We start from the raw sequence: 112,763 nt of genomic DNA, 5'->3' as shown, positions 1-112,763 counted from the left end.
AGGGAAGCGCATGACATGATCGTCGGGAAGCGTCTTGTCATGGCTCTCATCATGCTTGGCGCCGTCCCGCTTGCATCCGGTGCCGATTCCCCAGCGGCGCCGGATGCCATCGCCACGCGGGTTCAGGAACTGCTGCACCAGCGCTATGCGGCCCGTGACAGATTGGCGGTGATCGATCGTGTCTTCGATATCGAAAAGCGCATCGGCGCTTATCGCGCCGCGCGCACGAAAACCTCGCTTATCTACCGCCTCAATGTTGATCTGTGTGTGGCGACTAAGGACAACCGCATTCGCGTGCAAGCGCTATCCGAGACCGCGATGGCTGGTGCGAAGCGATACGATCTTGGCTCGGGCCTCGCCTTAAGCATGCCTGCTGGCAAACTCTTGCACGAAGGCGTCAGTCGTGACTGATGGCCGGCACGTACTTCCGGCATACGGAAAAGCGACGCCTCGCATGCATAGTAAAAGGCAGGTAGGATTTCTTGCCGGCTACCTCACGCCGAAGGGGAAGGCTCATGTCGAATACCGCTTCCGAACGGTTTTCTCCCCTTGCCCTGGCTCGGGTCGTGGGCATCGTTTCCCTGATCGGGATCGTGACCGGTGCCTTCGATATCGGCTACGTTCGCAGCGCGTTGATCGTGCCGGGGGATGCTGCGGCGACGGTTCATAACATCACTGCGCACGAGACCCTGTTCCGTCTGGGCTTCACGGCGCACATTATCCTGTTGTTGTGCAACGTACCCGATGAAGTCATCAGCTTCATCCTTTTCAGACGAGTGAATGTTGTCGTCGCCGCTATTGCGATGGGCTGTGGGCTGATCGGGACGGCCATCGAAGGCCTCGACATGCTCAATGCCTACGTGCCGCTGCAACTCATGGCCGAGAGTAGCGCGATGGGCGCATTCACGCCGCTACAGCTGCAGGCTTTGTCCTATCTTTCGGTGCAGTTGCAGGACACAGGGTTGCTTGTTTCGTTCGTGTTTTACGGCGTGGACGAGATCTTGGCGGGCTATCTGATTTTTCGCTCCGGCTTCTTGCCGAGGATCATTGGTGTTCTGCTCAGCCTTTCCGGGCTTTGCTACTTTGCAGACGGATTGATCAGCTTCATCTCGCCTTCGTTGCAGGCCCGGCTGTTGCCTTACCTGCTCTATCCCTGCCTGCCAGGAGAAGGTTCGCTGGCGCTGTGGCTCACCATCGTCGGGTTGAATGTCGCAAAGTGGCGAGCATGGGCCACCGGCCCGCGGGCTGCGCAGTGGCTTCCATGACGTAGTCCACTGCTCCGTTACGCGGGAGTTCTCACGCCTGCCACTCAAGGCGTAATGTAAGCAGGCCAACAGGGGGCTGCTATGGAACGACAGGCAAGGGCGGAGCCGGTAGAGGGTAATGGTAAGTCGGGTGATGGTGCGGCGTGGCTGACCATGGCCGATGGGCAGCGTTTGTTTTTGCGTGATTGGCCGAATCGTTCGGCGCACGACGCCGTGCTGATCGTGCACGGCCTGGGCGAGCACAGCGGGCGCTACGAAGCGCTGGCTAAATGGTTTTTGACGCATGGCTACGCCGTGCGCAGTTACGATCAGCGCGGCCACGGTCATACGCCGGGCCAGCGTGCAGGGTTGCGGCATGGCGATGATCTGTTGAAAGACCTTGCCGTGGTCTACGCGCATTACGCCGCCGAGTTCGGCAAGCGGCCGTTGTTGCTCGGTCACAGCATGGGTGGCGCGGTCGTACTGCGCGCCGTACTCGATGGGCGCGTGGAACCGCCGGGTCTAGTGCTTTCATCGCCAGCTTTGCGTACGTTCGAAGCACCGTGGCTGCGTCGTCTGGCTGCTGTGCTTGCGCGGGTGCTGCCGAATCTGCCGTTGCGCAGCGGATTGCCGCTGGACGGTTTGTCGCACGATGCGAAAGTGCTCGAGGTTTACCGCAACGATCCCTTATGCACTCGCTGGGTCACGCCGCGGCTGGCGGATTTCATTTTTCGCGCCGGCGCGTCGTGCATTACCGAAGCGTGGCGCTTGCGCGTGCCCACTATGCTGCTGGCAGCCGGTAGCGATCGTCTGGTGGATCCGTCCGGCAGCCGCGATTTTGCGAGCGGTGCGTGGGCGACGAAGCAGCTTACCAGTCGGTTCTTCGACACACTGTTTCACGAGCTTTTCAATGAAACCGAAACGGGGCGTCATCAGGTGTTGACGCAGCTGGCTGAGTGGTTGCGACGTACGCCATTGTGACTAACCGGCAAGAAGCTTGCGGTAAACCACAAAGCCCGACTTTTGCGCCACCTTGTCGTAGAGCTGCATGGCCGTCGCATTCGTCTCGTGGGTCTGCCAATACACGCGCTGGCAACCGGCCTGCGCAGCCGCATGGTAGGTCGCCTCGATCAATGCGCGTCCCACGCCCATGCCTCGGGCGGCCTGATCGGTGAAAAGGTCCTGCAGATAGCAGCTTGGCTCGAGCTGGATGGTGCTGCGATGGAACAGGTAATGCGCCAGGCCAAGCAGCTTGCCGTCGCTTTCCGCAACCAGGGCATGCACGGGTTCGTAGGCATCGAAGAAACGCCGCCATGTCGTTTGCGTGATCTCGGCAGGCAACGCGGTCGGCCCTGTTCGCCCATAAAAGGTGTTGTAGCCATCCCACAACGGCAGCCAACCGGCAAAGTCCGTCTGCTTTATGGGTCTGATAGCGAATGGCTTGCTCATGCGAAATGCCTTGGCGTGTTGATGGAGGGGACGCTTGCGTGCATGCTTGCGAAGCTAAGAGAGAACGTCGACGCCTGATGGACAGCCCTTTGCAAACCCTGCTCGACGATCTGCTACAGGATCGATCGTTGCGCGATCCGGATCAACTGCGCCGCCGCATCGACGCCCTGGAACAACTCGAAAGCTGGCTCTTCAATCGCGGTGACACGTTGACGCCTTCGCTTCGGGAGCGTGGCGAAGCGCTGACCGCCGAGCTGGAAGCCATCAACGATCGGCTCTATCAAACCATTCGCGATGCCATCCGGCATGGAAACGGCGCCGACATCTTGCGGACGTGGGCGGCATCACCGCATAGCGTTGCCGACCAGGAAAGCTACGGCCCGCTCGATACGCTGATCGCCGGTGTGCTGGATTTCAAGGAACCGGGTGACGTGCCCGAACCGGGCGCGGACATGGTGTTCTATCAGCCGACACCGGCTCGCGATATTTTCGACTTCATCGAGCGTGCTTCGATAACGTCGCGGGATGTCATGATGGACCTGGGCGCCGGACTCGGTCACGTTACCTTGCTGACTGCCATCTGCACCGGCGCACGCTGTATCGGTATCGAGCTGCAGCCCGCTTATGTTGCGAGCGCCCGCCAATGCGCTGGCGAGCTGCAGATACGCCATGCGCAATTCATTGAGCAGGACGTGCGACAGGCGGACTTGTCGGAAGGCACGGTGTTCTATCTGTATACGCCCTTCACCGGCGGGATTCTGCGCGAGGTGCTGGACGTGCTGAAGCGCGAATCAAAAGACCGTGCCATTCGTGTTTGCACTTTGGGCCCATGCACGGCGATCGTTGCAAACGAGCCCTGGCTGAAAGCGGATGGTGCTTGCGACGCGCGGCGGACGACCTTGTTTCGAAGTCTTTGAAGATTCGCTTGCAGCGCGCAGATGCTGCAAGCATGGTTTTGCATTCAGTAAAAAACCGCGGCGTCCGCAACGCCGCGGCATTCACACAGCATCGGTGACGAGACCTTTCCCTTACAGACGTGGTCCCCTGCGTATACCGCCAAAGATCAGCGACAGCACGAACAGAACGATGAATACTATGAACAGTATCTTGGCAATACTCGCTGCACCTGCGGCGATGCCACCGAAACCGAACACGGCGGCGATGATGGCGATGATGAAAAATACGGCGGCCCAGTAAAGCATGGCAATCTCCGTGCAGTTCGATGAACGGCCGGGCGCAGTATGCGTTCGGCGTTATCGATTCGACCAATGCCGCCGTGAACAGCGCGTACGCGGTGCGTACTTTGGAGGCTGTGCAATTCAGCCAAGTGAAGGTGCCGCGTAGGATGTGTGGGTTACGCGTGCACGGTGCGCAGTTTGCGTGTGAGCAGGCATTCCTTCACATGGAAGGGTTGCGCGGTTAGTCCTTCGGCAAATCGCCGATCATGCGCAGTGCAAGTCCGTCGTAGTTGTAGTCGAAGTGATGATCGCCCGGCATCACGTTGACCTTCACCCACTTGGGGAAATGCGGATCGTTGCACACGGTGTCGTCGCTGTCGTCGTGGCCGTAGTAACAGACGACGAGTGGCTTGCCTTGCAATGCCTCGATCGGCGGCAGGGCGGGGTAATGCGGCACCGGGTTGAACCACTGTTTGAGTTTCTGGAGGTGCGTCTTCAACCAGTTCTCGCGCACCATGATGTAGTCTTCCATTTCGATCTCGAAGCTCACATCGGTGCTCGGCGAGAGCAGCACCATCTGCGTGATGCGCGCGCGATTCTCGGGGCTGAGCTTGTTCACGATGGTAGGCAGCACGTCCGCGCCGAACGAGAAGCCGATCAACCACACCTTCTGTTTGTGCCACTGCGTGGTGTACTTGGTGAGCAGCGCGTCCAGGTCGCGCGCCGATTCCTCCGGCGTGCGCAGGCGCCAGTAGTAGTCCAGGCAGCTGATGCCCAGCACGGGCACGCCATGCGCCTGCAGTCGCGCACCGAGCTGCTTGTCCAGATCGCGCCAGCCGCCGTCGCCGGAATAGAACACCGCCAGCACGTCGTCGTGTCCGGCCGGCGCCGGCGCGGTAGGCATCAGCTGGACAGCAGCGTGTTCCAGGCTGGGATGGGGAAACGGTTTGAAGATGATCAGAGCGGCAATGACGGCCAGCACGACGATCACTGCAGCAAGACGGAATTTCATCGACGCACGACTCCGCTAAGACCGCCCGAAATCAGGCTGGCGACATTGGTAAGCACCACCGGCAACGCAATGCCGCCCGGGGCTGCCAGATACCGCGGCTCCCATTCCGGGTCGAACTTGTCTTTGTAGCGATGCAGGCCCTGGAAATTATAGAAGCGCTCGCCACGACCGAAAATGAGCGCGCCGAAACGGTTCCACAGCGGCGCCTGACGGCGGCTCTGCAGGCCCGACAGGGGCGCCATGCCGAGATTGAACCAACGATAGCCCTGCGCCTTGGACCACTGCATCAGTTCCACGAACAGGTAGTCCATCAGCCCCGACGGCGCATCGGGCAGATAGCGCATCAGGTCCACTGAGGCTTCTTCCATGCTGTCGGTGAGGAGCAGGTTGGCGAACGCCACCGGCTTGTCGTTCTGCCACACGAGTGCCATCGGCGTGCGCGCGAGATAACCCTCGTCGAAGGCGCCGAGCGAGAAGCCTTTCTCGCGCACGCGCTTTTCGCGCAGCCATGCGTCGGAGATCGGTTTCAACTGCGGCAGCAGCGCGGGCACCTGCTCGGTCGGAACGATTTCCAGGCGCAGGCCTTCGCGCACCAGCTTGTTTACCGTGTTGCGCAACACCTTTTTCGATTTGCCGTCGAGGTTGAACTGCTCCAGCCGTACGCGCGCTTCCTCGCCGAGCTTGAGCAAGCTCATACCCACTTCAAGATACATGTCGAGATCGGCCGGATTCACCTGATAGAACACCGGCCAGCCGCCGCCGCGTTCGCAGCGTTCGCGGAAGGTCCACACCAATTCCTGCCGTGCAAGATCATCGCGGCCGACCGGGTCGCCCATCGCCACCCAGCTACGCCCTTCGATGCCGTACATGATGAAGGCCTTGCTTTCCGGATCGAACAGCAGGCTCTTGTCGCCCATCAGCGCCAGATGCGCCTGCGCGGAATGGAACTGCTTGATCAAGGGCAGGGCACGCGCGAGTTCCGTTTCGTCGGGCAAGGTGGGACGTTGACGGGCCGAGCGGATCAGCGTGGTAAGCGCGAACAGAAACGCCACGCCCGTCGCACCGACCAGGGCACGCAACGCGCGCGGTGCATTGCCGTGGTAGAAGCTGAATTGCCACCACAGGTCGTTGCGGTATTCCACGTGCTGATAGCTGAAAAGCACCAGCCAAACCGTGCAGCCCAGTACCGTGGCGCACGCCAGCAGCCAGCCGAACGAGAAGGTGATGTCGAACAGCGACGCGCGGCGATAGAACAGACGATGCGCCGGCGCCAGCGCCACGGCCAGCAGGATCAGCAAGCCCGCTTCTTCGTAATCGATGCCCTTGAGCAACGAAGCCACCGCGCCGGCGAGCAGCAGCACCAGCGTCAACCAATACGCCGCATCGAGACGGCGCTGCAGGCCGCGCGCGAGAATCAGCAGCGACATGCCGATCACGCTGTTGAGGAAATGCGAGATTTCCATCACCGGCAGCGGCAGCAGGTCGCTCAGCAACTCCAGGCGTCCCGGCAGCACGGCGGTGGCGCCGGAAAACAGCAGCACCGCGCCGGATACCAGCGTGAGGCCGGCGAAGAACGGCGGCAGAATGCCATTGAACCACGGCGAAAGCAGCGTCGCCTGACGCAGCCCGCGCGCTTCGCGAATCACCACGGCAACGGTGGCCGCGCACAGCGGCAGCAGGTAATACACGCCGCGATACGCGGCGAGCGCGCCAAGGATCGGTGCGGACAACGCCTGATTGCCAGTGGCGCCGAAGCCCGCCAGCATCACCGCTTCGAATACACCCAGGCCACCCGGTACGTGGCTGATCAGGCCGGCGATCTGCGCCAGCGCGAAGATCGCCAGGAACGAACCGAAGTGCAGCCCCAGCGAATCCGGCATCAGCGCGTACAGCACCGCGCCCGCCAGTCCCCAATCCAACGCACCGACGAACACCTGACGCAGTCCTACCGAAAGCGGCGGCAAGCGAACTTCCCAGCGCCACAGCTTGAACGGGCGTCGAATTAACGCACCGCCGACCAGCCACAGCAGCGGAATCAGGCAAAGCACTACGCCGAGCAGCACGCGCATGTGCGAAAGCGGCAAACCCAGCGGAATCGGCACCAGCAGCAGCGTCACGCCGGTGATGGTGAACAGGCCCAGCCAGAAGCTGAGCGTGCAATACAGCACCACCTTGGCCACATCGAGGGTCGACAGGCCGGCCTGGATATAGAAGCGATAGCGGATGGAACCGGACACCAGCATCGCCATGCCCAGCGTGTTGCTGAAGGCGTAGCTGATGAAAGAAATCAACGCCACGCGCGACTTCGGCAGCTTGCGTCCGATCGCGCTCAACGCGAACAAGTCGTACAGCGGCATCACCGCGTAGCCAAGCGCGGTGAGCACGATCGCTTGGCCGATGCGCCCACGCCGCAGGCGATGCATGTATTCGCCGACCTGGTGATAGCTCACCTCGCCGGCCAGCCGATACAGCGCCCACAGCGCCAGGCACAGCATCAGCACCGACAATGCCGGACCGCCGAACCGACGCAGCCAGACCGGACCCGTCCGACTCAGGGCGTCTTCTTGGCTAAGGACTTCGGCCCCGCCTTGTTGCTCCACGCTACCAATGCCTCACTACATTCCCCCAACCTGCGATGGTGCCATATCAGGCATGACAGGCAACGATTTGCAGCGCCTTGCCATCGCACAGACATGTTCCAAAACAAAGGGCGCTCCAGGCGGAGCGCCCTTTATTCACTACTTCGGTGAGGCTTAGCTCTTCTTGACTTCGAAGTTCTTGCTGGCGACCTGCTTGCCGTCCAGCGAGATGTCCACCTTGTACTTGCCTTCCGGCCACTGGTTCGGGTTCTGCACACGGAAGGTGGTGGTGGCCGGGCCATCGGCGATGATCGACTGGCTGGTGCTGGTCACTACCTGGCCATTGCCTTCCAGATAGCTCCACTTGGCGTTGATCGTGGCGCCCGGCGTGCTACCAGTGGTGTCCACGCTTACGTAGATGGTCTTCTGGCTCGGCGAGAAGGTGGTCACTTCCTTCTTAACCTTGTGATCGTTGGAGACCACATCACCTAGCGTGATGGTGCTTACCTGGAGGCTTTCGGCGGCAGCCGGCGCGGCGGGAGCCGCAGCTGCGGTGCTGGCCGGAGCCGGGGCGGGAGCCGTGCTCGCATGCGCCGGCACGGCGGCAGTGGCGCTCGGCGCCGGCTGGGCGGTGCTGGCCGGAGCCGGTGCGGTGCTGGAGGCAGCCGGCTGGTTGGCAGGCTGCTGCTCGTTCTTGCCGCAGGCGCTGAGCGCCAGCAGGCCAGCAAACGTCACGCTGTAAAGGGCGGCGGAACGTGCGGAAAGTTTCATGGGCGGAATTCCGAAAATGATTGGAAACGTTACCGGGAGACCGGCGTATCGGGGCAACTGTTAAGGCTAGCGCCCGCGATCTGAAGTGCTGATGACCGGGGCCGCAGAGTGTAACCGCTGGTGATATTTATTGACGTGCCCCGCGAACATTGTCCGGCAGGGCCTTGTCAGTGCTGCGGAAAGGGTTGATGTCCAGTCCGCCGCGGCGCGTATAGCGAGCGTACACACTCAGCTGCTGCGGCGCGCAGCGCTTCATCACGTCAATGAAGATGCGCTCCACACATTGTTCATGGAATTCGTTATGGGTGCGGAACGACACCAGGTAACGCAACAGCCCCTCGCGATCGATCGGCGCACCGCGATAGGCGATCTGCACGCTGCCCCAGTCGGGCTGGCCGGTCACCGGGCAGTTGGAGCGCAGCAGGTCCGAGACCAGGGTTTCCGCGATGGCCGCGGCTTGCGTGTCGGCCTTCAGATACTCGGCCTTGGGTGGCCCGTAGTGATCGATCGCCACCGGCAAGCCGTCGATCGATTCACCGGTCAGATCGGCAAAAACGTGCTCCGCGGCGCGTGGCGTGCGGATCGTCACTGTTACCACCGCGCCAGCGGCGCGCGTAAGGTCTTGCTGCAGTAGTGCGCGCAATGCCGCCACGTTGGCTAGCGGTTCCTGCGCGAAACCGTTGAGGTACAGCTTGAAGGACTTGGATTCGACGATGTTCGGCGAATGCGCCGGCACGTGGAATTCCGCCACGCCCACCATCGGCTTGCCGTGCATGTCCAGCCATGACAGCTCATAGGCGTTCCAGATATCCACGCCCTGAAACGGCAGCGGTTCGCTTACGCCGATTTCGTCGCGCTTGCTTTGGCGGGGAATCGGGAACAGCAGGGAAGGGTCGTAGCGGTCGGCGTAGACGGTGTGCTTGCCGAGCGGGGAGTGTTCGGGGGTGGTCATACGCGCATTGTAATGCGCGGAGCGGTAGTCCCCTCTCCCCGAAGGGGAGAGGGAGTCAAGTCATCAATCTCCGCAAAGCGCGATGGCCTCCACCTCCAGCCATGCCGCCGGATGAAACAACTTGGCCACCTGCACCGCCGAACTCGCGCAAGCGTGTTCGGCGGTGATGTATTGATCGCGCACCCGGCGATAGGCCGCCAAGTCGCGGGTGATATCCACAAAGAATGCGGTGACCTTCACGAGCCGGTCAAACCCGCTGCCGCCCGCTTCGAGTGCCGCGCCGAGGTTCTCGAACACCTGCTCGGCCTGGGCCGGGAAATCGCCCACGCCCACGATCTCGCCGGTCGGCCCCAGCGGCACCTGTCCGGAGACGAACAGCAGGTTGCCGACGCGGGTGGCCGCGTAGATGCCGGCAATGGCAAAGACGGTTTCTGGCTGAATGCGTTGGATCGTATCCATGGCGGCTCACCGACCAATGTATGTCATGCCCGTCGGCGCATATCGCGCGCCGGCGACGGCTTCTGGCGGGAAAATGCGGTCGATTGAGTCGAGTTCTTCCCGGCTCAGCCGCACATCGAGCGCGCCGATGTTTTCATCCAGGCGCGAACGGCGGCGGGTGCCTGGAATGGGCACGATGTCCTGTCCTTGTGCTAGCACCCAGGCCAGCGCGAGCTGAGCCGGCGTGCAGCCTTTCTCCGCGGCCAGCGTTTCCACCTGCTTCACCAGTTGCAGGTTGCGCGCGAAATTCTCGCCCTGGAATCGCGGATTGCTACGGCGGAAATCGTCCTCGTCGAAATCCTCCGGTTTGGTGATCGCGCCGGTGAGAAAACCACGCCCCAGCGGCGAATAGGCCACCAGCGTAATGCCCAGCTTGCGGCACATCGCCAATGCGCCGTTCTCTTCCGGATCGCGCGTCCACAAAGATAGTTCGCTCTGCAGCGCGCTGATCGTGTGCACCTTGCTGGCGCGCTCGATCGTCTGCGCGGACGCTTCCGACAAACCGAGGTAGCGCACCTTGCCTGCGGCCACCAGCTCCGCCATCGCGCCCACGGTTTCCTCGATCGGCACGTTCGGATCCACGCGGTGCTGGTAATACAGATCGATGTGATCCACACCTAATCGCTTCAGGCTGCTGTCGCAGCTGGCACGTACGTATTCCGGACGGCCGTTGACGCCGCGCTTGGTGGGATCGGACAGATCGCGCACGATGCCGAACTTGGTGGCCAGGAAAACCTGCTCGCGGCGGCCCTTGATCGCTTTGCCGACCAGTTCTTCGTTGGTATGCGGGCCGTATACGTCGGCGGTATCCAGCAGGGTTGCGCCGTGATCGAGCGCGTGGTGAATGGTGGCGATGGATTCGGCGTCGTCGCGTGCGCCGTAGAACTCGCTCATGCCCATGCAGCCGAGGCCGATGGCGGAAACCTGGGGACCGTTCTTGCCGAGTGTGCGTGTCTGCATGATGTCGCCTCGTGATGGGTTGGGGGAAGGCAGCGATGCATCTTCGGTCGATGCGGCTTGGCGATAAATGCTCAATAATGGGCTTCACCATTTCATGGAGATCAACAATCCATGGACCGCCTCGATGCGATGCGCCTGTTCGCGCGGATCGTGGAGCTTGGTAGCTTCACAGCGGCAGCGGACGATCTGAATTTGCCGCGCGCCACGGTCACCCACACCATCAAACGCCTGGAAGCGCGGCTCGGCGCGCAGCTGTTGCAGCGAACCACGCGCCGTGTGCGTGCCACTCGCGAAGGTGAAGCGTATTACAGCCACTGCGTGCGCCTGTTGGCAGACCTGGATGCAGTGGAAGCGGATTTCCGCCAGGAAGCGGTACAGCCGCGCGGGCGATTGCGTGTGGATCTACCGACGCCAATGGCGCGGCTATGGCTGATCCCCACGCTACCCGCCTTCTTTGCACGCTACCCGCTGCTCGAACTGGACATAGGCACCGGCGACCACTTCGTCGATCTGGTGCGTGAAGGCGTGGACTGCGTGTTGCGGGTGGGCACTTTGCCCGATTCCGGCCTGGTCGGACGGCGTGTCGGCACGCTGGATCAGGTCACTATGGCCAGTGCTGCCTATGTGCGCCAGCATGGCGTGCCGCGTGTATTGGCGGATTTGCAGAACGGCCATTACGCGGTGAACTGGGCTTCGCCGACCACCCATCGCGTCGAACCGCTGGAATTCATGCAAGGTCGCAAGCGGCGCGAAGTGATGCTGCCGGGACGCGTCACGGTGAGTGGCGTCGATGCCTATCGCGCCTGCTGCGAAGCAGGTTTGGGCATTGCGCAGTTTCCACGCTACCGCGTGGCCGACGCATTCGCGAACGGCCAGCTGAAAGAGATTTTGCCGTCGATGCCACCACCGTCGTTGCCGTTGACGGTGCTGTATCCGCCGCACCGGCAGATGCCGGCGCGCCTGCGGGTGTTCGTGGATTGGCTGGTGGAAGTGATGCCGAAGCAGCTTTAGTCGTTTTGCTCCCTCTCCCCAACCTACGCGTCCTTTGCGGAATTACCCTCTCGGCAATCCGCGCGTTGGCGAATGCGTTCCCACCGTCTCGCGCGTGACCGGCGCCCCAGCCGCCGCCAATACTTCACGCTGTTGCATTATGGGTATGCGCAGCATGCTGTCTTCCAGGCGCGCTAATTTTTGGAAGGCGGGCAACGCCTGTACCCGCTGAATCAGCGCTGCCGTACGCGGCCAGCGCTCGGCATCCACGGCGTAACGCACGAACGACGCGGTGCGGAAATAACAGGCGATGGTGATGTCCGCGATGGACACCGAGCCGAAGATGAAACCTTCCGTCGGCAGTTGTGTCTCTAGGTAGTTCAGCGCGCGTGGAAGCTCCACCTCGCGTGCGTGTTGCACGATGGCTTCGTCGGTGGACTCGGCGAACACATGGCGTCGAACCGCCAGCTGATAGAACAATCGCCAGATCAGCACATCCGCGAGATACGTGTCGGCATATTCCTCGAGCCATCGCGCTTTGGCGCGCTGAGCGATATCAACTGGATAAAGCGATGGCTCGGGATGTTTGTCTTCCAGGTACTGGCAGATGACCGAGGAGTCGTTGAGCACCAGTTCGCCATCGATCAACACCGGCACGCGCCGCAAGGGGCTGAGACGGCTGAAATCGTCGTTGCCGATAAAGGGCGTGATCGGGTCGATCTCGTAATCGAGCCCTTTCAGGTCAAGACAAACCAGCACCTTGCGTACGTAAGGGGAAATGTAGCTGCCGATAACCGTCAGGGGATGCGACATGATGTTGCTCCGGATCAGGCGCTAGTTAAGGGCGGTACCGTGGTGGGCTTGCCGTGGGAGTCGAGCGCGATCATCACGAACCGACCGGTGGTGCAGACGCGGCGATCGCCGGTCAACGGGTCTTCCGCAGTCATTTCCACTTCCACCTTCATGGAGCTGCGTCCCACGCTCACCAGGCGTGCCACCAATTCCACCAGTTGGCCTTCGCGCACCGGCACACGGAAGTTCACCTCCTCCGAGCGCGCCGTCACCACGATGCGCCGTGCATGGCGCGAGGCCACGATGAAGGCGGCCTTATCCATCCAGGCCAGCGCCTGGCCACCGAACAGCGTGCCTAAGTGATTGGTGTGGTCGGGGAAAACCATTTCCAGCAGGCGGGCTTCGGGCAGCGCGGAGTCCATGGGGGCATCACGTGGGGAGGGGAGTGCACACAATAAGGCGCCACGCGGGATATGGACAGGCTTGCAAGGACCTTTGGCAGGGGTGGCCTGAAGTCCAGACCATTACGATCAAGGGTCGTGACAAGATTGGAGGCGGCCGCGCCGCGGCCAGTTGTTTTTCAATGGGAGCAAACATGCGTTCGATAATCGGCACGTCGCGTCTGTACGGCGCATTGATGTGTGGAGGGCTGACCCTGGCTTCGGTCTCGGGCGGCGCAATGGCCGCGGGCCGTACGCTGACCGCGCAAGATTATGCGCAGGCCGAGCGCTACATGCCGTACAACACGATGCCGCTGGCTGACCATATTGTGCGTACTGTGCATTGGCTGGACGGCACGCACTTCTGGTACGTCGATCACGACGCCAGCGGTGATCACTATCTGCGCATGGATGCTACGAACGGCAAGGCCACGCCGCTGCTCGACCAGGCGAAGCTCGCCGCAGCGCTGGTCAAAGCCGGCAAGAAGGACATCAAGGCCGACAAGCTCGGTATCGCCGCTTACCGTGTCGCCGACGATGGGCGCGATGAGATCGAAATCGGCGGCACGCATTACCTGTGCAATCTGAAAGCCGCCGGCGAATGCGTGGACAAGAGCACCCTGGTGAAGGCCGGCAAGGAACCCGGCGTGCTGTCGCCCGACCGCAAGCAGGAAGCCTTCATCCGCAACTGGAATCTGTGGGTGCGCGACGTCGCCACCGGCAAGGAAACCCAGCTCACCACCGACGGCATCGAGAACTTCGGCTACGCCACCGACAACGCCGGCTGGCAGCACACCGATAGAGCGATCCTCGAATGGTCGCCCGACTCCAAGCAGATCGCCACGTTCCAGCAGGATCAGCGTAAGACTGGCGATATGTACCTGGTCACCACCAAACTGGGTCATCCGGAACTGCAATCCTGGAAATACCCGCTGGCAGGCGACGAGCACGTCACCATGATCGAGCGTGTGATCATCGATGTGCCCACGCACACGGTGGTGCGCCTGAAGATGCCGCAGGATCAACATCGTTCCACCCTGTGCGACGACGTGAGCTGCGGCAGAAATGGCGGCTGGGATGACGTGAAATGGGCTGCGGACGGCAAGAGCGTCGCGTTCGTTTCCACTTCGCGCGATCACAAGCATGAAACCTTTCGCATCGCTGATGCGAAAACCGGCGAAGTGCGCACCGTCTTCCATGAAGATGTCCCCACGTACTACGAAAGCGGCAACGGCGAAGTGAACTGGCGCTACCTGCCCGAGGCGAACGAAGCGATCTGGTTCAGTGAGCGCAACGACTGGGGCAACCTCTACCTTTACGATCTTGCCAACGGCCAGCTCAAGCACGCGATCACCACCGGGCAGGGCAACGTCACCGAAGTGCTGCGCGTGGATGCCAAGACTCGCACCGTGTGGTTCCGCGGTGTGGGACGCACGTCGGGCGTCAATCCGTACTACCAGCAGTTCTGGAAGGTGAGCTTGGATGGCGGCCAGCCGGTGCTGCTCACGCCGGAGCCTTCCGATCACACCATCACGCTGTCCGACGACGGCAAGTACTTCGTCGACAGCTATTCAACGATCGCGAATCCGCCGGTGACCGTGCTGCGCGATGCGAATGACGGCCATGTCATCAACACAGTCGCCAAGGCCGACATCACGCGTCTGCTGGCCACGGGCTGGCAGCCGCCGGAACAGATCGTGGTGAAGGCGCGCGACGGCAAGACTGATCTGTATGGCCTGATGTTCAAGCCCACGCATTTCGATCCGACGAAGAAGTATCCGGTGGTCGACTACATCTATCCCGGTCCGCAGACAGGTTCGGTGGATGGCTTCGATTTCTCGCCGTCGTATCGCGACAACCAGCCGCTGGCGGAACTGGGTTTTGTCGTGGTGGCCATCAACGGCATGGGTACGCCGTGGCGTTCCAAGGCATTCCACGATGCGTGGTTCGCCAGCATGGGCGACAACACGTTGCCGGATCAGGTCACGGCCATCAAGCAGCTCGGCCAGCGCTATCCATGGATCGATCTGGATCGCGTCGGTATGTGGGGCCATTCCGGCGGCGGCAATGCCACCGCGGATGCGATGTTCAGCTATCCGGATTTCTTCAAGGTGGGCTGGGCCGAAAGCGGCAACCACGACAATCGCGAATACGAAGACGATTGGGCGGAGAAGTGGCAAGGCCTGGTGGCGACCAATAAGGATGGCAGCAGCAACTACGACAATCAGGCCAATCAGCTCATCGCCAAGAAACTCAAGGGCAAGCTGATGCTGGTGCACGGCTCGATCGACGACAACGTGCCGCCGTACAGCACCCTGCTGGTGGTCGATGCGCTGATCAAGGCGAACAAGGATTTCGACATGCTGTTCCTGCCCAACCAGCATCACGGCTACGGATCCGATACGCCATACATCACGCGCCGCCGCTGGGATTACTTTGTGCAATACCTCGCCGGCGATACGCCGCCGAAGGAATATGCGCTGAAGCCTTGGCCGTGGAAGTGATGTGATGGTGGCGAGCAGCAGCAAAGCGTTGTGCTTGGTGCTGCTGCTCGCAAGCATGGCGTCTGCGTTTGCTGCGGACGCGCCATCGATCACTACGTCGTTTACCGCATTCTGGTCCGCTGCCGAACGGCAGCCCTTCCTGCAGCAGGAGGCGGCCTGGAATCGCGATATCGAAGCGCCGCGTCGTGACATCTACGACGCGGTGGTATGGGAAAAGCAGCACGATCAGTACTGGCAGGCGCGTCGGCAGATATGGTTGCGGGGGCGTTTTGCGCGCTATCCCGAGTTGGCGGCGGGTATTCCCGCAGAAGTACGTGCGTTGCAGGATGCCATCGCGAAGCAATCGGCGCGCTTCAAGACGTTGTTTCCTGATGCCGATCCGCATCCTCCTGTAACGATCCTGCTTGCGCCGAACTTCGACGCCAAAAGCGGTGTGCTCCGCAATGGCAAGCCGGTACTGGCGTTCGCGGCGGATTCCTTGCTGTTGGAGCACGCTCAGCTTGACATTGTGGTGCCGCATGAACTCTTTCATCTTTATCATGCGCAGCATGCACGCATCCGCAACGATGGCGTGATGTCTGATGCCGAGCTGACGCTTCCGTTGTTCGAGGAAGGTCTGGCGACCTATGTGAGCGGGGAACTAGCCCCAGGGCATACGGATAGCGAACTGTTGCTGCAGGACGATCTGGGCAACCTTCCATCGGAGAAATTGCCGGTTATCGCGGGCCGCTTTCTTGGCGATGCACGGGCCAAGGCGATCGACGTGCAGCATCCGGAAGTTTTCGCGCGCTGGTTCCATGCAGCCGCCAGGCCGTATCAACCGGACCTCCCCAATCGCACCGGCTACTGGCTGGGTTTGCAATTGATACGTTATCTGCGACGCAGCCATTCGTTGGCGGAGATAACGGCATGGTCGCCGGCTGAAGCGCAAGCGCATACGCTCGAAGCATTGCGACAGGTGGCCAGCAAGTCGGAATGAGCCTTGCGCGAGGAGTTTAAATAACCGTCGTAAGACGTAGCTCTCTCTTCTCTGAGGTTCTGATCAGCGTCGAATGTCAGTTGCACCTTGCCGTCACCCCGACGAGGACCGGGATGACGAGCAAAGAGCATTGCAAGCCGAGACGCGACGCTAATCGGGTACTGAGACAATCAGGAGTCATGCTTCTGTGCGACTGATGGAGCATCAGCGGTTTACCGGCTTCGCCAAGCCTTGCGCCACTGCCTCGTCCAGCAATTTGTTTAAGCGCTGATTGGCTTCCTGCGCGGCGGCCCCTTGCTGTTGCGACGAACCTGCGTTGCGCGTGGACAATTCAGCCTGCCGCTTGGCCAATGCTTCGCTTGCCTGTTGCAGTGTTTTTTGTTCGCGCCGCAGCTCGGCCTGCGCGACGTCGAAGCCGGCAGCCTGGCCTTTCAGCACCTCCTCCTGAGTGAAATTTTCCTGCGAGCGCGTGCTCTGCAATGCTGCGCGTTGCGATTCGATGCTTGCGCGCTGGCTTGCCAATTCCCCCTCACGAGCGGCCAGCACCCCTTGCCGTTCGGCGAGGGTGCTTTGTTGGGCCGCCAACTCACTCGCAGTAACGGCCAGGTCACTTTGTGCGCGAGCAATGTCATTGATGGGCGCGTAGGCGTCCCTGGCGCGGCGGATCAGTTCGGCATCGCGGCTGACATAGATTTGACTTCCGCGACGAAACCGAAGCATCGGCTCACCCGACTTGCGCATGCGCTGCACATCGGCGAGATCACGGTCGCTGCCGTCGAACAGCACGACATCACCGTCGTACAGCAATACGCTGCGTGCTGCGCTGGAATGCGTATTGATATCCATATAGCGCGCGGCAAAGCCCAGATTGTGTTCAGCCAGTGGTGCGGGAGGGGCGGGAGGTGCTGGCGTCGGCGGAGTGGCCGGAACAGGCGGAACAGCCGGCCTAGCGGGTGTCGCAGGTGCTGGCGGCGCCGGTGGTGGTGCGGGCAACGCGGGAGGTGCGGGCGGAATCGCATCATCGCTGGTGGCAGCCGTGGCCGATTGCTGAGGTGCGCTACTCGCTGTAACACGATAAGGAAGAATGCCGACCAACGCGATGGCTATGACGAGCACCCAGCCGCGCATACGCGGCGTCGTGTCGTTAACGCTTTGCTGCAACATGATCAATCGCCTCTTCAGATGCAGGAACGTGGAGGAAGCGCCGGCGAGACTGGAGTGCATCGGATCGACCACCCCTAGGCGAACCAGCAGATGTCCGTAGTGCTGCGGCGCTGCACCGTGCTGCTGCAATACCTGTGCATCGCACGCGGCTTCGCGGTAGATCGCGTATTCGCGCACCGCCCAGCCCACCAGCGGATGGAAAAAGAACAGGCGTTGCGCGATCGCTGGAATCCAGCCCAGCCACAGATCGCCGCGGCGGATGTGCGCAAGCTCGTGTGCGATCGCCATCGACAGCTCTTCCGACGACAGGGTCTGTTCGGCTGGTAGTAGCACGACTGGTCGCAACAGCCCGGTCACCTGGGGTGAAACGATGGCGTCGGAGATGCGTAACGCGGGAGAACGGCGCATGCCCAGTGCGCGTGCCTGCTCAACACATAGCCGTTGCAACGCGGTGCTTGTAGCCGGTCGCGCCTCGCGTAGCAGTGCCCGGCTTTGCACCCAGTGGCGCAACGCGAACACGACGTGCAGCAGTACGATCGAAAGCCATAGCAGCAGCACTGCTTCAGACCATGACCAAGTCGGCTCCGCTGCTTGTGATGCAAGAGCGGTCGTGTGTTCCACCGGAATGATGTTGGCGCCGCCGTCGATATGCATGACGACATCGTGTGCAGGCAGGGCAGGCGCGGGCGTCGCGGGTTTCAGCCAACGCAACTGCACCGGCGAACTTACCGTCATGCCAAGCACCAACTGTGCGGCAACCAGCCACCACATCATGCAGCGAACGGCCGGCGAAAGCCGTGGCATGTAGCGCATGATCAGCCACAGCGCTGCGATCAGCAGGGTGGCCTGCGCGGCGGTCCATGCAAGACGCGGCAGCAACGTATCGGCAAGTGCGCTCAAGGTATCCATCTCAGGACTCCTTCCGCCGGGACTGCAGTTTGGTCACCAGTGCTTCCAGTTCGGCCAGTTCGTTGTCACTGACATCCGCCTTCTGCGACATCCACGCCACGAACGGCGAAAGCGAGCCCGACAGCGTCTTCTCGACGAACTGGCCTACGGCGTTGCTCATCACCTCACTGGTGCCGGTCGCCGTGCTGTAGCGATAGACGCCGTCGACGTGGCGGCGTTTCAGGTAGGACTTGGCGCGCAGCCGCTCCATCATCGTCAGCACTGTGGAGCGCGCCAGGCCGCGCGCTTCGCCGAAATCGGCGGCGACTTCGCCCACCGTGGCGTTCTCGTGTTCGGCCAGGTAGTGCAGGAGCGCCAACTCCTGATCCCCGATGGATGGCTTAGGCATGGCATTCGCTCGTGACTACAGATGTAGGCAAGCTACGCCTGACTACATCTGTAGTCAATAGGCCAATACCCTAAGGAATCGTGAATTGCCTGCGGCTACCAGGACGACCGGCACTCTTGAGGTCATACATCCCGCGCATACTTCCTCCCTTGCCGGCATCGTGCCGTCATAAAGCTAATCGGTGACTCCATGACTCCCCAGGAACAAACCCTCCTCGACGATTTCCTCCAGCGCCTGGCTGCCGTAAGCGGCATAGCCAAGGACGCGCAAGCCGATGCGCTGATCCACCAGCGCCTGGCTGGCCAGCCCGATGCCGTCTACCTGCTGGTGCAGCGCTGCTTGCTGCAGCAGCACGCGCTTGACGCAGCAAAGGCGCAGATCGCGCAGTTGCAGGCGCAGCAGGGCGGCAGCAGCTTCCTCGGCGGCCAACAGCAGCCCGCATGGGGCGCAAACCCGCCGCCGATTCCGCCCCAACAGCAGGCGGCACCGGCGCAGGCGCCGACCTGGCGCGATCGCCTGTTCGGCAGCAGCGCACCTGCGGCACCGCAGAGCGGCGGTTCGAGCTTCTTAGCTAGTGCCGCCACCACCGCGGCCGGCGTCGCCGGTGGCATGTTTCTGTTTGACGGCATCGAAAGCCTGCTCGGCGGCCATCACGGTGGCGGTTTCTTGGGAGGTTTCGGTGGTGGACAGCCGGAAGTCATCGAGAACGTCACCGAGAACAACTTCTTCGACAACAACAATCTGCCGAACGGCGGCGGGCAGGATTTCACCGCCGACAACTCCGACAACTTCGACGACGCCAATTTCGACAGCAGCAGTTTCGACGACGACAACAGCTGGACGTGATCGCCCCTTAGGCCCTCTCTCTCCGGAGAGAGGGTTAGGGATGAGGGACAATCTTGCGCAGGTTCGGCGTGCATCCGCACGCTGACATCTGCGGGAACCTATGCATGCAAGTGAGAAGCGCCGTAGTTACTGAAGCGGATGCGCTAGCGCAGCTATGGTTCGATGGTTGGCAGGATGCGCACGCTGCCATCTTGCCGGCGACTTTGAGACGACTGCGCACGCTGGAAAATTTCAAGGAGCGCCTGCTGCGCGGGCTCGCCGAAATGCACGTGGTCGGGCCGGTCGGCACGCCACTCGGCTTCTGCATGCTGAAAGAAGACGAGGTACATCAATTGTTCGTGTCAGCGCAGGCGCGAGGAACCGGCGTGGCCACCGCATTGATGTCCGATGCCGAAGCACGTTTGGCTGAAAAAGGCGTGGAAACCGCGTGGCTGTCGTGCGCCATTGGCAATGACCGCGCCGCGCGTTTCTATAAAAAGAGCGGATGGCACAACACCGGCGAATATCTCACGCAGGTGGAAACCACTACAGGGCCGTTCAATCTAGAATTGTGGCGCTTCGAAAAGCGGCTGGCGACTGCAGCGAGATAAGCGCAGCAGCATTTCACTAATGCAGTAGTGACTTTTCGGAGATCGAAAAACGTTATCTGCGAGCCACGCTACGCGTTCAGCTGCTTGCTGAAAAAGAGCCGGCTGGTGCCGGGTGGGTTACTGGGGATCTCGCCGAGCTCGCGCCAGCCTTTCTTCTTGTAGAATCCCGGCGCCTGAAAGGTGTTGGTATACAGCACGCCGTGATGGCAACCGCGGCGTACCGCTTCCTGCTCGGCCATGAGCAGCAGCTTGCTGCCCAGGCCCGAGCCGCGCAGGGAGTCGGGCAAGAAAAGCATCTCGACGAACAATACGCCGCGCGAAGTGCGGCCGGTGAGGCCGCCCAGCACTTTGCCGGTTGCGGGATCCTTTACCAGCAACGCGAGTGCGCGTTGATCGTCGATGCCGGTCGCATCCAGATTGAATTGGCTGAGATGCTCACGGACTGCCGCCACATCGGCGGCATCCGGTGTATCGGTGAGAATGACTTGCTCAGTGTTCATGGCGGCAGAATATGTCAGAACGCCATGTCGAACGCGACTTCGCCTTCCACACCCACCTGGTAGGCCGACACGCGCCGCTCGAAGAAGTTGGTGACTTCCTGCACGTCCTGCAGGTCCATGAAGTCGAACGGATTCTTCGCGCCGTATTTCTTCGGCAGATCGAGCTGCACCAAGCGCTGGTCCGCGCAGTACTCCAGATACTGACGCATGTCCTTCACCGACAGGCCGGCCACGCCACCGGAGAGCACATCTTCGGCGAACTGTGTTTCGCAGGCGATGGCTTCTTCCAACATCGCTTCCACCTGCGCGCGCATGTTCTCGTCGAACAGATCCGGCTCCTGCGCACGCACGGTGCGCACCACGTCGAACGCGAAGGCCATGTGGCCCGATTCATCGCGGAACACCCAGTTGGTGCCTGAAGCCAAACCATGCAGCAGGCCGCGCGAGCGCAGGAAGTACACGTAGGCGAACGCGGCGAAGAAGAACAAGCCCTCGATGCACGCCGCGAAGCAGATCAGGTTGAGTAAAAATTGCCGGCGCTGTTCGCGCGTTTCCAGCCGCTGCAAATTCTGGACGGATTCGATCCACTTGAAGCAGAACGCGCCCTTCTGCTTGATCGAAGGAATGCTCTCGATCGCGGCGAATGCCTTGTTGCGCTCGTTGGGATCAGGAATGTAGGTATCCAGCAGCGTCAGATAGAACTGCACGTGCAGCGCTTCCTCGTACAACTGGCGCGACAGGTACATCCGCGCTTCCGGCGCATTGATGTGCTGGTACAGGTTCAGCACCAGATTGTTAGCCACGATGGTGTCGCCGGTGGCGAAGAAGGCGACCAGGCGATGAATCAGGTGGCGATCCGCATCCGTCATCTTCGATTTGAGGTCGGTGACGTCAAGCGAGAAATCCACTTCCTCGACCGTCCAGGTGTTCTTGATCGCGTTGCGGTACATCTCGTAGAACTCGGGGTAACGCATCGGGCGCAGGGTGAGTTCGAAACCTGGGTCGAGGATGTGTTGGGGCTTGGAGGTATTTGACATGCGTTCCTCGAATCAAAGTGTGTAGGAAGTCGCTGGGTCCCGGCGTTCGCCGGGACGACGAGTACAAGGGGAATCGAGTGATCCCCTTCGTATGTCGATTGGACGAAGATGGATTGGCGTTTTCGGCACAACTGGCCTCATGCAATTACGACAACCTTCCGTATACATGCTTACCAACAAGCGGAACGGCGTTTTGTATGTTGGCGTAACGTCCGATCTGGTTCAGCGGATTTGGCAGCATCGTTCCGGATTTGTTTCCAGTTTCACCAGGCATCACGGTGCGTATAACCTCGTCTGGTATGAACGACACGAGACGCTGGAGTCAGCGATAAGACGAGAAAAGTTGCTGAAGAAATGGCATCGCAGGTGGAAGCTGGCGCTCATCGAGAATACCAATCCATACTGGAACGATCTCTATTCAACCTTGCTTTAAACCCGTCACCCCGGCGAAAGCCGGGGCCCAGTGTCTTTCCGCCATATCCCAAAGTCGCTGGACCCGGGCTTTCGCCGGGGCGACGAGTCTGAGGTTATTGGCAGGCCTCGCAGTACTCCGGATTTTCCAGTGAGCAGAACACCGCAGCCGTCGCCGCTTCCTGAGCGTCTGGCGCTGGGGCCGCGACGGATGCCGCCGCCACCGTGGTCTTTGCAATCTTCGTCGCCGGCCTCGACCGCAAGTAATACGTGGTCTTCACTCCCGCCTTCCACGCGTACATGTACATGGAGCTCAGCTGACCGATGTTCGGGTTTTCCATGAACAGGTTCAGCGACTGGCTCTGATCGATATAGGCACCGCGCGCGGAGGCCAGGTCGATCAGCGCTTTCTGCGGCAGTTCCCACACGGTGCGATAGATCTGGCGCAGGCGTTCCGGGATGGCGCCGATACCCTGGATCGAACCTTCCGCCAGCTTAATGGCATCGCGGATTTCCAACGTCCATAGACCCAGCGCCTTCAGCTCGTCCACCAGGTAACGGTTCACCACCAGGAAATCGCCGGACAGCGTTTCGCGCTTGAACAGGTTGCTGACCTGCGGCTCGATGCACTCATAGCAACCGGCGATGGACGCGATGGTGGCGGTAGGTGCAATGGCGATCAGCAGCGAGTTGCGCAGGCCCTTGGCCTTGATCGATTCGCGCAGCGCATCCCAGCGCGCGACATCGTGCGGTTTCGCATTCGACCAATAGTCGAACTGCAATTCGCCGTTGGCTGCACGGCTTTCCTCAAAACCGGGATGTGCGCCGTGCTGCTCGGCCAGCGCATTCGATTGCGACAGCGCGTTGAAATAAATCTCCTCGGCGATGCGCGTGGAAAGCTCCAGCGCTTCGGCCGAATCGAACGGCAGGCGCAGCTTGAAGAGCACATCTTGCAAGCCCATCACACCCAGGCCCACCGGTCGCCATTTGCGATTGGCAGTGGCGGCGGTATCGATCGGGTAGAAGTTGAGATCGATCACGCGATCGAGCTGGCGCACTGCGGTGCGCACCGTGGCGGCGAGCTTGGTGAAATCGAATGCGCCATCCACCACGTGGCGGGCGAGGTTGACCGAACCCAGATTGCACACCGCCGTTTCGCCGGCGTTGGTGACTTCCAGGATCTCCGTACACAGGTTCGAAAGATGGATGACGTTTTCGGGTTTGGCCGTCTGATTGCTGGTGGCGTTGCTGCGGTCTTTGAAGGTGATCCAGCCGTTGCCGGTTTGCGCCAGCGTGCGCAGCATGCGTGCGTACAGCTCGCGCGCCTTCACCGTCTTTACGGCAAGGCCATCGGCTTCGGCCTGATGATAGGCGCGCTCGAAAGCTTCACCCCAGGTATCGACGAAGTGCGGGACGATCTTGGGATCGAACAGCGACCAATTGCCGTCGTGCTCCACGCGCCGCATGAATTCGTCGGGAACCCAGTTGGCCAGGTTGAGGTTGTGCGTGCGGCGCGCTTCGTCGCCGGTGTTGTCGCGCAGTTCGAGAAATTCCTCGATGTCCGCGTGCCACGGCTCCAGGTACACGCAGGCCGCGCCCTTGCGCTTGCCGCCCTGATTGACCGCGGCGACCGAGGCATCCAGCGTCTTCAGCCACGGCACCAGGCCGTTGGAATGGCCGTTGGTGCCCTTGATCAGCGAGCCGCGCGAACGCACACGCGAATAGGCCAGGCCGATGCCGCCGGCAAACTTGCTGAGCTTGGCTACGTCACCGTATTTCTCGTAGATCGATTCCAGCGAATCCAGCGGCGAATCCAGCAGGAAGCAGGAGCTCAGCTGCTCATGCGCGGTGCCGGCGTTGAACAGCGTGGGCGAGCTGGCGATGTATTCCAGTGAGGAAAGCAGGCGATACAGCTCCAGCGTTTCGCCGATCTCGTTGCCGCCCAGCGCGCAGGCGATGCGCATGAAGAAATACTGCGGCGTCTCGATCACTTTGCGCAGCTGCGGATGGCGCAGCAGGTAGCGGTCGTACACCGTGCGCAGGCCGAAGTATTCGAAGCGGCGCGTGGCGAGCGGATCGATCGCATCGTTGAGTTTGCGCGCATTTGCGGCCACGAAATCGCGCAGGCGCGCGTTGGCGATGCCCAGCTCCGCGCCACGCGCGATGGATTGCGAGAAACTCTGGATTTCCTGCCCGCTCACTTCCTTGTCGATGAAGGCGCCGAGCAGGCGCGCGGCTAGCTGGCCGTATTCGGGCTCTTCCGCGGTCAGTGCGGCGGCGGTGCGGATGGAGAGCTGGTCCAGCTCTTGCGTGGTGGCGCCGTCATACAAGCCGCCGATGGTCTTCAGCGCCACGCGCAGCGGATCGACGCTGTGCAGGCCTTCGGCGCTGCGCGTCACGGCGCGGACGATCTTGCTGACGTCGACCACCTCCTGGCGACCATTGCGCTTGGTGACGCGCATCTGGCCGGGGTTGTGCGGAGGGGTCAGGGTGAAAGGTGCTTCGGCGGTAGCGGACATTGTGACAGTGGTGGCAATGGCCGACGTGGCAGCGTCGGCGGAAAAGACGGCGGTATCCGCGCGGTCGGCTGTGCGCTCGCGCGATTCGGTATCGATAGGCTGCATGTCGGACGCTCCGGGCTGCGGAATCGGTCCGGTCCGGAAAATTCCGGTTTGAGCGGACAGACTCCTTTGGACTCAACCGCCTGCTCCCGCGCGCAGGGCTGAAATGGCGGCTTGCCGTGGTCGTTCGCGCGATACGTGTGACTTCCACGTCGTGCGTACGCCCCTCCCGCGGAGGCCGTCACCGGCGGCATGACGCTCCGGTCATGCCGTGTCGGCAGGTCTTCGGACTTGCGGATGTGCACCTTGCGATGCGCCTACTCGCCCCGCTTCCCGGCTCGAAGGCCAGTGCGTACTCGGGCTTTCGTCTCCACTTACCGCTGCGGGGCAGTTCCGGATTTCCACCGGATTCCCTTGCCGCCCCCGACATGATCAGGGGTGGCGACCGACGGAGCACAACATATCGGGGTTACCTGGCCCGGTCAACCCAAGAATTTGTGGATAAGCCGGTGGATAAGCGGTGTTAACCCAAGCGGGACGCGGGCTTGCGGAAGATGCGATTTTTTCTAGCGAACGATGGCTACGATGATCCCCACCCACATCAGCACCAGGCCCACCGCAAAACTGCGGCGCGCCGGCGCGATGCGTTCGATGGCACCCTCCGGTACGGGCGTGGTGGCGATCCAGATCGTCGCCCCCAGCGCCATGAAGCTGAGAAAAGCCAGGCACACCACCACGATGTCGCGCGTGTTCCAGGGCGTGGGTTCGTGCACACCCCAGTAACCAAGGAAAGCCATCCCCATCGCCGACATCGTGGCGGAGGCGGAACAGAGCCCAACGACCGAACCGGTGGGTGCGCGCATGCAGCCGACTCCATGTGAGTGACGGGCGGATCGTAGCGCAAGGTGTGAGGCAAGCTTGTCGGAGTAAGCGAGCGCCAAACCTCGCCCTACTCAACCTCTATTCCTATTCCTGGACTTTCAAAACCAACATTGATCTTGCGCCTATGTCCGCTTTCGCAACCCAGAGCAGACATTACGATAGGGGCTGGGCGATTCGCAGGGGGAGCAATGACAGGGACGGATCTCGGCAGTCGAATCCTTAAGGTCAACCACGCTGGCGAGTTTGGTGCCATATCCATCTATACGGGCCAGATCATGATAGCCAGGCTCTTCGCGAGAGATTTGGTTCCAGAGCTTGCCGAATTTCGCGCGCATGAACGAGGTCATAGGGAAATCTTCGGTAATGAGCTGAAACGTAGAGGGCGGCGCCGGTGCAGGAGCTATTGGTTGTGCGGCATTGGTGGTTTGTCGCTCGGCATCTTGACTGGCTTGTTGGGGCGCTCAGCTATTTCAGCGACTACGGTGGCAGTCGAGAGCGTGGTGCTCCGGCACCTAGAGAGACAGCTGGTTGACCTCCGTGACATAGATGGGGCTGCCGTCTTCGCGATCTCAGCCATCGTCACGGAGGAGCGAATGCACCATGATCAGGCGGCTTCACACGTTCTCGAAAATAGCCTTTGGTATCGAATTCTGAAACCTGTGGTCTCTGCGGCAACCGAATCGGTAATCTGGTTGGGGATGAGATTCTGACCGATACGAAGCATCCGCTTTCGACTGGAATGGATGAAGGCTATTGCCGGCGCAACGTCCGGCTGTGCAGATCGCGAAACGCGATCAGGGGTGTCATCCATCCGCGCCACGAACGATAGTTGCAAGTCCGGTGCGGGTGCTCCTAGGGCGATACCCGAATTCGAGCGCGCTTACATGCTCACATCGATTTCAATCGGATAATCGACGGCATCGGACAGTTTTGGCGGCGCGGGAAATGTCCACGCTGAGAACTGGCCATCGAGGCACTTTGCGACCGGCGTCGGCGCACGCACGTCCACGTGCAGGGGATGTCCATCGGGCGAAATATCCGCAACCAGCGTGAAGGGTGATTTGTCCGCGGGCGCGTTGCTCGCCAGGCAAGCTTTCAATGCGTCGGTCATCGGATTGCCGGTCTTGGCCCAGAATTGTTTCTGGTAGGCCGGGCCGGTGGGGCCGGCTTCGACCATCTTGGCGCGCTGTACGCGTGCGGTGAATGCATCTGCCGAAGTGGTGGGCTGCGCGCCGGCGAGCAATGCAAGTGCGATGAAGGTCAGCATGGCGCGATTCCATGGCAGGGCGGAAAGCCGCAACGTACCAGTTCAGGCCCTGCGAGGTGAAGCATCCGTCTTGCCGCAATGACTGTTCGTGCGAAATGCGGTGCTTTACTCCGGCCGATGCTCCAGCGCCAGATACTCCTGGCTCTGCATCTCGATCAACCGCGACTCGGTACGACCAAACTCCGCACGCAAGCGCTCACCGTCATACAGTTCGGTGATCGGCGCGGCCGCGGAAAGAATCAGCTTCACGTGGCGATCGTAGAACTCGTCGACCAGTTGCACGAAGCGCTTGGCCGGGTCCTCGCTGTAGATGCTGAACTGCGGCACGTTGGAAAGGATGATCGCCGGCGCGCTCTTGGCCAACTCGATGTAATCGGCGACCGCGCGCGGCCCGTCGCACAGCGCGGCGAAGTCGAACCACAGGATATTGCCAGCACGCCTGCGCACCGGAATCGGTCGATCGTTGATGACGATCTCGCCACCTTCGATGATCTCGCTCTGCGCCTGGCTGGCGAAGATGCGCTGCAATTCGCGTTCGGCCTCGGCGCCGGGTGGTGTGTGGTAAACCGGTGCATGGGTGAGCGCGCGCAGGCGCCAGTCGTGGGCTGAGATCATCTCCACCACATGACATTGCTGCTTAATCGAGGCGATAGCAGGCAAGAAGCGTGCGCGCTGCAAGCCATCTTTGTAGAGGTTGTCGGGCGCGGTGTTCGACGTGGTGACCAGCGTGACACCGCGCGCGAATAAGGCTTCCAGCAGATTGGCCAGGATCATCGCATCGCCGATGTCATTGACCAGGAATTCGTCCAGGCACAGCACGCGGCAACGCGCGGCGATGCCCGCGGCCACTTCGACCAGCGGGTCCTGTCGTTCGCCCAGCTCGCGCAGGTTTTCGTGCACCTCGCCCATGAAGCGATGGAAGTGACGTCGCAGCGCCACACCGTGCGGCAGGCTGGAGGCAAACAGATCCATCAGGAAGGTCTTGCCACGCCCGACGCTGCCCCACAGGTACAGCCCTGGCACGGCCTGGCGCTCTTCGCCGCCGAGCAGGGATTTCAGGCGGTCGAACAGGCCGTTGCCGTTTTCGCGCGCAGCACATAATGCCGCCTGCATGCGGTCGAATTCCGGCAGCACGGTAAGTTGCGCGGGATCGGAACTCCAGCGGTGTGCGGCGACGCCTTCCTGGTAACGGGCGCTGGGGGATAGTTCGGTCATGGAGAAGCAATCTTGCGTGAATGTTGATCTGTAACGCCGCTGCCGTCATTTCTCGCGGGAATGACGACCATATGGGCAAGCGAAGCGTTTAGTGCGATTGGGCTGGCGCATTAATCACGCACAGGCGGCGGATAATCCTGCATCCAGTGTTTCACCGCACCGCGCAGATCCATCAGCCGACGATGAAAGAAATGACCGGTCTCGGGCATGCGGACCAGTTCCGGCGGCTCTTCGAGGCTGTCGATCCAGTCGAACACCGCTTGCGGTTCCACGATCTCGTCTTCTTCGCCCATCACCACCAGCCATGGGCAGGTGGGTAGTGCGAGTGCTTCGTGCGACCAGCGACCTACCGGCGGCGCGATGCTGATCAGCGCATCGGCTTTCAACTTCACAGCGTTACGCAGTGTTACGTAGCTGCCGAAGGAAAAGCCGGCGAGCCACAGTACGTCATTTGGGCGTACGCTGCGCACCCACGCCACCGCGGCGGCGAGATCGTCACTCTCGCCCCGACCGTTGTCGTATTCGCCGGCCGAATCACCAGCGCTGCGGAAGTTGAAGCGCAGCGTGTCCATGCCGCCCTCACGCAGACTGCGCTCCAGCATGGTCACCACTTTGTTGCGCATGGTGCCGCCATCCTTGGAGTTGGGATGGCAGATCACCACCACGCCGCGGCGTGCGCCTGGGCGCTCAGCCACGTCGCTGATGGCCTCGAGTGGGCCGACGGGACCTGGCAGGGTGAATTCGGTGAGTGCGTCCGGGAAAGTGGACGGAGCGGGGGAGGGGGCAGCGGGAGTCATGGCGTAATGATAGCTGCCTGGCGTTGGCGGACGTTTGCCGTTGTCTCACCGTCATCCTGGCCAAAAAAACAAAACGCCGCCCGAAGGCGGCGTTGCATGCAGCGCGAGAGCGAAAATTATTTCGCCTGATCCACGATCCACGTCACCGCGGCTTTCACCTGCGCATCGTTCAGCGAGGGATTGCCGCCCTTCGCCGGCATGAAGTTGCCGTCCGGCCCCTTATAGCCGTCGGTGGCGTGCTTGATTAGCGTATCCAGGCCCTCGGCGATGCGCGGTCCCCACATCGTCTTGTTGCCCAACACGGGTGCGCCCGCCACGCCGGCCGTGTGGCAGCTGTGGCAGAGATTGTCGTAGATCGTCTTGCCGTCGGTGGTGCCACCGTAGGCGACTTGCGCGGCGGCGGCCTTGGCGGCGGCTTCCTGCGCGGCCAGCATGGCAGCGCGGCCGGTATTGCCGGCGTAGACCGCGCCGTTGGGGGCGAGGCTGGCCGAAAGCTGTTGCGCAGCGTTCGGGTCGGTTTCCTTCGGTTCGTGCTCGTAGATCGTCCAAGCGGTGAAGATCAGGACCAGGGTCAATACGCCAAGGCCGGCGATAAGCAACGAAAACTGATGCAGGAAACTCTGGTCGGATTTGCTCATGGAACCGCTCACGCAAGTACTCCAGTCATCATGTGATTAATCTGGAAAGCCGCCACGTTCCCGTGACGTACCTTGGCGCCCCTGGCGACCATGCCGCGGCCGATCGGAACGATCCGCTCGTCACAGGCAACAAGCCCCGGAGTATAGATGAAGCCTGCAAAAAGTTGAGATGCCGCCCCATCGGATTGTCAGCGACATGCCGCGGCGATTTGTCCTTGGTCTTTAGTAAAGTAGGCCAGTTCTCAATCTGCAGGCGTACGGTCATGGCCGACTGTTACGCTCTAAGCTTTCGGATTCAGCTCGTCGGACCGTGCCATCGGTCATTAGGCACCCGTGTCAACTGGCATTGTCCAAGATCGTTCAGCAACCCCTATGCTTATTCGCAAGAGTTAGGGCAAGAGTGCGTTGTTTGCGCTGGTGGAGTCGGGTGGTTCCGCCGTTCATTCCAGGAGTTTCACATGTCGCGTTTTTGGAAGATCGCGTTGATCGTGATCGCAGTAGTTGTGGTGGGCGGGGTCGCCTTCCGCTTGCTGCATAAACCAGGAGAGGCGCCGGGGGCCGGCAATCGCCACGCACGGCAGGGCCAGAACGGGGCTTCCCCCGGCGCGCCCGGTGCCGATGGCCAGGACAAGGACAATGCGCCGGTGCCGGTCACCGTGGAACTCACCGCCAAGCAGAATGTGCCGGTGTATCTCACGGCGCTGGGTACGGTGACAGCGCTCAATAACGTCACGGTCAATCCGCAGGTGGGGGGGCAGCTGTGGACCCTCAACTTCAAGGAAGGTCAGGCGGTGAAGAAGGGTGATGTCATTGCCCAGATCGATCCGCGCACCTATCAGGCCGCCTACGATCAGGCCGTAGCCAAGCAGAAGCAGGACGAAGCCTCGCTGGCCACTGCCATCAGCACGCTGGACCGCAACCAGAAGCTGGTTGCCAATGGCTACGTGGCCGCGCTGAACATCGATACCTATCGCAACAACGTCAACCAGCTCAAGGCCACCGTGGTGGCGGACGAAGCCAGCGCGCGCTCGTCCAAGGTGCAGCTGGATTTCACCAAGATCATCTCGCCGATCGACGGCGTGGCCGGCATCCGCCAGGTCGATCCGGGTAACGTGGTGACCACCACCACGGCGATCGTCACGCTCACGCAGATCCAGCCGATCTATGTGATCTTCAACCTGCCCGAGCAGAATCTCGAAGCCGTGCGCGATTCGTTCCAGGACGGCGCGGACAAGCTGGAAGTGATCGCGCTGGATCGCTCCGATGCCCATCCGCTGGATACCACCGGCGGGCTGCAGGTGGTGGATAACCAGATCGACACCGCCACCGGCACCTTCAAGCTGCGCGCGATCTTCGCCAATCCCAAGAGCGCACTGTGGCCGGGTCAGTTCGTGAACGTGCGGCTGCGCGTGCGCACGGTGTCCGGCGGCCTGGTGATTCCGGCGCAGGCGGTGCAACGCGGTCCGGACGGCGATTTTGTCTACAAGCTGCAGCAGGATCAGACCGTCGCGATGCAGCCGGTAGCAGTGGCCGGCGAAGTGGGCGACAGCCACGTGATGGTGAGCACCGGGCTGAACGAAGGCGACCAGGTGGTGACGGAAGGCCAGTTCCGCCTGAAGCCCGGCAGCAAGGTGAAGGCACTCAAGCCTGGTGAAGTGCCTGCGGCGCCGGTGGCATCGGACGGCAAGAAAGGTAAGGGTGGTGGCCGTGCGAGTGCTGGTTGATAGCACCAAGCGTTATTTATGCCTCTCTCCCGGAGGGAGAGGGGCTTTCGACTAGCCTTTAATCACGGACAGTCCGACGATCATGGGATTCTCAACCCTCTTCATCCGCCGCCCCATCGCAACCTCGCTTCTCATGGTGGCGGTGCTGCTGCTCGGCGTGCTCGGCTATCGCCAGCTGCCCGTGTCCGCACTGCCGGAAATCGAAGCGCCCAGTCTGGTGGTCACCACCACGTACCCGGGCGCCAGCGCTTCGACCATGGCCTCGCTGGTGACAACGCCACTAGAGCGTAATCTGGGGCAGATCTCCGGCCTGGACATGATGACGTCCGATTCTTCGGCGGGCCTGTCCACCATCGTGCTGCAGTTCAACATGGACCGCGATATCGACATCGCCGCGCAGGACGTGCAGGCGATGATCAATCAGGCGCGCGGCACGCTGCCCAGCACGCTGCCGTATCCACCGGTCTACAACCGCGTGAATCCGGCGGATGCGCCGATCATGACGCTGATGCTCACCTCCGGCAGCCACCAGCTGCGCGACGTGAACGATCTCGCCGATTCGATCCTGGCGCAAAAACTTTCGCAGGTACAGGGCGTGGGCCTGGTGTCGATCGCCGGCAACGTGCGTCCGGCGGTGCGCATCCAGGTGAACCCGGCGCAGCTGGCCAACCTCGGCCTCACCATGGAAGACGTACGCAATGCGTTGACCGAGGCCAACGTCAACGCACCCAAGGGCACGCTCAACGGTGCCACGCAGTCGTACACCATTTCCACCAACGATCAGCTCGCCACCGCGGCCGAATATAAGAACACCATCATTTCCTATAGCAGCACCACCAATGCGCCCGTGCGTCTGGCGGATGTGGCGAAGGTGGTCGATGGCGTGGAGAACGACCAGCTCGCCGCGTGGGCCAATGGCAAGCCGGCGGTGCTGCTGGATATCCGCCGCCAGCCGGGCGCGAACATCGTGCAGACCGTGCAGCACATCCGCGACATCATGCCGCAGCTGCAAAGCGTGCTGCCGGCGGACGTGCACCTGGACGTATTCGCCGACCGCACCATCACCATCCGTGCTTCGGTGGAAGATGTGCAGTTCACCCTGATACTCACCATCTTCCTGGTGGTGGGCGTGATCTTCGTGTTCCTGCGCCGTCTGTGGGCGACGATCATCCCTTCGGTGGCGGTGCCGCTGTCGCTGCTGGGCACCTTCGGCGTGATGTCCTTCGCCGGCATGTCGTTGGACAACCTCTCGCTGATGGCGCTGACCGTGGCCACCGGCTTCGTGGTGGACGATGCGATCGTGATGATCGAAAACATCGTGCGCTACATCGAGCAAGGCAAGGACGGCAAGGAAGCGGCCGAGATCGGCGCGAAGGAAATCGGCTTCACCGTGCTATCGCTGACCGTGTCGCTGATCGCGGTATTCCTGCCGCTGCTGCTGATGCCCGGCGTTACCGGCCGCCTGTTCCATGAATTCGCATGGGTGCTTGCCACAGCGGTGGTGATCTCCATGCTGGTGTCGCTGACGCTGACACCAATGATGTGCGCCTACCTGCTGAAACCCGACGCGCTGCCCGAAGGCGACGATGCGCACGAGCGCCACGCCGCGGCCGGCAAGCGCACGGTGTGGGCGCGCACAGTAGAACTGTACGAAGGCACGCTGGACTGGGTGTTGGATCACCAGCGCCTGATGATCGCCGTGGCCTTCACCGCCGTCGTGGTGACAGTGTTCCTGTACATCGTGATCCCGAAGGGGCTGCTGCCAGAGCAGGACACCGGGCTGATCACCGGCGTGGTGCAAGCCGATCAGAACGTGGCCTTCCCGCAGATGGAACAGCGCACCAAGGCGGTGGCCGACGCGCTGCAAAAGAATCCCAACGTGGCGGGCGTGGCGGCCTTCATCGGCGCCGGCTCCATCAACCCCACGCTCAACCAGGGCCAGCTCAGCATCGTGCTGAAGGACCGCAGCAAGCGTGGCAGCCTGGATGATGTGGTAGCGAGCCTGCAGAACGAGGCCGCCAACATTCCCGGCGTGGCGCTGTACCTCAAGCCGGTGCAGGACGTGACGCTGGATACACGCGTAGCCGCCACTGAATACCAGTATTCGATGTCCGATGTGGAGTCGAAGGAGCTGGCCAAATACGCCACGCAGATGACGCAAGCGCTGCGCCAGCGTCCCGAGCTGGCGGACGTGGACAACAACCTGGCCGATCAGGGCACGGCGCTCAAGCTCTCCATCGATCGCGACAAGGCCAGCACGCTGGGCGTGCCGGTGCAGACCATCGACGACACGCTGTACGACTCGTTCGGCCAGCGCCAGATCTCCACCATCTTCACGCAGTTGAATCAGTATCGTGTCGTGCTGGAGGTAGAGCCGCAGTTCCGCACCAGCACGTCGCTGCTCAACCAGCTCACGGTGAAGAGCAACGGTAGCGGCGCGCTCACCGGCAGCAATGCCACCACCTTCGGGCAGGCATCGTCGAGCAATTCGTCCACTACTACCGGCATCGCCACAGCCAATACCGGCATCATCATCGGCGCTGGCGGCACCATTCCGCTGGCGTCGCTGGTGAACGCGGAAGTGACCACCGCGTCGCTGGTGATCAGCCATCAGCAGCAGCTGCCGGCGGTGACGGTCTCCTTCAACCTGGCGCCGGGGTATTCGCTTTCCGAAGCGGTGGACGCGATTCACCAAGTGGAGCAGCAGCTCAACTTCCCGCCGCAGGTGCGTGCGCAGTTCATCGGCAAGGCGGCGGAGTTCTCCTCCTCGCTGGGCAACGAGGCGCTGCTTCTGCTTGCTTCGATCATCGTGATCTACATCGTGCTGGGTGTGCTGTACGAGAGCTACATCCACCCGGTGACGATCATTTCCACCTTGCCGCCGGCCGGCGTGGGTGCGTTGCTGGCACTGATCCTGTGCAACATGAGCCTGTCGGTGGACGGCATCGTGGGCATCGTGCTCTTGATCGGCATCGTGAAGAAGAACGCGATCATGATGATCGACTTCGCGATCGAAGCGCAGCGCACCGGCATGAAACCGCGCGAAGCGATCCGTCGCGCGTGCCTCCTGCGCTTCCGTCCGATCATGATGACCACCGCCGCGGCCATGCTGGGTGCATTGCCGCTGGCGCTGGGCAATGGCATCGGTTCGGAACTGCGGCGCCCGCTGGGTGTTTCCATCGTGGGCGGCCTGCTGCTGTCGCAATTGGTGACGCTGTACACCACGCCGGTGATCTATCTGTACATGGAACGATTCTCGGAATGGTTGCAGGAGCGCAGAGAGCGGCGGGCTTTGCGTCACGCCGCGCGCGATGCAGCTTTGTAATGTGCTTTTCGCGTTTGCTTCCTCTCCCGCGTTTACCAAATTTGTTCACGGGGGAGAGGATTGAGGTGAGGGGTGTGCACTTGCGCGATGGATCTTCCAAAGCGTGTTCGGCATGCTCACCCTTATCGCTAGGTTGGCCCCTCACCTCAGCTCTCTTCCCCATCATTGATCGAAGATGGTGGAGAGAGGGCAAAGGCGGTCTCAACCTTTCCGCCCATCGCACGTTGTTTCAGGCATGAATATTTCCGCCCCTTTCATCCGTCGCCCCATCGGTACCTCCCTGCTGGCGATGGGCGTGTTTGTGATCGGCGTGATCTGCTATTCCATGCTCGGCGTCGCCGCCTTGCCTGACATGCAATTCCCGGTGATTTTCATCGGCGCCAACCAGGCCGGCGCCAGTGCCGAAACCATGGCCGCCACCGTGGCTGCGCCGCTGGAACGGCATCTGGGTCAGGTGCCCGGTATCGACACGATGCGTTCGTCCAGTTCGCTGGGCAGCACGCAGATCTTTCTGATGTTCGAGAGCGGACGCAACATCGACGATGCCGCGCGCGACGTGCAGGCGGCGATCAATGCCGCGCAGGCCGATCTGCCTTCGGGCCTCAACAGTCCGCCCAGTTACGAGAAAGCCAATCCGAACGACGACCCGATCATCGCCTTCGCGCTGACCTCCGAAACGCAATCCGCGCGCGATCTCTATGACGTGGCCGACTCGCTGCTGGCACAGCGTCTGCGTCAGCTTCCCGGCGTATCGGAAGTGGACATTCTCGGCGCCGCGACGCCGGCCGTGCGCATCGACGTGAACCTGCGCGCGCTCAATGCCATGGGCCTTTCGCCCGATCAGCTGCGCAACGCACTGACTGCAGCCAACGTGTTCGAGCCGCAAGGCTTTTTGTCCGACGGCAAGACCACCATGGCGGTGCAGGCCAACGATGCACTGCATACCGCTGCGGATTTCGCCAACTTGGTGATTTCCACCAACGGCAAGGGTGTGCCGGTGCGGCTCAAGGACATTGCGAGCGTGTACGACGGTCAGCAGGATGCGTATCAGGCGGCCTGGTTCCAGGGCAAGCCAGCGATCCTGATGTACGTGTACCGACAGTCGAATGCCAACATCATCGACGTCACCGATCGCGTGAAAGCGGAGGTGCCGCTGCTGCGCAATTATCTGCAACCCGGCACCACGCTGACGCCGTATTTCGACGGCACGCCGACCATTCGCGCATCGTTGCACGAAGTGCAGGCCACCTTGCTGATCAGCCTGGCGATGGTGGTGATGGTGATGGCGCTGTTCCTGCGCCGGCTGGCGCCGACGCTGATTGCCGCCGTGGCCGTGCCGCTGTCGCTCGCGGGTGCGACGGTGATCATGTATGCGTTCGGTTTCACCCTCAACAATCTCACCTTGCTGGCGGCGGTGATCGCGATCGGTTTCGTGGTGGACGACGCGATCGTGGTGATCGAAAACGTCATTCGCCACATCGACCAGGGCATGACGCGCCTGGAAGCGGCGCTGATCGGGGCGCGCGAGATCGGCTTCACCATCGTGTCCATCACCGCGTCGCTGGTGGCGGTGTTCATCCCGCTGCTGTTCATGCCCGGCATCACGGGCATGTTCTTCAGGGATTTCACCTTGACGCTGGTGGGCGCGATTGTGGTTTCCGCGCTGGTATCGCTTACGCTCACGCCGTCGTTGTGCGCGCTTTTCCTCACCGGCCATCGCGATGTACATGCAACGTCCAAGCTGGGACGTTCGATTGATCGCATGCACGAGCGCATGGTGAAGGTGTACGAGGAAGCGCTGGATTTTTCGCTGCGTCACGCCCTGCTATTTTCGCTCACGCCGCTGATCCTGATCGGGTTGACGGTGATGATCATGATGTCCGGCCAGATCAAGGCCAGCCTGTTCCCCATGCAGGACACTGGCCTGATCCGCGGCCGCGCCACATCCGGCGCAACGGTCTCGTTCCAGGATTCGGCCAATCGCCAGCAGCGCCTGATCAACATGCTGCTGCACGATCATGACGTGGCCGTGGTCGGTTCGCGCCTGGGCAGCACGCGCCAGGGCGCGGCGGGCACGTTCGACATCCAACTCAAGACGCATGCCGAAGGCCGCAAGGACGATACCTTTACCGTGTTGACGCGCCTGAGCAAAAAGGCGGCGCGCTATCCCGATCTCAACGCGCGCTTGCGCGCGATCCAGGATCTGCCCAGCTTCGGCGGTGGCGGTACCGGACAGGGTGCGCAGTATCAAATATCCCTGCAGGCTGACGACACGACAAAGCTGCAGACGTGGCTACCCAAGTTGGTCGACGAATTGCGCAAGAATCCAAAGCTGCGCGACGTGGGCAGCGACTTGGACGACGCCGGCCTGCAGCAGAACATCGTGATCGATCGCGACAGAGCATCGCGCATGCAGGTCAATGTCGGCACCATCGATTCGGCGATCTACGACGCCTTCGGCCAGCGCCAAGTCAGCACTATTTATTCCGACCTCAACCAGTACAAGGTGGTGGTCAACGCAGTGCCCGCGCAGACGGCCACACCGCGCTCGATCGACGACATCCTGGTGCGTTCGAGCAACGGCAACATGGTGCGGCTATCCGCATTCGCGCGTCAGGAACCTGGCCTGGCGCCGACCCAGGTGTCGCACATGAATCAGTACACCACCATGAGCCTGAGCTTTAATCTCGCGCCGGGCATAAGCATGGGCGAAGCCCTGAAGATCGTGCAGGCCACGGCGAACAACATGCGTATGCCGGGCGATATCAAGCTCGACATCGGCGGCGACTTTCGTCGTTTTCAGGAAACGCAGAGCGGCGGCCTGTGGCTGATCCTTGGCGCGATTCTCACCGTGTACATCGTGTTGGGCATTCTTTATGAAAGCCTGATTCATCCGGTAACCATACTTTCAACTTTGCCGGCCGCCGGCGTAGGCGCGCTGCTGGCATTGTGGTTCACCAATACGGATCTGTCGGTGATCGCGCAGATCGCGCTGGTGCTGCTGATCGGTATCGTGAAGAAGAACGCGATCATGATGATCGACTTCGCCCTGGTCGCGCAGCGCGAACACGGCAAGACGCCGCTTGAGGCCGCACGCGAGGCGAGCCTGGTGCGCTTCCGTCCGATCATGATGACCACGATGGTAGCGATTCTCGCCGCGTTGCCGATCGCGATCGGTCTGGGCGAAGGCTCCGATCTACGTCGTCCGCTGGGTATCGCGCTGATCGGCGGCCTGCTGATTTCGCAGAGCCTGACGCTGCTCAGCACGCCGGCGCTGTATGTGATCTTCTCCTGCCTCGGCGAGCGCTGGGCGGCGTGGCGTGCGCGTAAAGGCGCGCGGCAAGTGCTGGTTCGTCAGTCGTAAAAAGCCCCTCTCCGGTCGAGGAGAGGGGCTTCACAGGCACTGTCCAAAGTGGTTTAGAACAGCTTCTGCTCGTACTTCAAATACACCACACGGGCGAAGTCGTACTGCGGGTTGTACGGGAACTGCGTGTAGCCATCCGTACCGGTCGGGCCCAACGGACCGATCACGCTTTCCGCGCCGGTATAGCTCAGCGAGGCGCGATGGTTGAAGACGTTGGTGGCACCTACAGAGATCTGGCCATGCCACGGCGCCTTCCAGCTGAATTGCACATCGTTGAAGGCCTGCGCACCCATGCGATACGCGCCAAGCTGACCTTGCACGTAGTTGTTGGGCTCGTTGCACGGGAAATACATTTGCAAATTGGTGGCATCCGGGCGGCAGGGCTCCTTCAATGCCGAGAAGTAGCGGATGGTCCAGGTGGCACCGAAGTTGCCCCACGACCAGTTGAAATTGGTGGTGTCGCGGAAGCGCCATATCGGGCCGAGGATCGGATCGTACGTGCCGATGTTGTAGCTGACCACCTGGCCACCGGCCACTGCCTGTTCTTTCAACGTGTTGATATAGGTGGCGTTGGTGTCGATCTTGAACTTGCCCACCGGTGTATCGGGGAACAGGTAGCTTATTCCCAGATCGGCGCCGCGTTCATCCACGAAGCCTTGGTTGACCAGGGCCTGCAGCAAGTTGATGACCTGGCCGTTGGTGGCCGAGCGCTGAAACTGCGAGCATTGCTGTGTTTCGCCCAGCAGGTAACAGTTGTTCAAGATGCTGTCGGCGGACGGCAGGGTGATGATGTTGTCGACACGGATACGGTACCAGTCCAGCGTGAGGTTCAAGCCGCTTAGCCAACTTGGGCTGTACACGATGCCCATGGTGTAGTTCTTGGAGGTTTCGGGCCTCAATCTCGCGTTGGCCCCAGTGAAGAAGGGCGTGGTGCTGGTGGTGTTTGGCCCGGTTACCGGCACGCCCGTCGTAGTGAGCTGGGTGAAGCCCGGGCCGACGCTGGGCAGGCCGGCGAAGCCGTTGAGGCAGCGCTGCGCGACCACCGGATTGCCGGTCAAACCGAAGTTGATGTCGCAGGGATCGGTGTAATTCGTGAAGCTCTGCATCGTGCCGCCGTACAGATTGGAAATCGACGGAGCACGGAAGCCGGTGCCGTAGCTGGCGCGGACCAGCAGGTCATTGATCGGTTGCCAGGCGAGTTTGTAGGAGTTGTTGTTGGTGTCGCCGAAATTGCTGTAGTGCGAGAAGCGGTGCGAGACGTCGAAATTCATCGACTGCGCACCCGGCAGGTCCTTGAGCAAGGGAAGGTTGATTTCGGCATAGGCTTCGTTGATGCCATATGAACCCCGGCCCGGATTCTGCTGCAGATTCGTGTTGATGCCTTGCTGCGTGAAGTAATCCGGCGTCACGCCACCGGAGACGCCGCGGTGGTCGCCGCCCACGGCGAAGGTCGCGTCACCGCCACCAAGCGCTTGCGGCAGGGTGAACATGTCGCCGCTCAAGTTGGCTTCGATCTGGCGCTGCTGGCTCCAAGAGTGCGTAAAGAAGCTGTAGTTGAGGTAATTGATCTCTGCCGGTGTCAGCCCACCCGAGCCCGAGAAGGGGTTGAGCGGTACGCAGCCTGCGATCACGTTGGTCGGCGTGCCGCATTCAACCTGGCCGTTGGCGGCTAGGAACGACGGGCCGATCGCATTGTACAAATGCACCAGATTCAGATTGCCAGGACCACCCATGTCCTGGATGTAGCGGTAGAGGCTGTAGCCCGCGTTCCAGTTGAACTCACGCTGGCCCAGCGAGAAATCGCCCTCAAGGCCCACGCGGAACCCGTACTGCTTGATGTTGTTCACCGTGTAGCGATTGGGTTCGTACAGCGGCAGACTGAACGCCAGCGTGTTGCCCGGCAGCGGGTTGTAGTAGCTGTTCGGCGAGAGCATCGGGAACCATGCGGCGCCGAGACTGCCTGCAGGCAGGCCCAGTGCATTGGCCAGGTTCGCTCCGTTGGCCGGCGTCAGCGAGCTCAGCGGATAGCCGCCAATGTAAGAGGTGGCGTCGTTGCTGTTATAGGTGCCCGTGAACACGGCCTTGATGTTGTCGGTGATCTTGTAATCACCCTTCAGCGTGTACGACTTCAGGCGGTTATTCGGCATCAGCGTTTCCAACGCTGACTGATTGGCATAGTCGTTGCTGAAATAAGGGGTGGGATATACCACGCCAAATGAATTGGGGTGGTAGTTGGCGATGTTCATGCCGTTCTGGCCGGCGTTGACCGTAAGCGGGGTCGAATAGAGCCCATTGGCTGGGCCCGTGATACCCAGAATCGTGCCGTAATCGGATGCCTGCACGGACTGCGGGTATTGCGGCAGGCTGAAGTAACCGTTTTTGCTGAACCACGTCTGGTTCGACATGATCTGGTTGAGGTTCTGTATCGATACGTTGAAGGTGAACGAACCGCGCGAGAACTTGTGGCCACCCGTCAGACTGAACTGGCTTTGCTTGCCATAGTTACCCGGTGCATAGGTGCTGTTGTAGGTATCCAGATACAGGCCATCCACATTCTTGGTGTGGATGTTGATCACGCCGGCAATCGCGTCGGAGCCGTAAACCGAAGATGCGCCATCCTGCAAGATGTCCACGCTATCGATCAGTGAGCTTGGAATCGTGCTGAGGTCGGTCTGGCCGAAGATATCGGTGGTATAGCGTTCGCCGTCGACCAGGATCAGCGTGCGGGGCGCACCCAGTCCGCGCAAGCTGGCGTACTGACCAACGATATCGCCCAGCGAGCTTTGCGTACTGGTGCCGGAAGAACCCACCGAAGGAACATTCTGCAGGATCTGGCCAACGCTCACGAAGCCTTGCTGCTGCAGTGCTTGATGCGTGATTTGAGTAACCGGTTGCGCCGTTTCCACGTCCACGCTGCGAATCAGCGAGCCGGTGACGGTAACGGTCTGCAAGGTCTTCGGGTTGTTCTGTTGCGGCGTCGCCGTCGCCTGCGGCGGCGCGTTGCCTTGTGTCGCCTGGCTCGTTGCCGGCGGTGGTGTAGGTGTAGTGTCTTGTGCGATAGCCACTGTTGCCAGTGCGCTACCTCCCAGTGCCAAAGCGATGCGGATGGCAAGTGTGATGTTTTGATGCTGCAAGTTCACGTTTAAATCCCCTTTATGAGTGGACCCAGTGCCTGCAGGCTTTTCCTCGCCTGTATTCGATTTGCCAGCCAAGTTGCATGAGTGATGACATTTATGCAGTTGGTTGGCCTGTCGAACTTAAATGAAAATTAAGTTCTCATGACAGTGCCTACGCGACGTAAATAAACAGCGCGTGTGTTGTTGCGAGTCGAAAAGCGCATTCGCAACTTTGTTCGTTAGCTTCACGTCAGCTATGCGTTTCGCAAAAGTGTTATGCATGCATAGCGCATACCGGAGCCGGTATAAGAAATCGAGCGCCAATTTTAAGTGTTTTTTGCAAAAATTGGCCTGATGGCTAACGAGCACTGCGCGATCACGCGGCGTGCGTATCATCGATAATGATGTGCCCGGTCGTTTTTCAGTTATGCGTCAGTTCGCGACATTGGCGTCGCAAAAGGCTTTCACGCGTATACAAGCTATCTACGACACGAAGGTGCGGCTTGGATAATTGAATAAAGAGAATGCCGGAATGGAAATGATGCTGCCGAACATGTTGCGTTGCGAAATATACTAACGCGTCAGGTAGTATTTATTTTTCAGCGCAACATCATTTCCATGTGCGGCAGGCTGCCGCAGACGACCTGTAGTCGCGTCAGCAAGATTTCGCGGTGCGCAGAAACTTCCCCGATGAGCTTCCCGACGCCTTGCAACTCCGCGCAGCGCAACGCTGCCTGATAGGCGAGCACCGGACCGGGTAACTCCGATCGCTTGTGCGCATTGCCCTGCCAGAGCACGGCGACCCAGCCTTCTTCTTTTTCGTGGCCTGACTCATCCACCGGCATGTACAAGGTGCCATCCGTCAGCGACAGTGCACAATCGTGGCCGTCCGCAAATTGGAAGGTATACAGCGGCATCAGTTCGGCGATGTAGTCGACGATGCGTTGGCTCAATCCGGTCATGCAGCCTCCCCAAAGCACGAAAGGGGCCGCATGGTAACGGCAAACCTCACCGCGCATGTGAGATGTTGCCAACAGTCCCCGTGATCGGAAGCCGGTTTGAGGTATGCCTAATCCTCGCGCTTCCGCCAATCGCCTGAAAACGCGACAATGAGCAGCTTTCATGGATCCCGTCGCCATGCAGATGGCTTGATTTCGGCGGATCCGACGCCACTAGCGTGGGGCGCGTCGCATGTTCCGTCCTTGGCTTTGCGGCGTTTCCCTTGTGCATACGCCGTAGCCAGAGAGGTTTGCCAGACCCATGTCCCAGACGCCGAAGATCATCTACACGCTGACGGATGAAGCTCCGTACCTTGCCACGCAGTCCCTGCTGCCGATCATCAAAGCCTATACCGCGACGGCGGGCATCGCGGTGGAAACGCGCGACATCTCGCTGGCCGGCCGCATCCTGGCGCAGTTCTCCGACACGCTGAAAGACGGCCAGAAAATCGCCGACGACCTCACCGAGTTGGGCCAATTGGCTACCACGCCGGACGCCAACATCATCAAGCTGCCCAACATCAGCGCCTCGATGCCGCAGCTCAAGGCAGCGATCAAGGAACTGCAGACCCAGGGGTATGCCTTACCGGACTATCCGGAAGACCCCAAGGACGTGAGCGACTGGAATATCCGCGCGCGCTACGACAAGGTGAAAGGCAGTGCCGTGAACCCGGTGCTACGCGAAGGCAACTCCGATCGCCGCGCACCGCTTTCGGTCAAGAACTACGCGCGCAAGCATCCGCACAAAATGGGTGCGTGGAGCGCGGATTCGAAAACTCACGTGGCGCAGATGAGCGGCGGCGATTTCTACGGCAGCGAGAAATCCGTCGTCGTCGATCAAGCCACCACGGTCAAGATCGAATGGTTCGGCAAGGACGGCAGCAGCACGATCCTGAAAGAGAAAACCAACCTCACTGCCGGCGAGATCATCGATGCCGCCGTGATGAGCAAGAAGGCGCTGGCCGGTTTTATCGACGCGCAGATCGAAGACGCGAAAAAGCAGGGTGTACTGTTCTCGCTACACCTGAAGGCCACGATGATGAAGGTCTCCGACCCCATCATGTTCGGCCAGGTGGTCAACGAGTTCTACAAGGACGTGCTCGCCAAGCACGCCGATACGCTCAAGAGCATCGGCTTCAACGCCAACAACGGCATCGGGGATCTATATGCGCGCATTGGCGCGTTGCCGGCGGACAAGCAGGCCGAGATCAAGGCGGACGTAGAAGCCGAATACGCCAAGCGTCCTGCGCTGGCGATGGTGAATTCCGACAAGGGCATCACTAACCTGCACGTGCCCAGCGACGTCATCATCGACGCGTCGATGCCGGCGATGATTCGCGACTCCGGCAAGATGTGGAACGCCGAAGGCAAGCTTGCGGACACCAAGGCGGTGATCCCGGACCGCAGCTACGCCGGCGTGTACCAGGCGGTGATCGAGGATTGCAAGGCGCACGGCGCCTACGATCCCACCACCATGGGCAGCGTGCCGAATGTCGGCTTGATGGCCCAGGCGGCCGAGGAATACGGCTCGCACGACAAGACCTTCCAGATCACCGGCGATGGTGTAGTGCGCGTGATCGACGCCAACGGCAAGGTGCTGCTGGAGCACAGCGTGGAAGCCGGTGACATCTGGCGCATGTGCCAGACCAAGGACGCGCCGGTGCAGGATTGGGTGAAATTGGCCGTGACCCGCGCGCGCCTCAGCAACACGCCTGCCGTGTTCTGGCTGGATGCGAACCGCGCACACGATGCGCAGATCATCAAGAAGGTGGAGCGCTATCTGAAGGATCACGACGTCAGTGGTCTGGACATCCGCACACTCACGCCGGTCGACGCCACCAAGTTCTCGCTAGAGCGTATCCGCAAGGGCCAGGACACCATTTCCGTCACTGGCAACGTGTTGCGCGACTACCTCACCGACCTGTTCCCGATCATGGAGCTGGGCACCAGCGCCAAGATGCTCTCCATTGTGCCGCTGATGGCCGGCGGTGGCCTGTTCGAAACCGGCGCCGGCGGTTCCGCGCCCAAGCACGTGCAGCAGTTCCTGGAAGAGAACTGCCTGCGCTGGGATTCGCTGGGTGAGTTCCTGGCGCTCGCCGCCTCGCTCGAACATCTCGCCAACCGCTACGACAACGCTGCTGCCCGTGTGCTGGCCAAGACGCTGGATGAGGCCAACGGCAAGTTCCTCGACAACAACAAATCCCCCGCGCGTAAGGTCGGCGAACTCGATAACCGCGGCAGCCACTTCTACTTGGCGCTGTATTGGGCACAAGCCCTGGCCGAGCAGAACGACGATGCCGCATTGAAGGCGAAGTTCACGCCGCTCGCCAAGGCGCTCACCGAGAACGAAGCGAAGATCGTCGCCGAGCTCAACGGCGCGCAGGGCAAGCCGGTGGATATCCACGGTTACTACCACGCGGACCTCGCGTTGATCAGCAAGGCGATGCGGCCCAGCGAGACGTTCAATGCAGCGCTCGCTGCGCTCTAAATGTCATTGATGTCACGGACTAAGAAAGGGCCCTTGGGGCCCTTTCTTTTTGGTCATTGATGCATTTGTCATTCAATTGCATTACAATCGGGTCGACCGTATCGGAGAACTGCGATGGCTTCCAATGCTCTGGTGCAAACACGCATCGATGCCGACGTAAAAGAGCGTGCTGCGGCTGTGTTGGACAGCATGGGGCTGACGGTATCGGATGCCGTTCGCATCCTGTTGACGCGCGTGGCCAAAGAAGGCGCATTGCCGTTTGATTTTGCCGTTGACCCGGCAGTGCACGATGCGTGGTTCCGCGCCAAGGTGCAGGAGGCGCTGAACGATCCGCGTCCGGCCATATCCGATGCGGATGTAGAAGCTCATTTTGCAAAGCGCCGCAAAGCGGCGTCGCGGAAAAGTCGAAAAGGGTAGTGCGTGAAGCTCGAATGGACGCGATGGGCCTTGATGGATCGTGACAGGATATTTGACTACCTTGAAGCCGAGAGTCCCTATACGGCGGTAATGCTCGACGAGCGCATACGCAAGCAGATTCAGCAGCTCAAGCGATTTCCTGAAAGTGGCCGGGTAGGTCGCGTGGAAGGCGCGCGAGAACTCGTGGTGCAGCGTACGCCTTACATCGTGGCCTACATGTGCACTGGCGATAGGGTGCGGATTTTGCGCATACTCCACGAAGCGCAGCAGTGGCCAGGCGATATGGCTGACATCCCCAAGCGCCACCGATGACTCGCCCATCCGCTCCAATGTTGGATCCTCACGGGTAAGGCTGTGCTTACTACCGATCCAGGAACGCCGACACATGCGTATTTACATGATCGCGGGATGGCTGGCTCTTCTTCTGGCGTTCCCTGCATGGCCTCAATCGACACCTGCTTCCTCCAGCAGCGCGCCGGCCCCATCCTCCGCCAATGCACCCCTGCTGCAGCCTGTCACCGTTACCGGCGAGCAACCAGGCCCCGGTTTGTGGAAGGTAAGCAAGGGCGATCACGTCATGTGGGTGCTCGGCACGATCACGCCGTTGCCCAGGGGCATGGAATGGCGCTCGAAGGAAGTGGAGCAGACGATCGCGCGCTCGCAGGAGGTGCTGGAATCGCCATCTGCGGAAGTGAAAGTGGACGCGGGCTTCTTCAGCAAGCTGCTGCTGCTGCCATCGGTCTACAGCGCGCGTAAGAATCCCGATGGCGCTACGCTGCAGCAGATTCTTCCGGCGCAAATGTATGAGCGCTGGGAAATCGTCAAGCAGCAATATTTCGGCAACGATCGCGGCGTTGAATACTGGCGCCCGATAGTGGTTGCCGTGAAGCTGTATCAGAAGGCGCTGGACAGGGCTGGGCTTACCAACGCCAACGATATCAACAAGGCCGTGTTCAAGCTGGCCGGCCAGCACGACGTGAAACGCATACCAGTGAAATACAAGCTGGTGGTGGAACATCCCCGCGAGGCGCTGGATGCCATCAAGCAGACCAACCTGCACGACATCAGCTGCTTCAACCAGACGCTGAATACTGTGCAAGACGATATGGGCAATCTGGCCGCGCGTGCCAATGCATGGTCCACCGGAGACATTCAAACCTTGCGGGGATTTGCCGTCAACGACCGCCACGAATCCTGCATTATCGCCGTGGTCAATGCCGATTTCGCCGAACCGCTCGGGCTGCACGATCTGCCGCAGCGCATGGAGCAGGCATGGCTCGATGCGGCGGAAGCGGCACTGATCCGCAACACGCAAACCTTTGCCGTGCTGCCGATGGATCAGGTGTTATCCCCGGACGGCTTTCTGGCCAAACTGAAAGCCAAGGGATATTCGGTTCAATCGCCGGACGAGTTGAATCCCTAGCATGTGTCACTAATGAGCAAGGAAGCATGGAAGCCGTCATGGGTAAGTTACTGATATCCGTCATCGCTATTGCGCTTGCAATCTTTGCTACGCGTTATTTGCAATTGCGTTTCAAGCAGAATCCGGCGGGCAAGTCTTAGATAGACGCCCTCTTGAAACGATGGCCATCACCCCTGCTACAGTATCCCGGGGTGTACGGAATCGCTCGGCAAAGGGGAAGGATAATGAAAAGGTTTTTTACAGTGCTTGTCGCACTGTTTCTTGTAGTGTCCGGTAGCCTGGCCGTTGCGCAGGAACGGCAAAGTCCCTTGAATGCATTGCCTTGGAAGATGGGGCCGGACACGGTAAAGCTGGGGAACAAAGCGACGCTGAACGTCCCGGACGGTTATGCGTTTCTGGATGCGGCCGGCAGCCGGTCGCTCAATGAAATACTGCACAATCCGCCGGTCGATGCGGACGAATACACGCTCGCGCCGAAGAGTCTCGACTGGATAGCATTTTTCTCCTACGAGGACATCGGTTACGTCAAGGACGATGAAAAAATCGATCCCGATGCGATTCTCGATTCGTACCGCAAAGGCACGGAAGAGAGCAACAAGCAACGCCGTTCGCACGGATGGAGTGAACTCAATATCCTCGGCTGGAACGCCAAGCCGGAATACGATTCGCAGATCAAGTCGCTGGCCTGGTCCATCCTTGCCGAGGATGTGCAGTCCCAGCACAAGATCATCAATTACAACACGCGTCTGCTGGGCAGGCACGGTGTGATGGATGTGGTTGTCGTCACGTCGCCAACGAAACTCGCTACCGCGATCAGCGACTTCAAGAGCGCCTTGCCTGGATTTCAGTACACACCAGGCGAAAGCTATGCCGAATACCGTCCCGGCGATCATGTGGCCGAATACGGACTTGCCGCGTTGATCACTGGCGGTGCGGTGGCGGTGGCGGCCAAGAAGGGTTTGTTCACGGTGCTCGGCACCTTCCTGGTGGCTGCATGGAAGTTCTTGCTGGCGGGATTCGTCGCGGTCGGCGCCTGGTTCAAGAATCTGTTCAAGAAAAAAACGCAGGTTCGATGACTCTGTACGACGGATTGCTGCTGTTGGGCGGAGTCGTGGTGCTGTATCTCTACGACTCTGCCCTGCTGCTTTTCCATAACGAGATCGTGCTGGTGGGGCAGCGGCATGGCTACGGGGTTTCCGCAGGTTCCGGCTTAGAGCTGGCCGGGCGGCACGTCTATCTGCCATCGCCACTTTTCCCGCACCAGCCGTTGTTTCGTATGAGCTGGCCGCAGAATGGCGTGCCCGCCAGACATGCGCCACTGATACGCGTACGACGCGTGCGCGTGGCGCTGGCGGCGGCTTCTGGTTGGATGCTCCTGCTGCTGGTGCTCTTCGCGGTGGGCTTGCCGTACGTGCTGCTCGTGACGCGCGATGCCCGGCTGCTGCTCGCATGGATTGCAGCCGTCTATACCGTGATCGGCATTCTGTTGATGCATGTTTATCGCCACCGAAAGACGTTGAACCTGTCGCGCCGTGCGGTAGTAGCCATCGCTATGGATGCGCTGCTGTGTGCGCCGTTTGCATTGAACATGGTGCGAAAGATCGGGCTGCGGCAGCGCCTGGACGTTGATCTGCGCACTGCGGCAAACAGCATGCTGTCCGCTAACGCCAATCGCGAGTTGCTGGCTATTCTTCGCCAGCGTATCCAAACAAGCCTGGGCTTCGTCGAACCCGACGAGGTCGCATCCCACGCCTTGGCTACCTATCTGGCCGACTTCGAGGGTTTGTGCAAATGACCGTCGTAGATGTGGTTGTTATCGTGGCAGGTTTGCTGTTCGGCTATCGGCTCGTCAGCCATTATCTTTCGCCGCGCGTGGATGACGGACAGAGGCATTCGCGCAGCGATAGCAACCGTCAGAACGAAGCGCCGCGCCAACAGTCGTGGGAGCGCAATTGGGAACCGCCGAAGCCGGAAGCGCCGGCTTGGTTTGAGGTATTGGAAGTCTCGGAACAGGCCGATGTAGCGCAGATCGAACGCGCCTATCGCTTGAAGATGAGCCAACATCATCCCGATAAAGTCGCGCAACTGGGCGAGGACATCCGTCGGCTTGCCGAGGCCAAGTCCAAGGAAATCAATGCCGCCTACGAGACGGCGATGCAGTTGCGCCGACCGTAGTCGCCATGACTTCCATGCGGATATAGCCGCAGATCAGAAACTTGCGGTCGCATCGTTCAACGCGGAAATCTCATCTTGCATCAGCGATAGGTTTACCGCGCCGACGAGCTCGCGCAACTGTTCGACCGTCGTCGCGCTGGCGATCGGCGCGGCAATGCCTGGACGAGCGATCAGCCAAGCTAGGGCTACTTGCGATGGCGTGGCTTTATGCGCAGATGCAATGTCATCCAGCGTGGCTAGCACCTTCAAACCTTGCGGCGTTAGGTATTTCTTCACCGCGCCGCCGCGCGCACGGCTCTTGGCCAGGTCTGCTTCGCTGCGGTACTTGCCGCTGAGGAAGCCGCTGGCCAGAGCGTAGTAATTGATCACACCGACGTTTTCCTGGCGTATCAGCGGTTCAAGTTCCTGCTCGTAACCTTTGCGGCTGACCAGGTTGTATTCGGGCTGCAGGCTTTCGTAGCGTGGCAGGTTGTGTTCCTGCGAAACTTTCAGTGCTTCAGCGAAGCGGTCAGCAGTGTAGTTGGAAGCGCCGATCGCGCGCACCTTGCCTTCCTCGATCAACTTGGCAAAGGCGCCCAGCGTTTCATCCAGAGGCACCGTGGCATCATCTTCGTGCGCTTGGTACAGGTCGATGTGGTCGGTCTGTAGACGCTTGAGCGAGCCCTCAAGCGCCTGGCGTATGTTCATCGGTGAGAGGCCGCGATGCTCCACCCATTTGGCAACTTTGGTGGCGATCAGCACTTTGTCGCGCTTGCCGCTGCGCTTAAGCCACTTGCCGATGATGGTTTCCGATTCGCCACCGCGATTGCCCGGCACCCACGCCGAATAGACGTCCGCGGTATCGATCAGGTTGAAGCCGGCGTCGACGAAGGCGTCGAGCAGTTCGAACGAGCGTTGTTCATCCACGCTCCATCCGAACACATTGCCACCAAAGGCAAGCGGGGCGACGGAAAGGGTAGAGCGGCCCAGTTGGCGCAGTTGCATCAAAACGATCCTCGGCAGATTGGGCGAACGGCCGCCATGCGGCGGCGTGTAACCCTTGCCGAGTTGGGTGCGGGTGCGCCGTAATCAAGCGCAGCAGGTAGACTCGTCGTGCGGGTCGACGGGTAGCGGAAGCTGGGTGACATTCACTTCCACCGGTTTCTGCTCACAACCGCAGGGCGGTGCATCCGGACGCCAGGCTAGCGCGGCAGAGGGTGTGGTGATGTAGCCGTGAAGGAACAACAGATCAACCCATGGCGAACGCATGGTGGTAGGTTCCTGGCAGGTTTGGGGTTATGTGCAAGGTAGTGGCGTGGCCTGGCAAGAAAAAGCGATATATTCGCAAGCCAGGTTTGAGGGATATTCAAAATGAGCCGTGTACCGCTCAGCCTTCTGCAGCAATTCGTGCAGGTGGCACGATTGGGCAATCTGTCGCGTGCCGCCGAGCAGGCCAACCTCACCGTCAGCGCGTTGAGTCATCAGATGCGGCAGTTGGAAGAGCGCCTGGAGCGACGCCTGTTCGAGCGCGGTCCGCGCGGCGTGACGCTCACCGCGGAAGGCTGCGACCTGCTCGAAGCGGTGGGTGAGCATTTTGACGGTATCGAACATGCGCTGGGGCGCTATCGCCAACGGCGTCATGACGCGCTCACCGTCAGCGCCAGCCCCGGCATCATTTCCAGCTGGTTGATGCCGCGCTTGCCGAGCCTACTTGCCATGCATCCGGAGTTGGAACTCAACCTGCAATCCACCAATGTGCTAGTGAATTTCGAGCGCGAGGCGGTCGATGCTGGCGTGCGCTACGGCAAGGGCGAGTGGGAGGGCCTGCGCAGCGAATATCTCTTCGGCGAATGGATTGCACCGGTGGCTGCGCCGTCGCTGGTGGAACGCATGGCTGGCGCCGATCCGCTGGATCTCGCGCAGTGGCCGTTGATCGGCGATCCCAATCGCAACAACCGCTGGAACGACTGGTTCGCGCACTACGGCGGCGAACCGCCGCATCGCTACATCGCGCACGTGGATACCATCGACGCCTTGCGCCAAGCGGCCCTGGAAGGTTTGGGCGTGGCGCTCGGCCGCATGGTCACGTCCAAATCATGGATCGATGCGGGCCGGCTGGTAGTGCTGGGCGATCGCTACCTACCCGTGCCGGAGGCGTATCACCTGGTGTATCCGCCGCGCTCGGAAGATCACCGCGGCATGGCGACGTTTCGCGCATGGCTGCATGAGGAAGCTGAAGTGTATTGTCGGGAGATGCCGCAGCCGCAGCGAGATGAGGCTGCGGCGTAGATAAGGTGGTTAGGCGCCGTCGAGTGCGGTTGTCAGATGCAGCGATGGATCGGCCTGGGAAATGCTGCCAGCGGGAATGGCATCGGACGACGACTGCTGCGGATTGCTCTGATGCCAGGGTATCAATTCACGCGGACCAGGAATGTAGGGCTCCCATTTGCCGTAGGTGTCTTCCTGCGGTAAGTTCGCCGGCCGCAAATTGAAATTCACCGGTACGCGCACGTCCCAGTAGGGATCCAGCACATGGCTACCAGTGGTGGGCAGGTTGTACGTCCAACTCTTGGCAGCATCCAACGCTGCATTGCCGAGCACGGTGCGGAAATGGTGCATCTGCGCTTCGCGCCCGTATACACCCAGGTTCACCTGCTCTACCGCGACTTTTTCAACCTGACCTTCCTTATTGACACGCAAGAGCAGAAAGACCGTGCCATCCACGCGAGCATCGATGGCTGCCGGCGGATATCTGGGCGGCTGTCGGTCCTTGTACGTGACATGATCGGTTGCGTGGGCATCCGCATCGCCGAAGTTGGCGCTGCTGATGCGGAGCGAATCGTGTTGGTCATCGACAGGTTTTGCGACGATGCGCAGACTCATCTTAGCCCGCTGGATTGCATCCACGCGCTCGGCAAAGCGGAACTTCCAGCCGGGTACGCTCTTCTTGATGAGATCGACGACGGAAGGGGGAATCTTCTCGGGTCGGTCGAGGGTGTACTGGTAGACACCACCATCGGGGGCTACTTCGATCGATCCCGTCACCAGCATGGTGGCTTCGGCGGTCTTGCGTATATCGCTGGTACCTGCCCAAGCCACACAAGCCATCAGCGTACAGAGCGCCGCTGCAATCCATCGTTTCATGCGCCATCCCCTTGCAAGATGCGGCGAGTATAGCTTGCCAAATGGACGTCCACATGCCTGCGTGGGTGCGCGTCAGTGAAAGGGTTACGGCATTCCCTGCACTTACCGTAAACTATTGATCGCCGAATATTATCGATCGGCGATACATCTCATCTTCGTGGCACTCATAAGGATTCTCTATGCCAAGCACCGCCATCCTCATCGACGGCGCTTTCTTCCTTGCCCGCTATCGCAAAGTGTGGGGTGACCGCGACGCCAATGACGCGCGCACCGTGGCCAAGACTCTGTTCGGTATGGCGCTGGAGCACCTCAAGGCGCTGGATCGTCCGCGCGAAGCGCTCTATCGCATCTTCTTCTACGATTGTCCTCCGCTGGAAAAAGTGCTGATCAAGCCGATCAGCGGCGAGAGCATCGATTACTCGCGCACCGGCGCCGCCGCCTTTCGCCGTGACTTGCACGATCAGCTGCGTCGCCAGCGCAAGATGGCGTTACGGCTGGGGCGGCTCGGCGATCGCGGCGAGTGGAAGCTCAAGCATCAGGCTTATCAGCAATTGCGCGACGAGTCGTTGTATTGGGATGAGTTGACTGACGAGCACTTCGAGCCGGACATGCGCCAGACGCAGGTCGATATGAAGATCGGCATCGACATCGCGGCGCTCTCCTACAAGAAGCAGGTGGATCAGATCATCCTGGTGGCGGGAGACGCAGACTTCATCCCGGCGGCGAAGCTGGCGCGCTACGAGGGCATCGATTTCATTCTCGATCCCATGTGGCAGGGCATCGCGCCGGATCTGCACGAGCATATCGACGGCCTGCAATCGGTCTGTCCGCGGCCGTTCTGAGCATCCCTAAGCTCGGGTTGGATGGGCGAGGTACGGCAGGCCCCGCCCGCACTCCTCTTTGCCATCTTCGACGTGCATGATGGCGACGCAGGTGCGGCCACGCCGCACTATTCTCCCGCGCGTGCGTTGCGGACGGTGCGGCGTTCGTGAATTAATCGTAAAATGTCCACGTTCGCTGTACGGCGCTTGCGGCAGGCTGTCGCATAACATCTGAGGAATCGTCATGAGACTCAAGTTCGCCTTCGGATTGTCCGTTGCCCTGTTGTTTGCCGGCATGGCACATGCACAACAGGCCGCGCAGGATCAGCCCACGGGCGATCTGGTGCCCCCGACCAGCGCCAGCGACTTCACTTCAGGCCAGCTCGATGCGGTGCTTGCCGGTTCCTGGCGCTCCGAGCACAACAAGGCGCGCGACGTCTATCGCCACCCCAAGGCCACGCTGCAGTTCTTCGGCCTGCAGCCGGACAAGACGGTGATCGAAATCACCCCAGGCGGCGGCTGGTATACCGAGATCCTGGCGCCACTGCTGCGCGACAACGGTCACTACATTGCCGCGGTACCCGGCGGAAACGGCGCGGAAGACCGGCAGGATGCCGATGCGCTGCGCACCATGTTCAAGGCCAACCCGACCGAATACGGCAAGGCCAGCATCGCCACTTTCAATCCCAAGGCACCGGTGCTCGGGCCGCCCGGCTCGGCCGACATGGTGCTGACTTTCCGCAACGTGCATAACTGGACGATGGCCGGCAATGCGGAGGCCATGTTCAAGGCGTTCTATGCGGTGCTGAAAACCGGCGGCACGCTGGGCGTGGTGGATCACCGCGCCGCGTCGGGCGCCAATCTGGATGCCATCAAGAGCAGCGGCTATCTGCCCACCGATTACGTGATCAAGCTCGCCACCGACGCCGGCTTCAAGCTGGACGGACAGAGCGAGATCAACGCTAATCCTAAGGACACCAAGAACTATCCCAAGGGCGTGTGGACGCTGCCGCCGACGTTGACCCTGGGCGATAAGGATCGCGACAAGTATCTAGCCATTGGCGAATCGGACCGCATGACGCTGCGCTTCGTGAAAGTGGGCGTTAACAAAGCGCCGTCGATGCCTGCGTCGACGACCTCGGTCTCCAGTCCAAGCGCACATTAAAGCGTAGGCTGGGATGCCAATCCCAGCTTACGGTTCTTCAGGGGGCGGCTTGTTTATCGGGCGAACGAAAACGCCATGCTGATTGCGCTGAACAAGCCGTTCGGTGTGTTGTGCCAGTTCACCACCCATGATGATCGCCCCACTTTGGCTGACTACGTACAGCAGAAAGACGTCTACCCGGCCGGTCGTCTGGACCACGATAGCGAAGGCTTGCTGCTGCTGACGGACAGCGGCGTGTTGGCGCATCGCCTCACCGATCCGAAGCACAAGCAGCCGAAGACGTATCTGGTGCAAGTGGACGGTGTGATTACCGACGACGCCGTACAGGCATTGCGCCGCGGTGTGACGTTGAACGATGGACCCACCTTGCCGACCATCGCCGAGCACGCGCAAGAACCGTCATGGCTGTGGCCGCGCGATCCGCCGGTGCGTTTTCGCAAGAGCATTCCCACGAGCTGGCTGTCGATCACCTTGCGCGAAGGGCGCAATCGGCAGGTGCGCCGTATGACGGCGGCGATGGGGTTTCCGACATTGCGGTTGATACGCGTGCGGATGGGTGGGTACGCGTTGGATGGGTTGTTGCCTGGTGAGACGCGAGTGCTGTTGCGGTGATGCTCGTTATTCAACGTAACCACATGGCCGTCATTCCCGTTTTCGCGGGAATGATGGCCGTTGGGGACTACGGATACTGATGAGACATCACAAACCAAAAAACGCCCGCGCCGCCGCCGTGCTATTCGCCGCCGTCACTTCAACCGGCTCGCCGCGATCCCGCGCAATCTCCACGCAGATATGCTTCAAATACATTGGCTCATTGCGTCGATGACTCGGTTGCGGCCGCACTGTGCGCGGTAACAGATACGGCGCATCCGTTTCGATCATCAGTCGATTGGCGGGAATCTCGCGCACGAATTCGCGCAGGTGCGTGCCGCGCCGTTCGTCGCAGATCCAGCCGGTGATGCCGATATGGCAATCCAGGGCAAGGTAATCGTGCAGCGCCTCGCGCGTGTCGGTGAAGCAATGCACCACCGCCGCCGGCACCTTGTCGCGGTAGCGCTTCAGCAGGGCGAAAAAATCATGATGCGCATCGCGCTGGTGCAGGAACAGCGGCTTGCCTACGTCCGCGGCGATCCGCAACTGGCGTTCGAATACGTCCAACTGCACGTCTCGCGGTGAGTAATTGCGGTGATAGTCCAGGCCCGTCTCGCCCACGGCGCGCACCTGCGGCGACCTTGCCAGTTCGCGCAGGCGGGCATCAGTTAAGTCGTTGTAATCGACGGCGTGGTGCGGATGCACGCCCGCCGTGGCGTACAGCACGTCGGGATGTGCATTAGCCAGTTCCAATGCATGCTCGCTACCGTTTTGTGACGCGCCAGTGACCACCATTTGAATCACCCCATGCGCCGCGGCGCGCGCCATCACAGCATCGAAATCGTGCCGGAACGACTCATGGGTGAGATTGGCCCCGATATCGACAAGCTGCATGCTGAACCCTTTCAAAGGTTCCATTGTCCCATCTGCGAACGGTCTGATCCATGTGCACGGCTTTCACGTTTTCCGAAGACTTCGACTCACCACAGCATGAACGGGTGGGCAGTATGCGGCGGCGAGGCTCGCCAGTCGCTTTAGGTATGTGTTACCAATGGGAGTGACCAGCTTGGCGGACAGGGGTGCCAGGCAAGCAGAAGTATTGAGCAGTTATAGCGACCAATGGGGTGGAAACCATGTCGGCAGCCTTGAAGCCGGCGTCCCTCGGGACGATAGAGGCCACGGAAGACCATGAAGCGGCAGTGTGCGCACTGCTGGTCGCACGCGGCCGCCTGAAAGACAACGATCTGGCGCGCGCCAAGCGGCTGCATGAGGAGGCGCCGGAGGGTACGCTTACGACCTTGCTCGCCCGACTGGGGCTGGTGTCCGAGCGTGACCTCGCCGAAGCCTGGTCAGAGCGCTTGCATGCGCCCCTGCTAGCCGCGCGCGATGCGCCGGACATGCCCCCGGCCGATTTCGACGTGTCCGTGCGCTTTCTCAAGCAGCAGCACGTCGTACCGGTGCGTGTGGGCGAGGACGGTCTCACCCTCCTCGTCGCCGATCCGGCCGATCCTTATCCTTTGCACGCGGTGCAACTCGCCTCGGGCAAACCGGTGGCGCTGTGCATCGGCGTGCGCTCGGAAATCGATGACCTGATCGAGCGCTACTACGGCCAGGGCCGTTCCGCGATGGGCACCATCGTGGAAAACCTCGACGGCAGTGCGGCAGAAGAAGACGACGTGGAGCATCTGCGCGATCTGGCTTCCGAAGCGCCCGTGATTCGCTTGGTGAACCTGATCCTGCAGCGCGCGGTAGAACAGCGCGCCTCCGACGTGCACATCGAGCCGTTCGAGAATCGCCTGAAAGTGCGCTACCGCATCGACGGCGTGCTGCACGAAGTGGAGGCGCCGCCATCCAGCTCCACCGCCGCGGTGATCAGCCGCGTGAAGATCATGGCCAAGCTCAACATTGCCGAGCGACGCCTGCCGCAAGATGGTCGTATCCAATTGCGCGTGCAGGGCAAGGAATTGGATCTGCGCGTATCCACCGTGCCCACCAGCTTCGGCGAATCGGTGGTGATGCGTATTCTCGATCGCGAAACGGTGGTGTTCGATTTCGCCTCGCTGGGCTTTACCGATCACTTCCAGAAGCGCTTCATCGATGTGTTGGAACGCCCGCACGGCATTCTGCTGGTAACCGGCCCGACGGGTTCCGGTAAAACCACCACACTCTACACCGCGCTGTCGAAGATCAATACGCCAGGCGTGAAGATCATCACCGTGGAAGATCCGGTGGAATACCAGCTCGAAGGTATCAATCAGATCCAGGTCAAGCCGCAGATCGGCCTGGACTTCGCCAATGCATTGCGCTCGATCATGCGTCAGGATCCAGACGTGATCATGATCGGCGAAATGCGCGACCTGGAAACCTGCCGCATCGCAATCCAGTCCGCGCTCACCGGTCACTTGGTGCTGTCCACGCTGCATACCAACAGCGCGTCCGGCGGCGTCACGCGTCTACTCGACATGGGCGTGGAAGATTATCTGCTCGGCTCCACCGTCAACGGCATTCTTGCGCAGCGCCTGGTGCGCCGGCTTGATCCGGAAACCGCGATTGCTTACGAAGCGCCGCCGGAAGTCGTCAAGGAATTCGAGCTGGAGAAATACACCAACGAACGGCCGATCCGCCTATGGAAGCCCGGCACCAGCACGACCAATCCCACCGGCTACCGTGGCCGCCGCGCCATCATGGAATTCCTGGTGATGAGCGATGCGCTGCGCCGTCTGGTGATGCAGCGCGCCGATGCCGGTGAAATCGAGCGCCAGGCCCGCGTCGAAGGCATGCGCACGATGTACGAGGATGGCATCGCCAAGGCTGTGGCGGGCATCACCACCATTGAGGAGGTGTTGCGTGTTACGCAGGAGGGTTGAGAGCGGGGAACGGGGAACGGGGAACGGGGACATGCAAACGCCCCGTGTGCTTTGCGTTTCCCGCTCCATTGCTTTCTCTGGTCGTTACTGTTCACTTCATCGCGTGCGAGGTGCTGACGTTCCCCGTTCCCCGTTCCCCGTTCCCGGCCTCCAGCACCCATGAGCCAATTCCGCTACCGCGCCGTCAGCGCCTCCGGCGAAATCGTGCAGGGGCAGATGGAGGCGACGAGCCTTGACGAAGTGATCGTGCGCCTGCAGGACCAAGGCCACACACCGCTGGAAGCCAAGCCGGCCGATGCCGGTGGCGGCAGCGGCGGTTTAGCCGGCTTGTTCAAGCGCGGTCCTTTCAATGGCGATCAGCTGGCGCAGTTCACGCATCAGCTCGCCACATTGCTGGGTGCGGGACAACCGCTGGATCGCGCGCTCGGCATTCTGATGGACCTGCCCGAGGGCGAACACGCCAAGAAACTGATCGAACGCGTACGCGATCGTGTGCGTGGCGGCACACCGCTGTCGCAGGCGCTGGACGAAGAGCACGGCGTGTTCCCCAAGCTCTATATCGCGCTGGTGCGTGCGGGCGAAGTGGGCGGTTCACTGGAAGATACGCTGCGCCGTCTTGCCGATTATCTCGAACGCACGCAGGAGCTGCGCGGCAGCATCATCAATGCGCTGATCTATCCGGCGTTCCTGATGGTCGGCGTATTCGGTTCGCTGCTTCTGCTGCTCACCTATGTGGTACCGCAGTTCGTGCCGATCTTCCAGGACATGCAGGTGCCGATTCCCTTCATCACTCGCGCCGTGCTCGCGTTGGGCACCACGCTGCAGAATTGGTGGTGGCTGATTCTGGTGATCCTGATTGGCGGCGTGTTGGTGTGGCGCGCGCGGATGCGCGATCCAGCATTGCGACTCGCCTGGCACGAACGCCTGTTGAAGATACGCCTGGTCGGTCCGCTGGTGCTGAAAGTGGAAACCGCGCGACTCGCGCGCACGCTGGGCACGCTGGTGAAGAACGGTGTGCCGCTGCTATCCGCGCTAAGCATCGCGCGCATGGTCACGTCCAACCGTGCGCTGGACGAATCGCTGGTGCAGGCCACCGAGATGGTCAAGGGTGGTAATGGCCTGAGCCTCGCGCTGGGACAATCGCAACGCTTTCCGCGACTCGCCATCCAGATGGTGCAGGTGGGTGAGGAGGCCGGGCAGCTCGACACCATGCTGCTGAAAGTGGCCGACACCTTCGAACTGGAAAGCCGCCGCTCGATCGACCGCCTGCTGGCCGCGCTGGTACCCACGCTTACCATCGTGATGACGTTCTTTGTGGCCATCATCATGGCAGCCATTCTGCTGCCGCTGCTCAGCCTTACCAGCAACATCCAGTGATCGGCGTTGTCCGAACTACATAGCTCTTTATTTCACGCTTCGAAACGGAGAAACCAACCTATGCAGTACAGATATCCACGCACGCGGCAGTTGCGCCTCCCGCACCGCAGTGCCGGTTTCACCTTGCTGGAAATGCTGGCCGTGATCGTGCTGATCGGCATCGTCGGCGCCATCGTGGTGCGCCAGGTCGGGAGCAGCGTGGACAAGGGCAAGTACGGCGCTGGTAAGGCGCAGCTCACCACCTTGAGCCAGGCTATCGATTCCTATGCCTTGGACAACGGCTCGCCACCCGCGCAGATAACGGATCTGGTCAACAAGCCCTCCAATGCCAACAACTGGCAAGGGCCGTATGTGAAGCCCTCACAGCTCAAGGATCCGTGGGGCCATGACTTCGGCTACAAGTACCCAGGTGAGCACGGCAATTACGACCTGATTTTCTATGGGCGCGACGGTAAACCCGGTGGCGAGGGTTACGACGCGGATGTAGGGAACTGGCAGTGATGAATCGGGAACGGGGAACAGGTAACGGAGAACGAGGTGGTGCGCTGCAGCGCGCTGTCTCTTGTTCTTCCGCGCCTGTTCCGCGGGAGAGCGCAACGAATCGTATTGCCTCACGTTCCCCGCCCCCTGTTCCCCGTTCCCTGCAAGGCTTCACCCTGCTCGAAATGCTCGCCGTCATCATCCTGATCGGCATCGCGGCGGCGGCGGTGTCGATCTCGGTGGCGCATGGCCTGGCCAGCGCGCGCGTCAACGCGGCGGCCAGCGAACTTGCAGCGTCGTTACGCGCCACGCGCACGCAGGCGATCGTGCATGGCGAGCAGCGTCTATTTGAATTGGATACGCGCGCCGAAATCTATCGTGGCGCGGACAAGCGCGACGTGCGCTTGCCAAAAGGGCTTGAGTTATCGGTGACCAGCGCCGCGAGCGATCAATCTGGCGGCGAAATCGCGCGCATCCGCTTCTTTCCCGATGGCAGTTCCACGGGCGGCCGCATTACGCTGCGCAGCGGTCAGCGTGAATGGCACGTCAACGTATCCTGGCTGACCGGTGCCATCAGCATCTTCGACACGGCCAAGCACTCGTGAATGCGTCGCTCCGCCATGCACGCGGCTTCAGCCTGCTGGAGATGATCGCCGCCATCATGCTGCTGGCGATCGCCTTCGGCGCGCTGATGGAAGTGGCGGGCGGCTCGATCCGGCTTTCGCAGAATGCGTCCGACTATACACAGGCCGCTTTGTGGGCGCGTTCGAAACTCGATTCAAGTTTCGTGCTGGAAGCGGTGCAGCCCGGCATGACGCAAGGCAATTTCGACAACCGCTATCGCTGGCGCATGCAGGTCACGCCATGGGCGGTGCCGAACACTGCACCGCCGGGCACGCCGTATGCGTTTCGCATGTACAAGCTCGATCTGGATGTGATCTGGGGTTCGGCGCCATTCGAGCGCAAGGCGCATTTCAGTACGTTGCGGATTGGCGGCGGGACGGGGTCATGAAGCGCGCTGCCGGCTTCACCCTGCTCGAAGTCCTCGGCGCTATGGCGCTGCTCGCACTGCTGTTGCTCGGCGTGTACTCCGGCGTGCGTTCGGCCACACATACAGTGCAAGCGGGCTCGGTGAAAATCGAGCAGATCGACGAAGTGCGTTCCGCGCAGCAGTTTCTGCGTCGTGAACTGGCGCAGGCGATGGCGCAGTCCATGGGCATGGACAAGGACGGCAACGGCATCTTCTTCGTCGGCACGGCTGATTCGATGCGTTTCGTCGCGCCGCTGCCTGGCTACCTTGGACGCATGGGGCCGCAGCTGATCGAAGTGAAACTGGTCAAGGGTGAGCACGGCAAGCAACTGGTGGCGAGCCTTGCCGTGCTGCCACCGAATGGCAGTGCACCCAAGCCGCTGGGTGATCCGCAGGTGTTGGTGGACGACGTGATCGACGGCAGCTTCGTCTATCGCGGCGTCAACCAGCAAGGCCAGCCGATGGACTGGCAGAACGACTGGAACGCACCTGCCACCATGCCGAACCTGGTCACGATCAAGCTCGCACTCGCGCATGATCGCGCGTGGCCGATGCTGAGCGTGCCGCTGCGCGTGAATGCTGCGGCGCTACAGGGGCCGGGCAATTTGCTGCGCGGTTTGCGCGGTCCGGGAGTCGGGCCATGATGCGTACGCTTGGACGCAAGCAGCGCGGCGTCGCCCTATTGGTGGTGATGTGGGCGTGTACCTTGCTCGCCATCCTGCTCGGCGGCTACGCGATCTTGGCTCACACAGAAGGTTTGCAGGCGACTTACCAATTCCAGCAGGCGCGTGCGCACTACGCGGCTGAAGCCGGCGTGATGCGCGCGATCTACGCGCTGCAGGCGCCTAACATCAACGACCGCTGGATCGCCGATGGGCGCATGTATCCAGTGCAGTACGAACAGGCCAAGGTCGGTGTATCGATCACCGCCGAAAGCGGCAAGGTGGATCTCAATGCTTCTTCGCCCGACGTGCTGACCAGTCTGCTCCGCAATGCGGGCGTCGATGCGGTGCATGCGAGCGAGATCACGCAGGCGATCATCGATTGGCGCAGTTTTCCCATTTCGCCGCAGCAGATCGCGCAGCGCAACGCCGCTTACACCGCCGCCGGCCGCGATTACGGTCCGCGCAACGGCCCGTTCGCCAGCGTGGAAGAATTGCAGATGGTGCTGGGTATGACGCCCGAGCTGTATGCGAAAGTTGCGCCCTACGTCACGATCTGGTCAGGCCGGGCCAGTCCCGATCCAAATACAGCGCCCTTGCTTGCGCTAGCCTCGGTGCCTGGCATGGACTTGCAACATGCTGCTGCCATCATCGCCGCGCGTCCGGCGGCGGCGGGTGCCAGCACCGCGCCAGGGCTGGTCGCCAACAATGGCATCACGCATAGTATTCGTTCAGAGGCCGAGCTTGCCGATGGCACGCGCGAGATATTGCGCGTCACGGTACGCTTGCAAGGATATCGGCCCGGCTCGCAGGCTTATGCGGTGCTGCGCTGGCAGGAGGGAGAAGGGGAGTGAATTCCGCTACGCAGACACTGCGACCGCAGCTTGATCGCGCACGTCGTGCATGGCGCGGCTCGCCCCTGCCGGGCTTCTTGGCCTGGTGGTGGAGCGAACTGCGCGCCTTGCTACCGGCGCGCTGGCAGGTTTTTTTCAGCGGCGGCAACGTATGGTGCCTGCTGCACCACCAGGACGGCCAATGGTCCGTGCGGCGCAGTGGCCAGTCGCAAACGTCCGCGCCCTGGAACGATGCGCTCGATGCGCCCGAGCAGCAGGCGCTGTTGAACGCGGCGGTGGCCGATGTGGATCGCCAGGATCTTCGGCTTGCCTTGTGCCTCCCGCAAGAGGCCGTACTGCGCCGGCGTCTGCTGCTGCCCGAAGCGGCACGCGACAACCTGCGCCAGATCGGCACCTTCGAAATGGATCGGCAAACGCCCTTCCGCGTCGACCAGGTGTACTACGACCTGCGCGAAGTGCCTGGCCCAGCGCCGGCCGGCCGCATCGCCGCGGAACTGGTAGTCGCGCCGCGCGCGGCCGTGGATGCCAACCTCGAACATCTGCGCAATGCCGGCATCGCCATCGATGCGGTGGATCTGTGCGACGGCACCGCGCGCCTTGGTGTGAACCTGCTGCCGCCGGAGATGGCGCGTGCACATCGCGATCCGCGGCGCCGGCTCAATCTCGCGCTGGCGGTTGCCGCCGGGCTGTTGCTGGTGTTGTGTTTTGGGCAATACCTGCACAACCGCCAGGAAGCGCTGGCGGCCATGCAGACGCAGGTCGATGACATGCGCGCCGATGCGCAGAAGATCGGGCAGCTGCGCAAGCAGCTGGAAGAAAGCACCGGCGCGGCTGGTTTCCTGGCCAAGCGCAAGACCGATTCGGTGGCCGTCGTCGACGTGCTGCAGGACCTTACCGCACGCATTCCGGACGACACCTGGCTGGAACGCTTCACCGTCGACAGCAGCGGCCGCGTCGGCATTCAGGGTCAGAGCGCGAAGGCGTCCTCGCTGATCGACATCTTGCAGAGCAGCAAGATGCTCACCGGCGCGAATTTCCAGGGCGTGATCCAGCGCGATCCGGCCACCAACAAGGAACGCTTCTACATGGATGCGCAGTTGCGCAATCCGACGTCCGGCAAGCCTGCCTCTGCAAGCAGCACCAAGGGGGCAGCGCAATGAGCGCAGTGAAGATGAGGCCCATGAAACCGGCGGAAAGTCGCATCGCGGCGATCGGCTTGCTGCTGCTGATGTTGGTACTGGCGTATTTTCTGCTGCTGCACTGGTGGTTTGTGGCGCCATTGCGCGATGTCGACAGCCAGATGAGCGATCTGCGCGACACGCAAAGCCGTTACGCCGCCGCCATCGCCGAAAAGCCGCAGCTGCTCAAACGCATTGAAGAACTCGGCCACGCCCAGACCGACAGCAGCACTTTCCTGCCGGAGACCGATCCGAACGCCGCATCCGCCGCGCTGATGCAACGCGTCGTGGATGCGGCGGCCGCACACTCGCAGGAAGGTAGCTGCGAAGTCAGCCAGAAGATGCCGGTGAACAATCCGGGCGGCACGCCGAACGATCCGTATCAGAAAGTCGTCGTCAGCATCAGCCTGCATTGCGACATGCAGCCGCTGGTAGGACTGCTGTACACGCTCGAGAAAGGCAAGCCGTACCTGTTCGTGCAGGACTTCAGCGTGTACCGCAACCCGCTGGTGAACGCGCAGAAGAATGTCGCTCCGCTGGAAGTGCAGTTCACGCTGGCCGGTTACGTGCGCGCATCCAGTGCGCAGGGCGCGTCATCGGCGAATCTGCCGGGACCGACGACACAGGCGCCGGGAGGGGACGACGAATGAACGCCGCCGCCCAACGCCGTCTGACCCCTGTCGCTGGTGTCGTCGTGGCCGTGCTCGGCGTGGTGTTGCTCTCGCTGCTGTTCGGGGCGGGACGTGGCGTGAGCTGGGATCCGCCGCGCCCGGTGCCGCCGCTTCCGGCTGTGCACGCCGTAACGCTGCCCATGCCGCCGCCGCTGCCAAGCTATGCGCAAACCTGGGACCACCCGCTGTTCAGCGCGGATCGCAAGCCGATCGTTACCGCCGGCGGTGGCAACGAAGGCGTCAGCCTGGGCGATCTGCAACTCACCGGCATCATCCTCACATCATCGCTGCACATGGCGCTGCTCGGCCCCGTCAACAGCAAGGGCGACGACGACAAACAGGTGAGCGTACGCGAAGGCTCGATCTTGCCCGACAGCAATTGGAAGCTGGTCCAGGTATTACCACGTTCGGCCATTTTTGCTTCGCCCAGCGGGCGCACGGAACTGAAGCTGCCTGCCGGTGCTCCTATAGATCAGCAGCAGTCGGCACCGAACGCGCAGCAAGCACCGATACCGATGAATGGCCCGGAGCCAGGGCCAGGTCCAGGAACGCCCGCGCCGGGCAACGGCAGGCAGGGTGTGATGATGCAGCCCGTGCCGCCGCCACCACCGCCAGCGAACGACGCGCAGGCGGAACGATTGCAGAAACTCAGAGCTGCCATTCTTAAGCAGCGTTCCCAGCAGCAAACAGGGAATCAGGGAGAACACTGATACATGTCACACTCGCGCATGCAATCCTACTCACGCTACGGCTTGCGCATCGGCGCGATCGCGTTGGCGGTCTTCCTGAGCGGCTGCGCGGCCAACAGGCCGCTGGTGCCACCCGACAACCACGATCTGGAACGCGAAGCCGTCGCCGGCACGGAAAAGGCCGCGCCGCAACCGCAGCCGCTGAACACCAATCTCAGCAACACGCAGGCGGCACCGGCCGTGGCTAGCATCAAGCCCGGCACCGGAGAGTTCGTGCGACCGACTGGGCTTGCCACGCCACATCGTCCCGCCTCGGGCGCCGGCGCGGTCACCTTCAACTTCGAAAACCAGCCAGTGCAGGCGGTGGTGAAGGCGATCCTGGGTGATCTCCTGCACGAGAACTACACCATCGTGCCAGGCGTGCAGGGCAACATCTCCTTCTCCACTTCCGAACCGGTGGACAGCAGCCAGGCCATGCCGATCCTGGAAACGCTGCTGTCGTGGACGCACAACGCTCTGGTGAAAACCGACGGCCGCTACGTCGTGATGCCGGAGAAAGACGCCGTGGCCGGCAACGTGGCGCCGAGCCTGGGCGCGGTGGCACCGGCTGGGGGTCTGCAGGCGCGGCTGTTCCCGCTGCACTACATCGCAGCCGACCAGATGCAGAAGCTGCTGAAGCCGTTCGCGCGTGCCGATTCGATCCTGCTGGTCGACAACTCGCGTAATGTGATCGTGGTATCCGGCACACCCGACGAACTGGACAACTACAACCGCACCATCCGCACCTTCGACGTGGACTGGTTGCGCGGCATGTCGGTGGGCGTATTCAATCTGCAGCACGCCACGGTGGAAGACCTGATGCCGCAGCTCGACGGCATGTTCGGCACGAAGGGCGACACACCGCTGGCCGGCATGTTTCGCTTCATTCCGATCAAGCGTACCAACGCGCTGGTGGTGATCAGCACGCAGCCGAGCTACCTCAACGAAATCGGCGACTGGATCGCCAAGATCGATCTGGGCGGTGGCAACGAACCACAGCTCTACGTGTACGACGTGCGCAACATCGGTGCGGCAGATCTGGCGCATTATCTGGCGCAGATCTACACCGATAGCGGTGGCGGCTCCAGCGATCGCGGCGGCAGCGTCGCGCCCGGTGCGGGCGGCGCCACCACGCTCGGTGTCGGCAACAACGCCAGCGGCAACTCAAGCGGCATTGGCAGCACGGCGGGTAGTTTCGGCAGTTCTACCACCGGCTCGAACGGGCTTTCCAGCGGCCTGGGCGGCACAGGCACCACGGGCAGCAGTTCGCCGTATTCAAGCGGCGGTTTGGGCTCGTCTTCGTCGAGCACTGGCGGCATCGGCGGCACCGGTGGTGGCACGGGGGTCAGCGGCGTCGGCATGAACGGCGGCCTGGCCAATGCGCAGAACCAGGATCAGGGCTACAGCTCCAAGGACGGCAGCATCCGCATCGGCTCGGTTAGCGGCAACAACCAGTTGCTGGTGCGTGCGCGTCCGGCGCAGTGGCAGGAGATGCTCGGTGTGATCAGGCAGCTCGATACGCCACCGCTGCAGGTGCAGATCGAGACGCGCGTGTTCGAGGTGGATCTGACGGGTGACCTCGAATATGGTGTGCAATGGTATTTGCAGGGGCTGGCTGGCACCACCACCAACAGCAGTGGCGGCTATACACCGGGTAATCCCTATGCGCATCGTATGATCGCGCTTGGTGGCGGCGCTGGCACCAACTCGACCAATACGTATAACGGCCAGCCGTTCTTCTATTCCTTCCTGAGTTCGAATGGAAAATTCCAGGTAGCCGTCAACGCGCTGGAAAGCAGCGGCAATACCAAGACGCTGTCAGCTCCTTCGCTGGTCGTGCTCAACAACCAGGTGGCGCATATTCAGGTGGGTGATCAGGTGCCGGTCAACCAAACCTACTACACCGGTCTGGGTACGGGCACGGGAACTACCGTGGGTGAAGTGCAATACATCCCTACCGGCATCATTCTGGACGTGCAGCCACGCGTAAATCCGGGCGGCTTCATCTATCTCAACATCGATCAGCAGGTCAGCTCCACGGGTGCGCAGAATTCGCAGGGTAATTACACAATTTCCCAACGTCAGGTCGCCACTCAACTCGGTGTACAGAATGGTCAGACCGTTCTGCTTGGCGGCTTGATTCAACAGAAGGACACCAATTCCACCAGTGGCGTTCCGTGGCTCAGCGACATTCCCATTCTGGGCAAGCTGTTCGGTTCAACGGGTAAGAACAAGACCCGCACTGAACTAATCGTGCTGATCACCCCACGCGTGATCACCAACAGCGACGAAGCCAAGCAGGTCACCGACGAGTATCAGGAGAAGTTCGAGTCGCTGGCGCCATTGCGTGGCCGTCCAGTTCCATCGGCGACGAAGTGAGTGAATACAGAGAGGTATCTACACACTTTTCCGATGCCTCACCGTTTGCCGCTGTCATTCTCGCTCTCGCGCGCTGTCGTCCGGGAAAAGTTGTGTTCCTTGCAGAGCAACGTCGAGTGATGAATAAGCCCCTCTCCTCCGGGAGAGGGATTGAGGGTGAGGGTACTAACAGAGCGCGACGTTAACGGTCTACGCAAGCGGTGAGCGCCCCGCCCGAGCCCTCACTAGCGTCTCTGCATCACGCCATGGCACAGAACAACTGTTGCGATTCGCACCTTTTCCGACCAGCGAAATTTTCCCCGGACAGCGGTACTCTTTCGCGGGGATGACGGCAAGTTAGTAGCAAGCCCGATGGGAAAATGCGGAGGCCTGGCGCATGAACGCCTCGCCATCCCCTATCGCTATTGGCGTCTGTACTCTTCTGAGTATTTGGGGAGTTTTTTACTCACAAAAACACATCCATGCAAATATGAATATATTTTCTGTACGTCTTTTCTTTCTTTATTGTAAGAGTCATTGGTAATAACAATAACAATCTGTTTTTTTAATTAAAAAAATACGCGCAAAAAATAATATCCAGTTTCGATGCGTGTTTTTCGTGTCGAATTATGCCGTTTAAACAAATCTATATTTGATTAAGACGGCTATGGCCAAGTTAAGAAAAAAAGGACGGTGTCAAATGAAATCACTTAAAGGAAAAGTATTTCTCTGGATTGCATCTTTAGCATTTTTGGGATGCGCGCTGCCTGCTGCTGCACAACAGCAGAATTCGGTGGGTTCTCCGGATATTACACCTCAATATCAGCTTACTTCTTGCGATCTTGTGCCGCCTGATGGTTATGTTTGGGTTGCTTTAGCGAACAGGGCTTCGTGTGGAAGTGTCGGGCATCCGATGATAGCGTATGTCTTCGAAAGTTACTTTGATAAGCCTGTCGGAACAACTTTAGCTTTATGTTCGCCCAACTTCGTCCCGGCTGGATGGTATATTATTAACGAGATTTCAAATTTCAACTGCAGTAGTAACTCCGTACCAACTAAGCAATGGGTCATTACAAGGTCCCAGTAAGTTATGAAGGCGAGCTGGATCGTTGAGTCACCAATGATCCAGCTCAAATGACGAAAAATGGCCTTGCAACTTAAGGTTTTCATAATTAAGTTATTTGGATGTTACGATTTTGAATTAATGGTTTAGAATGCGGTAAATGAATGAGCCTTCTTTTCCGATCACCCCATTATTGGTTCGTATTGGCGCGTCACTGAATGAGTGCGCACGCTTGGTGCTGGAAGCCCCTCCCGGCGCAGGTAAAACCACTCAAGTGCCGCTGGCGTTGCGCAACGAAGCCTGGCTCGAAGGCAAGAAGATCGTGATGTTGGAACCGCGCCGCATCGCCGCGCGCGCAGCTGCGCAGTTCATGGCGCAGCAGCTTGGCGAGCAAGTCGGGCAGACGGTGGGTTATCGCATCCGGTTCGAATCGAGAGCCAGTGCGGCCACGCGCATTGAAGTGGTGACGGAAGGCATTCTCACACGCCTGATCCAGGACGATCCCGAACTCACCGGCATCGGTGCGATCCTGTTCGACGAATTCCACGAGCGTCACCTTGCGGGCGATCTGGGCGCCGCATTAGCGCTGGATATTCAACATACGTTGCGGCCCGATCTGCGCATCCTGGTGATGTCCGCCACGCTCGATGGCGAACGCATCGCGCAATGGCTGGATGCGCCGCGCATCAGCAGCCCCGGGCGCAGCTTTCCGGTGCGTGTCGAGTATCCACCTGCGCGCACGCAGGAAAGTGTGGAGCAGCATTTGGTGCGTGTTGCACGACAAGCGCTGGAAGAAAATGACGGCGACGTACTCGCGTTTCTCCCCGGTCGCCGCGAAATCGCGCGCGTGCAGGGCATGATGCAAGCGCTGCAGCGGGACGATCTGGAAGTGGTCGCACTGCACGGCGAACTTTCGCTGACCGAACAGCAGTTTGCGCTAGCGCCGGCGGAAGCGGGTATGCGCCGCATCGTGTTGGCCACCAACGTGGCCGAGTCCAGCGTGACGCTTCCTGGCATTCGCGCGGTGATCGACGCCGGGCTTGCTCGCGAGCCACGTTTCGATCCGAACTCCGGGTTCACGCGCCTGGAAACCGTGAACATCTCGCAGGCATCGGCCGATCAACGCACCGGTCGCGCCGGTCGCGTGGCAGAAGGCACCGCTTACCGGTTATGGCCACAGAGCCGTCGGCTGGATGCTTCGCGTACCGCGGAAATCATGCAGGCGGAATTGTCGGGGCTCGCGCTGGAATTGGCGGCGTGGGGCAGCGCGGAGCTGCCATGGCTCGATCCGCCGCCGAACGGCGCCTTGGCGCAAGCACGCGAACTGCTAATCCGCCTGGGAGCGCTCGACGCACAACAGCGCATCACCGTGTTGGGCCGTCGCATGCTGGAGCTCGGCGCCACACCACGTCTTGGCGCGGCAGCGCTGCGCGCACCGGAAACCCTGCATGCGCTGGTGGCCGATTTGCTTGCGCTGATGGAAGCGCGCTCACCGCTGCGTGGCGAGCAAGCGCGCAGCGATGACTTTCGTGTTCGTGTTGCTGCGCTGCATGTCTGGCGCGATCGGCGCAGCGCCACGGGTTTCAGCCACGGTGCGGATGCGGGCGCCTTGGCGGCGATTGAACAGGCCAGCAAAGGCTGGCGCCAGCGCTTGAGTGTGCGCAGCGCGGCCAGCGGCGTGCCGCACAGTCACGCGGTGGGCGATCTGCTGTTGCATGCCTTTCCTGATCGCATTGCGCGCCAGGATGAAAACAATCCGCTGCGCTACACGTTGGCCAACGGACGCGGCGCGCGTCTGCACGATCAGACTGCATTGCTGGGCGAACCCTGGCTGATTGCACTGGACCTGCGGCATGAAGCACGCGACAGCCTGATGCTTGCCGCGGCGCCGCTCGATCCGCGTGTGCTGGAAGAAGATTATCCCGAGCAGTTCCAGCGCGTGCGCAATGTGCGCTGGAATGAAGAGCGTGCCGCCGTGGAAGCCTTCGAGGAACGCCGCTTCGGTGCAATCGTGCTTGAGCGCCGCAGCGTTCCCGTACAACCCGAAGATGCGGTGCCGGCCTTGCTTGCGGCGGTCCGTCAACGCGGGCTCGATGCGTTGCCATGGAGCGAATCCGCTCGCCGTCTGCGCCTGCGCATGCAATCGCTGCGCGCATGGATGCCGGAACTGGCATTGCCCGACGTCTCCGATGCGCACTTGCTGGAAACCCTGGAAGACTGGCTCGGCCCGTATCTGCAGACCAAACGCAAGCTCGATGCGCTGTCGGAAGACGAACTTTCGCAGGCGCTGGCCACGATGTTCGATTACGAGCAGCGCAAGCATTTGGATGCACAGGTACCCGACAGCTTGACTGTGCCCAGTGGCCAGACACGTCGTCTCGAATACAATCCCGGCGAGCCGCCGGTGCTGGCGGTGAGACTGCAGGAGTTGTTCGGACTGGCCGATACACCGCGCGTGGCAGGCGGACGCATTCCGGTCACGCTTCATCTGCTCTCGCCCGCGGGACGTCCGATTCAGGTGACGCAGGATCTACACGGCTTCTGGGAACGCACGTATCCTGAAGTGAAAAAGGAATTGAAAGGGCGCTATCCCAAGCATCCCTGGCCGGATGATCCGTGGACGGCGACGCCGACACATCGGGCGAAACCGCGAGGGACGTGAAAGCATACGCTTTCTCTACCGCATCGTTTGGCGTATCTAATCTTGCGTTACCGTCATTCCGGCGAAGGCCGGAATCCAGTTCAAAGACGTTGTGCGAAGCACTCAACATTAAAGGTGTGGTGTCCTTCGGACGCGTATTTAGACTGGATTCCGGCCTTCGCCGGAATGACGACAAGGCGATTTTTGGCTTCAAACTAATCGTGTAGATATCCGTGCGAATAAACAGGGAAGGGGTGAGTCACCGCTATCGCAAAGCCTCTTCACGAAGCTTGCTCTTCATCCCGATACACCCAAGCCCCACCAACGCCGCACGCAACGCTTCATCCAATGGCGTATAAGGTCTTCCACCCAAAAACGCCACCAGCTTGGCATCATCAAGTTGAATCGGCGTCTTCCACAGATACCGCATCTTGCGCATCTCCCGCAGTGTTTCCACGAACGGCGCCACCAACGCCGTCAACCACCAAGGAAAATGGCGCAGGGCGATGCGCGGATCGTTGGCGACGCCGCGCACCGCATCGGCCATCGCATAACCGTCCAGCCAATAGCCACCGAAGTGGAATACATCGAAGACGGCCAAGTCATGCTCGCGTTCGAGCAGGCGGGCGATCGTTTCCGCGACGTCGGGCAGATAGGCCCATGCATGGCAATGCGCATAGTCAGCGGGATAGCGAATCGTCTTCACCGGCTTGCCGGCACTGAGCAGACCTTGCGCGAACCAATTGTTGCCTGGTTGCGGCCCGAAGAAATCGCCGCAGCGCAGGATCAGCGTGCGTACGCCGGCACGCGCTGCTTCGGCCAGGCGGCGTTCCATCTCTGCACGGATTTCGCCTTTGCGCGTATGCGGATGTTGCGGCGAGTCCTCGCGCAGCAGCGGAAATGCATCGGGGCCGAAGTTGTAGATGGTGCCGGGTAGCACGACACGCGCCCGCGCTGCCTTGGCGGCTTCGATAGTGTTATCCAGCATCGGCATCACCAGCGTGTCCCATTGGCGATAGCCGGGTGGATTCACCGCGTGCACGATCACGTCCACGCCGCTGGCGGCGGCGAGCACATCGGCAAGCTGCATGGCATCGCCCTGGATCCAGGTAATGCCGTGCTGTTCCGCGGGTAGGTGCCGTACCAAGGCGCGCACCTGCCAGCCGTGCCGCTTCAAAGCCAGGCAGGTTTCGCGGCCGATGCCGCCGTTGGCGCCGATCACCAATGCTGTTTGAGATGTACGCATGACTTCGACCTCCGTGGGAATGAGCGAAGTCTGGTCGCGGCCAGCTCAAAAGAAAATTGCCTAATGATGTTGATCTGCTATACAAATATGCATGGCTATCCAAGACCCCGGCTGGGAGTTGTACCGCTCTTTCCTCGCGGTGATGCGGGAAGGGAGCCTATCCGGCGCCGCGCGCATGCTGGGCATGACTCAGCCCAGCCTGGGGCGGCATATCCGCGAGCTGGAAGAAGTACTGGGCGTATCGCTGTTTGCCCGTTCGCCGCAGGGCTTGTCGCCCACCGACCTGGCGCACGCCTTGCTGCCACATGCCCAGGCGATGGCCTCGGCATCGGCCGCCTTGCGGCGCGCGGCGAGTACAAGGCAGGACACGATGTCCGGCGTGGTGCGTGTCGCCGCCAGCGAGGTGATCGGCGTGGAAGTTCTGCCGCCCATGCTCACGGCGTTCCGGCAGCAGCAGCCGGGCGTGGTGATCGAGTTGTCGCTGTCGAGTCAGATGGAAAACCTGCTGCGCCGTGACGCCGATATCGCCATCCGCATGGCTCGTCCCACGCAGGATGCCTTGGTGGCACGGCAGGTGGGCAAGATCGCCCTCGGCATGTACGCGCACAAGCGTTATCTGAAGGCACATGGCCAACCGGCGACGATCGCGGACCTGGCTGCCCACGCGCTGATCGGCTTTGACCATGAAACACCGTACATCCGCAGCATGCGGCCGGCAGGCTTGCCTTATGCACGCGAGCACTTCGCGCTGCGCACGGATAACGATCTGGCAGCGATGGCCGCACTGCGTTCCGGCTACGGCATCGGCATCTGCCAGGTCGGCATCGCGCAGCGCGACCCGGCCTTGATGCGCGTGCTCGCCGACAGCTTCGAGCTGCATATGGATGTCTGGGTGGTGATGCATGAGGATCTGCGTCGCAGCGTGTTGATGCGTGCGTTGTGTGACCATCTTGCCGCGGCACTGATCGACTACGTCAAGGCCGCTCCGCCGCCCAAGACGAAGCGCAACCCCTCGCGCACGCTTCGAGCGTCAACGAAACGTTGATGGCGCACGATGGCTAGACTGTGGTCATGAGTGAAGCCAGCCCCCTCAACCGTTATCAGCTGGCCGAACTCGGTGCCTTGCTGGCAGAACCGGCACGCGCGGCGATCCTGCTTGCGCTGATGGATGGCACCATGCGTCCCGCAGGTGAGCTGGCGGATATCGCGGGCGTGAGCGCCGCCACTGCCAGCGCGCATCTGAAGCGCTTGCTGGATGGCGGCTTGCTGGCCCTGCACGAACAGGGGCGCCATCGCTACTTCCGGCTGGCCAGTGACGACGTAGCGGCGTGGTTGGAATCGATGGCGCTGCCTCATGCAACGCGTGTCGCGCCAAAAACCGCTCCGCGTGATCTGACTTTATGCCGCGCGCGTACGTGTTATCGCCACCTGGCCGGACAGTTGGGCGTCGCGCTATGCGACGCATGGCTGCAACGCGGTTGGCTGCGTGCGGAAAGCGAAGGCATGTGCCTGCTTCCCGTTGCGGCGGATGCGTTAACGCAGGCTGGTTGGCAGGTGGCATCGACACAGCAGTTGTTGCATCTGCGCGGGCGCGGCTGTCTGGATTGGACCGAGCGCCGCCTGCATCTTGGCGGACCGCTTGGCGTGGCCATTACCAGCGCCATGCTCGATGCCGGCTGGTTGCGCCGCGCCCCGCGCAATCGCGCCTTGTTGCCGACGCCGGATGGACTGCGCCGGCTCGCCGAACTCGGTGTTCGCATCGATCATTGAATCGCTGTGTTAGCGGGCATTCATGCTTGTAGTCATGCCATTCACTGAAGTGTTCGAGCGTTTGCGTTTATTGGATCGTGCAAACGTGAAGCCACAGTGCACGAATAACTACTTAGTCTTGCTGCGGGCTTACGCAAATGCTCGGCGCGATCGTTCCCGTATATCGCTGAATCGACTAGTTCGGAAGATATTGCGTAATAGAGCGATCGCGTGCGTACACCGCAGTGTCCGCTCGCCAGTTCCAGTAGGGTTTGCAGCCGCACCCCAGAGTGCGTTTGATACGTTCGCTGCGCGTATAGACAAGTTCATGCGATAGAAAAAGCATATCGGTCATCGTGAATTTCGCGTGTGCATGTTTTTGCGAAGCAGTTCCACGCCGTTTGCTTGACGCAGAATTTTTCGCTGGATACTTTCGAACCTATTCGCCACAAGGAATCGAGTGGCGAATGATTCCATGACGATGCTGGATATTTGGGGACGTATCGTTCGAGCGCTGCAATCGGCACTGCCCGCAATGGGAGCTCAGGGGGAGCAGCAGCACGCCGGTGCTCGAGGAATCGCAGGCGGTCCATTGTTCCAAACGGCGTCGCGCGTGTGCGCGACTTCACTGTCATGAGGTACGCGTGACCTCATAGGGTCCGCTCGTCCTCAACATTCCTGGGGAGTGATTTATGTATAGCCGTTTTCGTTTGAAGACCCTGTTTGTTGCTTTGGGTCTGGTTGCAATCAACACCGTCTACGTCGAAGCGAAACCCCTGCCGGATGCCGGCAATATCGCTTCGGCGGCGAGTGCCGCCATGGTCGCGCTACATCCCGCGGTCAGTTTGCACAGCGGCGATCAAGTCGTGGGGCCTCTGGCGTTTTCGCATCCGATGCATGTAGTAGTTACGTTGAAGCTGCGCAACGAACAGCAGCTTGACAGTTACATCGCCAAGCCCGGCTTCAAGCCGCTGACCTCCGAGCAGTTCAATGCGCAATACGCACCCACGGCGCAGCAAGCGCAGCAGGTAGCCGACTATTTGACCAAGGCCGGCTTTACCAATGTGCAGATCGCGCCGAATCACGCTCTCGTGCAGGCCGATGGTCATGCGGATACTGCGCAGGCCGCGTTCAACACTACCTTCGTGCACGTAAAGACGCACGACGGTCGCGATGCCTTTGCCAACAATAGCCCGGTCCAGATTCCGGCTAACCTGCAAGGCAGCGTAAACGCCGTACTCGGTATGCAGAACGTGCATATCTCGCATGTTTTCGCCAAGCGACTCAATCCCAACGTGGTACATGGCAATACCGTGCATCCGCTGGCCGGGTCGGCGGTGGGCCATCAGCCGTCCGATTTCCGGACGATTTACGGCGCGAGCAGCATGGCGAACGTCGCCTCTCCCATCGTGGGTTCGGTTTCTTCAGGCAGCTTGAGCAACGTGCTGAGCGACCTACAGTCGACGTACCCGAATGTGACTGTGACGATCAAGGGACCCAACGCGGGTAGTAGTACCAGTGGCGACGGCGAATGGGATCTGGACAGCCAAGATATCCTCGCCATGACTGGTCAGACGCAGTATTACTTTTACAACGCCAACTCGCTGAGCGATTCGGATCTGCAAACCATTTACAACGACGTCGTGTCCGACAACCTGCTCAAGGCGATCGATGTATCACTGGGCGAATGCGAAACGACGGCTCAGTCGAGCGGCGCCGCGTCCTCGAACGACTCCACCTTCAAGACGGCCGTTGCGCAAGGCCAGACGTTCTTTGTTTCTTCCGGTGATTCGGGCGCGGATGAATGCGGCAACGGCGGCGTCACGCCAAGCTGGCCGGCTAGCTCGCAATACGTCACGGCTGTCGGCGGCACCGAGCTGTACACCAACAGCACCACACAATGGGCAGAAGAGACGGTGTGGAATAACCTCAGCTCGAACGAGGGTGCCACCGGCGGTAGCCCCAGCACCTTCGAGCCCATCCCGAGCTGGCAGCAGGGTGTGGCGGGCATCACCGACCAGAGCCATCGTGGCGTACCCGATATCGCCTTCGACGCCAGCCCGGTAAGCGGTGCATTGGTGACTGTGGACGGCCAGGCCAACCAGCAGATCGGTGGCACTAGCCTTGCCGCGCCACTGGCGGCCGGCATGTGGGGACTCGTGCTGCAAGCCAATGGCACCAGCCTTGGTTTTGCCGCGCCAGTGCTGTACAAAGCTGCGCAGTCGTCGTCCAGCAACTACGCCGCTGCGTTCCACGACGTAACCTCGGGCAATAACAGCGGTGAAAACGCTGCTACCGGCTGGGACTACACCACTGGCTGGGGCAGCGTGATCGTCAGCCAGTTCAGCACCCTGGCAGGCGGCGGTGGTGGCGGTACGGGTGGCAATCCTGCCGCCAGCTTCACGGACAGCGTGAGTGGTCTGACAGCGAACTTCACCAACACGTCCACGGATAGCGGTGGCACCATCAACGCATACTCGTGGACCTTCGGTGACGGCGGTACCTCGACCAGTGCCAGTCCCAGCCATACCTATACGGCTGCTGGTACGTACACCGTAACCCTGAAGGTAACCGACAACACCGGTGCAACCAACAGCGCCAGCAAGTCGGTAACGGTGAGTAGCGGCGGTGGGTCGGTGCAGGTGATCGCCAATCCGGACTTCACCAACGGTACCTCGTGGACGGCGAGCTCCGGCGTGCTCTGCAGCAGCAGTAGCAGCAGCGCGGATTACTGCACGGGCGAGAGCCCGTACACCGGCAGCTGGTTCATGTGGTTGGATGGTTATACCACCGCGCACACGGATACCTTGTCGCAGTCCGTGACCATTCCATCCGGACATACCACTGCAACGTTGGCCTATGAACTGCACATCGACACCACGCAGAGCTCCTCGACGGCGATCGACAAACTGACCGTGCAGGCGATCAGTGGCAGTACGACCACCACGCTTGCGACGTATTCCAACCTCAATGCCAATTCGGGATACACGGCCTATTCGGTGAATGTGAGCTCGCTGATCGGCAAGACCTTCACCCTGAAGTTCACCGGCACGCAGAAAGGAACAAACGGTGCCGAGACTTCGTTTGTCGTGGGTGAGGTCAAGTTGAATGCGCAGTAACGAGTGAACAGGCGTGCATGGACGCACGATGCGAAAGCAGGGCCGTCGCAACGACGGCCCTGTCACTCAGAACGCAATGCTGCTCTTCAGGCCAAGCACGAACGCGTTGCTGTTCACGGTGCTGCCGCCGGGGTGCACCACGTATTGGAGGTTCGGCCGCAGGCTTAGCCAAGATATCGGCCGCCAGTCGTAGAACACTTCTGTCGCGAATTCGCCGCGATTTTCGACAGGGATGGACGCGTCCGGATGAAGTTCGTTATAGAGACGCTCGTAGCGGACGAGATGATTGCTGCCGTGTGTGGTGCCGACAGCAACGCCAATGCGATCGTTGGCGCGCTGGAACGGGCCGTTGTAGATCGCGCCCAGCGCGATTTGCCGATCTACCGGTGATGTTCTGCTATCCGCGAACGTTGCATTGAAGAACAGGTTGAGGCCACTGCCGCCAGCTTCGCCGGTGACTTGCTGCTGGAGAGTGAGGTAGCTACCGTGACGCGAACGATCCTGCAGCGGCGCCTCGCCGGTGAGTGCGATCGGTTCGTGGTTCACGTCGTAATAGAGGTTCGCACCGCCGGCATTGTTGTACCAGCCGCCGAGCTTGTAACTGCCTGGCAGGCCGCGAAGCGTCGGGGTCCAGCCGAATTCCAGCGGAAACAACGCGCCTTTCGTGCCGCCCGGAAAGCCGAGCTTCCAGCCATTCGCACGCGCCCAGGTATCGTCGACGTAGCGCGGATTGAGCTGGTAGGCACCGAGTTTTACGTAGGTCTGATCGGTGGTGTTCCACTTCAGCCATGTCGCCCATTGGCTCACCGGCCAGTTGATCCAGTAGTCGCCTACGATATTGCCCGGCTGAGAGCCACAGAACGTGAGGTTCTGGAATTCGCAGGAGAACGTAGCAAAGTCCGAGCCAACAGGAAGGCGGCCGACGCGCCACTCGAGCTTGCCGTTGAAGAACATCTGGTCGAACGCGAAGACAGTGAGATGCCAGGTCTGGCCGCGGCCATACACTTCCTGCACCTGCTGATAATTGCCGAGGCCGGCGTCCGCGGTGAGATTGCGACCATTGCGTTCGGTGATCACGAGTTCGAACGAACTGCCTTTCCAGCCCCATAGCTTATCCAGATCCAGCTTGGTGCCGAACGCCCATTGATCGGCGTAACGCGTAAGGTGCTTCTTCCCGCCACTGACGTTGTGCGCGGCTTCGCCGGTATAGCCGAGGTCGAAAGTGATGCCCTTGTCCGCCAGGCGTGTGCGTTCGCCGCTCCAGTCACCGAAGAGATAGGGCGAACCATCGCTCGCGCAGGCGGGGAAGGCAGCTAAACCAAGCAGAGCGAAAAGCACGCAGGCAGCGGGTGCCTTTTTCGAACAGAGCAGTTCCATTGCCAATCTCCAGATGCAAAACGGAAGTTGCGAAGAGGATCGCAGCTTTCCTCCATATCACCATTCGGAGTTGTCTGAATTTTCTGTGCGTGTATGCGATGAATAGCGATGGAATCTGGACCTTGCATCACCGCTTTTTGCCGCGTGATGCAACGGGACCGATACCGTGCGACAGTATCGCCACGGCGTGTCGTGCAATGTCTTGCGGCGTGAGCTTTCGTTTGATCACACTGTTGCCCAGCGACTTGGATGCGACCAGCGGAAGCACGATCAGGCCGAACATTGACACGAACAGCAAGGAGGGCTCGATAAGCGGATTGAGCTTTCCCTCCGCCTGCCAATGCGCGATGCAATCGATGGCGTGCTGAAAATGTGCTTGCCCATGCCGTTCGACGATACGTTGTCGAAGCATGCCGTTGTCGTTGACCACTTCGTGCATCCATAAGCCCGGAAACCACGGATGCTCCGTGGCGGTTTGCATGAGACGTTCCGCCAACTGTGTAATTACCATCACCGGATCGCCAGCGTTCACGTCGAAAGCCTTGCTGAGTGCGATGCGGCGCGGCTGGATACGTTCGTCGATCAATGCATCCAGCAATTGATCACGCGAGCTGAAGTAGTAGTGCACCATCGCCGGCGTGACCCCCGCTTCGTGCGCGATAGCGGAAAGTGTGGTCTCGGCAATACCTTGCCGCGCGAACAACATCATGGCCGTATCCAGCAGCCGATTACGCTGCTCCACTGTGTTGATCGAACCGGACGGGCGGCCTGGACGGCGCGTCGCAGCCTTCTGCCGGCTGGCGGCTTTCGGAGTGCTTAGGGGAGATTTATCGGCGCGGCGTGTAGCCATTGAGGCGTCTCGTTGACTGAACTGCTCGGTGCATTATATATTAATCAAGTCATTAATTAATTTCTACCGGGTCACCCATGAGCGCCGTTTCTCCGCTCCATACCGAACGTCCCGAAAGGGATATGCAGCCATCGCACGCGCCTGCGCCGGAACGCGAGCATCCGCCCGTTCGCCTGCTGTTCTCTGCACTGCTGCTGGTGATGCTTCTGGCTGCGTTGGACCAGACCATCGTATCCACCGCTTTGCCCACCATCGTCGGCGAGCTGGGTGGTCTGGAAAGCCTTTCCTGGGTTGTTACTGCCTATCTGCTCACGTCCACCATCGTGGTGCCGTTGTACGGCAAGCTCGGCGATCTGTTTGGCCGGAAGATCGTGCTGCAGGCGGCGATTGTGTTGTTCCTGGTCGGCTCGGCGCTTTGCGGCCTGGCGCAGAACATGACGGAACTGATCCTGATGCGTGCGCTGCAAGGCCTCGGTGGCGGCGGCTTGCTGGTGGTGACCATGGCGGTGATCGGCGATGTGATTCCGCCGGCCGAGCGCGGCCGCTTCCAGGGAATGTTCGGCGCCATCTACGGGTTGGCGACTGTGGTCGGGCCGCTGCTTGGCGGCTTTCTGGTCGAACATCTGTCTTGGCGCTGGATCTTCTACATCAACTTGCCGCTTGGCGTGTTGGCGCTATTGGTGATCGGGGCGGTGTTTAGGCCGCACACCGCGCACGTCAAGCACGAGATCGACTACATGGGGGCCGCATTCCTTGCCACCGCGCTGACCTGCATCGTGCTATTCACCACGCAAGGTGGAATCATCCTGCCGTGGTCGTCAGGGCAGCTGTGGTTCACGCTGGTATTCGGTTTGGTGGCGCTGGTTGGTTTCGTCTATGAAGAAAGGCATGCGTCCGAGCCGATCATTCCGCTGGATCTGTTCAAAGACAGAACCTTTCTGCTGAGTTGCCTGATCGGTTTCATCGTCGGTATGTCCATGTTCGGCGCGATGACCTTTCTGCCGCTCTACCTGCAGGTGGTGAAGAATTCCACGCCGTCGGAAGCTGGTATGCAACTGCTGCCGATGATGGTTGGTATCACGGCAAGTTCCATTGCGAGCGGACGCATCATCAGCCGCATCGGGCGTTATCGTGTCTTTCCCATCGTGGGCACGCTGCTGGCCTTCGTCGCTATGGGCTTGCTGGGCACGCTCAGCAACGATACGCCGGTGGGTTATCTCTACGTGTACATCTGCCTTCTTGGCCTGGGGCTGGGCATGGTGATGCAGGTGCTGATTCTTGCCGTGCAGAACAGCGTGCACTTCAAGCACATCGGCGTGGCGACGTCTGGCGCGACGCTGTTCCGCTCCATTGGCGGTTCCATCGGCGTTGCCATGTTCGGTGCTCTATTCGCTAACGGCCTGCATGCGCGGTTGGAAAGCACTTTGCCGCGCGACACGATGATGCCGCACTCGATGGGGCCTGACAGCGTGCACCACCTGCCCGAAGTGGTGCGGCACATTTATCTGCAGGCTTTCGGCGGCGCGTTGCACATGATGTATGTGATTGCCGCCAGCATCATGGCGCTAGCATTTGTGCTGACCTGGTTGATGCAGGATGTGCAGCTGCGCAAGCGGCATTGACGTTGTAGGTTGGGGCTTACCCAACCTACGGCTTACCATTGCGTGCGATGGGGCAGCAGCCCTTTCAATTCCGCATCGGTCAGGTTGCGCCATTGGCCCGCTTTTAGGTGGCCGAGCTTGACGTTGATGATACGTACCCGGCGAAGCTGGGTTACGCGGTAGCCGAACTCAGCAGCCATCAAACGAATCTGCCGGTTCAGGCCCTGGGTGAGTACGATGGCGAAGCCGAATTTGGCGATCTTGCGCGTGCGGCAAGGCTTGGTCATCTGGCCATGGATACGAACACCTTTGGCCATGGCGGCGAGGAATTCATCGGTAACCGGTTTGTTCACCGCGACGAGATATTCCTTTTCGTGATGGTTTTCCGCGCGCAGAATCTCATTGACGATGTCGCCGTTGCTGGTCAACAGGATCAGCCCTTCGGAGTCCTTGTCCAGTCGTCCGATCGGGAAGATGCGTTCCTGATGGTCGACGAAATCGACGATGTTGCCGCTTACGCTTTGATCGGTGGTGCAGGTGATTCCGACCGGCTTGTTTAGCGCAATGTAGATCGCACGTTTGGTTGCTGGCGTGCTGGCAAGGATGCGGGCGCGGACGATCTCGCCATCCACGCGCACCTCGTCACCTTCTAAAGCCTTGGCGCCCGTGGTGACGACTTCACCATTGATGGTGACGCGGCCTGCCAACAGCAGTTCGTCCGCCTCGCGGCGCGAGCAGAGGCCGGCTTCGCTGATGTATTTGTTGACGCGCATGATTCGAATCGCATCGCCGCTAGTAGGTTTGGGGTTTCCCCGGATCAAGTCCGGGGCCCCCTCAACCTACTGTTACGAACGCAACCCCACGCCGCGCTTGAGCAAATTCAACGCAAACCAGGAAAGCCCGATCACGAACAGCAGCATCACGCCGAATGCCACGCCGATGTGCACGTCGCTGATGCCGAGCACGCCGAAGCGGAACGCATTGACCATGTACAAGATCGGGTTGATGCGTGAAATCGACTGCCACGGTTCACTGAGCATGTTCACCGAATAGAACACGCCACCGAGATAGGTGAGCGGGGTGAGCACGAAGGTGGGCACCAGCGCGATGTCGTCGAATTTCTTCGCGTAGATGGCATTGACGAAGCCGGCCAGCGAAAAAATCGTGGCGCCGAACAACACCGACAGCAACGTGATCAGCACGTTGGCGACGTGCAGATTCGTGAAGAACAACGCAATCACCAGCACCAGCAGGCCTACCACCAGGCCACGCGCCACGGCGCCCGTCACGTAGCCCAGCAGGATCACCCAGTTAGGCATTGGCGATACCAGCATCTCCTCTATCGAACGCTGGAACTTGGCGCCGAAGAAGGAACTGGAAATATTGCCGTAGCTGTTGGTGATGATGCTCATCATCACCAGGCCCGGCACGATGTACTGCATGTAGGTAAATTCGCCCTGGATGTTGCCGATGCGGCTGCCGATCAGCTTGCCGAAGATCACGAAATACAGCGTCATCGTGATCGCAGGCGGAATCAGCGTCTGCGTCCAGATGCGCATGATGCGCACGATTTCGCGGCGAACGAGGGTCTGCAGCGCGACGAGATTGCCGGACATATTGCCGCTCATGCCACCTTCTCCTTCGTTTCCTGGCGGCCCTGCTCTTGTCGGCCATTCTCGACGAGCCGCACGAACAGCTCCTCCAGTCGGTTGGTCTTGTTGCGCATGGAAAGCACCGTAACGCCGTACGAGGTCAGCGCGTCGAACAGCGAGTTCATCGCCTGCGTGCGCGGCATTTCGGCCTCCAACGTGTGCTCGTCGATGCGGCGGAAGATGATGCCGGGCAAGCTTGGCATCTGATCCGGCAGGTTGTTCACGTCGAACACGAAAGTTTCCACGTCCAGCTTCGACAACAGCAACTTCATCGAGGTGTTCTCCACGATGGCGCCGTGATCGATGATCGCGATGTTGCGGCAAAGTTGTTCGGCTTCTTCCAGGTAATGCGTGGTAAGGATTACCGTGGTGCCGGCTGCATTGATGCCACTGATGAACTGCCACATGGAGCGGCGGATTTCGATATCCACGCCCGCGGTGGGTTCGTCCAGAATCAGCAGGCGCGGCTCGTTCATCATCGCGCGCGCGATCATCAGGCGGCGCTTCATACCGCCGGACAGCATGCGCGCCTGGTCTTGCGCCTTCTCCCACAGGCGCAGTTCCTTCAAGTATTTCTCGGCGCGCTCGGCAGCGATCTTGCGAGGGATGCCGTAGAAGCCGGCCTCGTTCACGCAGATGTCGAACGGCTTCTCGAATTGGTTGAAGTTGATCTCCTGGGGGACCAGGCCGATCAGCTTCATCGCTTCATTGCGCTGTTTGTTCACCGACACGCCGAAGATGCGGGCGTCGCCCTCGGTGGAATTCACCAGCGAGGAAAGAATGCCGATCAGCGTGGATTTGCCGGCGCCGTTGGGGCCCAGCAGGGCGAAAAAATCGCCGGGCTGTACCGTGAGGTTGATGCCTTTGAGGGCCTGGACGCCGTTGCTGTAGGTCTTGCGCAGGTTTTCGACGACTAGCGCTGGGGTGGGGGACATGGGCTGCACCATAGGGGCTAAGCCACTTATTATAGCGGGCCTTGTCCCGACGACCCGTTCGGCCGGGCGTACTGACTGTTTCCCTCTGGATATCCTGCATGGCCGAACACTTCACCCTGCGCCTCGCCGACAGCCACATGCTTGCGCCCGCCGTGCGCCATCTGGCCTTCGAGCGCGCTGACGGACAGCCGCTTGCCTTCATTCCCGGCCAGTTTCTGCAGATTCACTTCCATTACGACGACGGCACGGCGACCAAACGCAGCTATTCCATCGCCACCGTGGGTGACGGGCATTCGCCGGTGCAGCGCATCGAGATCGCAGTGAGCTACGTGGATGGCGGCGCGGCCACCAAGCTACTGAGCGGCTTGAACATCGGCGACACCATCGAAGCGAGCGGCCCCTATGGCCGCTTCTGCCTGCAGGACACCGACATGCATCCGCGCTACCTGCTGCTTGCCACCGGCACGGGCGTCACGCCGTATCGCGCCATGCTGCCAGCGTTCGAAAAGCTGCTGGCGAAGGGCGATCGCGAAGTCGTGCTGCTGTATGGTGCGCGCAACGAGACCGAGCTGCTCTACGGCGAGGAATTCGAAGTATTCGCGAAGACGCATCCGGGCTTTTCGTTCCATGGCTGTCTCAGCCGTCAGCCGCGCGCTGTGCCGCGGCCCAACGATCGCCCGGGGCATGTGCAGAGCGTGCTGACCGAACTGCAACCTTCTGCTGGCCGGGATATCGCCTACTTGTGCGGAAATCCCAACATGGTCGATGCGGGCTTCAATGCGCTGAAGGAATTCGGGCTGCCGGTGCCGCAGATCCGTCGCGAGAAATACATCTCCTCGCGTTGATCATCGTCGTACAAAAAATTTCACACTGAGACTCAAGTGCGTCGGGTTCTCGCCGATACAACCAGTGCGAGGGTGCACAGCACTGCGCAAACGTCATAGCCCTGACGTTTCGGCCCCTAAGGCGTCATCTGCCAAACCGTCCCGCTGCCCTCGGGACGGCGAAGCATTGCGCCATCGGCCAGATTCCACCGCGACGGATTGCCAGCGCTCCATCCATGGTTCGCCCATCCGTTCAACTGCTTGTTTCACAAGGAATTCACGCAACCTATACATTTGCAGCCATGAAGCATCCACGCAGGCTTTTTGACGGCCGAAACCTATCATTAGTGTGATGCACTTGGCATTTCCGTGACATGCACCGGCGGAGGCTCTTAAGCGCCGGTGCACCGCTGCCGATGGTGCCTTCAGGTGCGCGCAGATGCGCGTGTACCGGTGGAGGGCAGCATCATGCGTGGTCTGCGTTGGTTCGTCTTGGCGAGTTGTTCAGTCGCGATGGTGTTCGCGTCATCTGCCGTGAGGGCAGGTGGTGGCGGAACGATCGAAGGCGGAACAATCACATTTGTCGGTGCCGTAGTGGAGCCGACGTGCAGTGTTGCGGTCATGCCTGTCGACCTGAATCTGGTAGTCAGCGCTGCCCAGATGCATCAATCGCTTCAACGAAGCTGTTCTGACACCACGGCGACAAGCGCAACGGCGAATGCGTCCCGGCCTTACGATGTAGATGTCGTGCGTCTGTCCGACTCGGAGCCCGACCGGGTGCTCAACTATTTCGCCAACTATGTCCGCGCTGCCCAACCCAGCTCGGCGAATCCGGTGCTGGTAACGCAGACCTATGAGTGATGCCGAGCATTTATCGGTACGCGGTGAGGAAAACTTGAGCGTTAATGCACGCTCAGCAAATAGCCACCCGACTATTTACTGATAGGACATCGTAAATGTGGCGGTACCGCAAACTTGACCTGCGCCAATCGGCGAACCGGTTGCGTAGTATTGGGCGTAGTAGGTGAGGTTGAGCGTGCCGTTGGGCGAATTGCCGACCGATTGCGCGGTATTGAATGTCACGGCCTGCCGATTGCTTTGCAGCAGTTGAATGCCGACATTCGACGCTGGCGAGCCGGCAGAGCAAGATGCAGACGGCATGATCACGCCGGTTGCCGTGCCAGGGTTGGCCGTACTCATGGTCATGTAGAGCGCCCAGCCTGAAGGGCAGGTGTACTGGATGTTGAAAGCCTTCTGGCCAGCCACGGAGCCGGTCGTTGGCAATGCGTTGCTGACTATCGTTGGCAATGCGACGCTGAGATTGCTTGAGCCTGCGACGACATTGCAGGTGCTCATGGATACGGTTATCGCATTTAACGTCACCGTGGAGAAGGAAACGGAGGCGCTGCTGTACGTCGTTGTCGAGCCATTTCCCGGAGGATTGGGGGGTACAAAATCGGAATCGAAAAGCTGCAGCAGTTGGATGCTGCTTATCGTGCCGGGACTCACCGGGCCGGTTTTGACCAGCTGAGCGGTAAATTTGGCTGTGATAGGGTTTGGACTGCAACTTCCGGGATTGTTGCGTGTTCCACCCGCCGAAGTGCAGTCACTGGTTTGTATTGCCCATCCGGTTGTGCCATTAGGGCCGTTGCTGCCGCTGCTCGCCTGGGTAGGTGTCGCAGTGAGCAACACATCAATGCCCGGCACATTGGTCTGGAACATAATGCCGCTTCCGCTTGGAGAGGCATTCGTCGAGTCGATGGCTGCCAGTTGGCCAGCCAGTACCGTGAAATCATCGTAATAGTTTGGCGTTAACGCAAAGGCGGTATAGCAATCGACGTTTACCGTTACGGACGCGGCACTGCCAATCAGTCCGTTGGCCGTGCCCGGCGCAATGCTGATGGTAGACGGTAGACTAATGGCTGCGCTGGTCGTTGATGCGCTGCATGCGGGGGCTTGGCCGCCTGCGACCTGAGCGGCTAAGACCTGAGCATGTACGGTTTTGCCGCCCGATGCAGTCTTGATGATAAACGCAGAGCAGATCGTGGGTGACAACAGGCCAACGGCTAGCAATAGTGCGGCGACTCGTCTTGTGAGAGGCGAGGCAAATACGGCGTATTTCATGTGCCATCCCTCAAAACAAATGCGTCGGCGCCGGGTTTTGTGCATGTGACGCTCATCTGTTCGTAGCCCACCGTCGTTTGTTTGTGCTTGGCTTTGGGCTCGAGTCGATAATCGAACGAGCACGACTGTACCGCCCCATTATCGTCCTGCCAGCGCGCGGTCAGCCGGCCAGACTGATCGACACCGCGCAGCAGAATCTGTCCCGCTTGACCCACCACACCCAGCGAGAATCCTTTCTCATTGAACACTTCGGCTCCGAATGGCAACGCTTGGCCGTCTTTGAGGCGCGCGCTTACGATGAGCGTGCGACCATTTTCGGTCTTGAATTTCAGCATGACCACCGCGCCAGCATAGGGTACGACTTGCGCGCTGGTGGCATCGAGCTGCACGTCCAGCGGCAATCCTTTGGGATCAATCTGGATGGTATTGAGCTGGTAAGGCGTCAGATATGGCACCACCGCATAGCCGAAGTGGTCGACGCGTGCGCCGGGGGCGTTGGCCAGGTGCGCACCAGCGGCGTTCGGCAAATACACGATGCCGACCGTGTCGCCGAGCGGCTGACCGAACGTGACGCCGCCCGGATGCGCGATGACGGAGCCGCTCATGTTCACCGATGCCTGCGAATAGCCGCTACCGTTGCCATAGCTCGCATTGAACACCGCGTATGGACTGCGGTAGCCGACGTTCACCGAGCCGGCGTTGCCACTACCACTGCTGCTGTGCGTCGCTGCGGCGCTGTAATTGAACTGGCTATCGCTGCCTAGCGTGCCGTTGAGCATCGCTTGCGCCTGCGAGCCAGTTTGCTGGTCATGGCTGAAGTTCAGCGTAAAGGTCGGCGAGTGCGTGTTGCGACCCAGCGGCAACGTGAAGCTCACGAAGTACTCGTTGTCGTAGCGGCCCAATGCGTCCACCGAACGTGTCGCGGAGATGCTATAGGTGAGCTGGCGGAAGTGGTTGTTGTAGCCGACCTGAAATTGCGTGTCGTTGCCGTGCCGGTTCCAGTAGTCGCTGGCAGACACGTTGGCATAGATCGAACCGCCATTGCGTCCCAGCGGCTGATTGAGCGAGAGCGTGAAATTGCTGCGCTGCCGTTCTACGCCTGTAGCGGAAATAATCGGATTGGTCGTGAACGCACTTCCAGTGAGCGCTGCTTGCTGGGCGGGCGTCAATACACTCTGTACGGGCACGCCATCGATCGTCTGTACGACAGGCTGCGAGACGATATTGAAGGCATTGATGCCCTGGCGCGCGTAATCGCGGGCCTGTTCGGCCTGGGTCAGGCTGAGAAAACCGCCGGTGGAATAGCGATAGGTGGCGACTGACAGGGTCGTCTGTGTCGACGGAATGATTTTGCTATAGGTCAAACGCACACTCTGGCCCGACTGCGTTGAATAACCCGGGATATGGGCGTTGGCCTGAGTGACATCCATCGCGAATGCGCCATAGCGCGTATTGATCGCGGCGCCTGCAAGCAGCGCACCGTAACCTTGCGAGCCCGCTATGCCCGCATATCCCGTCAGGAGGTTGTTGAAGCCGTGCTGGACGGTGGCCTGAACCACGGCGGGCTTGTGCTGGATCGTTGCGTCGCGCAGTTCGCCGACGGCGATGTCGAAGCGCGTGATGCCGGGACGCAATAGCTGCGCCACTGAGGCATACGGTACGGTGAAGGTACTCACATGACCGTCAGCTTCCGTAATCGTCACCTGCAGGCCGCCGCCATAGCCGGTCGGGTAGAGGTCGTTGAGAGTGAACGGACCGGGCGACACGGTGGTTTCGTAGATCACTACGCCGTTCTGCCGCACGGTGATCTTGGCATTGGTCTGCGCGACGCCGCGCACCACAGGAGCATAGCCCTGCAACGACTGCGGCAGCATGCGATCGTCGGTACCTAGCTGTACGCCGCGGATGCCGTAACTGTCGAAGACGGCGCCATCCGTAAAGCTGTCGCCGATCGTCAGCTTCGCGCGCAGCGAAGACAGGTCGCGCTGTACGTAGGTATCGATGTTTTGCCACTGGCGGCGGGACGGCGCACCGGCAGCTCCCGATTGCCAGTTGACGGTGGCGTCTTCGCGGAAATGCCATGGGCCGAGATTGAGACCGCTGTTCAGTCCCAAATACGAGCTGGTCTGCGTCTGGCCCTGGCTGCTGCTTCGGTAGTTGTTGAAGTTGTAGTTCAGCAGTGCGGCTGGTACACCGGCATCCCAGTACTCGGGGTTGATGTAGCCACGCGCCACTTGACCTAGGTAGGCCTGCGGTACGCTGACATCGACGCGCAGCTGCGTCATGTCAAATGTGACGGTCGCTCCTTGGATCAAGCTGCCCATGCTCACGCAGGCTTTCGGGTCGCTCAAGCTTGCAACGGTCTCAGCGGGCAGCTTCGTCGGGTGCAAGCCCAATTGATCGAGCAACCTGCGGTCGACGCACGCTACGGCGCTGACATTCGGGGAAGGAGCCGCGAAACGTACGTCGCTGCGGCCTACCCAGACATTATTGAGGTAGATGTCCGCGCTGTAGCTGCCTGGAAGTACGGGGTTGCCGTGTTCGAAGCGGGACAGGTCCGTGGTGTTCTGTCCAGCGCCAGCCAACAGGCTGCGGTCGAAGTCGGCGTAACCGCCGCTGGCGCTGGCATCCGCGCCGTTGGCAGCAGCGGATGCTTCGGGCGATGCGGCGGCGGGAGCTGCGGAAGCGCTCGTCCAACCGCTCAGTGCAGCAGCAATTCCCGCGCAAAGCAAAATCTGGCGACACACACCATGTTTAGGCGCATGAAATGTGTGCCGACGATGCGTCACGGCGAGACATTGCCCTTGAAGGAGGCAGTCGCGCCGTAATCGTTGACGATGTCATAGGCGACGGACGTACCCGCTGCTGGCACCGTCGTCAGTTCCTTTACCTTGAGGCGCAGCGAGCCGAGCGGGTCGACCATGCCAGTGTCGGCGCTGTAGGACTTGCCGCCGACATTCAGGGACAACTTGACGATGGTGACGTGGTAGGGCGTGGGATTGCGCACTTCCAGTGAGTAGCCCTGGCCATCTGCGACAGCCTTCCAGGTCACTTGTCCGGGTGCCGTCTGAGCATCGCCAGGCAGATGCTCAGGACGGTAGAAAAGCTTCAGCCGCGAGCGGAGCGCGAACTGCAACAGGTTCTTGCCAGCCGCTTCTTCCGCGCTGGGCTTTGGGGGTATTTCCAGTACGTTGAGCCAGAACAACGACTCACGATCGCTGGGCAACTGCGCAGGCGTGGAAATGATGCGCAGGCTCTGATCCTTGTGCGCCTCCATGCGAAATAGCGGAGGCGTGATCAGAAACGGCACACTGACCTTGTCCGGCGTGGACTTGGGATCGCCATTGTCGATCCATGCTTCGACCAGCGCCGGATGGGCGTTGTCGTTGGTCAGCCGTACAGTGACTTCGCCATCCCGCGCCGGAAACACCACGCGTGTCCCTGCGATCAGAACGCTGGCATTCGCAGCACCCGTGAAAAGGCACATAGTCAGCAGGCCCACGCGGACAGCGCGGATGAGGGTATTCATGGATGGACTCTCGGGGATCAGCGAACGGCGGAGCGTGCAGGAACTACGCTGCGGCAGAAATTGCCCTGCCGCAGCGCGCCTGTTCCGCGACTTATTGATACAGGGTCGTGTACGTCACGGTCGTGTTCACCAGGCCCGCGGTAGCGGCGGCCGTGGCGTAGTACTGAGCCTGATAGCTCAACGTAACGCCGCCACTGGAGAGGGTTCCCACCGGCGAGTTGGCATTGGTGTTGAGATTGATGGCCGTGCCGGTGCCGCTGAGCAACTGCACTTCGACATTGCCGGCGACAGTCTGAGGAGACGTAGCGGTAGCGATGTTCTTGAGGTTGCCGTCGGCAGCATTGATGTTGTTGCCGCCGAATTGTTCCTGCACGCTGGTGAGGTTCGGATCGCAGCCACTCACTTTGATGGTGAACGGGGTGTTGCCGGCAACGTTGCCGGCCGAAGTCAGGGCGGTCGTGAAGACCACGGGCAACTGAACGGTGCTGCTGGCGCTGCCGCCATTGACACTGAACGTGCAGGTGTTGGCGACAACCTTGCCGGTGATGGTGATGGTGCCATCGGGGGTGGTGGCGGCGGCCACCGAGGTGGAGAACAGTGCTGCCGCACCGAATGTGGCGGCTAGGGCAGCAGACAGTACAATCTTTTTCATTGCGGATTCCCTGGTTTTAACGTGTAGGTGAGTTACTGATTTCGGTAAAGCGTTGCGATGGGCCGGGCGTTGCCCCGCCCCCTCACGGGCAGGCCCACGCCTTGCGCTAGCAACTCAGCAACATCCGGGCCAAAGCGTGATCCCTATCACATTGTCGGGGAAAGCCGATTAATTTCCTACACGTCGCCTACACGTTTCGAAAACATTCCCCTACTCCTGTCAGAAAAAAGTGTGAACTGCTTCTCGTGACAGGGCGCGGTGCCGTCAAAAAGTGACGTACAGGGTCAGCCGGATTACGTTATTTACCCGGACGAGCATGCTTTTTTGTCAAGCGCACTTGACATCGTTCGTGGCATTGCCTAGCCTCTATGTCAAGCACGCTTGACATGCGCAGGGTGTGGGCAGGGGAGAAATGGACCAGGATCCAGCTTGCATTGCCCAGGCTGGCCGCTTCCGGCGCCAAGCCTTTTTACGGGACACAGCTTGAGGCGAACGATATGTCGCGACTTTCCCAGAAGCAGTACGAATGGCGGGTGCTGGTGGCAATGGGGTTCTACACGGCCTGCATGCTGCTCGAATGGCCACTGGTGCGTACGGCGGCCAGTCTTCCGGTCAAATGTTTGCTGGCGCTCGTGCCAGTGGTGCCGGTGGTCTACGTGATCGCCTTGTTGGCGCGACGCATCCGCGCCAGCGATGAGCTCGAGCAGCAGACGCACCTGATCGGATTGGGCATTGCGACGGCGGTTGTGGGAGTGCTTAGCCTGATTGGCGGATTCTTGAGCACCGCCAATGTCCTGAAGCTGGATGGTTCGATCCTGATCTGGGTTTTTCCTGGACTCATGCTTTGTTACGGCGTGGCACGCTGGCGGGTGGCCCGTCGCTACGGTGGAGGCATGTTCTGCGAAAGCGATTCCGCCTTGGCAAAACATGCCAGCTTCATCATTGCCGGCGGCGTTCTCTTGCTGGCAGCCTGGCTCTGCCGGTCCACGCTGGATGCGTTGCGTCTGGGATTTTTATGCGGCACGGGAGCCGGGCTGCTTGGGCTGGGTGTGGTGTTGGCCATTGCGCAGCGTCGGCGTCGCGGGCAGGTCGGCGAATGAGTCGGATACAAAGCGGCGAGTGCCTCATGCGAACGCTGCGAGCGTCATGAACAATCTGGTACGTGAATTGCGCGGCGAACGCGGCTGGTCGCAAGCCGAGCTCGCCCAGCAACTGGATGTATCGCGGCAAACCATCAACGCCATCGAGACTGGGAAATACGATCCCAGTCTGCCGCTGGCATTCAAGATCGCGCGCCTGTTCGGCATGCCGATCGAAATGATCTTTGTGCCCGAAGAGGAGTGAGGGAGACATGGCCTTGAAGGCAAGAACCGTTTTTCGCATAGCGATCGCAGTAGCGGTAGTGGGTGTGCTGGCTTATCAGCATTGGCATCGTGCGGAGCCGCCGGCCGCGGTGACGGAAGCGGCGGATGTTGCGCCGATCAACGCACGCACCGAAACCAAGGAACCGTCGCAACCCGCGCGCACGTGGCAACGCGGGTCGCTCACGTTCAAGTCGTGCGAGCTTGGGCGTCCGGGCAGCGGTGCCAGGGCGCAGGCGTGGTGCACCACCTTCGAGGTGCCGGAAAACCGCGACGATCCGCATAGCCGCCGCATCGGCCTGAAACTGGCGATTGCGCGCAGCGATGCGCAGGTGCCCGAGCCGGATATGCCGGTTCTGCTTGCAGGCGGTCCCGGCGAGGCGGCCACCGAAGCATGGGTGCTCGAAGCGCCCGCTTTCGCTGAGGTGCGCAAGCATCACGACGTGCTGCTGCTGGACCAGCGCGGCACCGGCAGTTCGAATCCGTTGAGCTGCAAGAGCGCGGAGGAGGCTTCCGACGAAAACGCGCTCACGGTGGACCTGGACAAGGTACGCAAGAGTGTCGCCGCGTGCCTGCAAGAGGTGAAGCAGAAGGCCGATCCGCGCTACTACACCACCACCATCGCCGTGCAGGATCTGGAAGATGTGCGCAAGGCGCTGGGTTCGCCGCCATTGGACCTCGTCGGCGTGTCTTACGGCACGCGCATGGCGCAGCAATACTTGAAGCATTATCCCGATAGCGTGCGCAGCGTCGTGCTCGATTCGGTGGTGCCGAACCAGGTCGTGCTGGGCCAGGATTTCGCCGTCAATCTCGATGACGCACTCAAGAAGGATTTCGCCAGCTGCGCAGTCGTGGCCACCTGCAAGCAACGCTTCGGCGATTCGATGCAGACGCTGTATCAGCTTCGCGATGCCTTGCGCGCGAATCCTCACACGGTGAGCTTTCGCGATCCGGAAACCTACGAAACTGTGGTGCGCCCCTTGAGCGAATTCTCACTCGTCAGCGTGGTGCGCATGTTTGCGTATCAACCGGAAACGGCCGCGTTGCTGCCGCTGTCGATCAACGCTGCTGCGCATGGCGACGTCGGTCCGCTGCTGGGTCAGGCAAAGATTCTGAGTGGCGACCTCAGCGGCGACATGAATAATGGGATGTCGATGAGTGTGATCTGCAGCGAAGATGCCGATTTGCTGCAGCCGCGGCCGCAGGATCAGAACACCATGCTGGGCAATCATCTGGTCGACGCGATTAAGGCGCAATGCGATGTGTGGCCGCGCGGCACGCGCCCCGACGATTTCCACGCGCCACTGAAGAGCGACAAGCCAGTCCTCATGCTTTCCGGCGAACTGGATCCGGTTACGCCGCCGCGTTACGGCGAACAGATCCTGCCGGGCCTGGCGCATGCACGGCAGCTCGTCTTCAAGGGGCAGGGCCACTCGCTGCTCGGTCGTGGCTGCATGCCGCAGCTGCTGGGCAAGTTCATCGACAAACCCGATCCCGCGCAGCTCGACGCACGCTGCCTGGACAAACTGGGTTCAACGCCCGCGTTCGTTGATTTCAACGGAGCCTCGCCATGATCGAAGTGAAGGATCTGCACAAGCATTTCGGTGACGTTAAAGCCGTGGATGGCGTGAGCTTCATGGCGCGCGACGGCGAGATCACCGGTCTGCTCGGCCCGAACGGCGCCGGCAAGACCACCACCTTGCGCATGCTCTACACGCTGATGCGGCCGGATCGCGGACAGGTGTTGGTGGATGGCATCGACGTGGCCAGCGATGCGCAGGCTGTACGCCGCCAGCTTGGTGTGCTGCCTGATGCGCGAGGTCTCTACAAACGCCTTACAGCGCGCGAAAACATCGACTATTTCGCACGACTGCAAGGCATGGATGAAGCACTTATCCGCACGCGACGCGAGCAACTGATCAAGGCGCTGGACATGGCCGATATCGCGAACCGGCGTACCGAAGGCTTTTCGCAAGGCCAGCGTGTGAAGACAGCCATTGCGCGTGCGCTGGTGCACGATCCGAAAAACGTGATCCTGGACGAACCCACCAACGGCCTGGACGTGATGGCCACACGCAGCATGCGCCATTTCATGCGCCAGTTGAAGGAAGAAGGGCGTTGCGTGCTGTTTTCCAGCCACATCATGCAGGAGGTGGCGGCATTGTGCGATCGCATCGTGGTCATCGCGCATGGCCGCGTGGTGGCGGATGAGACGCCCGATGCGCTGCGCGCACAAACCGGCGAGGCCAATCTGGAGGATGCCTTCGTGAAGATCATCGGCAGCGAAGAGGGGCTGGCGGCATGAAAACTACGCTGACTGTCTTCTTCAAAGAAGTGAAGGAAAACCTGCGCGACCGTCGTACTCTCACGAGCGCGCTGCTCTTTGGCCCGTTGATTGGTCCGATCTTCTTCGTGATGATCATGAACGTCGTGATCACGCGTGAATTGAACAAGGCCGACCAGCCGATCAAGGTGCCGGTGATCGGTGCGCAATACGCACCCAACATGATCGATGCGCTCAAGCAGCAAGGGTTGGTGCCGCAGCCGGCCATGACCGATCCGGAAGTGGCCGTACGCAATCAGGATGCCGACGTGGTGCTGCGTATTCCGCAGAATTTCGGCAAATCCTGGCGCAAGGGCGAGACCTCGCAAGTGGAACTCATCTACGATTCGTCGCAGCGCGACACGGGCAGTTCAGTGGATCGTCTGCGGAGGATGCTCGAAACATACGGCCGGCATCAGGGCGCCATGCGCCTGGTGGCGCGTGGCCTTTCGCCAGCGATGATGGCGCCCGTCTCCGTGGATGAGCGCGATCAATCCACACCGCAGTCGCGTGCCGGGCAACTGTTCGCCATCATGCCGTACTTCTTCGTGCTGACGATTTTCATGGGCGGCATGTATCTGGCGATCGACCTCACCGCAGGCGAGCGCGAGCGGCAGTCGCTGGAGCCGCTGTTCGCCAATCCCGTGCCGCGCTGGAAAATTCTGCTGGGCAAGCTCGGGGCAATCTGCGTGTTTTCGTTGGCCAGCCTGTTGATCTCTGTCATCGCCTTTGGCGTATGTGGCAAATTCGTGCCTACCGAGCGGCTTGGCATGATGATCAATCTCGGGCCGTCTTTCGCTATGCAGGTGCTGCTGATCATGCTGCCGCTGGTCATGCTGCTGGCTTCCTTGCAAACGCTGGTGGCGGCGTTTGCGAAAAGCTATCGCGAAGCGCAAACCTATTTGTCGATCTTGATGATGGTGCCGGCATTGCCGTCGGTACTGTTGAGCGTGATGCCGGTGAAGGTCGTGAACTGGATGTATTACGTGCCGCTGCTTAGCCAACAAGTAGGCATTACGCAGTTGCTGCGCGGTGAGCAGCTCACGGCTGTCCAGATCTCCCACTGCGTGGTAACGGGCTTGGTAGTGGCCTTGTTCGCGACCTTGGTCACGGCGTGGGTGTATCGCTCCGAGCGCCTGGCTATTTCGGCCTGATACGTATCTATCTTTCACGCTGACCCTCTCCCCGCGGGGAGAGGGAATCGAAAAGCCACGCTGACACCGCATCCGGATGCTCAAGGTGCAGATGATGCCCGCCATCCATATGCGTCACGGCGATACGCGGTACTTGCCGCGCACGCACTTCCATCATCGCGCTGGGCAAGTACGGCGTGACAGGCTTGGACAGCAATAACGTGGTGGGAGCCTCGATGCCGGCGATCAACGCCATGATCTGGCTTTCGGCCAGGCGTACGGCGCTGGGTCGCGTCAGGCGCGGATCGCTGCGCCAGCGATAGCCGCCCTCGGCCTCGGCGAGTCCGCGCTCCACGATCGGCCGTGCCAGATCTGCGCGCAAGCCGCTGGCCACCGTGCGTGCGCTGACGGCTTGCGCCACGTTCTGGAACACGCGCAGCGATTTGCCGCTGGCTGCCGGCGCGGCATAAGCATCACGAAAGCGCTGCAAGGTGTTGGAGCCGTCATCGCCTAGCGGACCGAGTCCTTCTATCAGAAAGAGACGGTCGATGCGTTGTGGCGTGGCCGCGGCCGCTAGCGAAGCAATACCTGCGCCCAGCGAATGGCCCAGCAAGGTATAGCGTTCCAGGCCCAGCGCATCGGCGGCACTCAGTACAGCGCTCACATAATCGACGTAGTGATAGCTGATGCCGGCCGGCAAATGGCTGGAGCGCCCATGTCCAGGCAACTCTAGTGCTATGACGCGGAATCGCTTGGCAAGCCTGGGTGCGAGGAAGGCGAAACTGCCGGCGTTGTCCAGCCAGCCGTGCAACGCTAACAGCGGTGGTGCATCGGCTTCGCCCCAGATCTGCGCGGTGAGCGAAAGGTGATGGGACAAGGCGATGCGTTGCTCGACAGGCGCATTTGCGTACTCGCTCATCGTGCCTCGCTCGATGAGAATTCGGGCCATCCCTGAGTGTGCCGCAGCACCAGTGCGGCGAGGCTGGACACTTGTTCGTCGCTGTCGTTGAGCGCGGGGATGTAACGCAGCGTTTCGCCGCCGGCCGCGATGAAGAACTCGCTGTTCTGCATCGCGATTTCCTCCAGCGTTTCCAGGCAATCCACGGCGAAACCCGGACAGGCGACATCCAGTCGCTTGATGCCTTCGCGTGCGAGGCGTTTTACCGTTTCATCGGTATACGGCTGCAGCCAGGGTTCGCGCCCCACGCGCGACTGGAAGCTTACGGCGAGCCGCGATTCGTCCAGGCCAAGCCGCTCGCGCAGCAAGCGGGCCGTGGCGTGGCACTGATGGAAATACGGATCGCCGGCATCTACGTAACGCTGCGGAATGCCATGGAACGACAGCAGCAGCTTGTCGCCACGGCCGTGTTGCGCCCACCAATGTTTGATGGATGAGGCCAGCGCTTCGATATGTCCTGGGTCATCGTGGTAGTCGTTGACGATGCGCAATCCCGGCGGCCAGCGCAGTTGCTTGAGCGTGTCGGCGACCGCATCGATCACTGAGCCGGTGGACGTGCCCGAGTATTGCGGATACAGCGGCAGCACCAGCAGGCGACGCACGCCTTCGCGCTGCATCTGCTCGATCTGCGTGCGCACCGACGGCTTGCCATAGCGCATGGCAAGCGCTACGCGGATCGGTCCTCCCGCGACATGGCGCAACTGATTCTGCAAAGCGACGGTGAGCTTTTCCGAACCTGTCCGCAGCGGCGAGCCTTGCGCTGTCCAGACTCGCGCATAGGCGTGCGCCGAACGCGCCGGCCGGATGCGCAGGATGACGCCATGCAAGATCAGCCACCACAGCCAGCGCGGATATTCGATGACGCGTGGATCGCCCAAAAATTCCGCCAGGTAGGGCCGCAGCGCGCGCGCTGTGGGTGCTTCGGGTGTGCCAAGGTTCACAAGTAATACGCCAACCTGGGTAGGCTGGTCGTAGGATGGTCCGGCGAGGCCGGTATAGTGGCTGCGTGGCATCGAAAGCGAAGGTGGCTGGGTAGCCGATCCAGTCTGCCATAAGCGCTTCGCCTGAAGCCGGTATCATCGCCCGATCACGCTTGAGTCATCAGAAATCCGGAGCTGACTATGTTCAAAGCATTGCGTCGCCTGTCGTTGGTTGCCCTTGCGTTGCTGTTGCCTATGGCCGCCGCACATGCCGCGGACGATACCCCGGAGCAACGCGCGCAGAATGCCGTGCGTGTGCTCAACGAGATCGAGCAGGCGCCGGACAAATCCATTCCCACCGATCTGCTGCGGGATGCGCGGGCAATCGCCGTGATTCCCGACGTGCTCAAGGTCGGCTTCGTGTTCGGCGGGCGTCGCGGCGAGGGCCTGATCGCGGTGAAGAATCCGGACGGTACCTGGTCCAACCCCAGCTTCATCTCCTTCGGCGGCGGCAGCGTGGGCTTCCAGATCGGCGTCTCCAAGACCGACGTGATCCTGGTGTTCCGCACCCAGCGCGGCGTGGATAACATCGTCAACGGCAAGTTCACGATCGGCGCGGACGCCTCCGCGGCGGCGGGACCGGTGGGGCGCACCGCGTCGGCTGCGACTGACCAGCAGCTGAAGGCGGAGATCTATTCCTATTCCCGCGCCCGGGGCCTGTTCGCGGGTGTAGCGTTGGACGGCTCGGTGATCAAGATCGACAACGACGCCAATGCGGCCGTCTACGGCTCCGGCGTCACCCCGCGGCGCATCTTCGAAGGCGGTGTGAGCAACGTTCCAGCGGCGGTTGTGCGCTTCCGCGACTCCCTGGAGGAGTACACTGCACGCTGATACGGAAGCCGGCGCCCGCATCCTCGCGGGCGCAGACGGCAAGATTCCGCAACGAGGTTCTCATGGGTCTGGACAGCATTTGGCATTGGGCGATCTTGCTCGTCATCATTCTGCTGGTGTTCGGCACCGGCAAGCTGACGCGGGTCGGCTCCGATCTCGGTAACGCCGTGCGTGGCTTCAAGAAAGCCATGCAGGGCGACGAGGACGAGGAAAAGCGCAAGGCGCAGGAGAAGGAGAAGCTGCAGGCCGATCCGCCGCTCGGCACCGGCAGCTCAACCAGTCAGCAGCGCGATTCCAGCGAATCGAAGTAAGCGCGTAGGTATCCCCATGATCGAGATCAGCCTCGGCAAGCTGCTGTTGCTGGCGCTGATTGCGCTGATCGTACTCGGCCCCGAAAAGTTGCCGCATGCCGCACGCACGGCCGGCGCCCTGGTGCGTCGTCTGCGCTCGGGCTGGGAGAGCGTGCGAGCCGAAGTCGAGCGCGAGCTGGAAATCGAAGAACTCAAGCGCACCGCACGCGAAGCGGCAGCGCGCGCCGAAGCCATGCAGGCCGAGATGAATAAGACCGCCCGCGAGACGCGCGAGCAGGTCGCCGCCACTGCTACCGAAGTGCGCGACGGCATCGCTCATGTGCAGCAGGAACTCGCCGAGGCTGATGCAACGAAGGACACGCCGCATGGCAACTGAGAGCCTGGATTTATATTCCAAGTACCCCGCGTTGCGCCTGAGTGGTCGTCAGGTGGTAGCGCGTGGTGCAGCGCTAGACTGGCCGTCTGGTCAAGCCGCGCGCTGCCGCATGGCGGCCACTCAGGCGCAACCCGTAGGGCCGGGTCTGTTTGCCCGCAATCCTGCGTCCTCGCTCGGTTACGTATCGACATACGCGCCCTCGCTCCTCCTTGGCTTGCGCGCAAACAGCTCCCGGCGCGGGGTACTTGGAATATGAATCCAGGCTCAGAGCCAGAATTGGATCTGCAGCAAGGCCTGTTCTCGCACTTGCTCGAACTTCGCACGCGACTGATCAAGGCTATTCTTGCACTGGTCGTGGTGCTGGCGGCGCTGGTTCCCTTCGCCAATCGCTTGTACTCATGGTTGGCTGCGCCGCTGGTCTCGCGCCTGCCCGAAGGTGCGCACCTGATTGCCACCGAAGTCGCCAGCCCTTTCATCACGCCGCTGAAGCTCGTGTTCTACGCAGCTCTGTTCATCACCATGCCTGTGACCCTGTACCAACTGTGGGCGTTCGTGAGCCCGGGTTTGTACAAGCATGAGAAGCGCCTGGCACGGCCGCTGCTGGTCGCGACGCTGGTGCTCTTCTACATCGGCTGCGCGTTCGCTTACTTTCTGGTGCTACCGGCTGCCTTCCGTTTTCTCACCGCCGTCACGCCGCAGGGCGTGGAGATGATGACCGACATCACGCATTACCTGGATTTCGTAATGCTGATGTTCTTCGCCTTCGGACTGTGCTTCGAGGTACCAGTGGCGGTCGTGGTATTGGCAGCCGTCGGCGTGGTCGATCTGGACAAGCTGCGCAAGGGCAGGCGCTACGCGGTTGTCGGCGCGTTTGCCATTGCGGCCGTGGTCACGCCGCCCGATATCACCTCGATGATCATGCTGGCCATTCCGATGTGCCTGCTTTACGAAGTCGGCATACTTGCGGTGCGTTGGCTGTTGAAGCCGAATGCCGCGGACGCGCCTTCGCATCCATGACGAATTTCTCCAAGACTTCCCGCTTGCCCGAGCCGGCCGCCGATGAGCTCGCTCATTCCGAGCGACTGCTGCGGCACCTGCGCGAAACCATCGCCGCGCACGGGCCCATTCCGTTCTCGCAGTACATGGAGCGTTGCCTGTACGCACCTGGCCTCGGCTACTACAGCGCCGGCAAGACCAAGTTCGGTGAAGCCGGCGACTTCGTCACCGCGCCGGAGCTCGGCGAACTGTTTGCGCGCTGCGTGGTGCACGCTGTGCAGCCGGTGCTGGCCATGCTGGGCAGCGAGGCGGATTTCCTGGAGCTCGGCGGCGGCAGCGGTGCGTTTGCCGAAGCCGCGCTGCTTGCCCTTGCCGAAAACGGTGTACTACCGCGTCGCTATCTGATTCTGGAACCCAGCGCCGACCTGCGCGAGCGCCAGCGCGAGCGGCTTGCCGTGGCGCTGGCGCCGCACGTCATGGCGCGTGTCGCGTGGATCGATCGTCCGCCCGAGGAAAACTGGCGCGGCATCCTGTTCGCCAATGAAGTCATCGATGCTCTGCCCACCACGCGTTTCGTGATGCGGCATGGCGAAGTCTACGAAGAACACGTTGCACTCGATGGCGACGCGCGTCTGCTGCGTGTCGATCGTCCCGCCGACGCCTTGGTGACCGGCGCGGTACGGCATGTCGAACGCGATCTCGGACGGGATTTCGAGGACGGCTATCGCTCGGAAATTCTCCCGCAACTACCGTATTGGATGCAGGCCGTCGCGGGTTCGCTCGAAGCCGGCCTGATGCTATTCATCGATTACGGCTACGTGCGTCGCGAGTTCTATCTGCCCGAACGCCAGGACGGCACGCTAATGGCGCACTACCGCCACCGCGCGCACAACGACCCCTTTTACCTGCCGGGCCTCAACGACCTCACCGCCTCCGTCGACTTCACCGCACTCGCCGAGGCCGGCAACAGCGCCGGCTTCGGCGTCGCCGCATATCTCTCCCAAGCCCAATTCCTGATCGCTGCCGGTTTACAGGCCGTCTTCGAACACGCCTATGAGCAGGCCACCGATGACGTCACCCGCTACCAGCTAGCTCAGCAGGTGAAAAAGCTCACTTTGCCGGATCAGATGGGCGAGCGTTTCCAGGCGATGTTGTTGGCGAGAGGGCTTGCGGCGTTGCCATTGCTAGCTGATCTGCTGGCGGCGGATCAGGGTGCACGTTTGTAATTTCATTCGGTAGGGTAGTTAGCGCGGGTACGTCTCGTAACAGACGCTGCAAGTCATGTTGCTTTCAAATCTGCGATCGCCTGCACGCGCGCTTTGTCCATCTCGGCTCCGATCGCCGGCCCTTGCAACCCTTGCGCTACGAACGGAGCAGAAGTGACCGACGCAGCGGTATCGCGCGCATGGCGTAAGAATGCTGCCTGCGGATAATCATCTTGCTCATGGCCGAGTCTTCCGCGCTTGTCGGCCATGCAGGCGGTGAGGAAGATTTGCAGGCGTTCGGGACGGCGTAGGGCATCGAGGGCCGTTAGTAATTTCAATACCGTGGCGGGTTTGAGTTCGAATGCGCGATGGCAATTGAGGTGTTCGCGGCACACCAGTTCGGCGAGTTCGGCGTATTCGGTGGGGACTTTCAGGCGTGCGGTCAGGGCGTGCAAAGGTTTTACTCCGCGATGTTCGTGACCGATGTGGCGCGGCAGTTCGTCCTTCGGTGTGAGCGCTTTGCCGAGATCGTGTGTGAGCGCGCAGAAGCCAACCAGGTCGCTGCCGGGTGCCAGCTTGGCGGCTGCGTCGAGCACCATTTCCAAGTGGATGCCGGTGTCGATTTCGGGATGGAATTCGGCGCGCTGCGGCATGCCGTACAAGGCATCGATTTCCGGGAACAGCACGGCCAGCGCGCCGGCTTCGCGCAGTACGCGCAAAAAGGCCGAGGGCTGTGCTTCGCTGAGCGCCTTGCGTGTTTCAGCCCATACGCGTTCGGGGACGAGGTGATCGACCTCGCCGTCGCGCACCATTTGCTGCAGCAAGGCCATGGTCTCGTCGGCGACGGTGAAACCGAGCGGCGCGAAGCGTGCGGTGAAGCGTGCTACGCGCAACAGGCGAACGGGGTCTTCCACAAAGGCGGGCGAAACGTGGCGCAGCAGGCGTTGCTCGATATCACGCGCGCCGCCGTAGGGATCGACCAGTGTGCCTTCTTCGTCTTCGGCGATCGCGTTGATGGTGAGGTCGCGGCGTGCGAGGTCCTGCTCCAGCGTCACCTCGGGATCGGCGTGGAAGGCGAAGCCGTGGTAGCCGCGACCGGTCTTGCGTTCGGTGCGTGCGAGGGCATATTCCTCGCTGGTTTGCGGATGCAGGAATACCGGGAAATCCTTGCCGACCGGCCGGTAGCCGAGCGCCAGCATGTCTTCCGGCTGTGCGCCGACCACCACGTGGTCGTGGTCGATCACGGCGCGCCCCAGCAATTTGTCACGGACCGCGCCGCCGACCAGGTAAGTACGCATGCCCTATTGTGCCATGGCGGCTTCTACGCTCCGCGGTGACGGAAGGCCTGTCGTGCAAGGTCCAGCCGATGCTGCCGTGGCATGCCGCGAAGCACATGCGGCAAGGACGCCATGAACGGCTGCGGCACGATGTTGAGCGCCGCGTAGCCGTTCACGCTGCCAACCGAATCGGTGCCGAGCGAAAGAAAATTGTCTAGCGAAAACGGTTTGCCGGGCAGCATGCCGGCGACCAGCGCTTGTAGGCGGCCCAGGCTGTCGGGCAGCGGGATGATTGGCGTGCGCGAGCCGGCGGCATCGCGGATCGCGTGCACGATATCGCCCAGCGTAAGCACTTCTGGGCCATACAGTTCGAAACTGCGGCGTGAGGAAAGCTTGTCATCGGCCACACAGCGTGCGATGGCTTCGGCGACGTCACCCACGTATGTCGGTGCCATGCGCGAGCTTGCGCGCGCGAGCGGAAGCGCCGGCATTTTTCGCAGCAGACCAGCGAAACGCGTGACGAGACCATCGCCGGGTCCGAAGATCACGCTCGGCTCGTAGATCGTCCACTTCAGTGGCGACGTCTTCACCAGCGTTTCGGCTTCACCGCGCGTTTTCAGGTATTGCGACTGACCTTGCCCGGCTTTGAGCGAACTCATTTGATGTAGCCGCTTCACGCCGGTGGTCTTGCAGATGTCGATCAGGCGCCTCGCTATCTCCACGTGCGCACGTTGGAATGTATGGCGGCCGCCGGCATTGAGAATGCCGATGAGGTTGATCACGGTATCGGCGCCGTCGCAATGGCGCCGCAGTACGGCATCGTCGTACACATCCGCGCTGCGAATGGAAACATCGGGCAGCACGGCCAGCGTGCGATGCAGTTCGCGATTGCGTGACAGCAGGATGATGCGATGCCCGTCGGCGGCAAGGCGAGGCACCAGATAGCTCCCTACGAAACCGGTTGCGCCGAGCATTACGATGCGTTGCGTAGTCATGGCGAAAATCCTCCTGGCGATGCGACAAGCCAGCGCCCGCTCCCTGCGGGAGTGGGTCGGGGTGAGGGGTCACCTTGCGATGATCTTACTCGTTGCCGGTAGAAGTGATGCGTTGCCGATCCGTCATCGCGTGCGAGCGTCAGTGCACCTTGTCACTAGTGGGTGCACTGGCTTTCGACGCCGCAGTGGATGCCGCTGCCGCGGGTGGCGGAGCGGACGACGCAGCAGCCACACTCGGCGCCGGGCAAGTGAGATCTTTGCGTGTGCTCGGCGGATCCGGGCGGTTGTAGAGCTGACCGATGGGTGCCATGCGGGTGGAAATCGGTGCGGCCGTGCCGTGCAGGCGCCAGTCGTAGATCACGCTGTAATACATCACGCGCGCCACGTATTCGCGGGTTTCCTTGAAGGGCATGGTGGCGACGAACAGATCGGGCGGTAGCTTGCTGCGTGCGTCGACCCATTGGTTCACCCGCGCGGCGCCGGCGTTGTAGGCGGCGCTGGCCAGCCAGGCTGAGCCGCTGAAGCGGTCCTGCATCTGCGCGAGATAGCGCGTACCCAGCTCGATGTTGATGGCCGGATCGTACAGGCTGTCCCCGCCGCTCCATGCAAGACCGTTGCGGCGCGCCACGTCGGCGGCGGTGCTGGGCACCAACTGCATGAGTCCGCGGGCGTCGGCGCCGGATTGCGCATCGCTCATCCATGCGCTCTCCACGCGCAGAATGCCGTACGCCCAGGAAGGATCGATGCCGGCCTGCTGGGCCTGCGGCACCAGGCCGTCCTGGCTGGCGAGCGGGAAGCGCAGCGGGTAGTAACGCAGTGCATCGCCCTTGTTGAAGGCGAACACGGCACGGTCGTACCAGCCGCGTTCGTCGGCGAGGATCACCGCCTGCCGGATCGTTTGCGCATCGGCATTGGCCAGCGCCAGGGTCCACTCGCGACGCGCCTGCTTGGGCATACCCACGGCGAAGAGCTCGAAGGCGCGGCGGATGCCGGGTATCGCCAGCACGGACTGCTGCGCTTGCGCATCGGCGGCGGGTTGCGTGCTGCACAGCACGTACGGCGCGCCTTGGCGGTCGGCCGCCAGGTAACCGAAGTAGCTCGATTGCTCGGCCACGGCGGCATACACGTGTTGCGCCTCATCGCTACGGCCTAGTTCGCTCAACGCGCGCGCGCGGAAATATTGCCATTCATCATCTTGCTGCTGTGTCGGGGGCATGGCAGCGATGGCGTCCAGCACGGCCTGCCAGTTCTTTTCCGCCAGCGCTACGCGCACGCGCCAATCACGGCTGGCCGGCGTCTGCGCGGAGGCAGGCAGGTTGACCAGTCGCGCCAGCGCGTCGGCGTCGAAGTCGGTGGCATGGAAGAGCGCCAGCGCATTCAAGACACGGTCGCGTTGTTCGGCCGAGAAATGGAAGCGGCCTTGCAGCGTCTGCCAGGCGGTGTCGGCTGTGCCAGATTGACGCCGCGCCAGGCGCACCAGCGCCAGCGTGGCGGCTTCGCGCGCGCGCGCGGTGTCGGGCCATTGCTTGGCGGCCATCGTTGCCGTGGCGGGTTCGTTGAGGGCCAGGGCCAGATTTTTCGCCGCCTGTGCGTCCTCTGGCGGCAACCACTTCGCCATGCCGGAAACCGTGCCAGCCTTGCCGGCGTCGACTGCCGCGTCGATGCGCGACCAGATGCGTGCGGGCGTCAACAATCCTTGATCGTAAGCGGCCTGCAGCACCGGATCACACGCCGAGGGCAGCGCAGGCGCGGCCCACAGCGTGGCCAGATCGCGATTGAAATCCAGCTTGGCGTTGCCCGCGAGTTGCGCCTGCAGCGCGTAGCAGCTCAGCGCATCGCCGAGGTCCGGCTGGTACATCGCGACGAAATCGGTCCAGTCCTGGCGCTGCGCCAGCTCCTGCAGGAAGTCGCGGCGCAGGTCGTTGGCCGGGATCAGGCCGGGATACTCGCGCAGATAGGCCTCCACCGTGGCGCGATCCGTCTGTTGCAGATCGTGTTCCAGCGAGGCCGCCTGCAGATAGGGGTACAGCGGATAGTTCTGGAGGCCCTCCGCGAGCGGTCGCCAGCTGTCGCCGCCCTGGCTGGCCGTGGCGTAGGCTTGCTTGAACGCGGCGCGTTGCGCTTCGAGCGAAGCGTTATCCGACGATTGCGCGGCAACCGTACCAGCCAGCATCCCGCCGGCGATGACGGTCAACAGATAGCGGCCGAGACGCGATACGGCTGGCAACGCCATAGGAACTCCAGATCCTGCGGATAATCCTTGGTAAGTGTAATGGATGGTTTTTTTGTGTCCTGAACGTTCCTTCACAGCCGTCATGAAGTGTGGGCGGCGGAGCGGTTTGAATGCACTGCGTCGTATTTCCCGCTGCTAAGCTTTCGCGTTTCGACCGCAGCACACCTACAGGACCCGCATGACGTCTCCGTCCAAGAACGCCGCTCATTACGGACTTGCCTGGCTGGCGCTGATCCTGGCCACGCTCGCCGGTCTGGCCTGGTGGTGGCAGATCGGTCGGCCGGTCGACTTGCCGGATGCGCCATCGGCGCGTATTGCCTGCGTGTCCTATGCGCCGTTTCGTAAGCCGGGCGAAACGCCTTTCAATACGCATTTCGTCATGACGCCGGAACGCATCGACGAAGATCTGCACGCGCTGTCGCAACGCTTCGACTGCGTGCGCACCTATTCGCAAGGTCACGGGCTCGCTGCTGTGCCAGCGATCGCCGCGCGCTATCACATGCAGGTGCTGATGGGTATCTGGTTGGGTAGCGAGGTGAAGGAAAACGAAAAGGAAATCGAACTGGGCATCGCTACCGCCAAAGCGAATCCTAAGACGATTCGGGGTGTTATCGTCGGCAACGAAGTACTGTTGCGCGGCGATCTGTCGCCCAGGCGGCTGACCGAATACATTCGGCGCGTACGCGCGGCAGTGCCCACAACGATCCCGGTGACTTACGCCGACGTATGGCAGGACTGGTTGCGCTATCCGCAAATGGCCAGCGTTGTGGATTTCATCACCATGCACATCCTGCCTTACTGGGAAGACAATCCGGTAGCGGCTATCGATGCCGTGCATCATGTGGAGGATGTTTATGCGCGCATGCAGCACATGTTCCCCGGCAAGCAGCTGATGATCGGTGAAACCGGTTGGCCCAGCGCGGGACGTCTGCGTCGTTCGGCCGAACCGAGTTTGGTGGACGAAGCGTTGTACCTGCGTGCCTTTCTTCGCTATGCCGCCGACGTGCACATGCCGTACAACGTGATCGAAACCTTCGACCAGCCGTGGAAGCGCGCGCAGGAAGGCACCGTGGGTGGTTATTGGGGCATCTTCGATACGCACGCGCAGCCGAAATTTCCGATGCTCGGACCGGTGACCGAAGAGCCACATTGGTGGCTGGGATGGCTGGCCGGCGCGGTGTGCGCCGTGGCGTTCGCGATGGTGGGTGCATGGCGCCGCAGCTGGCGCGGGATCAGAGGATGGTTGGCTCTGTTGCTAGCGGGTTTCGCGGCCGGGACTTCAGCGGCGTGGCAATTGCGGCAGATGATGTTCGCTTGCGAGTGGTGGTGGCAATGGCTGCTCTCGGCGGTATGCCTGGTGGGTGCACTGGTCATTGCAACGGCGTTAGCGCGGCGCATCGCGGGGCATATGGCGGATCATCACGATCATTCCGAACCTGCGCAGTGGTGGCGCTTCGGCGCGCTGTTCGCGCTGGTGCTCTACGACATTCTGCTGGCCTTCGACGGCCGCTACATGGATTTTCCGATGGGTCTGTTCCTGCTGCCTTGCGTTGCGTACGGCATGTTCGGTCTGCTGACGCACGAGCTATCCATGCCGTCGGCCGAGCAGCGCTTTCTAGCCTGCATCGGGCCCATCCTGGCGATCGCGCCGGTGGTGCAGGAAGCGGGCATGAACAAAGTGACGTGGCTATGGCTGGGGTTGAATCTGGCGATTGCCGTGCCGATCTTGGTGGCTTGGCGCTGCCATGCGGTTCGCCTGCAGCCGCACGAGGCGCAGGCTGCCGATCAGTAAGGCTATGGCGCCGGCGTCATAGCAGTACAGGTTGAGTGCGAACACGCCAAGCGCCGCGGCCAGGCCCGCGAGCCACGGTTTGCTCCAGATCATCGCCAGCGCGGTAACGATGATTGCCGCGACGCCGTAGCCATATCGGCTGAAGCCGATCACCACCGCCAGACGCACGCTGCACCAACTGGGAGGACTGCCGTCGTCGCAAAGATCCGCCAGCGTTCGCGATTCGATAAGGCCGTAGCGCAGCCCTGCGCCAAGCAGGCCGATCATCACGATCAGAAGCCATGGCATGGCGATAGGAATGAAACGTCTTGCGGTCATCGATGCTTTTTCACAGAAGTTGAGGAAAACTGGATTTCCGCAGCCAGCGCCAGATGATCGGAGAACGCCTGCGGCAGCGTCCACATCTTGTCGATCCGGATGTCCGATGACACCAGAATATGATCAAGCGCGCGCCGCGGTTTCCAGCTTGGGAAAGTCGGCACCGCTTGCTCCGGCGGTTGCAAGCTCGAGTGCGCGAACAGGTGACGCATTTCCGGGCTGTGCGTGTCGGTGTTGAGATCGCCCATCAGCACCGCGTGCGGATGATCCTGCAGTACTTCGGCGATGAAGGCGAGTTGTTTCGCGCGCGCCTGCGCGCTGAGTGAAAGATGCGCGACCACCACCGCCAATCCGTGCGCATCGTCGCCGAAACGTGCCAGTAGCGCACCGCGCCCGGGAATGCGGCTGGGCAGCGGATAGTCGATGACCGTTTGCGGCTCGAGCCGGCAGATCAGACCATTGGCCGTGTGCGAAAGCTGCGCGACCGGCCGGTTCGGCTGATGGCTCCAGAACGGCATGCCGGACGTTTCAGCCAGATAGCGTGTCTGATTGAGGAAGCCCGAACGCAGGCTGCCCGCATCGGCTTCTTGCAGACCGACCACGTCGAATTGCGGCAACAGTTCGGCCAGGCGATCGAGGTTGTCCAGCTTGCTGCGCGCCGGCAGCACCGCGTTGATGCTGCGGGTGACATATTGCCGGTAACGTTGCACGCTGGCCCCCGCCAGAATATTGCAGCTCAGGAGGCGCAGCCGTTGGTGCTTGGCGGGGGACATGGATCCAGCGTCGAGGATGCTCCGGAAAGGTCGGAGCATCCTAAAGGTTCTCGATGCGACTATTGTGAAAGCCGCATGGGAAGGATGCTCCAGACAGCGATCGGAGCATCCTGGCGGTTTACTTCTGCTTGGCGCTCAGCTCCTGCTGCACCAGCCACTTGGTGAGATCCACCAGCTCAGAGAAGCTCTTGATGTTGGCGCTGCGGTACTTGCCGTCGACGACGATGGTCGGCGTGCCATCCACACCCCAGGACTGAATCAGCGTGAGATCTTTCTTGATCTGCGCATTCACTTCGGGCGAGTTGGCGATCTTCAGAAACTCGGCGCGATTGGCGCCATGCTGTGCGTAGAAATCGGCGATCTCGTCCATGGAGTTGATCGGAAATTGTTCCTCAAACTTTGCCTTGAACAGCGCATCGTGCGTCTGCTCCAGCAGGCCCAGCTTCTTGGACGCGTAATAGGCGCGTGCGAACGGCACCCAGCTATCGTTGAACGGCGCCGGTACTAGTTTGAATTCCACGCCCTTGGGTAGCGACTTGCGCAGCTCGTCGGCATACGTGGAGAACTCCGCGCAATGGATGCACGCGTAGGAGAACACCTCCACCACTTCCACCTTGCCGCTGTTGCTGTCGCGCTGATTCGGCGCGGGCAGGGTGACGTACTGGTTGCCGTCGGTAAAGGGAGCAGCGGCGGCATCGGGACCCGCGGCGCTGCACGCGGTGGTCAACAGCAACCCGCAGAGCAGGGCGGCGATGCGGAATTGGGCGGTCTTGAACATGGTTCTTCCTGCGCTTTTGATCAAACAAAAAAGCGCCCGGCGGACCGGGCGCTGTACATGGGTGGTTACTTGCCCGCGGCTTCCTTGGCGACGAGCCATTTGGTCAGCTCGATCGACTGCGGGTAACCGCCGGCGTTGCCGGGCGTGAAGCGATACTTGCCGTTGATGATGATGGTGGGCGTGCCATCTACGGCATACGCTTTCACCTGGTCATCGGCACGCTTCATCTGCGTGTTGATGCTGAAGGAGTTGGCTACGGCGACGAACTGTTTGGGATCCACGCCGTACTTGGCGTAGAACTTCGCCACGTCGTCGATCGTCGGCCACGCCGACTGCGGCTTCGGACGGCCGGTGGTGAGATCGTCCGAAGCCAGTTCGCCGGTCTTCCACACCGCGTCGAACACCGCGTCGTGTGCCTTCTCGGCCACGCCCATTGCCTTGGCGGCGAAGTAGGCGCGCTGGAACAGCGGGAAGTTTTCATCCGGGCGGAACGACACCGGCAGATAAGTCATCACCGCGTTCGACGGCAGGCTCTGCTCAAGCTGATCGGCGGTGGAGTGGAACGCGTTACACGCCGGACAGGCGTAGGAGAACGCTTCCGTCACCACGATCTTGTCCGGATTGCCGGTGGGCTGCTGCGGTTCGATGGTGAAGTAGTTCTTGCCTTCCACCCACTTGCCGTTGTCGACGAAGGGTTCGGATGGTGCGGAAGGTTTCTGCGTCGCGGCCGCCGTAGAAGCGGATGCCGGGGTTGCCGCAGTGCTGGCGGGTGCGGCGGCGGTGGACGCAGCTGTCGGGGCCTGCGCGGTGGCGGCAGGGGCCGTAGCGGCAGGTGCGGATGTCTGAGCCGGCGCCGGCTGCGGCGCCGAGGTGTCGGAGCCGTTGTGGCTACAGGCAGCGAGCGCAATCAGCGCCGCGCATAGGAAAGACAAACGCTTCAGCATGGCTGGCCTCGGGGATAGGTAAAACAGGGAAGCTTTGGACAACACTGACGAAAAGAAGTTACGGCGATGCGGCAGCCGCGCTATGGTCGGTCACGTGCAGGCCTTCGATGTAGCTGGCCAGTGCCGCGATATCTTGCGGGTCAAGGTTCTTGGCAACGGTCGGCATGATCTGCGCGTGGGCTTCGTGGCCCCATGTCGCGCCGTCGTGGAAATCCTTCAGCTTGGCTTCGATGTACTGCGCATGCTGGCTGGTGAGCTGCGGATACATCGCGCCCGGATTACCGCGCCCGTCGATGCTGTGGCAGGCCATGCAGGCGGGAATACCGCGTTCCGGATCGCCTTCACGGTAGAGCTTCTGCCCGTGCTCGACCAGCGCCTGGTCGGCCACGCCGGGCAGCGGCTGTTTGCTGGCGAAATAGGCGCCGATGTCGCGCGTGTCCTGGTCGGACAGCGGCGTGGACATGCCGAGCATGATCGCGTTCTGGCGTTCGCCATTCTTGAAGTTGTGCAGCTGGTGCGCGGTGTACATCTCGTGCTGGCCGGCCAGCTTCGGATACTGCGGATCGGAGGAGTTGCCATCCATGCCATGGCAGGCACCGCATGCCGCAGCCTTGGCCTGGCCGGCGGTGGCGTCGCCCGGCTTGGTGGAGGCCATCCAGTTGTCGTCATGCGGAGCGGCGGTAGGCATAGCGGCCGCCGGCGCGCTCGCTGCAGATGCGGGCTTGGCGGTGGAGGGGGCGGGCGCTGCGGCCGGTGTGGCCGGAGCTTTGGTGTTCTGCGCAAGTGCGGCGCCGGCGGAGAGAGCAAGAACCAGGGCTACTGCATTCAAAACAGCGAGCCGGCAACCAGCGAGCCGAAAACTCATACACTTGCCTCCAGGAAATACTGCTATTGACGTACGGTACGCACCCTCAGCGTACCGTGACTGGCAGAACTAAAGGATGATCTGATCCATTCTGCTTAGGCGTCACCGGCCCTGTCTGTCCGCATGCCTTCGGTCCATCGGTTTGACAGACGGCCAGTCTGCCTTCGCCGATGGTCCTGTGGCCTGCGAACAGACAGGGCCGGTGACGCCCACGCAGAATGAATCAGAGCATCCACAAATTATCCTTACCCCATCTTAGCCGGTCAAACGACAGCCTATGCCTATCAATCCGCTGCAGGGCGCACAATTCGTGCTCGCTGCCCATCGCATCCAGCAATTGCCTGCCGACGAGGGTGCCGAGGTGGCGTTCGCCGGCCGTTCCAATGCAGGCAAATCAAGCGCGTTGAACGCGTTGACCGGCCACAAGGGCTTGGCGCGCACCTCCAAGACGCCAGGGCGCACGCAGCAGATGGTCGCCTTTTCGTTGCCCACGGTGCTGCGCGGTGAAACGTCGCAGGCCGTAGAAACGCGCTTGATCGATCTGCCTGGTTACGGCTACGCCAAGGTGCCCGAAGCCTTGCGTGAGCATTGGCGTCACGAGATCGACCGCTACCTGCACGAGCGCCGCAGCCTGCGCGGCGTGGTGCTGATCGTGGACATCCGTCATCCGCTCAAGGAATTCGACCGAATGATGCTGGATTTCTGTGTGCGAACCTTGCTGCCATGCCACGTGCTGATGACCAAGGCTGACAAGCTGACGCGCAACCAGGCCAGCCAGGCATTGACCGTATTCCGCAAGGAGATCGGTGCGGACGTGCCGGTGACAGCGCAGGTGTTTTCGGTGCCGGATGGGACGGGTGTGGAAGACGCTCGCGCTGCGGTAATGCGGTTATTGGAGAGCGACGAGCGCAGTGCGATGTAACAAAGCGGACACGTTGGCAAGCTCATGCAAGCCTTTGGGCTTGTGCGCTGCTCGCAACTTATCCGCGAACGCTTTCCATGAACACCGCGCACAGCGCTTCCATGCCCGCGCGATCTTCCTCATCGAAGCGACCGATCGACGGACTATCCACGTCCCATACACCCAACAGTGTGCCGTCGGCCTTCACCAGCGGCACGACAATTTCCGATTGCGAGGCCGCGTCGCAGGCGATGTGGCCATCGAACGCGTTCACGTCGCGCACCAATTGCGTCTGGCGCGTTTGCGCTGCGGTGCCGCACACGCCCCTACCGAGCGCGATGCGGATGCAAGCCGGCTTGCCCTGGAACGGCCCAACCACCAGTTCCGTGCCGTCATAAAGGTAGAACCCGGCCCAGTTGAAATCGGGCAGGCTGTGGAACACCAGGGCGGCGAAATTGGCGGCGTTAGCGATGAGGTCTGGCTCGCCCGCAAGCATGCCCCGAGCCTGCTCGGCAAGCTCAGCATAGTGTTCGGATTTATTCGTCGCTTGGCCGCTCTTGATCTCAAACATGACGCGATGACTCGCTTGCTGCAGACTGGTGTAGGAAGATGGGGCGTCCGGCGCTACGGTGCAAGGGGAGGATCATGAGCGAAGAGCACGATGTTTCACGTGCCGGGCGTGTCGAGGCCCACCGTCTGGACGGCTTTATCGACGCGGCATTTGCCTTTGCGGTAAGCGTGCTCGCCATCGCTGGTGCGGAGGCACCGCATAGCTTGCACGATTTGCTGCTGGACCTGGACAGGATTCCCGGGTTCGCCTGTAGCTTCGCCACCTTACTGATATTCTGGCGTCGGCATGTGCATTGGCGCGATCGTTTCCGTCTGCACGATGGAGTCAGCATGCTACTGAGCCTGGCGCTGGTGTTTTTCGCGTTGATCTTCGTTTACCCGCTCAACATGCTGTTCCAGGCGTTCTTCAGTTCGCTCTATGCATTATTCGCCCATCAAGTGCTGCCTAACGAACCCGCGATCAGCAGCATGCACGAATTGAAAGCTCTCTACATCTGCTATGGCCTGGCTTATGCGTGCATGGTCGGATGCATCGCTTTGCTCTACCGGCATAGCTTGAAGCATTCGCACCTTTTGCACGCCGAACGGATCGAGGCACGCAAGGTGTTCTACATACAATTAGGTTCGATTGCGGTGGCGTTGTGTTCTCTGCTGGCCGCGCTGCCGATATCCGAAACAGGGGGCGCATGGGCCAGCCTGCCGGGCTATATCTACGGCTTGCTTGGCGTGGTCTATTGGTGGGCTGGGCGCTGGTCGAAAAAAGCTTTGGCGCAAACAGCGTGATGCGCGCGCTATTTATTGCCGGCACCGATACCGGTATCGGCAAGACCCACGCAGCCTGCACGTTGATTCATACGCTGCGCGCGACCGGTCAAAGCGTCTGCGGTATGAAGCCCGTCGCCAGCGGTTGTATCGAGACCGCGCAAGGTTTGCGCAACGAGGATGCGCTGGCGCTGCTGGCTGCCGGCAGCACGCCGTCGCCCCCGTACGAAC

At 61.1% G+C, this 112,763-nt stretch carries 105 protein-coding genes, 1 pseudogene and 1 riboswitch (2 of these 107 running past the window's edge); of the genes and pseudogenes, 58 read left to right on the top strand and 48 right to left on the bottom strand.

The window, feature by feature from the left end:
- The 4 genes from ISP18_RS15840 to ISP18_RS15825 all read left to right on the top strand — a co-directional run.
- On the top strand, nt 1-14 hold the 3' portion of the coding sequence (locus ISP18_RS15840) for a hypothetical protein (RefSeq protein WP_380014056.1). It extends 130 nt beyond the left edge of the window; only the last 14 of its 144 coding nucleotides appear in the window; its start codon lies beyond the left edge, outside the window; it ends in the stop codon at nt 12-14.
- Between the two features lie 25 nt (nt 15-39).
- Entirely contained in the window at nt 40-411 is a 372-nt protein-coding gene (locus ISP18_RS15835; RefSeq protein ID WP_380014053.1) for a hypothetical protein, read from the top strand.
- A 104-nt stretch (nt 412-515) separates the two neighbouring features.
- Nucleotides 516-1,265 (top strand): DUF4386 domain-containing protein, encoded by a 750-nt coding sequence (locus tag ISP18_RS15830; RefSeq protein WP_380014050.1) that lies wholly within the window; start codon nt 516-518, stop codon nt 1,263-1,265.
- 81 nt (nt 1,266-1,346) lie between these two features.
- A complete protein-coding gene (locus tag ISP18_RS15825) occupies nt 1,347-2,225 on the top strand; it encodes an alpha/beta hydrolase (protein ID WP_380014047.1) in 879 nt (292 codons plus the stop codon).
- On the opposite strand, the gene ISP18_RS15820 is transcribed toward ISP18_RS15825, so the two are convergent.
- Entirely contained in the window at nt 2,226-2,693 is a 468-nt protein-coding gene (locus ISP18_RS15820; RefSeq protein ID WP_380014044.1) for a GNAT family N-acetyltransferase, read from the bottom strand.
- A gap of 77 nt (nt 2,694-2,770) precedes the next feature.
- Between ISP18_RS15820 and ISP18_RS15815 the strand changes: the two genes are divergently transcribed.
- A complete protein-coding gene (locus ISP18_RS15815; protein WP_380014041.1) occupies nt 2,771-3,610 on the top strand; it encodes a class I SAM-dependent methyltransferase in 840 nt (279 codons plus the stop codon).
- Nucleotides 3,611-3,721: 111 nt separating this feature from the next.
- Here ISP18_RS15815 and ISP18_RS15810 read toward each other — a convergent pair whose 3' ends face one another.
- From ISP18_RS15810 to ISP18_RS15780, 7 genes are all read right to left on the bottom strand, one after another.
- Entirely contained in the window at nt 3,722-3,895 is a 174-nt protein-coding gene (locus tag ISP18_RS15810; protein ID WP_204682777.1) for a DUF1328 domain-containing protein, read from the bottom strand.
- Nucleotides 3,896-4,112: 217 nt separating this feature from the next.
- Entirely contained in the window at nt 4,113-4,883 is a 771-nt protein-coding gene (locus ISP18_RS15805; RefSeq protein ID WP_380014038.1) for an AcvB/VirJ family lysyl-phosphatidylglycerol hydrolase, read from the bottom strand.
- Nucleotides 4,880-7,483 (bottom strand): bifunctional lysylphosphatidylglycerol flippase/synthetase MprF, encoded by a 2,604-nt coding sequence (mprF, locus tag ISP18_RS15800; protein WP_380014035.1) that lies wholly within the window; start codon nt 7,481-7,483, stop codon nt 4,880-4,882. Before mprF ends, ISP18_RS15805 begins: the two co-directional genes overlap by 4 nt.
- Before the next feature lie 153 nt (nt 7,484-7,636).
- Nucleotides 7,637-8,233: a hypothetical protein gene (locus ISP18_RS15795; RefSeq protein ID WP_380014032.1), complete on the bottom strand. Its 597-nt coding sequence runs from the start codon at nt 8,231-8,233 to the stop codon at nt 7,637-7,639.
- A 127-nt stretch (nt 8,234-8,360) separates the two neighbouring features.
- Nucleotides 8,361-9,185, bottom strand: coding sequence for an NADPH-dependent 7-cyano-7-deazaguanine reductase QueF (gene queF, locus ISP18_RS15790; protein ID WP_380014029.1), 825 nt, complete (start codon nt 9,183-9,185; stop codon nt 8,361-8,363).
- A gap of 63 nt (nt 9,186-9,248) precedes the next feature.
- A complete protein-coding gene (locus ISP18_RS15785) occupies nt 9,249-9,644 on the bottom strand; it encodes a RidA family protein (RefSeq protein WP_380014026.1) in 396 nt (131 codons plus the stop codon).
- A gap of 6 nt (nt 9,645-9,650) precedes the next feature.
- Nucleotides 9,651-10,643 (bottom strand): aldo/keto reductase, encoded by a 993-nt coding sequence (locus ISP18_RS15780; protein WP_380014023.1) that lies wholly within the window; start codon nt 10,641-10,643, stop codon nt 9,651-9,653.
- A gap of 111 nt (nt 10,644-10,754) precedes the next feature.
- On the opposite strand from ISP18_RS15780, the gene ISP18_RS15775 reads away from it, so the two are divergent.
- Complete coding sequence (locus tag ISP18_RS15775; RefSeq protein ID WP_380014020.1) at nt 10,755-11,654, top strand: LysR family transcriptional regulator; 900 nt, start codon at nt 10,755-10,757, stop codon at nt 11,652-11,654.
- Between the two features lie 42 nt (nt 11,655-11,696).
- Here ISP18_RS15775 and ISP18_RS15770 read toward each other — a convergent pair whose 3' ends face one another.
- Nucleotides 11,697-12,446: a glutathione S-transferase family protein gene (locus ISP18_RS15770; RefSeq protein ID WP_380014017.1), complete on the bottom strand. Its 750-nt coding sequence runs from the start codon at nt 12,444-12,446 to the stop codon at nt 11,697-11,699.
- Nucleotides 12,447-12,460: 14 nt separating this feature from the next.
- Nucleotides 12,461-12,847, bottom strand: a complete 387-nt coding sequence (locus tag ISP18_RS15765) for an acyl-CoA thioesterase (RefSeq protein ID WP_380014014.1) — start codon at nt 12,845-12,847, stop codon at nt 12,461-12,463.
- 173 nt (nt 12,848-13,020) lie between these two features.
- On the opposite strand from ISP18_RS15765, the gene ISP18_RS15760 reads away from it, so the two are divergent.
- On the top strand, nt 13,021-15,369 hold the full coding sequence (locus ISP18_RS15760; protein ID WP_380014011.1) for a S9 family peptidase: 2,349 nt from the start codon (nt 13,021-13,023) through the stop codon (nt 15,367-15,369).
- Nucleotides 15,370-15,373: 4 nt separating this feature from the next.
- Nucleotides 15,374-16,348 carry a hypothetical protein gene (locus ISP18_RS15755; RefSeq protein ID WP_380014008.1) on the top strand — a complete coding sequence of 325 codons (975 nt, stop codon included), beginning with the start codon at nt 15,374-15,376 and terminating at the stop codon, nt 16,346-16,348.
- 204 nt (nt 16,349-16,552) lie between these two features.
- Here the strand turns inward: ISP18_RS15755 and ISP18_RS15750 are convergent, their stop codons facing one another.
- Nucleotides 16,553-18,421 carry a M56 family metallopeptidase gene (locus ISP18_RS15750; protein ID WP_380014005.1) on the bottom strand — a complete coding sequence of 623 codons (1,869 nt, stop codon included), beginning with the start codon at nt 18,419-18,421 and terminating at the stop codon, nt 16,553-16,555.
- 1 nt (nt 18,422) lies between these two features.
- Entirely contained in the window at nt 18,423-18,809 is a 387-nt protein-coding gene (locus ISP18_RS15745) for a BlaI/MecI/CopY family transcriptional regulator (protein WP_380014002.1), read from the bottom strand.
- A gap of 189 nt (nt 18,810-18,998) precedes the next feature.
- On the opposite strand from ISP18_RS15745, the gene ISP18_RS15740 reads away from it, so the two are divergent.
- Both ISP18_RS15740 and ISP18_RS15735 read left to right on the top strand, forming a co-directional pair.
- A complete protein-coding gene (locus tag ISP18_RS15740; protein ID WP_380013999.1) occupies nt 18,999-19,655 on the top strand; it encodes a DUF2076 family protein in 657 nt (218 codons plus the stop codon).
- Nucleotides 19,656-19,759: 104 nt separating this feature from the next.
- A complete protein-coding gene (locus tag ISP18_RS15735; RefSeq protein ID WP_380013996.1) occupies nt 19,760-20,245 on the top strand; it encodes a GNAT family N-acetyltransferase in 486 nt (161 codons plus the stop codon).
- A 68-nt stretch (nt 20,246-20,313) separates the two neighbouring features.
- Here ISP18_RS15735 and ISP18_RS15730 read toward each other — a convergent pair whose 3' ends face one another.
- Nucleotides 20,314-20,745, bottom strand: coding sequence for a GNAT family N-acetyltransferase (locus ISP18_RS15730; protein WP_380013993.1), 432 nt, complete (start codon nt 20,743-20,745; stop codon nt 20,314-20,316).
- Between the two features lie 14 nt (nt 20,746-20,759).
- Nucleotides 20,760-21,782 carry a ribonucleotide-diphosphate reductase subunit beta gene (locus ISP18_RS15725; protein WP_380013990.1) on the bottom strand — a complete coding sequence of 341 codons (1,023 nt, stop codon included), beginning with the start codon at nt 21,780-21,782 and terminating at the stop codon, nt 20,760-20,762.
- Nucleotides 21,783-21,873: 91 nt separating this feature from the next.
- On the opposite strand from ISP18_RS15725, the gene ISP18_RS15720 reads away from it, so the two are divergent.
- On the top strand, nt 21,874-22,215 hold the full coding sequence (locus ISP18_RS15720; protein ID WP_380013987.1) for a GIY-YIG nuclease family protein: 342 nt from the start codon (nt 21,874-21,876) through the stop codon (nt 22,213-22,215).
- Between the two features lie 94 nt (nt 22,216-22,309).
- Here the strand turns inward: ISP18_RS15720 and ISP18_RS15715 are convergent, their stop codons facing one another.
- Together ISP18_RS15715 and ISP18_RS15710 are read right to left on the bottom strand one after the other, a co-directional pair.
- Nucleotides 22,310-24,712, bottom strand: coding sequence for a ribonucleoside-diphosphate reductase subunit alpha (locus ISP18_RS15715; RefSeq protein WP_380015871.1), 2,403 nt, complete (start codon nt 24,710-24,712; stop codon nt 22,310-22,312).
- Nucleotides 24,713-25,013: 301 nt separating this feature from the next.
- Nucleotides 25,014-25,219, bottom strand: a riboswitch (cobalamin riboswitch).
- A gap of 101 nt (nt 25,220-25,320) precedes the next feature.
- The gene (locus ISP18_RS15710; protein ID WP_380013984.1) at nt 25,321-25,617 is read right to left on the bottom strand and encodes a hypothetical protein; all 297 of its coding nucleotides are present in this window, start codon (nt 25,615-25,617) and stop codon (nt 25,321-25,323) included.
- A 207-nt stretch (nt 25,618-25,824) separates the two neighbouring features.
- Here ISP18_RS15710 and ISP18_RS15705 point away from each other — a divergent pair, with 207 nt between their 5' ends.
- Nucleotides 25,825-26,346, top strand: coding sequence for a demethoxyubiquinone hydroxylase family protein (locus tag ISP18_RS15705; protein ID WP_380013981.1), 522 nt, complete (start codon nt 25,825-25,827; stop codon nt 26,344-26,346).
- Between the two features lie 170 nt (nt 26,347-26,516).
- On the opposite strand, the gene ISP18_RS15700 is transcribed toward ISP18_RS15705, so the two are convergent.
- From ISP18_RS15700 to ISP18_RS15685, 4 genes are all read right to left on the bottom strand, one after another.
- On the bottom strand, nt 26,517-26,903 hold the full coding sequence (locus ISP18_RS15700) for a peptidase C13 (protein WP_380013978.1): 387 nt from the start codon (nt 26,901-26,903) through the stop codon (nt 26,517-26,519).
- Between the two features lie 105 nt (nt 26,904-27,008).
- A complete protein-coding gene (gene zapE / locus ISP18_RS15695; protein ID WP_380013975.1) occupies nt 27,009-28,118 on the bottom strand; it encodes a cell division protein ZapE in 1,110 nt (369 codons plus the stop codon).
- Nucleotides 28,119-28,228: 110 nt separating this feature from the next.
- Entirely contained in the window at nt 28,229-28,915 is a 687-nt protein-coding gene (locus tag ISP18_RS15690) for an alpha/beta hydrolase (RefSeq protein WP_380013972.1), read from the bottom strand.
- Nucleotides 28,916-29,031: 116 nt separating this feature from the next.
- Nucleotides 29,032-29,553, bottom strand: a complete 522-nt coding sequence (locus ISP18_RS15685) for a c-type cytochrome (RefSeq protein WP_380013969.1) — start codon at nt 29,551-29,553, stop codon at nt 29,032-29,034.
- Nucleotides 29,554-30,011: 458 nt separating this feature from the next.
- On the opposite strand from ISP18_RS15685, the gene ISP18_RS15680 reads away from it, so the two are divergent.
- The 3 genes from ISP18_RS15680 to ISP18_RS15670 all read left to right on the top strand — a co-directional run bounded on the left by ISP18_RS15680 (nt 30,012) and on the right by ISP18_RS15670 (nt 37,966).
- Nucleotides 30,012-31,277 (top strand): efflux RND transporter periplasmic adaptor subunit, encoded by a 1,266-nt coding sequence (locus ISP18_RS15680; RefSeq protein ID WP_380013966.1) that lies wholly within the window; start codon nt 30,012-30,014, stop codon nt 31,275-31,277.
- Nucleotides 31,278-31,359: 82 nt separating this feature from the next.
- Nucleotides 31,360-34,602, top strand: coding sequence for an efflux RND transporter permease subunit (locus tag ISP18_RS15675; protein WP_380013963.1), 3,243 nt, complete (start codon nt 31,360-31,362; stop codon nt 34,600-34,602).
- 235 nt (nt 34,603-34,837) lie between these two features.
- Nucleotides 34,838-37,966 (top strand): efflux RND transporter permease subunit, encoded by a 3,129-nt coding sequence (locus ISP18_RS15670; RefSeq protein WP_380013960.1) that lies wholly within the window; start codon nt 34,838-34,840, stop codon nt 37,964-37,966.
- A gap of 53 nt (nt 37,967-38,019) precedes the next feature.
- On the opposite strand, the gene ISP18_RS15665 is transcribed toward ISP18_RS15670, so the two are convergent.
- Together ISP18_RS15665 and ISP18_RS15660 are read right to left on the bottom strand one after the other, a co-directional pair.
- Entirely contained in the window at nt 38,020-41,106 is a 3,087-nt protein-coding gene (locus tag ISP18_RS15665) for a TonB-dependent receptor plug domain-containing protein (RefSeq protein WP_380013957.1), read from the bottom strand.
- 575 nt (nt 41,107-41,681) lie between these two features.
- Entirely contained in the window at nt 41,682-42,044 is a 363-nt protein-coding gene (locus tag ISP18_RS15660) for a hypothetical protein (protein ID WP_380013954.1), read from the bottom strand.
- Between the two features lie 298 nt (nt 42,045-42,342).
- On the opposite strand from ISP18_RS15660, the gene ISP18_RS15655 reads away from it, so the two are divergent.
- The 7 genes from ISP18_RS15655 to ISP18_RS15625 all read left to right on the top strand — a co-directional run bounded on the left by ISP18_RS15655 (nt 42,343) and on the right by ISP18_RS15625 (nt 48,583).
- Entirely contained in the window at nt 42,343-44,568 is a 2,226-nt protein-coding gene (locus ISP18_RS15655) for an NADP-dependent isocitrate dehydrogenase (RefSeq protein WP_380013951.1), read from the top strand.
- A 114-nt stretch (nt 44,569-44,682) separates the two neighbouring features.
- A complete protein-coding gene (locus ISP18_RS15650) occupies nt 44,683-44,985 on the top strand; it encodes a type II toxin-antitoxin system RelB/DinJ family antitoxin (RefSeq protein ID WP_380013948.1) in 303 nt (100 codons plus the stop codon).
- Between the two features lie 3 nt (nt 44,986-44,988).
- A complete protein-coding gene (locus ISP18_RS15645) occupies nt 44,989-45,297 on the top strand; it encodes a type II toxin-antitoxin system RelE/ParE family toxin (protein ID WP_380013945.1) in 309 nt (102 codons plus the stop codon).
- A gap of 73 nt (nt 45,298-45,370) precedes the next feature.
- Nucleotides 45,371-46,408, top strand: a complete 1,038-nt coding sequence (locus ISP18_RS15640; protein ID WP_380013942.1) for a TraB/GumN family protein — start codon at nt 45,371-45,373, stop codon at nt 46,406-46,408.
- A gap of 224 nt (nt 46,409-46,632) precedes the next feature.
- Nucleotides 46,633-47,484: a DUF2167 domain-containing protein gene (locus tag ISP18_RS15635; protein ID WP_380013939.1), complete on the top strand. Its 852-nt coding sequence runs from the start codon at nt 46,633-46,635 to the stop codon at nt 47,482-47,484.
- Nucleotides 47,481-48,203: a hypothetical protein gene (locus ISP18_RS15630; protein WP_380013936.1), complete on the top strand. Its 723-nt coding sequence runs from the start codon at nt 47,481-47,483 to the stop codon at nt 48,201-48,203. The genes ISP18_RS15635 and ISP18_RS15630 overlap by 4 nt, the downstream gene beginning before the upstream one ends.
- Complete coding sequence (locus ISP18_RS15625) at nt 48,200-48,583, top strand: J domain-containing protein (protein ID WP_380013933.1); 384 nt, start codon at nt 48,200-48,202, stop codon at nt 48,581-48,583. Before ISP18_RS15630 ends, ISP18_RS15625 begins: the two co-directional genes overlap by 4 nt.
- 33 nt (nt 48,584-48,616) lie before the next feature.
- On the opposite strand, the gene ISP18_RS15620 is transcribed toward ISP18_RS15625, so the two are convergent.
- Nucleotides 48,617-49,567 carry an aldo/keto reductase gene (locus ISP18_RS15620; protein ID WP_380013930.1) on the bottom strand — a complete coding sequence of 317 codons (951 nt, stop codon included), beginning with the start codon at nt 49,565-49,567 and terminating at the stop codon, nt 48,617-48,619.
- A gap of 84 nt (nt 49,568-49,651) precedes the next feature.
- Complete coding sequence (locus ISP18_RS15615) at nt 49,652-49,831, bottom strand: hypothetical protein (protein WP_380013927.1); 180 nt, start codon at nt 49,829-49,831, stop codon at nt 49,652-49,654.
- A gap of 102 nt (nt 49,832-49,933) precedes the next feature.
- Here ISP18_RS15615 and ISP18_RS15610 point away from each other — a divergent pair, with 102 nt between their 5' ends.
- Nucleotides 49,934-50,851 carry a LysR substrate-binding domain-containing protein gene (locus tag ISP18_RS15610; protein ID WP_380013924.1) on the top strand — a complete coding sequence of 306 codons (918 nt, stop codon included), beginning with the start codon at nt 49,934-49,936 and terminating at the stop codon, nt 50,849-50,851.
- 9 nt (nt 50,852-50,860) lie between these two features.
- Here the strand turns inward: ISP18_RS15610 and ISP18_RS15605 are convergent, their stop codons facing one another.
- Nucleotides 50,861-51,706 (bottom strand): energy transducer TonB, encoded by an 846-nt coding sequence (locus ISP18_RS15605; RefSeq protein ID WP_380013921.1) that lies wholly within the window; start codon nt 51,704-51,706, stop codon nt 50,861-50,863.
- Nucleotides 51,707-51,885: 179 nt separating this feature from the next.
- Between ISP18_RS15605 and ISP18_RS15600 the strand changes: the two genes are divergently transcribed.
- The 3 genes from ISP18_RS15600 (at nt 51,886) to ISP18_RS15590 (ending at nt 54,304) form a co-directional block, all read left to right on the top strand.
- Nucleotides 51,886-52,548: an NYN domain-containing protein gene (locus tag ISP18_RS15600; RefSeq protein WP_380013918.1), complete on the top strand. Its 663-nt coding sequence runs from the start codon at nt 51,886-51,888 to the stop codon at nt 52,546-52,548.
- A gap of 223 nt (nt 52,549-52,771) precedes the next feature.
- On the top strand, nt 52,772-53,692 hold the full coding sequence (locus tag ISP18_RS15595) for a class I SAM-dependent methyltransferase (protein ID WP_380013915.1): 921 nt from the start codon (nt 52,772-52,774) through the stop codon (nt 53,690-53,692).
- Between the two features lie 75 nt (nt 53,693-53,767).
- Nucleotides 53,768-54,304 carry a pseudouridine synthase gene (locus ISP18_RS15590; protein ID WP_380013912.1) on the top strand — a complete coding sequence of 179 codons (537 nt, stop codon included), beginning with the start codon at nt 53,768-53,770 and terminating at the stop codon, nt 54,302-54,304.
- Between the two features lie 87 nt (nt 54,305-54,391).
- Here ISP18_RS15590 and ISP18_RS15585 read toward each other — a convergent pair whose 3' ends face one another.
- Nucleotides 54,392-55,177, bottom strand: coding sequence for a TatD family hydrolase (locus tag ISP18_RS15585; RefSeq protein ID WP_380013909.1), 786 nt, complete (start codon nt 55,175-55,177; stop codon nt 54,392-54,394).
- 239 nt (nt 55,178-55,416) lie between these two features.
- On the opposite strand from ISP18_RS15585, the gene gspE reads away from it, so the two are divergent.
- From gspE to hrpB, 13 genes are all read left to right on the top strand, one after another.
- Entirely contained in the window at nt 55,417-57,150 is a 1,734-nt protein-coding gene (gene gspE / locus ISP18_RS15580) for a type II secretion system ATPase GspE (protein WP_380013906.1), read from the top strand.
- Between the two features lie 159 nt (nt 57,151-57,309).
- Nucleotides 57,310-58,527, top strand: a complete 1,218-nt coding sequence (gene gspF / locus ISP18_RS15575) for a type II secretion system inner membrane protein GspF (RefSeq protein ID WP_380013903.1) — start codon at nt 57,310-57,312, stop codon at nt 58,525-58,527.
- Nucleotides 58,528-58,587: 60 nt separating this feature from the next.
- The gene (gene gspG, locus ISP18_RS15570; protein ID WP_380013900.1) at nt 58,588-59,028 is read left to right on the top strand and encodes a type II secretion system major pseudopilin GspG; all 441 of its coding nucleotides are present in this window, start codon (nt 58,588-58,590) and stop codon (nt 59,026-59,028) included.
- Between the two features lie 140 nt (nt 59,029-59,168).
- Entirely contained in the window at nt 59,169-59,612 is a 444-nt protein-coding gene (locus tag ISP18_RS15565) for a GspH/FimT family pseudopilin (protein ID WP_380015869.1), read from the top strand.
- On the top strand, nt 59,609-60,019 hold the full coding sequence (locus ISP18_RS15560) for a type IV pilus modification PilV family protein (protein ID WP_380013897.1): 411 nt from the start codon (nt 59,609-59,611) through the stop codon (nt 60,017-60,019). Before ISP18_RS15565 ends, ISP18_RS15560 begins: the two co-directional genes overlap by 4 nt.
- On the top strand, nt 60,016-60,681 hold the full coding sequence (locus ISP18_RS15555) for a prepilin-type N-terminal cleavage/methylation domain-containing protein (protein WP_380013894.1): 666 nt from the start codon (nt 60,016-60,018) through the stop codon (nt 60,679-60,681). The genes ISP18_RS15560 and ISP18_RS15555 overlap by 4 nt, the downstream gene beginning before the upstream one ends.
- Entirely contained in the window at nt 60,678-61,553 is an 876-nt protein-coding gene (locus ISP18_RS15550) for a type II secretion system minor pseudopilin (RefSeq protein ID WP_380013891.1), read from the top strand. The genes ISP18_RS15555 and ISP18_RS15550 overlap by 4 nt, the downstream gene beginning before the upstream one ends.
- Nucleotides 61,550-62,713: a PilN domain-containing protein gene (locus ISP18_RS15545; protein WP_380013888.1), complete on the top strand. Its 1,164-nt coding sequence runs from the start codon at nt 61,550-61,552 to the stop codon at nt 62,711-62,713. The genes ISP18_RS15550 and ISP18_RS15545 overlap by 4 nt, the downstream gene beginning before the upstream one ends.
- Before the next feature lie 20 nt (nt 62,714-62,733).
- Nucleotides 62,734-63,381, top strand: coding sequence for a type II secretion system protein GspM (gene gspM / locus ISP18_RS15540; RefSeq protein WP_380013885.1), 648 nt, complete (start codon nt 62,734-62,736; stop codon nt 63,379-63,381).
- Nucleotides 63,378-64,112 (top strand): hypothetical protein, encoded by a 735-nt coding sequence (locus ISP18_RS15535; RefSeq protein ID WP_380013882.1) that lies wholly within the window; start codon nt 63,378-63,380, stop codon nt 64,110-64,112. The genes gspM and ISP18_RS15535 overlap by 4 nt, the downstream gene beginning before the upstream one ends.
- A gap of 3 nt (nt 64,113-64,115) precedes the next feature.
- Nucleotides 64,116-66,509, top strand: a complete 2,394-nt coding sequence (gene gspD / locus ISP18_RS15530; protein ID WP_380013879.1) for a type II secretion system secretin GspD — start codon at nt 64,116-64,118, stop codon at nt 66,507-66,509.
- A gap of 679 nt (nt 66,510-67,188) precedes the next feature.
- Entirely contained in the window at nt 67,189-67,575 is a 387-nt protein-coding gene (locus ISP18_RS15525; protein WP_380013876.1) for a hypothetical protein, read from the top strand.
- A 136-nt stretch (nt 67,576-67,711) separates the two neighbouring features.
- Nucleotides 67,712-70,213 carry an ATP-dependent helicase HrpB gene (hrpB, locus tag ISP18_RS15520; RefSeq protein WP_380013873.1) on the top strand — a complete coding sequence of 834 codons (2,502 nt, stop codon included), beginning with the start codon at nt 67,712-67,714 and terminating at the stop codon, nt 70,211-70,213.
- A 244-nt stretch (nt 70,214-70,457) separates the two neighbouring features.
- Here hrpB and ISP18_RS15515 read toward each other — a convergent pair whose 3' ends face one another.
- Nucleotides 70,458-71,438, bottom strand: a complete 981-nt coding sequence (locus ISP18_RS15515) for an NAD-dependent epimerase/dehydratase family protein (RefSeq protein WP_380013870.1) — start codon at nt 71,436-71,438, stop codon at nt 70,458-70,460.
- Between the two features lie 91 nt (nt 71,439-71,529).
- Between ISP18_RS15515 and ISP18_RS15510 the strand changes: the two genes are divergently transcribed.
- The 3 genes from ISP18_RS15510 to ISP18_RS15500 all read left to right on the top strand — a co-directional run bounded on the left by ISP18_RS15510 (nt 71,530) and on the right by ISP18_RS15500 (nt 76,306).
- Nucleotides 71,530-72,483 carry a LysR family transcriptional regulator gene (locus tag ISP18_RS15510; protein ID WP_380013867.1) on the top strand — a complete coding sequence of 318 codons (954 nt, stop codon included), beginning with the start codon at nt 71,530-71,532 and terminating at the stop codon, nt 72,481-72,483.
- A 26-nt stretch (nt 72,484-72,509) separates the two neighbouring features.
- Nucleotides 72,510-73,208 carry an ArsR/SmtB family transcription factor gene (locus tag ISP18_RS15505; RefSeq protein WP_380013864.1) on the top strand — a complete coding sequence of 233 codons (699 nt, stop codon included), beginning with the start codon at nt 72,510-72,512 and terminating at the stop codon, nt 73,206-73,208.
- Between the two features lie 671 nt (nt 73,209-73,879).
- A complete protein-coding gene (locus ISP18_RS15500; RefSeq protein ID WP_380013861.1) occupies nt 73,880-76,306 on the top strand; it encodes a protease pro-enzyme activation domain-containing protein in 2,427 nt (808 codons plus the stop codon).
- Nucleotides 76,307-76,372: 66 nt separating this feature from the next.
- Here ISP18_RS15500 and ISP18_RS15495 read toward each other — a convergent pair whose 3' ends face one another.
- A complete protein-coding gene (locus tag ISP18_RS15495; RefSeq protein WP_380013858.1) occupies nt 76,373-77,683 on the bottom strand; it encodes a carbohydrate porin in 1,311 nt (436 codons plus the stop codon).
- A 127-nt stretch (nt 77,684-77,810) separates the two neighbouring features.
- On the bottom strand, nt 77,811-78,533 hold the full coding sequence (locus ISP18_RS15490; protein ID WP_380013855.1) for a TetR/AcrR family transcriptional regulator: 723 nt from the start codon (nt 78,531-78,533) through the stop codon (nt 77,811-77,813).
- 122 nt (nt 78,534-78,655) lie between these two features.
- On the opposite strand from ISP18_RS15490, the gene ISP18_RS15485 reads away from it, so the two are divergent.
- Complete coding sequence (locus ISP18_RS15485) at nt 78,656-80,155, top strand: MDR family MFS transporter (RefSeq protein ID WP_380013852.1); 1,500 nt, start codon at nt 78,656-78,658, stop codon at nt 80,153-80,155.
- A 32-nt stretch (nt 80,156-80,187) separates the two neighbouring features.
- On the opposite strand, the gene ISP18_RS15480 is transcribed toward ISP18_RS15485, so the two are convergent.
- From ISP18_RS15480 to ISP18_RS15470, 3 genes are all read right to left on the bottom strand, one after another.
- Nucleotides 80,188-80,907, bottom strand: coding sequence for a pseudouridine synthase (locus ISP18_RS15480; RefSeq protein WP_380013849.1), 720 nt, complete (start codon nt 80,905-80,907; stop codon nt 80,188-80,190).
- Between the two features lie 72 nt (nt 80,908-80,979).
- The gene (locus ISP18_RS15475; protein ID WP_380013846.1) at nt 80,980-81,762 is read right to left on the bottom strand and encodes an ABC transporter permease; all 783 of its coding nucleotides are present in this window, start codon (nt 81,760-81,762) and stop codon (nt 80,980-80,982) included.
- Nucleotides 81,759-82,721, bottom strand: coding sequence for an ABC transporter ATP-binding protein (locus ISP18_RS15470; protein WP_380013843.1), 963 nt, complete (start codon nt 82,719-82,721; stop codon nt 81,759-81,761). Before ISP18_RS15470 ends, ISP18_RS15475 begins: the two co-directional genes overlap by 4 nt.
- A gap of 98 nt (nt 82,722-82,819) precedes the next feature.
- Here ISP18_RS15470 and ISP18_RS15465 point away from each other — a divergent pair, with 98 nt between their 5' ends.
- Nucleotides 82,820-83,566: an FAD-binding oxidoreductase gene (locus tag ISP18_RS15465; protein WP_380013840.1), complete on the top strand. Its 747-nt coding sequence runs from the start codon at nt 82,820-82,822 to the stop codon at nt 83,564-83,566.
- 404 nt (nt 83,567-83,970) lie between these two features.
- Here ISP18_RS15465 and ISP18_RS15460 read toward each other — a convergent pair whose 3' ends face one another.
- The 5 genes from ISP18_RS15460 to ISP18_RS15440 form a co-directional block, all read right to left on the bottom strand.
- The gene (locus ISP18_RS15460; protein ID WP_380013837.1) at nt 83,971-84,168 is read right to left on the bottom strand and encodes a hypothetical protein; all 198 of its coding nucleotides are present in this window, start codon (nt 84,166-84,168) and stop codon (nt 83,971-83,973) included.
- Between the two features lie 313 nt (nt 84,169-84,481).
- Nucleotides 84,482-85,669 carry a fimbrial protein gene (locus tag ISP18_RS15455; RefSeq protein WP_380013834.1) on the bottom strand — a complete coding sequence of 396 codons (1,188 nt, stop codon included), beginning with the start codon at nt 85,667-85,669 and terminating at the stop codon, nt 84,482-84,484.
- The gene (locus tag ISP18_RS15450; RefSeq protein WP_380013831.1) at nt 85,666-88,416 is read right to left on the bottom strand and encodes a fimbria/pilus outer membrane usher protein; all 2,751 of its coding nucleotides are present in this window, start codon (nt 88,414-88,416) and stop codon (nt 85,666-85,668) included. The genes ISP18_RS15455 and ISP18_RS15450 overlap by 4 nt, the downstream gene beginning before the upstream one ends.
- Before the next feature lie 38 nt (nt 88,417-88,454).
- A complete protein-coding gene (locus tag ISP18_RS15445; protein WP_380013828.1) occupies nt 88,455-89,198 on the bottom strand; it encodes a fimbrial biogenesis chaperone in 744 nt (247 codons plus the stop codon).
- Between the two features lie 91 nt (nt 89,199-89,289).
- The gene (locus ISP18_RS15440) at nt 89,290-89,850 is read right to left on the bottom strand and encodes a fimbrial protein (RefSeq protein ID WP_380013825.1); all 561 of its coding nucleotides are present in this window, start codon (nt 89,848-89,850) and stop codon (nt 89,290-89,292) included.
- Between the two features lie 497 nt (nt 89,851-90,347).
- Here ISP18_RS15440 and ISP18_RS15435 point away from each other — a divergent pair, with 497 nt between their 5' ends.
- Genes ISP18_RS15435 through ISP18_RS15415 form a run of 5 tightly spaced genes read left to right on the top strand, consistent with a single transcriptional unit; the run spans nt 90,348 to nt 94,688 of the window.
- Complete coding sequence (locus tag ISP18_RS15435) at nt 90,348-90,950, top strand: hypothetical protein (RefSeq protein WP_380013822.1); 603 nt, start codon at nt 90,348-90,350, stop codon at nt 90,948-90,950.
- A 46-nt stretch (nt 90,951-90,996) separates the two neighbouring features.
- Entirely contained in the window at nt 90,997-91,194 is a 198-nt protein-coding gene (locus tag ISP18_RS15430) for a helix-turn-helix transcriptional regulator (RefSeq protein WP_380013819.1), read from the top strand.
- A 7-nt stretch (nt 91,195-91,201) separates the two neighbouring features.
- Nucleotides 91,202-92,785 (top strand): alpha/beta fold hydrolase, encoded by a 1,584-nt coding sequence (locus ISP18_RS15425; RefSeq protein WP_380013816.1) that lies wholly within the window; start codon nt 91,202-91,204, stop codon nt 92,783-92,785.
- Nucleotides 92,782-93,516: an ABC transporter ATP-binding protein gene (locus tag ISP18_RS15420; protein ID WP_380013813.1), complete on the top strand. Its 735-nt coding sequence runs from the start codon at nt 92,782-92,784 to the stop codon at nt 93,514-93,516. The genes ISP18_RS15425 and ISP18_RS15420 overlap by 4 nt, the downstream gene beginning before the upstream one ends.
- The gene (locus ISP18_RS15415; protein WP_380013810.1) at nt 93,513-94,688 is read left to right on the top strand and encodes an ABC transporter permease; all 1,176 of its coding nucleotides are present in this window, start codon (nt 93,513-93,515) and stop codon (nt 94,686-94,688) included. The genes ISP18_RS15420 and ISP18_RS15415 overlap by 4 nt, the downstream gene beginning before the upstream one ends.
- 7 nt (nt 94,689-94,695) lie before the next feature.
- On the opposite strand, the gene ISP18_RS15410 is transcribed toward ISP18_RS15415, so the two are convergent.
- Nucleotides 94,696-95,586: an alpha/beta fold hydrolase gene (locus ISP18_RS15410; protein WP_380013807.1), complete on the bottom strand. Its 891-nt coding sequence runs from the start codon at nt 95,584-95,586 to the stop codon at nt 94,696-94,698.
- Nucleotides 95,583-96,638, bottom strand: coding sequence for a ferrochelatase (gene hemH, locus ISP18_RS15405; protein ID WP_380013804.1), 1,056 nt, complete (start codon nt 96,636-96,638; stop codon nt 95,583-95,585). Before hemH ends, ISP18_RS15410 begins: the two co-directional genes overlap by 4 nt.
- A 120-nt stretch (nt 96,639-96,758) precedes the next feature.
- Here hemH and ISP18_RS15400 point away from each other — a divergent pair.
- From ISP18_RS15400 to ISP18_RS15380, 5 genes and pseudogenes are all read left to right on the top strand, one after another.
- Nucleotides 96,759-97,433 (top strand): annotated as a pseudogene (locus ISP18_RS15400) (lipid-binding SYLF domain-containing protein); the annotation flags it as partial.
- 65 nt (nt 97,434-97,498) lie between these two features.
- Complete coding sequence (gene tatA, locus ISP18_RS15395) at nt 97,499-97,747, top strand: Sec-independent protein translocase subunit TatA (RefSeq protein WP_380013798.1); 249 nt, start codon at nt 97,499-97,501, stop codon at nt 97,745-97,747.
- Nucleotides 97,748-97,763: 16 nt separating this feature from the next.
- Entirely contained in the window at nt 97,764-98,123 is a 360-nt protein-coding gene (gene tatB, locus ISP18_RS15390; RefSeq protein ID WP_380013795.1) for a Sec-independent protein translocase protein TatB, read from the top strand.
- Nucleotides 98,124-98,375: 252 nt separating this feature from the next.
- Nucleotides 98,376-99,140 carry a twin-arginine translocase subunit TatC gene (gene tatC / locus ISP18_RS15385; protein ID WP_380013792.1) on the top strand — a complete coding sequence of 255 codons (765 nt, stop codon included), beginning with the start codon at nt 98,376-98,378 and terminating at the stop codon, nt 99,138-99,140.
- On the top strand, nt 99,137-100,345 hold the full coding sequence (locus tag ISP18_RS15380) for a class I SAM-dependent methyltransferase (RefSeq protein WP_380013789.1): 1,209 nt from the start codon (nt 99,137-99,139) through the stop codon (nt 100,343-100,345). Before tatC ends, ISP18_RS15380 begins: the two co-directional genes overlap by 4 nt.
- Before the next feature lie 53 nt (nt 100,346-100,398).
- Here ISP18_RS15380 and ISP18_RS15375 read toward each other — a convergent pair whose 3' ends face one another.
- From ISP18_RS15375 to ISP18_RS15365, 3 genes are all read right to left on the bottom strand, one after another.
- Nucleotides 100,399-101,622 carry a multifunctional CCA addition/repair protein gene (locus ISP18_RS15375; RefSeq protein WP_380013787.1) on the bottom strand — a complete coding sequence of 408 codons (1,224 nt, stop codon included), beginning with the start codon at nt 101,620-101,622 and terminating at the stop codon, nt 100,399-100,401.
- Between the two features lie 23 nt (nt 101,623-101,645).
- Nucleotides 101,646-102,596 carry a complex I NDUFA9 subunit family protein gene (locus ISP18_RS15370; RefSeq protein WP_380013784.1) on the bottom strand — a complete coding sequence of 317 codons (951 nt, stop codon included), beginning with the start codon at nt 102,594-102,596 and terminating at the stop codon, nt 101,646-101,648.
- A gap of 139 nt (nt 102,597-102,735) precedes the next feature.
- Nucleotides 102,736-104,829: a transglycosylase SLT domain-containing protein gene (locus ISP18_RS15365; protein ID WP_380013781.1), complete on the bottom strand. Its 2,094-nt coding sequence runs from the start codon at nt 104,827-104,829 to the stop codon at nt 102,736-102,738.
- Between the two features lie 178 nt (nt 104,830-105,007).
- On the opposite strand from ISP18_RS15365, the gene ISP18_RS15360 reads away from it, so the two are divergent.
- Nucleotides 105,008-106,621 (top strand): glycoside hydrolase family 17 protein, encoded by a 1,614-nt coding sequence (locus ISP18_RS15360; RefSeq protein WP_380013778.1) that lies wholly within the window; start codon nt 105,008-105,010, stop codon nt 106,619-106,621.
- Here the strand turns inward: ISP18_RS15360 and ISP18_RS15355 are convergent.
- The 5 genes from ISP18_RS15355 to ISP18_RS15335 all read right to left on the bottom strand — a co-directional run bounded on the left by ISP18_RS15355 (nt 106,517) and on the right by ISP18_RS15335 (nt 110,299).
- Nucleotides 106,517-106,939, bottom strand: coding sequence for a hypothetical protein (locus tag ISP18_RS15355; protein WP_380013775.1), 423 nt, complete (start codon nt 106,937-106,939; stop codon nt 106,517-106,519). The two genes, ISP18_RS15360 and ISP18_RS15355, sit on opposite strands and share 105 nt — an antisense overlap.
- Nucleotides 106,936-107,712: an endonuclease/exonuclease/phosphatase family protein gene (locus ISP18_RS15350; protein WP_380013772.1), complete on the bottom strand. Its 777-nt coding sequence runs from the start codon at nt 107,710-107,712 to the stop codon at nt 106,936-106,938. Before ISP18_RS15350 ends, ISP18_RS15355 begins: the two co-directional genes overlap by 4 nt.
- Before the next feature lie 118 nt (nt 107,713-107,830).
- Nucleotides 107,831-108,490, bottom strand: coding sequence for a thiol:disulfide interchange protein DsbA/DsbL (locus ISP18_RS15345; protein WP_380013770.1), 660 nt, complete (start codon nt 108,488-108,490; stop codon nt 107,831-107,833).
- A gap of 65 nt (nt 108,491-108,555) precedes the next feature.
- Nucleotides 108,556-109,434 (bottom strand): thiol:disulfide interchange protein DsbA/DsbL, encoded by an 879-nt coding sequence (locus tag ISP18_RS15340; RefSeq protein ID WP_380013767.1) that lies wholly within the window; start codon nt 109,432-109,434, stop codon nt 108,556-108,558.
- A gap of 58 nt (nt 109,435-109,492) precedes the next feature.
- Nucleotides 109,493-110,299: a c-type cytochrome gene (locus tag ISP18_RS15335; RefSeq protein ID WP_380013764.1), complete on the bottom strand. Its 807-nt coding sequence runs from the start codon at nt 110,297-110,299 to the stop codon at nt 109,493-109,495.
- A 277-nt stretch (nt 110,300-110,576) separates the two neighbouring features.
- Between ISP18_RS15335 and yihA the strand changes: the two genes are divergently transcribed.
- The gene (gene yihA, locus ISP18_RS15330; RefSeq protein ID WP_380013761.1) at nt 110,577-111,221 is read left to right on the top strand and encodes a ribosome biogenesis GTP-binding protein YihA/YsxC; all 645 of its coding nucleotides are present in this window, start codon (nt 110,577-110,579) and stop codon (nt 111,219-111,221) included.
- Between the two features lie 58 nt (nt 111,222-111,279).
- On the opposite strand, the gene ISP18_RS15325 is transcribed toward yihA, so the two are convergent.
- On the bottom strand, nt 111,280-111,771 hold the full coding sequence (locus tag ISP18_RS15325) for a GAF domain-containing protein (protein WP_380013758.1): 492 nt from the start codon (nt 111,769-111,771) through the stop codon (nt 111,280-111,282).
- A 74-nt stretch (nt 111,772-111,845) separates the two neighbouring features.
- On the opposite strand from ISP18_RS15325, the gene ISP18_RS15320 reads away from it, so the two are divergent.
- Both ISP18_RS15320 and bioD read left to right on the top strand, forming a co-directional pair.
- On the top strand, nt 111,846-112,553 hold the full coding sequence (locus tag ISP18_RS15320; protein WP_380013755.1) for a TMEM175 family protein: 708 nt from the start codon (nt 111,846-111,848) through the stop codon (nt 112,551-112,553).
- Nucleotides 112,553-112,763, top strand: partial view of a dethiobiotin synthase gene (gene bioD, locus ISP18_RS15315; RefSeq protein ID WP_380015867.1) — the 5' end (the start) only. Its footprint extends 464 nt past the window's final position; the window shows 211 of its 675 coding nt (coding positions 1-211); the start codon lies at nt 112,553-112,555; the stop codon falls past the right edge of the window. Before ISP18_RS15320 ends, bioD begins: the two co-directional genes overlap by 1 nt.

Origin of the sequence: Dyella humi (genome assembly GCF_044904605.1) — a bacterium.
Lineage (GTDB): Bacteria > Pseudomonadota > Gammaproteobacteria > Xanthomonadales > Rhodanobacteraceae > Dyella_B > Dyella_B humi.
The sequence above is the reverse complement of the archived record's forward strand: the minus strand, read 5'-3'. Positions and strand labels throughout refer to the sequence as shown.

Excerpts from the sequence above, each read along its gene's own strand:
- ISP18_RS15670 (WP_380013960.1), top strand. The coding sequence starts at position 34,838 with ATGAATATTTCCGCCCCTTTCATCCGTCGCCCCATCGGTACCTCCCTG.
- ISP18_RS15730 (WP_380013993.1), bottom strand. The coding sequence starts at position 20,745 with ATGAACACTGAGCAAGTCATTCTCACCGATACACCGGATGCCGCCGAT.
- ISP18_RS15635 (WP_380013939.1), top strand. The coding sequence starts at position 46,633 with ATGAAAAGGTTTTTTACAGTGCTTGTCGCACTGTTTCTTGTAGTGTCC.
- ISP18_RS15675 (WP_380013963.1), top strand. The coding sequence starts at position 31,360 with ATGGGATTCTCAACCCTCTTCATCCGCCGCCCCATCGCAACCTCGCTT.
- ISP18_RS15685 (WP_380013969.1), bottom strand. The coding sequence starts at position 29,553 with ATGAGCAAATCCGACCAGAGTTTCCTGCATCAGTTTTCGTTGCTTATC.
- ISP18_RS15715 (WP_380015871.1), bottom strand. The coding sequence starts at position 24,712 with ATGTCCGCTACCGCCGAAGCACCTTTCACCCTGACCCCTCCGCACAAC.
- ISP18_RS15650 (WP_380013948.1), top strand. The coding sequence starts at position 44,683 with ATGGCTTCCAATGCTCTGGTGCAAACACGCATCGATGCCGACGTAAAA.
- ISP18_RS15640 (WP_380013942.1), top strand. The coding sequence starts at position 45,371 with ATGCGTATTTACATGATCGCGGGATGGCTGGCTCTTCTTCTGGCGTTC.
- ISP18_RS15415 (WP_380013810.1), top strand. The coding sequence starts at position 93,513 with ATGAAAACTACGCTGACTGTCTTCTTCAAAGAAGTGAAGGAAAACCTG.
- ISP18_RS15550 (WP_380013891.1), top strand. The coding sequence starts at position 60,678 with ATGATGCGTACGCTTGGACGCAAGCAGCGCGGCGTCGCCCTATTGGTG.
- ISP18_RS15720 (WP_380013987.1), top strand. The coding sequence starts at position 21,874 with ATGTCGATTGGACGAAGATGGATTGGCGTTTTCGGCACAACTGGCCTC.
- ISP18_RS15630 (WP_380013936.1), top strand. The coding sequence starts at position 47,481 with ATGACTCTGTACGACGGATTGCTGCTGTTGGGCGGAGTCGTGGTGCTG.
- ISP18_RS15360 (WP_380013778.1), top strand. The coding sequence starts at position 105,008 with ATGACGTCTCCGTCCAAGAACGCCGCTCATTACGGACTTGCCTGGCTG.
- zapE (WP_380013975.1), bottom strand. The coding sequence starts at position 28,118 with ATGACCGAACTATCCCCCAGCGCCCGTTACCAGGAAGGCGTCGCCGCA.
- ISP18_RS15705 (WP_380013981.1), top strand. The coding sequence starts at position 25,825 with ATGACAGGGACGGATCTCGGCAGTCGAATCCTTAAGGTCAACCACGCT.
- ISP18_RS15440 (WP_380013825.1), bottom strand. The coding sequence starts at position 89,850 with ATGAAAAAGATTGTACTGTCTGCTGCCCTAGCCGCCACATTCGGTGCG.
- ISP18_RS15655 (WP_380013951.1), top strand. The coding sequence starts at position 42,343 with ATGTCCCAGACGCCGAAGATCATCTACACGCTGACGGATGAAGCTCCG.
- ISP18_RS15460 (WP_380013837.1), bottom strand. The coding sequence starts at position 84,168 with ATGACCGCAACACTGCACGTCGGCTCCACTACGGCACCGACAAATGTG.
- ISP18_RS15680 (WP_380013966.1), top strand. The coding sequence starts at position 30,012 with ATGTCGCGTTTTTGGAAGATCGCGTTGATCGTGATCGCAGTAGTTGTG.
- ISP18_RS15435 (WP_380013822.1), top strand. The coding sequence starts at position 90,348 with ATGTCGCGACTTTCCCAGAAGCAGTACGAATGGCGGGTGCTGGTGGCA.
- ISP18_RS15745 (WP_380014002.1), bottom strand. The coding sequence starts at position 18,809 with ATGCCTAAGCCATCCATCGGGGATCAGGAGTTGGCGCTCCTGCACTAC.
- ISP18_RS15780 (WP_380014023.1), bottom strand. The coding sequence starts at position 10,643 with ATGCAGACACGCACACTCGGCAAGAACGGTCCCCAGGTTTCCGCCATC.
- ISP18_RS15335 (WP_380013764.1), bottom strand. The coding sequence starts at position 110,299 with ATGAGTTTTCGGCTCGCTGGTTGCCGGCTCGCTGTTTTGAATGCAGTA.
- ISP18_RS15370 (WP_380013784.1), bottom strand. The coding sequence starts at position 102,596 with ATGACTACGCAACGCATCGTAATGCTCGGCGCAACCGGTTTCGTAGGG.
- tatB (WP_380013795.1), top strand. The coding sequence starts at position 97,764 with ATGATCGAGATCAGCCTCGGCAAGCTGCTGTTGCTGGCGCTGATTGCG.
- ISP18_RS15525 (WP_380013876.1), top strand. The coding sequence starts at position 67,189 with ATGAAATCACTTAAAGGAAAAGTATTTCTCTGGATTGCATCTTTAGCA.
- ISP18_RS15795 (WP_380014032.1), bottom strand. The coding sequence starts at position 8,233 with ATGAAACTTTCCGCACGTTCCGCCGCCCTTTACAGCGTGACGTTTGCT.
- ISP18_RS15625 (WP_380013933.1), top strand. The coding sequence starts at position 48,200 with ATGACCGTCGTAGATGTGGTTGTTATCGTGGCAGGTTTGCTGTTCGGC.
- ISP18_RS15605 (WP_380013921.1), bottom strand. The coding sequence starts at position 51,706 with ATGAAACGATGGATTGCAGCGGCGCTCTGTACGCTGATGGCTTGTGTG.
- ISP18_RS15600 (WP_380013918.1), top strand. The coding sequence starts at position 51,886 with ATGCCAAGCACCGCCATCCTCATCGACGGCGCTTTCTTCCTTGCCCGC.
- ISP18_RS15345 (WP_380013770.1), bottom strand. The coding sequence starts at position 108,490 with ATGTTCAAGACCGCCCAATTCCGCATCGCCGCCCTGCTCTGCGGGTTG.
- hrpB (WP_380013873.1), top strand. The coding sequence starts at position 67,712 with ATGAATGAGCCTTCTTTTCCGATCACCCCATTATTGGTTCGTATTGGC.
- ISP18_RS15505 (WP_380013864.1), top strand. The coding sequence starts at position 72,510 with ATGAGTGAAGCCAGCCCCCTCAACCGTTATCAGCTGGCCGAACTCGGT.
- ISP18_RS15480 (WP_380013849.1), bottom strand. The coding sequence starts at position 80,907 with ATGCGCGTCAACAAATACATCAGCGAAGCCGGCCTCTGCTCGCGCCGC.
- ISP18_RS15775 (WP_380014020.1), top strand. The coding sequence starts at position 10,755 with ATGGACCGCCTCGATGCGATGCGCCTGTTCGCGCGGATCGTGGAGCTT.
- ISP18_RS15445 (WP_380013828.1), bottom strand. The coding sequence starts at position 89,198 with ATGAATACCCTCATCCGCGCTGTCCGCGTGGGCCTGCTGACTATGTGC.
- tatA (WP_380013798.1), top strand. The coding sequence starts at position 97,499 with ATGGGTCTGGACAGCATTTGGCATTGGGCGATCTTGCTCGTCATCATT.
- ISP18_RS15425 (WP_380013816.1), top strand. The coding sequence starts at position 91,202 with ATGGCCTTGAAGGCAAGAACCGTTTTTCGCATAGCGATCGCAGTAGCG.
- ISP18_RS15820 (WP_380014044.1), bottom strand. The coding sequence starts at position 2,693 with ATGAGCAAGCCATTCGCTATCAGACCCATAAAGCAGACGGACTTTGCC.
- ISP18_RS15340 (WP_380013767.1), bottom strand. The coding sequence starts at position 109,434 with ATGCTGAAGCGTTTGTCTTTCCTATGCGCGGCGCTGATTGCGCTCGCT.
- yihA (WP_380013761.1), top strand. The coding sequence starts at position 110,577 with ATGCCTATCAATCCGCTGCAGGGCGCACAATTCGTGCTCGCTGCCCAT.
- ISP18_RS15760 (WP_380014011.1), top strand. The coding sequence starts at position 13,021 with ATGCGTTCGATAATCGGCACGTCGCGTCTGTACGGCGCATTGATGTGT.
- ISP18_RS15355 (WP_380013775.1), bottom strand. The coding sequence starts at position 106,939 with ATGACCGCAAGACGTTTCATTCCTATCGCCATGCCATGGCTTCTGATC.
- ISP18_RS15835 (WP_380014053.1), top strand. The coding sequence starts at position 40 with ATGGCTCTCATCATGCTTGGCGCCGTCCCGCTTGCATCCGGTGCCGAT.
- ISP18_RS15735 (WP_380013996.1), top strand. The coding sequence starts at position 19,760 with ATGCAAGTGAGAAGCGCCGTAGTTACTGAAGCGGATGCGCTAGCGCAG.
- ISP18_RS15750 (WP_380014005.1), bottom strand. The coding sequence starts at position 18,421 with ATGGATACCTTGAGCGCACTTGCCGATACGTTGCTGCCGCGTCTTGCA.
- ISP18_RS15585 (WP_380013909.1), bottom strand. The coding sequence starts at position 55,177 with ATGCAGCTTGTCGATATCGGGGCCAATCTCACCCATGAGTCGTTCCGG.
- ISP18_RS15500 (WP_380013861.1), top strand. The coding sequence starts at position 73,880 with ATGTATAGCCGTTTTCGTTTGAAGACCCTGTTTGTTGCTTTGGGTCTG.
- ISP18_RS15830 (WP_380014050.1), top strand. The coding sequence starts at position 516 with ATGTCGAATACCGCTTCCGAACGGTTTTCTCCCCTTGCCCTGGCTCGG.
- ISP18_RS15690 (WP_380013972.1), bottom strand. The coding sequence starts at position 28,915 with ATGACTCCCGCTGCCCCCTCCCCCGCTCCGTCCACTTTCCCGGACGCA.
- ISP18_RS15765 (WP_380014014.1), bottom strand. The coding sequence starts at position 12,847 with ATGGACTCCGCGCTGCCCGAAGCCCGCCTGCTGGAAATGGTTTTCCCC.
- ISP18_RS15805 (WP_380014038.1), bottom strand. The coding sequence starts at position 4,883 with ATGAAATTCCGTCTTGCTGCAGTGATCGTCGTGCTGGCCGTCATTGCC.
- ISP18_RS15770 (WP_380014017.1), bottom strand. The coding sequence starts at position 12,446 with ATGTCGCATCCCCTGACGGTTATCGGCAGCTACATTTCCCCTTACGTA.
- ISP18_RS15810 (WP_204682777.1), bottom strand. The coding sequence starts at position 3,895 with ATGCTTTACTGGGCCGCCGTATTTTTCATCATCGCCATCATCGCCGCC.
- ISP18_RS15420 (WP_380013813.1), top strand. The coding sequence starts at position 92,782 with ATGATCGAAGTGAAGGATCTGCACAAGCATTTCGGTGACGTTAAAGCC.
- gspF (WP_380013903.1), top strand. The coding sequence starts at position 57,310 with ATGAGCCAATTCCGCTACCGCGCCGTCAGCGCCTCCGGCGAAATCGTG.
- ISP18_RS15430 (WP_380013819.1), top strand. The coding sequence starts at position 90,997 with ATGAACAATCTGGTACGTGAATTGCGCGGCGAACGCGGCTGGTCGCAA.
- hemH (WP_380013804.1), bottom strand. The coding sequence starts at position 96,638 with ATGCCACGCAGCCACTATACCGGCCTCGCCGGACCATCCTACGACCAG.
- tatC (WP_380013792.1), top strand. The coding sequence starts at position 98,376 with ATGAATCCAGGCTCAGAGCCAGAATTGGATCTGCAGCAAGGCCTGTTC.
- ISP18_RS15755 (WP_380014008.1), top strand. The coding sequence starts at position 15,374 with ATGGTGGCGAGCAGCAGCAAAGCGTTGTGCTTGGTGCTGCTGCTCGCA.
- ISP18_RS15475 (WP_380013846.1), bottom strand. The coding sequence starts at position 81,762 with ATGAGCGGCAATATGTCCGGCAATCTCGTCGCGCTGCAGACCCTCGTT.
- ISP18_RS15350 (WP_380013772.1), bottom strand. The coding sequence starts at position 107,712 with ATGTCCCCCGCCAAGCACCAACGGCTGCGCCTCCTGAGCTGCAATATT.
- ISP18_RS15455 (WP_380013834.1), bottom strand. The coding sequence starts at position 85,669 with ATGAAATACGCCGTATTTGCCTCGCCTCTCACAAGACGAGTCGCCGCA.
- ISP18_RS15465 (WP_380013840.1), top strand. The coding sequence starts at position 82,820 with ATGGCCGAACACTTCACCCTGCGCCTCGCCGACAGCCACATGCTTGCG.
- ISP18_RS15470 (WP_380013843.1), bottom strand. The coding sequence starts at position 82,721 with ATGTCCCCCACCCCAGCGCTAGTCGTCGAAAACCTGCGCAAGACCTAC.
- ISP18_RS15620 (WP_380013930.1), bottom strand. The coding sequence starts at position 49,567 with ATGCAACTGCGCCAACTGGGCCGCTCTACCCTTTCCGTCGCCCCGCTT.
- ISP18_RS15325 (WP_380013758.1), bottom strand. The coding sequence starts at position 111,771 with ATGTTTGAGATCAAGAGCGGCCAAGCGACGAATAAATCCGAACACTAT.
- ISP18_RS15320 (WP_380013755.1), top strand. The coding sequence starts at position 111,846 with ATGAGCGAAGAGCACGATGTTTCACGTGCCGGGCGTGTCGAGGCCCAC.
- ISP18_RS15615 (WP_380013927.1), bottom strand. The coding sequence starts at position 49,831 with ATGCGTTCGCCATGGGTTGATCTGTTGTTCCTTCACGGCTACATCACC.
- ISP18_RS15410 (WP_380013807.1), bottom strand. The coding sequence starts at position 95,586 with ATGAGCGAGTACGCAAATGCGCCTGTCGAGCAACGCATCGCCTTGTCC.
- gspG (WP_380013900.1), top strand. The coding sequence starts at position 58,588 with ATGCAGTACAGATATCCACGCACGCGGCAGTTGCGCCTCCCGCACCGC.
- ISP18_RS15660 (WP_380013954.1), bottom strand. The coding sequence starts at position 42,044 with ATGACCGGATTGAGCCAACGCATCGTCGACTACATCGCCGAACTGATG.
- ISP18_RS15825 (WP_380014047.1), top strand. The coding sequence starts at position 1,347 with ATGGAACGACAGGCAAGGGCGGAGCCGGTAGAGGGTAATGGTAAGTCG.
- ISP18_RS15700 (WP_380013978.1), bottom strand. The coding sequence starts at position 26,903 with ATGCTGACCTTCATCGCACTTGCATTGCTCGCCGGCGCGCAGCCCACC.
- ISP18_RS15815 (WP_380014041.1), top strand. The coding sequence starts at position 2,771 with ATGGACAGCCCTTTGCAAACCCTGCTCGACGATCTGCTACAGGATCGA.
- ISP18_RS15595 (WP_380013915.1), top strand. The coding sequence starts at position 52,772 with ATGAGACTCAAGTTCGCCTTCGGATTGTCCGTTGCCCTGTTGTTTGCC.
- ISP18_RS15740 (WP_380013999.1), top strand. The coding sequence starts at position 18,999 with ATGACTCCCCAGGAACAAACCCTCCTCGACGATTTCCTCCAGCGCCTG.
- ISP18_RS15785 (WP_380014026.1), bottom strand. The coding sequence starts at position 9,644 with ATGGATACGATCCAACGCATTCAGCCAGAAACCGTCTTTGCCATTGCC.
- ISP18_RS15380 (WP_380013789.1), top strand. The coding sequence starts at position 99,137 with ATGACGAATTTCTCCAAGACTTCCCGCTTGCCCGAGCCGGCCGCCGAT.
- gspD (WP_380013879.1), top strand. The coding sequence starts at position 64,116 with ATGTCACACTCGCGCATGCAATCCTACTCACGCTACGGCTTGCGCATC.
- ISP18_RS15515 (WP_380013870.1), bottom strand. The coding sequence starts at position 71,438 with ATGCGTACATCTCAAACAGCATTGGTGATCGGCGCCAACGGCGGCATC.
- ISP18_RS15555 (WP_380013894.1), top strand. The coding sequence starts at position 60,016 with ATGAAGCGCGCTGCCGGCTTCACCCTGCTCGAAGTCCTCGGCGCTATG.
- ISP18_RS15725 (WP_380013990.1), bottom strand. The coding sequence starts at position 21,782 with ATGTCAAATACCTCCAAGCCCCAACACATCCTCGACCCAGGTTTCGAA.
- gspM (WP_380013885.1), top strand. The coding sequence starts at position 62,734 with ATGAAACCGGCGGAAAGTCGCATCGCGGCGATCGGCTTGCTGCTGCTG.
- ISP18_RS15375 (WP_380013787.1), bottom strand. The coding sequence starts at position 101,622 with ATGCGTACTTACCTGGTCGGCGGCGCGGTCCGTGACAAATTGCTGGGG.
- gspE (WP_380013906.1), top strand. The coding sequence starts at position 55,417 with ATGTCGGCAGCCTTGAAGCCGGCGTCCCTCGGGACGATAGAGGCCACG.
- ISP18_RS15535 (WP_380013882.1), top strand. The coding sequence starts at position 63,378 with ATGAACGCCGCCGCCCAACGCCGTCTGACCCCTGTCGCTGGTGTCGTC.
- ISP18_RS15610 (WP_380013924.1), top strand. The coding sequence starts at position 49,934 with ATGAGCCGTGTACCGCTCAGCCTTCTGCAGCAATTCGTGCAGGTGGCA.
- ISP18_RS15365 (WP_380013781.1), bottom strand. The coding sequence starts at position 104,829 with ATGGCGTTGCCAGCCGTATCGCGTCTCGGCCGCTATCTGTTGACCGTC.
- ISP18_RS15710 (WP_380013984.1), bottom strand. The coding sequence starts at position 25,617 with ATGCGCGCACCCACCGGTTCGGTCGTTGGGCTCTGTTCCGCCTCCGCC.
- ISP18_RS15485 (WP_380013852.1), top strand. The coding sequence starts at position 78,656 with ATGCAGCCATCGCACGCGCCTGCGCCGGAACGCGAGCATCCGCCCGTT.
- queF (WP_380014029.1), bottom strand. The coding sequence starts at position 9,185 with ATGACCACCCCCGAACACTCCCCGCTCGGCAAGCACACCGTCTACGCC.
- ISP18_RS15490 (WP_380013855.1), bottom strand. The coding sequence starts at position 78,533 with ATGGCTACACGCCGCGCCGATAAATCTCCCCTAAGCACTCCGAAAGCC.
- ISP18_RS15510 (WP_380013867.1), top strand. The coding sequence starts at position 71,530 with ATGGCTATCCAAGACCCCGGCTGGGAGTTGTACCGCTCTTTCCTCGCG.
- ISP18_RS15590 (WP_380013912.1), top strand. The coding sequence starts at position 53,768 with ATGCTGATTGCGCTGAACAAGCCGTTCGGTGTGTTGTGCCAGTTCACC.
- ISP18_RS15495 (WP_380013858.1), bottom strand. The coding sequence starts at position 77,683 with ATGGAACTGCTCTGTTCGAAAAAGGCACCCGCTGCCTGCGTGCTTTTC.